Annotated in this window: 110 protein-coding genes (2 of these 110 only partly in view); 58 read left to right on the forward strand and 52 right to left on the reverse strand. The window is 64.1% G+C overall.

Features of this window, described 5'->3' with window-relative positions:
• The 4 genes from RFM68_RS07335 to RFM68_RS07350 form a co-directional block, all read right to left on the reverse strand.
• Positions 1-125, reverse strand: partial view of an SDR family oxidoreductase gene (locus tag RFM68_RS07335; RefSeq protein WP_320232040.1) — the 5' portion only. The gene continues 640 nt to the left of window position 1, outside the view; 125 of the gene's 765 nt are visible here — the first part of the coding sequence; it begins with the start codon at positions 123-125; the stop codon falls past the left edge of the window.
• 57 nt (positions 126-182) lie between these two features.
• Entirely contained in the window at positions 183-764 is a 582-nt protein-coding gene (locus RFM68_RS07340) for a hypothetical protein (RefSeq protein WP_320232041.1), read from the reverse strand.
• Positions 765-861: 97 nt separating this feature from the next.
• The gene (locus RFM68_RS07345) at positions 862-1,659 is read right to left on the reverse strand and encodes a DUF427 domain-containing protein (protein WP_320232042.1); all 798 of its coding nucleotides are present in this window, start codon (positions 1,657-1,659) and stop codon (positions 862-864) included.
• Positions 1,660-1,867: 208 nt separating this feature from the next.
• Complete coding sequence (locus RFM68_RS07350) at positions 1,868-3,523, reverse strand: ABC transporter substrate-binding protein (protein WP_320232043.1); 1,656 nt, start codon at positions 3,521-3,523, stop codon at positions 1,868-1,870.
• Between the two features lie 127 nt (positions 3,524-3,650).
• Here RFM68_RS07350 and RFM68_RS07355 point away from each other — a divergent pair, with 127 nt between their 5' ends.
• Positions 3,651-4,559 carry a LysR family transcriptional regulator gene (locus RFM68_RS07355; protein WP_320232044.1) on the forward strand — a complete coding sequence of 303 codons (909 nt, stop codon included), beginning with the start codon at positions 3,651-3,653 and terminating at the stop codon, positions 4,557-4,559.
• Between the two features lie 6 nt (positions 4,560-4,565).
• On the opposite strand, the gene RFM68_RS07360 is transcribed toward RFM68_RS07355, so the two are convergent.
• The 7 genes from RFM68_RS07360 to RFM68_RS07390 all read right to left on the reverse strand — a co-directional run bounded on the left by RFM68_RS07360 (position 4,566) and on the right by RFM68_RS07390 (position 13,164).
• A complete protein-coding gene (locus RFM68_RS07360; protein WP_320232045.1) occupies positions 4,566-6,599 on the reverse strand; it encodes an ABC transporter ATP-binding protein in 2,034 nt (677 codons plus the stop codon).
• Complete coding sequence (locus RFM68_RS07365; protein WP_320232046.1) at positions 6,592-7,482, reverse strand: ABC transporter permease; 891 nt, start codon at positions 7,480-7,482, stop codon at positions 6,592-6,594. The genes RFM68_RS07360 and RFM68_RS07365 overlap by 8 nt, the downstream gene beginning before the upstream one ends.
• Positions 7,479-8,432, reverse strand: coding sequence for an ABC transporter permease (locus RFM68_RS07370; RefSeq protein ID WP_320232159.1), 954 nt, complete (start codon positions 8,430-8,432; stop codon positions 7,479-7,481). Before RFM68_RS07370 ends, RFM68_RS07365 begins: the two co-directional genes overlap by 4 nt.
• A 70-nt stretch (positions 8,433-8,502) precedes the next feature.
• The gene (locus RFM68_RS07375) at positions 8,503-10,167 is read right to left on the reverse strand and encodes an ABC transporter substrate-binding protein (RefSeq protein WP_320232047.1); all 1,665 of its coding nucleotides are present in this window, start codon (positions 10,165-10,167) and stop codon (positions 8,503-8,505) included.
• Positions 10,168-10,454: 287 nt separating this feature from the next.
• Positions 10,455-11,558, reverse strand: a complete 1,104-nt coding sequence (locus RFM68_RS07380; protein WP_320232048.1) for a mandelate racemase/muconate lactonizing enzyme family protein — start codon at positions 11,556-11,558, stop codon at positions 10,455-10,457.
• 27 nt (positions 11,559-11,585) lie between these two features.
• Entirely contained in the window at positions 11,586-12,275 is a 690-nt protein-coding gene (locus RFM68_RS07385) for a GntR family transcriptional regulator (protein WP_320232049.1), read from the reverse strand.
• Positions 12,276-12,372: 97 nt separating this feature from the next.
• Positions 12,373-13,164: a HalD/BesD family halogenase gene (locus RFM68_RS07390; protein ID WP_320232050.1), complete on the reverse strand. Its 792-nt coding sequence runs from the start codon at positions 13,162-13,164 to the stop codon at positions 12,373-12,375.
• A 97-nt stretch (positions 13,165-13,261) separates the two neighbouring features.
• Here RFM68_RS07390 and RFM68_RS07395 point away from each other — a divergent pair, with 97 nt between their 5' ends.
• On the forward strand, positions 13,262-14,200 hold the full coding sequence (locus tag RFM68_RS07395; protein ID WP_320232051.1) for a LysR substrate-binding domain-containing protein: 939 nt from the start codon (positions 13,262-13,264) through the stop codon (positions 14,198-14,200).
• Positions 14,201-14,262: 62 nt separating this feature from the next.
• On the opposite strand, the gene RFM68_RS07400 is transcribed toward RFM68_RS07395, so the two are convergent.
• From RFM68_RS07400 to RFM68_RS07410, 3 genes are read right to left on the reverse strand one after another with little or no spacing between them, the layout of a single operon-like run.
• Complete coding sequence (locus RFM68_RS07400; protein WP_320232052.1) at positions 14,263-15,411, reverse strand: efflux RND transporter periplasmic adaptor subunit; 1,149 nt, start codon at positions 15,409-15,411, stop codon at positions 14,263-14,265.
• 14 nt (positions 15,412-15,425) lie between these two features.
• Positions 15,426-18,620, reverse strand: a complete 3,195-nt coding sequence (locus RFM68_RS07405; RefSeq protein ID WP_320232053.1) for an efflux RND transporter permease subunit — start codon at positions 18,618-18,620, stop codon at positions 15,426-15,428.
• A complete protein-coding gene (locus RFM68_RS07410) occupies positions 18,614-18,853 on the reverse strand; it encodes a hypothetical protein (protein ID WP_320232054.1) in 240 nt (79 codons plus the stop codon). The genes RFM68_RS07405 and RFM68_RS07410 overlap by 7 nt, the downstream gene beginning before the upstream one ends.
• A gap of 251 nt (positions 18,854-19,104) precedes the next feature.
• Here RFM68_RS07410 and RFM68_RS07415 point away from each other — a divergent pair, with 251 nt between their 5' ends.
• Positions 19,105-19,686, forward strand: coding sequence for a TetR/AcrR family transcriptional regulator (locus RFM68_RS07415; RefSeq protein ID WP_320232160.1), 582 nt, complete (start codon positions 19,105-19,107; stop codon positions 19,684-19,686).
• A 429-nt stretch (positions 19,687-20,115) separates the two neighbouring features.
• Here RFM68_RS07415 and RFM68_RS07420 read toward each other — a convergent pair whose 3' ends face one another.
• From RFM68_RS07420 to RFM68_RS07445, 6 genes are all read right to left on the reverse strand, one after another.
• On the reverse strand, positions 20,116-21,138 hold the full coding sequence (locus tag RFM68_RS07420; RefSeq protein WP_320232055.1) for a LacI family DNA-binding transcriptional regulator: 1,023 nt from the start codon (positions 21,136-21,138) through the stop codon (positions 20,116-20,118).
• An 88-nt stretch (positions 21,139-21,226) separates the two neighbouring features.
• Positions 21,227-22,021: an ATP-binding cassette domain-containing protein gene (locus RFM68_RS07425; RefSeq protein WP_320232056.1), complete on the reverse strand. Its 795-nt coding sequence runs from the start codon at positions 22,019-22,021 to the stop codon at positions 21,227-21,229.
• A 3-nt stretch (positions 22,022-22,024) separates the two neighbouring features.
• Complete coding sequence (locus RFM68_RS07430) at positions 22,025-23,011, reverse strand: ABC transporter permease (RefSeq protein WP_320232057.1); 987 nt, start codon at positions 23,009-23,011, stop codon at positions 22,025-22,027.
• Positions 23,012-23,107: 96 nt separating this feature from the next.
• Positions 23,108-24,040, reverse strand: coding sequence for a substrate-binding domain-containing protein (locus RFM68_RS07435; protein ID WP_320232058.1), 933 nt, complete (start codon positions 24,038-24,040; stop codon positions 23,108-23,110).
• 262 nt (positions 24,041-24,302) lie between these two features.
• Positions 24,303-25,460: a fumarylacetoacetate hydrolase family protein gene (locus tag RFM68_RS07440; protein ID WP_320232059.1), complete on the reverse strand. Its 1,158-nt coding sequence runs from the start codon at positions 25,458-25,460 to the stop codon at positions 24,303-24,305.
• Positions 25,457-25,585: a hypothetical protein gene (locus tag RFM68_RS07445; protein ID WP_320232060.1), complete on the reverse strand. Its 129-nt coding sequence runs from the start codon at positions 25,583-25,585 to the stop codon at positions 25,457-25,459. Before RFM68_RS07445 ends, RFM68_RS07440 begins: the two co-directional genes overlap by 4 nt.
• Before the next feature lie 69 nt (positions 25,586-25,654).
• Here RFM68_RS07445 and RFM68_RS07450 point away from each other — a divergent pair, with 69 nt between their 5' ends.
• The 6 genes from RFM68_RS07450 (at position 25,655) to RFM68_RS07475 (ending at position 31,787) form a co-directional block, all read left to right on the forward strand.
• The gene (locus RFM68_RS07450; RefSeq protein ID WP_430694829.1) at positions 25,655-26,938 is read left to right on the forward strand and encodes an NAD(P)/FAD-dependent oxidoreductase; all 1,284 of its coding nucleotides are present in this window, start codon (positions 25,655-25,657) and stop codon (positions 26,936-26,938) included.
• Between the two features lie 104 nt (positions 26,939-27,042).
• Positions 27,043-27,930 carry an ABC transporter permease gene (locus RFM68_RS07455; RefSeq protein ID WP_320232062.1) on the forward strand — a complete coding sequence of 296 codons (888 nt, stop codon included), beginning with the start codon at positions 27,043-27,045 and terminating at the stop codon, positions 27,928-27,930.
• A complete protein-coding gene (locus RFM68_RS07460; protein WP_320232063.1) occupies positions 27,927-28,748 on the forward strand; it encodes an ABC transporter permease in 822 nt (273 codons plus the stop codon). The genes RFM68_RS07455 and RFM68_RS07460 overlap by 4 nt, the downstream gene beginning before the upstream one ends.
• Before the next feature lie 26 nt (positions 28,749-28,774).
• Entirely contained in the window at positions 28,775-29,845 is a 1,071-nt protein-coding gene (locus tag RFM68_RS07465) for an ABC transporter substrate-binding protein (RefSeq protein WP_320232064.1), read from the forward strand.
• A 258-nt stretch (positions 29,846-30,103) separates the two neighbouring features.
• Positions 30,104-30,712, forward strand: coding sequence for a cupin domain-containing protein (locus RFM68_RS07470; protein ID WP_320232065.1), 609 nt, complete (start codon positions 30,104-30,106; stop codon positions 30,710-30,712).
• Positions 30,702-31,787 carry an ABC transporter ATP-binding protein gene (locus tag RFM68_RS07475; protein ID WP_320232066.1) on the forward strand — a complete coding sequence of 362 codons (1,086 nt, stop codon included), beginning with the start codon at positions 30,702-30,704 and terminating at the stop codon, positions 31,785-31,787. Before RFM68_RS07470 ends, RFM68_RS07475 begins: the two co-directional genes overlap by 11 nt.
• Before the next feature lie 13 nt (positions 31,788-31,800).
• Here the strand turns inward: RFM68_RS07475 and RFM68_RS07480 are convergent, their stop codons facing one another.
• On the reverse strand, positions 31,801-32,502 hold the full coding sequence (locus tag RFM68_RS07480) for a GntR family transcriptional regulator (RefSeq protein ID WP_320232067.1): 702 nt from the start codon (positions 32,500-32,502) through the stop codon (positions 31,801-31,803).
• Positions 32,503-32,734: 232 nt separating this feature from the next.
• Here RFM68_RS07480 and RFM68_RS07485 point away from each other — a divergent pair, with 232 nt between their 5' ends.
• From RFM68_RS07485 to RFM68_RS07520, 8 genes are all read left to right on the forward strand, one after another.
• A complete protein-coding gene (locus RFM68_RS07485; RefSeq protein ID WP_320232068.1) occupies positions 32,735-33,769 on the forward strand; it encodes an ABC transporter substrate-binding protein in 1,035 nt (344 codons plus the stop codon).
• Positions 33,770-33,848: 79 nt separating this feature from the next.
• Positions 33,849-34,928 carry an ABC transporter ATP-binding protein gene (locus RFM68_RS07490; protein ID WP_320232069.1) on the forward strand — a complete coding sequence of 360 codons (1,080 nt, stop codon included), beginning with the start codon at positions 33,849-33,851 and terminating at the stop codon, positions 34,926-34,928.
• The gene (locus RFM68_RS07495; RefSeq protein ID WP_320232070.1) at positions 34,925-35,848 is read left to right on the forward strand and encodes an ABC transporter permease; all 924 of its coding nucleotides are present in this window, start codon (positions 34,925-34,927) and stop codon (positions 35,846-35,848) included. Before RFM68_RS07490 ends, RFM68_RS07495 begins: the two co-directional genes overlap by 4 nt.
• Complete coding sequence (locus tag RFM68_RS07500; RefSeq protein ID WP_320232071.1) at positions 35,845-36,645, forward strand: ABC transporter permease; 801 nt, start codon at positions 35,845-35,847, stop codon at positions 36,643-36,645. The genes RFM68_RS07495 and RFM68_RS07500 overlap by 4 nt, the downstream gene beginning before the upstream one ends.
• 20 nt (positions 36,646-36,665) lie before the next feature.
• Positions 36,666-38,252 (forward strand): gamma-glutamyltransferase, encoded by a 1,587-nt coding sequence (gene ggt, locus RFM68_RS07505; RefSeq protein WP_320232072.1) that lies wholly within the window; start codon positions 36,666-36,668, stop codon positions 38,250-38,252.
• A 45-nt stretch (positions 38,253-38,297) separates the two neighbouring features.
• On the forward strand, positions 38,298-39,827 hold the full coding sequence (locus tag RFM68_RS07510) for an acyl--CoA ligase (protein WP_320232073.1): 1,530 nt from the start codon (positions 38,298-38,300) through the stop codon (positions 39,825-39,827).
• Entirely contained in the window at positions 39,827-40,819 is a 993-nt protein-coding gene (locus tag RFM68_RS07515; RefSeq protein WP_320232074.1) for a 2-dehydropantoate 2-reductase, read from the forward strand. Before RFM68_RS07510 ends, RFM68_RS07515 begins: the two co-directional genes overlap by 1 nt.
• Positions 40,820-40,943: 124 nt before the next feature.
• On the forward strand, positions 40,944-41,297 hold the full coding sequence (locus RFM68_RS07520; protein WP_320232075.1) for a SnoaL-like domain-containing protein: 354 nt from the start codon (positions 40,944-40,946) through the stop codon (positions 41,295-41,297).
• 97 nt (positions 41,298-41,394) lie between these two features.
• On the opposite strand, the gene RFM68_RS07525 is transcribed toward RFM68_RS07520, so the two are convergent.
• Together RFM68_RS07525 and RFM68_RS07530 are read right to left on the reverse strand one after the other, a co-directional pair.
• Entirely contained in the window at positions 41,395-41,874 is a 480-nt protein-coding gene (locus tag RFM68_RS07525) for an SRPBCC family protein (RefSeq protein ID WP_320232076.1), read from the reverse strand.
• On the reverse strand, positions 41,871-42,227 hold the full coding sequence (locus RFM68_RS07530) for an ArsR/SmtB family transcription factor (RefSeq protein WP_320232077.1): 357 nt from the start codon (positions 42,225-42,227) through the stop codon (positions 41,871-41,873). The genes RFM68_RS07525 and RFM68_RS07530 overlap by 4 nt, the downstream gene beginning before the upstream one ends.
• 204 nt (positions 42,228-42,431) lie before the next feature.
• On the opposite strand from RFM68_RS07530, the gene RFM68_RS07535 reads away from it, so the two are divergent.
• Positions 42,432-42,785 carry an ArsC family reductase gene (locus RFM68_RS07535; RefSeq protein ID WP_320232078.1) on the forward strand — a complete coding sequence of 118 codons (354 nt, stop codon included), beginning with the start codon at positions 42,432-42,434 and terminating at the stop codon, positions 42,783-42,785.
• A 216-nt stretch (positions 42,786-43,001) separates the two neighbouring features.
• Here the strand turns inward: RFM68_RS07535 and RFM68_RS07540 are convergent, their stop codons facing one another.
• From RFM68_RS07540 to RFM68_RS07550, 3 genes are all read right to left on the reverse strand, one after another.
• On the reverse strand, positions 43,002-43,358 hold the full coding sequence (locus RFM68_RS07540; RefSeq protein ID WP_320232079.1) for a DUF488 domain-containing protein: 357 nt from the start codon (positions 43,356-43,358) through the stop codon (positions 43,002-43,004).
• A 76-nt stretch (positions 43,359-43,434) separates the two neighbouring features.
• A complete protein-coding gene (locus RFM68_RS07545; RefSeq protein ID WP_320232080.1) occupies positions 43,435-44,691 on the reverse strand; it encodes an aminopeptidase in 1,257 nt (418 codons plus the stop codon).
• Between the two features lie 203 nt (positions 44,692-44,894).
• Positions 44,895-45,809, reverse strand: coding sequence for a LysR substrate-binding domain-containing protein (locus tag RFM68_RS07550; protein ID WP_320232081.1), 915 nt, complete (start codon positions 45,807-45,809; stop codon positions 44,895-44,897).
• A gap of 97 nt (positions 45,810-45,906) precedes the next feature.
• Here RFM68_RS07550 and RFM68_RS07555 point away from each other — a divergent pair, with 97 nt between their 5' ends.
• The 3 genes from RFM68_RS07555 (at position 45,907) to sbmA (ending at position 48,744) form a co-directional block, all read left to right on the forward strand.
• The gene (locus RFM68_RS07555; RefSeq protein WP_320232082.1) at positions 45,907-46,098 is read left to right on the forward strand and encodes a hypothetical protein; all 192 of its coding nucleotides are present in this window, start codon (positions 45,907-45,909) and stop codon (positions 46,096-46,098) included.
• Positions 46,099-46,184: 86 nt separating this feature from the next.
• The gene (locus RFM68_RS07560; RefSeq protein WP_320232083.1) at positions 46,185-47,345 is read left to right on the forward strand and encodes a YbfB/YjiJ family MFS transporter; all 1,161 of its coding nucleotides are present in this window, start codon (positions 46,185-46,187) and stop codon (positions 47,343-47,345) included.
• Between the two features lie 121 nt (positions 47,346-47,466).
• Entirely contained in the window at positions 47,467-48,744 is a 1,278-nt protein-coding gene (gene sbmA, locus RFM68_RS07565) for a peptide antibiotic transporter SbmA (protein ID WP_320232084.1), read from the forward strand.
• A 14-nt stretch (positions 48,745-48,758) separates the two neighbouring features.
• Here sbmA and RFM68_RS07570 read toward each other — a convergent pair whose 3' ends face one another.
• Positions 48,759-49,763, reverse strand: coding sequence for a polysaccharide deacetylase family protein (locus tag RFM68_RS07570; RefSeq protein ID WP_320232085.1), 1,005 nt, complete (start codon positions 49,761-49,763; stop codon positions 48,759-48,761).
• A 203-nt stretch (positions 49,764-49,966) separates the two neighbouring features.
• Here RFM68_RS07570 and RFM68_RS07575 point away from each other — a divergent pair, with 203 nt between their 5' ends.
• Both RFM68_RS07575 and der read left to right on the forward strand, forming a co-directional pair.
• Positions 49,967-50,632, forward strand: a complete 666-nt coding sequence (locus RFM68_RS07575; RefSeq protein ID WP_320232086.1) for a tetratricopeptide repeat protein — start codon at positions 49,967-49,969, stop codon at positions 50,630-50,632.
• Between the two features lie 6 nt (positions 50,633-50,638).
• Positions 50,639-52,066 (forward strand): ribosome biogenesis GTPase Der, encoded by a 1,428-nt coding sequence (gene der / locus RFM68_RS07580; RefSeq protein WP_320232087.1) that lies wholly within the window; start codon positions 50,639-50,641, stop codon positions 52,064-52,066.
• Between the two features lie 114 nt (positions 52,067-52,180).
• On the opposite strand, the gene RFM68_RS07585 is transcribed toward der, so the two are convergent.
• Positions 52,181-53,095 carry a LysR substrate-binding domain-containing protein gene (locus tag RFM68_RS07585; protein WP_320232088.1) on the reverse strand — a complete coding sequence of 305 codons (915 nt, stop codon included), beginning with the start codon at positions 53,093-53,095 and terminating at the stop codon, positions 52,181-52,183.
• A 108-nt stretch (positions 53,096-53,203) separates the two neighbouring features.
• Between RFM68_RS07585 and RFM68_RS07590 the strand changes: the two genes are divergently transcribed.
• The 7 genes from RFM68_RS07590 to RFM68_RS07620 all read left to right on the forward strand — a co-directional run bounded on the left by RFM68_RS07590 (position 53,204) and on the right by RFM68_RS07620 (position 58,767).
• On the forward strand, positions 53,204-54,481 hold the full coding sequence (locus RFM68_RS07590) for an MFS transporter (RefSeq protein ID WP_320232089.1): 1,278 nt from the start codon (positions 53,204-53,206) through the stop codon (positions 54,479-54,481).
• 151 nt (positions 54,482-54,632) lie between these two features.
• Entirely contained in the window at positions 54,633-55,817 is a 1,185-nt protein-coding gene (locus RFM68_RS07595; RefSeq protein WP_320232090.1) for a cell wall hydrolase, read from the forward strand.
• 289 nt (positions 55,818-56,106) lie between these two features.
• Positions 56,107-56,499, forward strand: coding sequence for an AtpZ/AtpI family protein (locus RFM68_RS07600; protein WP_320232091.1), 393 nt, complete (start codon positions 56,107-56,109; stop codon positions 56,497-56,499).
• Between the two features lie 65 nt (positions 56,500-56,564).
• On the forward strand, positions 56,565-57,326 hold the full coding sequence (locus tag RFM68_RS07605; protein ID WP_320232092.1) for a F0F1 ATP synthase subunit A: 762 nt from the start codon (positions 56,565-56,567) through the stop codon (positions 57,324-57,326).
• A 66-nt stretch (positions 57,327-57,392) separates the two neighbouring features.
• On the forward strand, positions 57,393-57,617 hold the full coding sequence (locus RFM68_RS07610) for a F0F1 ATP synthase subunit C (RefSeq protein WP_320232093.1): 225 nt from the start codon (positions 57,393-57,395) through the stop codon (positions 57,615-57,617).
• Positions 57,618-57,683: 66 nt separating this feature from the next.
• Entirely contained in the window at positions 57,684-58,265 is a 582-nt protein-coding gene (locus tag RFM68_RS07615) for a F0F1 ATP synthase subunit B (protein WP_320232094.1), read from the forward strand.
• Positions 58,266-58,275: 10 nt separating this feature from the next.
• On the forward strand, positions 58,276-58,767 hold the full coding sequence (locus RFM68_RS07620) for a F0F1 ATP synthase subunit B (protein ID WP_320232095.1): 492 nt from the start codon (positions 58,276-58,278) through the stop codon (positions 58,765-58,767).
• 483 nt (positions 58,768-59,250) lie between these two features.
• Here RFM68_RS07620 and rnhB read toward each other — a convergent pair whose 3' ends face one another.
• Together rnhB and RFM68_RS07630 are read right to left on the reverse strand one after the other, a co-directional pair.
• Positions 59,251-59,946: a ribonuclease HII gene (gene rnhB / locus RFM68_RS07625; protein WP_320232096.1), complete on the reverse strand. Its 696-nt coding sequence runs from the start codon at positions 59,944-59,946 to the stop codon at positions 59,251-59,253.
• 194 nt (positions 59,947-60,140) lie between these two features.
• Entirely contained in the window at positions 60,141-61,295 is a 1,155-nt protein-coding gene (locus RFM68_RS07630) for a PA0069 family radical SAM protein (protein WP_320232097.1), read from the reverse strand.
• Between the two features lie 150 nt (positions 61,296-61,445).
• On the opposite strand from RFM68_RS07630, the gene RFM68_RS07635 reads away from it, so the two are divergent.
• On the forward strand, positions 61,446-61,949 hold the full coding sequence (locus RFM68_RS07635; protein ID WP_320232098.1) for a glycosyltransferase: 504 nt from the start codon (positions 61,446-61,448) through the stop codon (positions 61,947-61,949).
• Between the two features lie 57 nt (positions 61,950-62,006).
• Here the strand turns inward: RFM68_RS07635 and RFM68_RS07640 are convergent, their stop codons facing one another.
• The 7 genes from RFM68_RS07640 to RFM68_RS07670 all read right to left on the reverse strand — a co-directional run bounded on the left by RFM68_RS07640 (position 62,007) and on the right by RFM68_RS07670 (position 66,309).
• A complete protein-coding gene (locus tag RFM68_RS07640; protein WP_320232099.1) occupies positions 62,007-62,432 on the reverse strand; it encodes a GFA family protein in 426 nt (141 codons plus the stop codon).
• A gap of 124 nt (positions 62,433-62,556) precedes the next feature.
• Complete coding sequence (gene moaB, locus RFM68_RS07645; protein ID WP_320232100.1) at positions 62,557-63,114, reverse strand: molybdenum cofactor biosynthesis protein B; 558 nt, start codon at positions 63,112-63,114, stop codon at positions 62,557-62,559.
• Positions 63,101-63,994 carry a 4-(cytidine 5'-diphospho)-2-C-methyl-D-erythritol kinase gene (locus RFM68_RS07650; protein WP_320232101.1) on the reverse strand — a complete coding sequence of 298 codons (894 nt, stop codon included), beginning with the start codon at positions 63,992-63,994 and terminating at the stop codon, positions 63,101-63,103. Before RFM68_RS07650 ends, moaB begins: the two co-directional genes overlap by 14 nt.
• 25 nt (positions 63,995-64,019) lie before the next feature.
• Positions 64,020-64,205, reverse strand: coding sequence for a membrane protein (locus tag RFM68_RS07655; protein WP_027164591.1), 186 nt, complete (start codon positions 64,203-64,205; stop codon positions 64,020-64,022).
• Positions 64,206-64,289: 84 nt separating this feature from the next.
• Positions 64,290-65,147 carry a S49 family peptidase gene (locus RFM68_RS07660; RefSeq protein ID WP_320232102.1) on the reverse strand — a complete coding sequence of 286 codons (858 nt, stop codon included), beginning with the start codon at positions 65,145-65,147 and terminating at the stop codon, positions 64,290-64,292.
• 140 nt (positions 65,148-65,287) lie between these two features.
• On the reverse strand, positions 65,288-66,085 hold the full coding sequence (locus tag RFM68_RS07665) for a tRNA1(Val) (adenine(37)-N6)-methyltransferase (RefSeq protein ID WP_320232103.1): 798 nt from the start codon (positions 66,083-66,085) through the stop codon (positions 65,288-65,290).
• Entirely contained in the window at positions 66,085-66,309 is a 225-nt protein-coding gene (locus RFM68_RS07670) for a putative signal transducing protein (protein ID WP_140545522.1), read from the reverse strand. Before RFM68_RS07670 ends, RFM68_RS07665 begins: the two co-directional genes overlap by 1 nt.
• Positions 66,310-66,576: 267 nt before the next feature.
• Between RFM68_RS07670 and RFM68_RS07675 the strand changes: the two genes are divergently transcribed.
• The 5 genes from RFM68_RS07675 to RFM68_RS07695 all read left to right on the forward strand — a co-directional run bounded on the left by RFM68_RS07675 (position 66,577) and on the right by RFM68_RS07695 (position 71,648).
• The gene (locus RFM68_RS07675; protein WP_320232161.1) at positions 66,577-67,590 is read left to right on the forward strand and encodes a polyprenyl synthetase family protein; all 1,014 of its coding nucleotides are present in this window, start codon (positions 66,577-66,579) and stop codon (positions 67,588-67,590) included.
• A gap of 106 nt (positions 67,591-67,696) precedes the next feature.
• The gene (locus RFM68_RS07680; protein ID WP_320232105.1) at positions 67,697-68,362 is read left to right on the forward strand and encodes a GntR family transcriptional regulator; all 666 of its coding nucleotides are present in this window, start codon (positions 67,697-67,699) and stop codon (positions 68,360-68,362) included.
• A 190-nt stretch (positions 68,363-68,552) separates the two neighbouring features.
• Positions 68,553-69,143, forward strand: a complete 591-nt coding sequence (locus RFM68_RS07685) for a biotin transporter BioY (protein ID WP_320232107.1) — start codon at positions 68,553-68,555, stop codon at positions 69,141-69,143.
• A gap of 25 nt (positions 69,144-69,168) precedes the next feature.
• On the forward strand, positions 69,169-69,585 hold the full coding sequence (locus RFM68_RS07690; RefSeq protein WP_320232108.1) for a DUF1284 domain-containing protein: 417 nt from the start codon (positions 69,169-69,171) through the stop codon (positions 69,583-69,585).
• Positions 69,586-69,875: 290 nt separating this feature from the next.
• Positions 69,876-71,648 (forward strand): tetratricopeptide repeat protein, encoded by a 1,773-nt coding sequence (locus RFM68_RS07695; protein ID WP_320232109.1) that lies wholly within the window; start codon positions 69,876-69,878, stop codon positions 71,646-71,648.
• Positions 71,649-72,031: 383 nt separating this feature from the next.
• Here the strand turns inward: RFM68_RS07695 and RFM68_RS07700 are convergent, their stop codons facing one another.
• Positions 72,032-72,493 carry a GNAT family N-acetyltransferase gene (locus RFM68_RS07700; RefSeq protein WP_320232110.1) on the reverse strand — a complete coding sequence of 154 codons (462 nt, stop codon included), beginning with the start codon at positions 72,491-72,493 and terminating at the stop codon, positions 72,032-72,034.
• Between the two features lie 193 nt (positions 72,494-72,686).
• Between RFM68_RS07700 and RFM68_RS07705 the strand changes: the two genes are divergently transcribed.
• Complete coding sequence (locus RFM68_RS07705) at positions 72,687-73,610, forward strand: glycine--tRNA ligase subunit alpha (protein WP_320232162.1); 924 nt, start codon at positions 72,687-72,689, stop codon at positions 73,608-73,610.
• Here the strand turns inward: RFM68_RS07705 and RFM68_RS07710 are convergent.
• Positions 73,607-73,789, reverse strand: coding sequence for a hypothetical protein (locus tag RFM68_RS07710; protein ID WP_320232111.1), 183 nt, complete (start codon positions 73,787-73,789; stop codon positions 73,607-73,609). The two genes, RFM68_RS07705 and RFM68_RS07710, sit on opposite strands and share 4 nt — an antisense overlap.
• Positions 73,790-74,044: 255 nt before the next feature.
• On the opposite strand from RFM68_RS07710, the gene glyS reads away from it, so the two are divergent.
• Both glyS and RFM68_RS07720 read left to right on the forward strand, forming a co-directional pair.
• The gene (gene glyS / locus RFM68_RS07715; RefSeq protein WP_320232112.1) at positions 74,045-76,282 is read left to right on the forward strand and encodes a glycine--tRNA ligase subunit beta; all 2,238 of its coding nucleotides are present in this window, start codon (positions 74,045-74,047) and stop codon (positions 76,280-76,282) included.
• A gap of 263 nt (positions 76,283-76,545) precedes the next feature.
• Positions 76,546-76,884 (forward strand): ATPase, encoded by a 339-nt coding sequence (locus RFM68_RS07720; RefSeq protein WP_320232113.1) that lies wholly within the window; start codon positions 76,546-76,548, stop codon positions 76,882-76,884.
• A gap of 142 nt (positions 76,885-77,026) precedes the next feature.
• Here the strand turns inward: RFM68_RS07720 and RFM68_RS07725 are convergent, their stop codons facing one another.
• Entirely contained in the window at positions 77,027-77,524 is a 498-nt protein-coding gene (locus RFM68_RS07725) for a hypothetical protein (RefSeq protein WP_320232114.1), read from the reverse strand.
• 174 nt (positions 77,525-77,698) lie between these two features.
• On the opposite strand from RFM68_RS07725, the gene RFM68_RS07730 reads away from it, so the two are divergent.
• The 3 genes from RFM68_RS07730 (at position 77,699) to RFM68_RS07740 (ending at position 80,929) form a co-directional block, all read left to right on the forward strand.
• The gene (locus tag RFM68_RS07730; protein WP_320232115.1) at positions 77,699-78,661 is read left to right on the forward strand and encodes an L-threonylcarbamoyladenylate synthase; all 963 of its coding nucleotides are present in this window, start codon (positions 77,699-77,701) and stop codon (positions 78,659-78,661) included.
• A gap of 85 nt (positions 78,662-78,746) precedes the next feature.
• Positions 78,747-80,177 (forward strand): FAD-binding oxidoreductase, encoded by a 1,431-nt coding sequence (locus tag RFM68_RS07735; protein WP_320232116.1) that lies wholly within the window; start codon positions 78,747-78,749, stop codon positions 80,175-80,177.
• 185 nt (positions 80,178-80,362) lie between these two features.
• A complete protein-coding gene (locus RFM68_RS07740) occupies positions 80,363-80,929 on the forward strand; it encodes a DUF6101 family protein (RefSeq protein ID WP_320232117.1) in 567 nt (188 codons plus the stop codon).
• Positions 80,930-80,971: 42 nt separating this feature from the next.
• On the opposite strand, the gene ubiA is transcribed toward RFM68_RS07740, so the two are convergent.
• Positions 80,972-81,955: a 4-hydroxybenzoate octaprenyltransferase gene (gene ubiA / locus RFM68_RS07745; RefSeq protein WP_320232163.1), complete on the reverse strand. Its 984-nt coding sequence runs from the start codon at positions 81,953-81,955 to the stop codon at positions 80,972-80,974.
• A gap of 51 nt (positions 81,956-82,006) precedes the next feature.
• Entirely contained in the window at positions 82,007-82,918 is a 912-nt protein-coding gene (locus tag RFM68_RS07750) for a LysR family transcriptional regulator (RefSeq protein WP_320232118.1), read from the reverse strand.
• A gap of 88 nt (positions 82,919-83,006) precedes the next feature.
• Between RFM68_RS07750 and RFM68_RS07755 the strand changes: the two genes are divergently transcribed.
• Positions 83,007-83,801, forward strand: coding sequence for a phytanoyl-CoA dioxygenase family protein (locus RFM68_RS07755; protein WP_320232119.1), 795 nt, complete (start codon positions 83,007-83,009; stop codon positions 83,799-83,801).
• A gap of 329 nt (positions 83,802-84,130) precedes the next feature.
• Positions 84,131-85,411: a phosphoribosylamine--glycine ligase gene (gene purD, locus RFM68_RS07760; RefSeq protein WP_320232120.1), complete on the forward strand. Its 1,281-nt coding sequence runs from the start codon at positions 84,131-84,133 to the stop codon at positions 85,409-85,411.
• Between the two features lie 4 nt (positions 85,412-85,415).
• On the opposite strand, the gene RFM68_RS07765 is transcribed toward purD, so the two are convergent.
• The 6 genes from RFM68_RS07765 to RFM68_RS07790 form a co-directional block, all read right to left on the reverse strand.
• Positions 85,416-86,786 (reverse strand): alpha-glucosidase/alpha-galactosidase, encoded by a 1,371-nt coding sequence (locus RFM68_RS07765; RefSeq protein ID WP_320232121.1) that lies wholly within the window; start codon positions 86,784-86,786, stop codon positions 85,416-85,418.
• 23 nt (positions 86,787-86,809) lie between these two features.
• Complete coding sequence (locus RFM68_RS07770; RefSeq protein WP_320232122.1) at positions 86,810-88,480, reverse strand: ABC transporter ATP-binding protein; 1,671 nt, start codon at positions 88,478-88,480, stop codon at positions 86,810-86,812.
• A gap of 10 nt (positions 88,481-88,490) precedes the next feature.
• Positions 88,491-89,630: an ABC transporter permease gene (locus RFM68_RS07775; RefSeq protein ID WP_320232123.1), complete on the reverse strand. Its 1,140-nt coding sequence runs from the start codon at positions 89,628-89,630 to the stop codon at positions 88,491-88,493.
• Positions 89,631-90,638: an ABC transporter permease gene (locus RFM68_RS07780; protein ID WP_320232124.1), complete on the reverse strand. Its 1,008-nt coding sequence runs from the start codon at positions 90,636-90,638 to the stop codon at positions 89,631-89,633.
• 125 nt (positions 90,639-90,763) lie between these two features.
• On the reverse strand, positions 90,764-92,848 hold the full coding sequence (locus RFM68_RS07785) for an ABC transporter substrate-binding protein (RefSeq protein WP_320232125.1): 2,085 nt from the start codon (positions 92,846-92,848) through the stop codon (positions 90,764-90,766).
• A gap of 154 nt (positions 92,849-93,002) precedes the next feature.
• On the reverse strand, positions 93,003-94,469 hold the full coding sequence (locus tag RFM68_RS07790) for an alpha-glucosidase/alpha-galactosidase (protein WP_320232126.1): 1,467 nt from the start codon (positions 94,467-94,469) through the stop codon (positions 93,003-93,005).
• A 248-nt stretch (positions 94,470-94,717) separates the two neighbouring features.
• Here RFM68_RS07790 and RFM68_RS07795 point away from each other — a divergent pair, with 248 nt between their 5' ends.
• Positions 94,718-95,557: an AraC family transcriptional regulator gene (locus RFM68_RS07795; RefSeq protein ID WP_320232127.1), complete on the forward strand. Its 840-nt coding sequence runs from the start codon at positions 94,718-94,720 to the stop codon at positions 95,555-95,557.
• Positions 95,558-95,590: 33 nt separating this feature from the next.
• Here RFM68_RS07795 and RFM68_RS07800 read toward each other — a convergent pair whose 3' ends face one another.
• Positions 95,591-96,751 (reverse strand): glycoside hydrolase family 25 protein, encoded by a 1,161-nt coding sequence (locus RFM68_RS07800; protein ID WP_320232128.1) that lies wholly within the window; start codon positions 96,749-96,751, stop codon positions 95,591-95,593.
• 261 nt (positions 96,752-97,012) lie between these two features.
• Here RFM68_RS07800 and RFM68_RS07805 point away from each other — a divergent pair, with 261 nt between their 5' ends.
• From RFM68_RS07805 to RFM68_RS07840, 8 genes are all read left to right on the forward strand, one after another.
• The gene (locus RFM68_RS07805; RefSeq protein WP_320232129.1) at positions 97,013-97,897 is read left to right on the forward strand and encodes an AraC family transcriptional regulator; all 885 of its coding nucleotides are present in this window, start codon (positions 97,013-97,015) and stop codon (positions 97,895-97,897) included.
• Positions 97,898-98,182: 285 nt separating this feature from the next.
• Positions 98,183-99,262, forward strand: a complete 1,080-nt coding sequence (locus RFM68_RS07810; RefSeq protein WP_320232130.1) for an ABC transporter substrate-binding protein — start codon at positions 98,183-98,185, stop codon at positions 99,260-99,262.
• Positions 99,263-99,337: 75 nt separating this feature from the next.
• The gene (locus RFM68_RS07815) at positions 99,338-100,174 is read left to right on the forward strand and encodes an ATP-binding cassette domain-containing protein (protein WP_320232131.1); all 837 of its coding nucleotides are present in this window, start codon (positions 99,338-99,340) and stop codon (positions 100,172-100,174) included.
• Positions 100,171-101,427 carry a sugar ABC transporter permease gene (locus RFM68_RS07820; RefSeq protein ID WP_320232132.1) on the forward strand — a complete coding sequence of 419 codons (1,257 nt, stop codon included), beginning with the start codon at positions 100,171-100,173 and terminating at the stop codon, positions 101,425-101,427. Before RFM68_RS07815 ends, RFM68_RS07820 begins: the two co-directional genes overlap by 4 nt.
• Before the next feature lie 24 nt (positions 101,428-101,451).
• Positions 101,452-102,180: an SDR family oxidoreductase gene (locus RFM68_RS07825; protein ID WP_320232133.1), complete on the forward strand. Its 729-nt coding sequence runs from the start codon at positions 101,452-101,454 to the stop codon at positions 102,178-102,180.
• A gap of 132 nt (positions 102,181-102,312) precedes the next feature.
• Entirely contained in the window at positions 102,313-103,920 is a 1,608-nt protein-coding gene (locus RFM68_RS07830) for an FGGY-family carbohydrate kinase (protein ID WP_320232134.1), read from the forward strand.
• Between the two features lie 850 nt (positions 103,921-104,770).
• Entirely contained in the window at positions 104,771-106,540 is a 1,770-nt protein-coding gene (locus RFM68_RS07835; protein WP_320232135.1) for an acyl-CoA dehydrogenase family protein, read from the forward strand.
• A gap of 26 nt (positions 106,541-106,566) precedes the next feature.
• The gene (locus tag RFM68_RS07840; protein WP_320232136.1) at positions 106,567-107,316 is read left to right on the forward strand and encodes a crotonase/enoyl-CoA hydratase family protein; all 750 of its coding nucleotides are present in this window, start codon (positions 106,567-106,569) and stop codon (positions 107,314-107,316) included.
• Positions 107,317-107,350: 34 nt separating this feature from the next.
• Here RFM68_RS07840 and RFM68_RS07845 read toward each other — a convergent pair whose 3' ends face one another.
• Both RFM68_RS07845 and pdxH read right to left on the reverse strand, forming a co-directional pair.
• Positions 107,351-107,983: a LysE family translocator gene (locus RFM68_RS07845; RefSeq protein ID WP_320232137.1), complete on the reverse strand. Its 633-nt coding sequence runs from the start codon at positions 107,981-107,983 to the stop codon at positions 107,351-107,353.
• 57 nt (positions 107,984-108,040) lie between these two features.
• Positions 108,041-108,775 (reverse strand): pyridoxamine 5'-phosphate oxidase, encoded by a 735-nt coding sequence (pdxH, locus tag RFM68_RS07850; RefSeq protein WP_430694830.1) that lies wholly within the window; start codon positions 108,773-108,775, stop codon positions 108,041-108,043.
• On the opposite strand from pdxH, the gene RFM68_RS07855 reads away from it, so the two are divergent.
• The 4 genes from RFM68_RS07855 to RFM68_RS07870 all read left to right on the forward strand — a co-directional run bounded on the left by RFM68_RS07855 (position 108,699) and on the right by RFM68_RS07870 (position 111,776).
• Positions 108,699-109,160 carry an RT0821/Lpp0805 family surface protein gene (locus tag RFM68_RS07855; RefSeq protein WP_320232138.1) on the forward strand — a complete coding sequence of 154 codons (462 nt, stop codon included), beginning with the start codon at positions 108,699-108,701 and terminating at the stop codon, positions 109,158-109,160. The two genes, pdxH and RFM68_RS07855, sit on opposite strands and share 77 nt — an antisense overlap.
• A 116-nt stretch (positions 109,161-109,276) precedes the next feature.
• A complete protein-coding gene (locus RFM68_RS07860) occupies positions 109,277-110,206 on the forward strand; it encodes a DnaJ C-terminal domain-containing protein (protein WP_320232139.1) in 930 nt (309 codons plus the stop codon).
• 108 nt (positions 110,207-110,314) lie between these two features.
• On the forward strand, positions 110,315-111,133 hold the full coding sequence (gene fabI / locus RFM68_RS07865; RefSeq protein ID WP_320232140.1) for an enoyl-ACP reductase FabI: 819 nt from the start codon (positions 110,315-110,317) through the stop codon (positions 111,131-111,133).
• Positions 111,134-111,188: 55 nt separating this feature from the next.
• Positions 111,189-111,776 (forward strand): histidine phosphatase family protein, encoded by a 588-nt coding sequence (locus tag RFM68_RS07870; protein ID WP_320232141.1) that lies wholly within the window; start codon positions 111,189-111,191, stop codon positions 111,774-111,776.
• 233 nt (positions 111,777-112,009) lie between these two features.
• Here the strand turns inward: RFM68_RS07870 and RFM68_RS07875 are convergent, their stop codons facing one another.
• Positions 112,010-112,273, reverse strand: coding sequence for a DUF1344 domain-containing protein (locus tag RFM68_RS07875; protein WP_320232142.1), 264 nt, complete (start codon positions 112,271-112,273; stop codon positions 112,010-112,012).
• A gap of 246 nt (positions 112,274-112,519) precedes the next feature.
• On the opposite strand from RFM68_RS07875, the gene aroC reads away from it, so the two are divergent.
• Positions 112,520-112,595, forward strand: partial view of a chorismate synthase gene (aroC, locus tag RFM68_RS07880; protein WP_320232143.1) — the beginning only. The gene runs 1,040 nt beyond the window's last position; the window shows 76 of its 1,116 coding nt (coding positions 1-76); the start codon lies at positions 112,520-112,522; the stop codon falls past the right edge of the window.

Here is a 112,595-nt window from a genome sequence, read left to right on the forward strand (position 1 = left end):
GACGCATGGCCGAAACAAGCGACGTCGGCACCTGCTTCGGCCAACCCGATTGCTATAGCCTGGCCGATGCCGCTGCCGGCGCCGGTGACCAGCGCGACGTCACCATTCAGTTTGAAAAGATCCATTGCTAGCCCTCCCCGTGCAGTGAGAGTATTCGCTATGTCGTCTTTCGATCAACCTCCTCAGAAATCACAGGCTTTCGGGCGCATTTCTGAGGACCAGTCCTTCAGCGGCACTGGTTCGAACTTGCCCTTGACGGGTTTGCCCTTCTCCAGATCCTTGGAGACGGTGCCCTTGCCGGTGAGATAGTTGATGTCGCAATCGCCGAGCGTCGTCTCGACGCCGCTCGACGTCTGCCGGTTCCAGTCCCAGTTGCGGCTATAGCCGCCGACCAGGAACTTGCCATTGCGATGGACGATCGTCAGTGTCTCTTCCGTCGATTTGCTGGCGCCGCAGCCGAAGCAGGACGTGACCAACAGCGATCCCTTGCCTTTGCTCTCGAGATCGATGATCCGGTCTTCGGTCAGCCCTTTCCTGACGAAATCCGGCCGGTGCGCGGGATCGGGCTTCTCCTCGTCCAGATAGATGTAGAGATCGGCGGGCTCGCCGAGCTCCTGCAGGACGACCGCCCGGTCGGTCTTGCCGTCCTGATCGATGTCGAGCTTCAGCTCGAAGGCTGGAGCATTTTCGGCAAGCACCGGCATCGGCGTCGCTGCCAGGGCGACAAGAAAGGGCCAAGCCGCATGATGGAATGCTGTCCTCATAAGCAGATATCCGCCGCGTGGCGCAACCTAGCACCGCCGCGGACGGACGCAAACGCGAAAGGCTTGAATCAGGTCTTGGCCAGGCTAGCCTGAAGGCTCAGAAATAGCCGTCCGACGCCGCCGTCGCTTCCTTCGGGGTTTCCACCCCGTCGACCAGGATCTTGTCGACCAGCTCGTGGTGGAAGCAGACCAGGCCTTTGATGCGCTCGGCCTCGTGCACCGGCTCCGGATAGTACCAGACCAGGTTCTCGTGCCGCTTCTTGGGTGTCGTCACGTGGTAATAGTTGGAGATGCCCTTGTAGGGGCAGCGCGAGATGTAGCGGCTGGGCGCAAACATATCGAGCCGCGTGTCCGAGATCGGCAGATAGTGGCGCACCGGATGTCCAGTCTCGAACAAGAACACGCCGCGCCGCGAATCGGCCACCTGCTCGCCGTCGAGGATGACCTGCACGCGCCGCGACGAGGGCAGGCAGTCGACGCGGCGGAACGGATCGCGGGCATGCACGAAGATCTCTTCGTCCTCCTCATACCAATGCGTCATCTTCGGCCAATAGAAGGAGATGTAGTCCGCGATCGGCGGACAGCCCTTGACCGGATCGAGGTAGCGCCAGGCGCCGTCCTCGACCAGCGTGATGCCGGTGTTCAGCGAATAATGCGTGGCAGCGCCCTTGAACGGATCCTCCGTGGTCGTCCGGCTAGGCAGTAGGAATTCCTCGCGCACGTCGCTCACCGGGAAGTAATAGACCGGCAGATGATCGCTCTCCTGGAACACCAGCGCCCTGGTGGTGTCGGCCACGATCATCGGCCCGATTTGCACACGCAGCCGCTTGGGCGAGGGCATGGTGAAGGCGACATAGCCCGGCTCGAACTCATATTGCACGATAGTGTCGAGCACCGGGAAATGCGGCCCGCGGCCGCGCAGATGGGGCTTGCGAATAGTCGTCGTCCTCTTCTCGTCGTTTGCGGCTAGAGCATGATGCCGAAAAGTGTGAAGCGGTTTTCGGACGACATCATGCTCTATCTCTTTGATTTTAGAGGCGGACGATTTCAGGTCGGCCCGACCTGAAATCGTCCGCTCGGGTTCTTTCGCGCAGCCATGGTCATCAGACCACCGACACGCGATCGAGCAGCAGGCCGGCGGCGATCGGCGGCACGCCGCTGACATTTTTGCGCACCGGCACCAGAAGGTCCGGGAAATAGCTGAAGATCACCGGCGTCTCGTCGAGCAGCAGCTTCTGGATGTCGGAAGCGGTCTTGCGCTGGGAGTCGAGGTCGAGCGCCTTCAGGTAGCTGGCGACCAGCCCGTCATAGGTCGGGTTCTTGAAATGCGCCGCGTTCCACGGACCGTCGCTGACCAGCGGGCTTTTCAGGAACACGTTCGGCACGCTGCGATGCGCGTAGTCGGTGATGCCGAGCGGGCTGTCCAGCCAGTCCGATTGTCCGAACACGGCCTTGCCGTAATATTTGTCCTGGTCCTCGATGTTGAGCGAGATGCGGGCGCCGATCTCCTTTGCGAAGTTCTGAAAGAGCTGCGCATAACCGGGAATGTCGGAATAGCGCAGCGTCGTCAGCGTCATGTCGAAGCCGTTGGCAAGGCCCGCCGCTTCCATCAGCTTCTTGGCCTTGGCGATGTCCTGCGTGCGCTGCGCCACCGACTTATCGGTGACGGGGAAGGCCGGCGCGAACGGGCTGTCATTGCCGGTGGCCGCCATGCCGCGGCAGAGACCGTCGACCAGCTTGGAGCGGTCGATGCACAATGCCAGCGCCTGGCGCACGCGCTTGTCGGTGAAGGGCGCCATGTCGCAGCGCATGTGGAGTTGGCGATGCGCGGTCGAGGCGACGCGCAGCACCGTGATGTCGGGGTTGCCGAGCACCACCTGGCTGACGTCGAGCGGGATGGCGTCGAGCACATCGACCTCGCCCGCCTGAAGCGCAAGGATACGCGGCTGCACATCGCCATAGAACTTGAACTCGAGCCGGTCGGGCAGCGCCTTCTCACCCCAATAGTCCGGGTTGCGCACGAAGCTGGCGCCGACCTTGGGCGTATAGCTTTCGAGCCGGAACGGACCGGTGCCTTCGAAAGTCTTCTCGTAGTCGCTCTTGTAGCTCGCCGGCAGGATGACGGCGTTGTAATTGTCGATCGACACCGAATAGGGGAAGCTGCCGTTCGGCGCGTCGAGATGGAATTCGACGGTGTGGTCGTCGACCTTGCGCGTGCCGCCCTTCGACAGCAGTCCCTTGAACACCGACAGCGCGTTGGACGTGCCGCTCGGATCGGCAAGGCGATCGAAGGTCGTCACGACGTCGTCGGCCTTGAAGTCTTCGCCATTGTGGAATTTCACGCCCTTGCGCAGCTTGAAGGTCCAGACGCTGCCGTCGGCGTTGGGCGACCAGCTCTCGGCCAGCACCGGCTTCAGTGTCAGGTCCGGCTTAGTGACGCACAGGAATTCGGCCGTCTGGAAGACGAGCTGGTAGCTGCCGCTGTCATAGTAGGTGACGGGATCGATGGCGCCGCCGGGCACCGCGATGCCGGCGCGCACCGTGCCGCCCGGCTTGCCTTCCGCGCGGGCCTCGGGAGCGCCGAGGCCGACAGCCGAGGCGATGCCGCCGAGGAAGGGCAGCGACAGGCCGAGCACGCTGCCGTGGCGCAGGAATTCGCGCCTGCCGATCCTGCCGGCGAGCAATTCATCGATAGCGGAATTTTCGATTGCGCTGAGTTGCTTGCGAGCGGCGTCGATCGTTCTGAAATGCTTCGGCATGGCTGCATTCCTCGCTTCTTTTGGATATGCCGCCATTTAGGTCACTGTTGACCGCGGCCGCAAAGCGATATTTTTTGATTACAGCCATCGGAATTTTCGATGGCCATCCAGCGAAAGGTCGGAAGCCATGGACACCGAGAATCTGCGCAGCTTCCTGGAGGTCGCTACGCATGGCAGCTTCACCGTCGCGGCCAGTCGCCTGAACCTTGCCCAGTCGACCGTCAGCGCCCGCATTCGCGGCCTCGAGGAGCAGTTGGGCCGCAAGCTTTTCGTCCGCGACAGCGACGGCGTCTCGCTCACCCCGGCCGGCCGGCAGTTCCTGCCGCATGCCTCGACGATCACCCGCACCTGGGAGCAATCTCGGCAGGACATCGCCGTTCCCGATGGCTATGAGACGCTGCTCAGGCTGACCGCGCCCGCCTATCTTTGGGACAGCATAACCTCGCCCTGGATCAGCTGGATGCGGGCGAGGCGGCCGAATGTGGCGCTGCGGCTTGAAGGCAGTTTCCCGGATCTGGCGGTCGACCAGATAGCCGAGGGCCTGCTCGACATCTGCATCCTCTATCTGCCCAAGCCGCATCCGGGCATCGTCTATGAAACTTTAGCCGTCGACCAGGTGGTTCTCGTCCAGCATGCCGAGCAGCCCGGATCATGGACCGACAATTACATCCTGATGGATTGGGGACTGGAGTTCCGCATCGAGCACGACCGTGCCTTTGCCGGCGTCGTGAAGCCCGCCATCTCGGCCGGGCTGGTGTTCATCGGGCTGCAGCACGTCCTGTCGCAGAAGGCGGCCGCCTATTTGCCGCTCAGCGCGGTGAGCGCACATATCGAGCGCGGCGAGCTGAAGCGCGTCGGGGGCACGCCCGTGTTCCAGCGCCCGATCTATCTCGCCTATCCCGCCAACCCGGCCTCGTCCGATGCTCTCGACATTGCACTGAAGGGTCTCCGCATGTTGGTCGGGGACTGGTCGGATGCAAGCGGCTTTGCCGAGGGGGATCGCGCCCTCGGCATGGCGGATGCGCCCGTGCCTTGATTGCCGCTACGCCGGCTCCACGGTCCTTGGCCTCTGCAGCCTTGCCAGTTCCGCATAGGGGATGTGGCATCGGATCGTATGGCCCGGCTGGGCCTCGGTCAGCTCCGGCTCCTGCGTCTCGCAGATGGCGCCGATCTTGCGCGGGCAGCGCGTGTGGAAGACGCAGCCCGTCGGCGGGTTGGCGGCACTTGGGATTTCGCCATCGAGGCGGATGCGCGAGCTCTCCGTCCGTTCGAGCTTGGGCACCGCCGACAGCAGCGCTTCGGTATAGGGATGATGCGGGCCGGAAAAGACCGCTTCCGACGGCCCGAACTCCATGATGCGGCCGAGATAGAGCACTGCGATCTTGTCGGAGAGATAGCGCACCACGCCGAGGTCATGCGAGATGAAGATGTAGCTGACATCCTGCTTCGTCTGCAGGTCGGCCAGAAGGTTGAGGATCGCCGCCTGCACCGATACGTCCAGCGCCGAGGTCGGCTCGTCGCAGACGACGATGCGCGGATCGCCGGCGAAGGCGCGGGCGATCGCCACGCGCTGCTTCAGGCCGCCCGACAGCTGGCGCGGCTTGACCGCCAGATGCCGGTCGGTGAGCCGCACCGAGCGGACGAGCTCTTCCAGCCGCGTGTCCAGCGTCTTGCCGGTGAGCCCGCCCAGCCGCTTCAAGGCGCGGCTCAGGATATGCCGGATCGAATGCGAGCGGTTGAGCGCGGAGTCCGGATTCTGGAAGACGATCTGCACCGCCTTGACCTGGTCCTCCGAGCGGTTGGCAAGCCGTGGTGCGAGCTTCTCGCCTTCGAGCTCGATGCTGCCGCCTTCGTCCGGGGGGACGAGGCCAAGCAGCAGTCTCGCGAAGGTCGTCTTGCCGCTGCCGGATTCGCCGACAAGGCCGAGCGTCTCGCCGGGCCTCAGGCTGACCGAGACGTCCTTGACCGCCCGCAGCGGATGGCCATGGCTGCCATAGGTCTTGTTCAGCCCTTCGACCTGCAGCACCGGCGGCGCCTGCCTGGGCGCTGCGGCGGGAATGTCGGCGGGTGTGGCGCGCGGCAGCGACTGCGCCGTGTCGTGGTAGTGGCAGCGCGACAGTCGGCCGTCGCCGAGCTCATAGAGCGGCGGCGGCTCTGCGCGGCAGCGTTCGGTCGCCAGCGCGCATCGGTCGGCGAAGGCGCAGCCGACGATTGTAGCGCCGATGCCGGGCAGGAAGCCGGGAATGGTGTCGAGCCGGCCCTGGTCCTTGCGCTGGCCGCCGCGCGGCAGGCAGCGCAGCAGCGCCACCGTATACGGATGGCGCGGATCGTTGAACACGTCCTTGGTTGAGCCTTCCTCGACCAGCATGCCGGCATAGAGCACACCGACGCGGTCGCACATGTTGGAGACGACGGCGAGGTTGTGGCTGATGAACAGGATCGACGCCGACAGCTCTCTCCTCAACTGCCCGATCAGGTCGAGCACCTCGGCTTCCACCGTTGCGTCGAGGCCGGTCGTCGGCTCGTCGAGGATCAGCATCGAGGGGTCGTTGGCCAAAGCCATGGCGATCGCCACGCGCTGCTGCATACCGCCGGAGAGCTGGTGCGGGTAGCGCTGCATGACGCTGACTGGATCGGAGATGCGCACACGGTTCAGCATGGCGATCGCCTTGGCTTCCGCCGCCTGCCCGGCGATGCCGGCGAGCTCGAAGATCTCGGTCAACTGGCGGCCGATGCGCAGCGACGGGTTCAGCGCCTTGCCGGGATCCTGATAAACCATCGACACGCTGTCGGCGCGGGCACGCCGCAGCGCCTCGCCGTCGAGCTTCATCACATCCTGGCCGTCGAGCGCGATCGAGCCGCCGGTGATCGAGCCATTGCGTGGCAAATAGCGCACCACCGATAGCGCGACAGTGGATTTGCCGCAGCCGGATTCGCCGACCAGCCCATAGGCCTCGCCGGCCTTGATGGTCAGATTGACGTTGCGCAATACCGCGCGGTTGCGGCGGCCAACGCGATAGGCGACCGAAAGGTCCTTCAGTTCGAGTGCGTTGGCGGCTTGCCTGGGCTCAGTCATTGAATGCTCCATGCACGCCGTCGGCCACCAGGTTGACGCCGATCACCAGCGAGGCGATGGCCAGGGCATCGAACAGCACCGTCCACCAGAAGCCGCCGCCGATCATGCCGTAATTGGAGGAGATCGAGAGGCCCCAGTCGGGCGACGGCGGCTGGATGCCGAAGCCCATGAAGGAGAGCGTGGCCACGGCGAAGATGGCGTAGCCCAGCCGCACCGTCGTCTCGACCAGGATCGGCGGGATGACATTGGGCAGGATCTCGACGAACATTGTGTGCAGCGCGCCCTCATGGCGCAGCTTTGCCGCGGCGACATAGTCGAGCTCGCGTTCGGCCAGCACCGCCGAGCGCACCGTGCGCGCGATGATCGGAGCGAAGCTCAAGCCGATGACGACGATGACGGTCACCTTCGAGGTGCCGAGCGCGACGATGGCGAGCAGCGCGATGATCACCACCGGGATCGCCATGAAGGCTTCCAAGACGCGGCTGACGATATCGTCGACGATGCCGCGGAAATAACCGATGACGAGGCCGAGCGCTGTTCCGGCGATGGTCGCCAGGATTGTCGCCAGCGGCGCCACCGTCAGGATGTCGCGCGAGCCGACGATGACGCGCGAGAAGACGTCGCGGCCGAGCTGGTCGGTGCCGAACCAGTGATCGGCCGCCGGCGGCGAAAGCGCGTTGATGATGTCGCTCGCCAGCGGATCGTAGGGGACAAAGTACTGGCCGAACAGCGCGCAGACGACCCAGAACAGCAGGATGAAAAGCCCGGTCAGGAAGGTGCCGGACCTCAGCAGCGAATGCAGCACCTCACCCCAGGGGCTGCGCTGTGCGGCATCGGGCGAGGCGGGCGCCGTCAGGCTGGCGGGCGTGTCTGTTGCGCTCATTGCTCTGCTCCCAGCCGGATGCGCGGATTGAGCACGGAATAGAGGAAGTCGGCGACAAGTGTGGCCACCGCATAGACGATGCCGATGGTCAGAATGCCGGCCTCGAGCATCGGAAAGTCCTTGCCGCGCGCGGCGGTGAAGATCAGCGAGCCGATGCCCTGGTAGCGGAACAGCGTCTCGATCACGACCAGGCCGCCGATCAGATAGCCGGTCTGGGTGGCGATCACGGTGATGGTCGGTAACAGCGCGTTGCGCAGCACATGGCGCCAGATCACCGTGCGCCACGGCAGGCCTTTGAGCACGGCGGTGCGCGTATAGTCGGAATCGAGCGCCTCGATCATGCCGGATCGCGCCATGCGCGCGATGTAGCCGAACAGCACCAGGAACAGCGGCAGCGAGGGCAAGATGAGGTAATAGAGCTGGGTGAAGAAGCCGGCGCCTTTTGGCCAGGCGGCGGCGATCGGCAGCCAGCGCAGCCAGACCCCGAAGATCAGGATCAGGATGATCCCGGTGACGAACTCCGGCAGCACCGTCACCGACAGGCCGCCAAGGCTGATGATACGGTCGAGCGGCCGGTTGAAATTGAGCGCGGCAATAACGCCGCCGAGGATGCCGATCGGCACCACCAGCACGAAGGCGACCAGCGCCAGCTTCATCGAGTTGCCGAGCGCATCGATGACGAAAGGCGCCACCGGCGCGCGGAAGACGTAGGACGTGCCCATGTCGCCATGCAGGAAGTTCCAGATCCAGCTTCCGTACTGGACGAGCAACGGCCGGTCGACGCCGAGCGAATGATTGAGCGCATCGACGGCGCGCTGGTCGGCGAACGGCCCGAGAATGGCTCGTCCGACATTGCCCGGCAGCACCTGGCCGCCGAGAAACACCATGACGCTGAGCAAAAACAGCGTGACGAGCGACAGAGCCAGGCGCCGGACGAGGAAGGCGAGGATGGCGAATACTCCTATTGGAGCCGGCTCTCCGTGGAGAGCCGGCCGTCAGGGATAAGCTTGTTCGCTCTCGTCAGCCTTTCGACGCCTTCTCGAGGAACAACTGCGACATGGCGGTGGGCTGCACGCCTGCCACGCCTTTCGCCGTCGCCGTCAAATAGTCGTAGAAATAGCCGAAAATGACCGGCGTTTCCTCGAGCAGCAGCTTCTGGATCTTGCCGGCGGTGGCCTTCTGGGCCTCGAGATCGAGGGCCCCGATATAGCTCGCCGCCATCTGGTCGTAGTCCTTGTTCTTGAAGTGAGCGGCATTCCAGGTGCCGTCGCTCTTCAAAGGTGCCGCGAGATAGACGTTGGGCACGCCGCGGTGGCCGTAGTCGGTGATGCCCATCGCCGAGTCCAGCCAGTTCGACTTGCCGAACACCGCATCGCCGTAATAGGCGCCCTGGTCGAGGATGTTGAGCTCGAGATCGATGCCGATTTCCTTGACCCAGTTCTGGATGAGCTGGGCGTATTCGGGGATCTCCAGATAGCGCTCGGTGGTGAGCGTCATCTTGAAGCCTTGAGCGACGCCTGCCGCTTCCATCAGTTGCTTGGCCTGGGCGACGTCCTGCTTGCGCTGGGGCACGCTGGTGTCGGTCGAGGGATAGACGGCGGCGAACGGGCTATCGTTGCCGAGTGCCGCGCGTCCCTTCATGAGGCCGGCGGCGAGTTTCTCGCGGTCGAGGCAGAGCGCGATGGCGCGGCGCACGCGAGCGTCCTTGGTCGGGCCTTCGTCGCAATGCATATGCAGCTGCTGATGCGCGGACGACTTCAGGCTGATGATGACGACATTCGGGTCGTTGAGGACGGCGACGCCCGCCAGCACCGGCATCTGGTTGATGATGTCGATCTGGCCGCCCTGCAGCGCCAGGATCTGCGGCTGGATGTCGGTGAAGAAGGTGAATTCGGTGCGATCCGGCAAGGCCTTGTCGCCCCAGTAGTCGTCATTGCGCACGAAGGAGGCGCCGACCTTGGCTGTGTATTTTTCGATCTTGAACGGCCCGGTGCCGTCGAAGCTCTGTTCATAACCGCCCTTGTAGCTCGCCGGGATGATGACGGCGTTGTAGTTGTCGGACGACACCATATAGGGGAAGTTGCCGTTCGGCGCGTCGAGATGGAATTCGACGGTGTAGTCGTCGACCTTCTTGGTCGCGCCCTTCTGCAGGGTGCCAGTAAACACCGACAGCGCGTTGGACGAGTTGGCCGGATCGGCGAGCCGGTCGATGCTTGCCACCACGTCGTCGGCCTTCATCTCGCCGCCTGAGTGGAATTTCACGCCCTTGCGCAGCTTGAAGGTCCACACCGTGCCGTCGGTGTTCGGCGCCCAGCTTTCGGCCAGCGCCGGCTTCAGCACGAGGTCGGGGCCATCGATGCAAAGGAATTCGGCCACCTGCTGCATGACGAGCAGGCCGCCGGCGTCGGCGATAGTGACCGGGTCGATCGCCGCTGCCGGCACGCTGCTGCCGACGCGGATGGTGGCGCCGGCCGCGCCGGCGGCACGAGCGAGCGAGGGCGCGGCGCCGAAGCCGGCCGCCATGCCGATGCGGCCGAGCAGCGGCAGCGACAGGCCGAGCAGGCTGCCGTGGCGCACGAATTCGCGGCGGCTGATGCGGCCGTCGATCAGGCCGTCGATAAGGTGGTTTTCGAGCGGCGTGCGACTGCGCCGGATGAGATCGAGAATGCGGTAATTCCTGCTCATGGGTCTAAGCCCTTTCCCCAGTTTGTTGTGGTTGGCGAGTGCATTCCAGTTGACGAGTTCCGCGGAGTTCTCCTGTTCCCGGCCATCAACGAAGTCTATCGACCGGAACTGTAGCACATGGTCTTGCCCGATCCATCTGCCGTAGCGGCGGAGGGGCAGGTCTACTGGCACAGCTTCCAATCCGTTCCGTCCCGCAACCCTCGAACATTGTCGCGCCGCGGGGCTCCCCTGGTTGTATCCGTCTCCTGTCGGTTCGTGTGATCACTCCTAGTTCAACGGCATGCGTTTCAGCCGATCTCGAAGAAGGGCTTGCCGAGCAGGCCGGGGTCCACATCGATGCCGAGGCCCGGGCCGTCCGGAATGCCCATGCGGCTGCCCGTCACCGGCGGCTTGTTGGTGGCCGTGCGCACCGTCACCCATTCGTGGAAGGCGATGGCGTGCAGCCGACGCTCTTCCGGCGTCGACAGCGACAGATGCGCCATGGCTGCGGTGTCGATCTCGGCGCCGCCGGTGTCCTCGACCGTGATCATGAAGCCGAGATCGACGGCGACATCGCGGATCAGCCGCGTCTGCGTCACGCCGCCCAGCCGCGAGATCTTCAGCGTCAGCCCGTCGGCAGCACCCTGGCGGTGGATTTCCAGCATCTCGCCCAGCGAGGTGACGGATTCGTCGAGCACCATCGGCTTGTCCAGCATGCGGCGCACCGACATGTTCTCCTCGATCGTCGTGCAGGGCTGCTCGAACGTGTAGTCGATGCCGCGCGTGGCGTCGGCGAACTGGCGCGCCTGGTAGGGCGTCCAGCCGGCATTGGCGTCGCAGAAGATCACCGTGCCTTTCGGTACGGCCGAAGCGACCGCCGTGACCCGCTCGATGTCGTCGCGCACGTTGCCGCCAACCTTGACCTGCAGGCGGTGACAACCTTCGGCGATGGTCCGTTTGGCAAGCGCCGCCATCTGATCGACCGTGCCGTGGGTGACGACCCGGTAGAGCTCCGCCGTCTCGCTCTCGCGACCGCCGAGCATGGTCACCAGCGGCACGTCCGCGGCGCGCGCGGTGAGATCCCAGCACGCCATGTCGAGCGCGGACTTGATGTAGGGGTGGCCCTTGAACACCGTGTCCATCAGCCTGCCGATGCCGGCAAGCCCGCGCGGGTCCTGGCCGATAAGATGCGGCGCGATCTCCGGCACGCCCGCGCGTGTTCCCGCCGGAAACGCGGCCGAGTAGAAATTGCCGAGCGGCGCCATCTCGCCCCAGCCGGTCACGCCGCTGTCCGACGTGATGGCGACGATCACCGCGTCGAAACAGTCGGCGACGCGCCCCTTGGACATGCGGTAGGGCCCGTCCACGAAGGGCTGCACGACATGGTAGGCCTTGATGCTCTTGATCTTCACGTTGCTGTCCGTTGTCCGCGGGGTCTGTCAGTTCTTCGAGGCGCGCGTTTCGAGGCCGCGCGCGTAGGCAAGAAGCTCCTCGAAATCGAGGCCGATATGCTCGCGCGCATGGCGCTGGGCGGCGCGCATGTCCGAGTCCTTGAGCAGCGTCACATAGGTCTCGTGCAGGTCCTCTGCCGGCACCGGCTCGTTGCGGGCGCGCTGATGCAGCGCGAAATACATCTGCAGCCGGCTGGTCAGGCGCTGCCAGGTTTCGAGCAGCACCGAATTGTCGGCCCACTCATAGATCAGCCCATGCAGCTGCAGCGCCGTTTCGATCTGGCGCGTCGTGTCCTTCGCGCGGGTCGCCTGCTTCACCGCTTCGTGGCGGCGGTCGAGCTCGTCGAAGAAGCGCTGGTCGCGCTGCGGCCAGGTCTGCTCGATGGCGAACTCGTCCAGCATCTGGTTCAGCGAATACGCGTCGACGATATCCTTGGCGGTGACCTCGATGACAAAGGTTCCGGCATAGGGAATGCTGGTCAGGATGCCTTCCTGCACCAGCTCGCGCATCGCCTCGCGCAGCGGCGCGCGGCTCACCCGCATCTGCTCCGAAATCCTGAGCTCGTTGAGCTTCTGCCCAGGTTCAAGCTGCCCAGTGAGGATGGCGCGCCTGAGCAGGGCGACGATCTCCGCCCTGCGCGTCGTATCCGCGATCGGACTGAAATCCAGCTTTGCCATAGGTCGACCCCCGTGAGGAATTTCTGCTAGACAAGCAGGTTGTCGACAATCTAACAAGAGCTGATTTCCATGAGCACCGGATTTTAGGTCGGCAGCTTCAAGCGGCGCGGCCGTAGAAGCCGATGCGCTCCTCATCGGTGAACGTCACGCCCGGCCGCTCATAGTAGGAGAACACCGCGATCATGCGCTCGCGATTACCCTCGACGGTGGTGACCCGGTGCGCGGTGTTCTTGCCGCGGAAGACGTTCAGCGTGCCGGCCTTGATGAGCAGGATTTTTGCCTCGGGGTCGCGCCCCTCGAGCAGTTTCGCCACGCCGTCATAGTTCGGGTCGCTGTCCGAGCGCAGGTCGGTGCGGTACTCGAAATCCCCGCCGATCTCGGGTGCTTGCAGCAAAAGCGTCGTCGTGAATTCCGAGCGATCGAAATGCCAGTTGAGCGCTTCGCCGGCGCGATAGCCCATGACATTGGCGCGGGCGAGGGGGTCCTGCATGACATGCAATTGCGGCTTGCCCATCGTCGCCGCCAGGAACCGCACCAGCGGCGCGTATTCGTAGATCGAAAGCACGGTGCTGCCCGCAATCTGGTCGGCGCATACCGTATGGCTGATCGTCTCTACCTTGCGCAGCGCGGGATGATCCGGGGCCAATTCCGGGATCGACGGCTTGAAGTAGATGTTGTGCATGCGCTTGTGGGCATGCGAGCGAGTGTCCATCACCGGCCGGATTTCGGCCACGGCTTGTTCGGCAATGCCGTGGCGCAGGAATCCTTCCAGGTTGAACATGCCGTTTTCCGCGAGGGCGGCCTTGCACTCGTCTACCAGGCACTGCCATTGCGGGCTGCCTTCGCGGTCGATCGGGTAGCGGTCCAGGTCGAGAATGTCTTCGATCATAGCGTCCTCCATAATCCGGATCATCACACGACAAGGAAAACTTTGCCGCAACGCTGAAAATAGTTAGGCTCTTCCAAGAAAATCTTTCGAGGTAAACGTGGAAAAGCTTCCGCCTTTGAATGCGATGCGGGTCTTCGAGGTTGCGGCCCGTGCAGGCAGCTTCACGCTCGCCGCAAGCGAGCTAGGTGTCTCATCTGCCGCGGTCAGCCAGCAGATCCGCAACCTGGAAGACTGGTTCGGCAAGCAGCTCTTCGTGCGCAAGGGCAACCGCATCGCGTTGACCGATGCCGGCCACGCCATCTATCCGCAGACGGCGCATGCGCTGGGCGAGATCGCGGCGGTCGGCCGGCGCATGCTGGAAGGCGGCTTGCGGACGCGCCTTGTGGTGAGCGTGCCGTTCTCCCTGGCGGAGCTTTGGCTGGCGCCCAGGCTAACGGTGCTGCTCGACGGCTTTCCGCGGATGGCGATCGATGTCCGGGTCGAGGACGATCCTGTCGATGTCGTGCGGCAGAACATCGACCTGCGCATCTCCTATGGCGATTATCATTATCCAGCGCTGAAAATGGTCCGCCTCGTCCACGACGACGTGCTGCCGGTAGCGTCGCCGGATTACTGGCAACGCCACGGCGCTGCCCATCTGGCCGATGTGCATGAGAGCCAGTTCATCCACACCAATTGGGGTCCTAATTACGCCTCACATCCGAGCTGGGCGGACTGGTTCGCAGCCGCTGGCGGCAGCCGCAAACCGGACCCGTCGCATGGCCGTCGCGTCGGCCTGTCAAGCCTCGCGATCGGCGCGGCAAGGTTGGGGCTTGGGATAGCGCTGGGCCAGAGGGTGATGGCAGACGCTGACCTGGAAGCAGGCCGCTTGATTGCGCTGTCGTCCGTCTCGGTCCGCCTCGGCCAGCCCTATTGCGCCTTCATGCTGCCGGCCAAGGCAGAACGTGCCGATGTCGCCGGACTGGTCGAGCTTCTTGGAACCAGCTCTAAGAAAGTGCGGAACGACCTACGTTCGGGATTGCCTGAGCGCACATAGAAAAACGGCGCCCTCGGCGTGGGAGCCGAGGGCGCCGTCGGACCGGAAACTGATGGGGGTTATCAGCTGGCCGGTTTCGGTTGCGGCAAGGGAGAAACCGGCATTCCGGGTCCGATCTTCTGCAAATTGCCCGTGATCACCTGGTCGGTCTCGGAGATGCCGGAGGTCACGGAAATCAGGTCGCCGTCGGTCGGGCCGAGCGAGACCAGCTTCTGGTCGACGGTGTTGCCCTTGCCCAGCACGTAGAGGTACTTGCCGAGCTGGCTGGAACCGAGCGCCACCTGCGGCACCATCAGCGTGTTGGGCTGTTCCTTCACATGCAGGCGCACGCGCACATACTGTCCGGGCAGCAGCGTGAACTTGGCGTTGCCGATCGTGGCGCGCGCCGTGATGGTGCCGGTCGAATGGTCGATCGTGTTGTCGATGAAGGTGAGCTCACCCTTCTGGCTGGGCTGGGTCTCGCCGGGCAAGAGCACATCGACGGTGATCGGACCGTTGGCCTTCGCCTGCTCGATTTGCACGAGGTCGCTCTCGCTCGGGTTGAAGGTCACATAGATCGGGTCGAGCTGCACCAGCGTGTTGAGCACCGTGCCGGCGACGCTGACCAGCGTGCCGACCGAGGCCTGGTTGCGGCCGATGCGGCCCGGGAAGGGCGCCTTGATCTCGGCATAGCCGAGATTGAGCTCGGCCGTCCGCACCGCCGCCTTGTCGAGCAACAGGCCTGCTTCGGCCACTCGCAGCGTGCTGGTGCGCTGGTCGAAACTATCCTTAGCGAGATAACCGCTCTTGGCGAGGTCGGTGCCGCGGCCGAGGTTGGAGCGGGCATAGTCGAGCGTCGCCGTGTCGCGCTGCACCTGCGCCTTGGCCTGATCGAGCGCGGCCTGATAGTCCTCAGGCGCGATCTTGTAGAGCAGGTCGCCCTGCTTGACGTCGCTGCCATCCTGCGCCGTCTGCTCCTGCAGGTAGCCCGGCACGCGCGCCTGCAGCGTGATGCTGCGGATCGACTCCACCCGCGCGGCATAGTCGAGGTAGATCGGCAGCGTCTTCTTCACGACATTGACCACCGGCACCGGCATGACGAAGGCCGCGGGCGCGGGCGCGGCGCCCGCCGTGCCGCCGCTGAGATTGCCCATGTCGAGCAAATGCACGCTGGCCACCGAGATTGCGCCGAGCGCAATGGCCGTTCCCAAAGCGATTTTCCATCTACGCATGTTGGTCTCCAATCCTACTCAGCCGCATCGGCGAGCCGTATGGGCTCGGCGGTCGGTTCAATTTCTTGTTGGTGCGGGGCATACTGATGGCCCGCGGCAGGTTCGTTCTCGCCGCCACGCTCGCGCAGCTTCTCGATCACCGCGTAGAAGACCGGCACGAAGACCAGCGACAGGATGGTTGCCGCCACCATGCCGCCGAAGACGGTGGTGCCGATCGACTGCCGGCTGGCGGCGCCGGCGCCGGTTGCGAACATCAGCGGCAGGACGCCGAGGATGAAGGCGAAGGCCGTCATCAGGATCGGCCGCAGCCTCAGCCTTGCGGCCTCCATCGCCGCTTCGACGATGGTCAGGCCTTCCTCGCGCCGGCGTCTGGCGAACTCGACGATCAGGATCGCGTTTTTCGCCGCCAGGCCGATCAGCATGACGAAGCCGATCTGCGAGTAGACGTCGATCTGCATGCCGCGCAGCAGCAGCACGACGAAGGCGCCGAACAGGGCGAGCGGCACGGCGAGCAGCACCATGAAGGGCATCGCCCAGCTTTCATACTGCGCCGCCAGGATCAGGAAGACGAAGACCATCGCCAGCCCGAACACCACCGAGGCGATCGACCCGGCCTTGAGCTCCTGAAAAGTGATGCCGGTCCATTCGTAGCCGAAGTCACGCGGCAGCACGTTCGCCGCCGCCCGCTCCATCGCCGCCACCGCCTGTCCGGACGAGAAGCCGGGGGCCGCGCCGCCATTGATGAGCGCGGAGGCGTTGTTGTTGTAATGCGGCACGGTCTCCGGACCGACGATCGGCACCAGCTTGCCCAGTGTGCTCAGCGGCACCATGCCGCCCGACGCGTTGCGCACATAGAGCCGTGAGATGTCGGTCGCATCGGCGCGCGCATCCTTGTCGGCCTGGATCGTCACGCGGAAGGTGCGGCCGAACAGGTTGAAGTCGTTGACGTAGAGCGAGCCGAGATAGATCTGCAGCGTGTTGAAGACGTCGGGCAGGTTGAGGCCGAGCAGCTTCGCCTTGCTGCGGTCGAGGTCGTAGTTGAACTGCGGCGTCGAGGTCGAGAAGGATGAGAACAGCTGCTGCGGATTGAGCTCCGGCTGCTTGCGCGCCTCGGCCAGCAGCGCCTGTGTAACGTCGTTGAGCGCGGCACTTCCGCGGCCGGAGAGATCCTCCACCTGGAACTCGAAGCCGCCGGTGGTGCCGATGCCCGGGATCGAAGGCGGATCGAAGGAAAGCGCGAACGCATCCGGCATTTGCATGAGCTTGCCGCGCACCTGTTCGACCAGTTTCGACGCGCTCTGGTCAGGGCCGCGTTCGCCCCATGGCTTCAGGATTGCGAACTCCACCGCCGAGTTCGATTGCGCGGCGCTGGTCAGGAAGTTGAGGCCGCTGATCGAGCCGACAATGTCGACGCCGGGCGTGTTCTGCAGGATGTCGCGCGCCCTCTGCGCCACCGCGTCGGTGCGCTCCAAAGAAGCGCCGTCCGGCAACTGGATGACGACGAAGAAATATCCCTGGTCTTCCACGGGAAGGAAGGTTGAGGGCAATTTCTGCCAGACGAAATAGGTCGCGACGAGACCGGCCGCGAACAGGCCAAGCATGATCCAACGCAGCCTGATCAGGATGCGCACGCCATGGGCGTAGACATGCGAGAGCCAGTCGAAGCCGGCGTTGAACCAGCGAAACGGCGCGAACTGCGTCTCGCCGCGGTGGCGCAGGAACGCCGCGCTCAACGCCGGGGAGAGCGTCAGCGAGTTGAAGGCCGAAATGCCGACGGAGATCGCGACAGTGAGCGCGAACTGGTTGTAGAGCCGGCCTGAGACGCCCGGGATGAAAGCGACGGGAATGAACACCGCCATCAGCACCGCGGTGGTGGCGATGATCGGCCCGGTCACCTCGGCCATCGCCGCGCGCGTCGCGGCCAGCGGCTTGAGCCCGGCTTCCAATTGTCGTTCGACATTTTCGACCACGACGATGGCGTCGTCGACGACAAGGCCGATCGCCAGCACCATGCCGAGCAGCGAGAGCATGTTCAGCGAGAAGCCCAGCATGTACATGATCGCCAGCGTCGCGATCAGCGACACGGGAATGGCGATGGTCGGGATGATCGTGGTGCGCCAGCTCTGCAGGAAGATGAACACCACCGCCACGACTAGCACCAGCGCTTCGCCGAGCGTGATCAGCACGTCGTGCATCGAGGCCGACACGAAGCGAGTCGTATCGTAATGCATGGCGTAGTGGACGCCCTTCGGGAAGCGCTGCGACAGCTCCTGCATCTTGTCCTTGACCCGCTGCTGCAGGTCGAGCGCGTTGGAGCCGGGCATCTGGTAGACGGCGAGCACCACAGTCGGGTCCTTGCCGAAGAAGGCGGATGACGAATATTGCAGCGCGCCAAGCTCGATGCGGGCGACGTCGCGCAGGCGCACGAGCGAACCGTTCTGCGAATTGGCGCGCACGACGATGTCGCCGAATTCCTTCGGGTCGCTGAGGCGGCCGACGGCGTTGACCTGCATTTCGAAGGCGGTGCCGGCGGGGGCCGGCGACTGGCCGATCTTGCCGGCCGCCACCTGAACGTTCTGCTCGGCAATGGCGTTCTGCACGTCGACGGCGGTGATGCCTAGATTGGCCAGCTTGTCCGGGTCGAGCCAGACGCGCATCGAATAGCGGCGCTCGCCGAAGATCTGCACCTCGCCGACGCCGGGCAGGCGCTTCAGCGGATCGACCACCTGGAGATAGGCGAGGTTGCTCAGTGCCACCGGGTCGACGGACCCGTCCGGCGAGGTGAGGTCGACGATCAGCACGAAATTGGGGTTCTGCTTCTTGATCGTCACGCCGCCCTGGTTGACGATGGCCGGCAGGGAGGATGCGGCCTGCGAAACGCGATTCTGCACGTCGACTGCCGCCGTGCTCAGCGGATAGCCGACATCGAAGGTGATGGTGATGGTCGAGGAGCCGTCATTCGAGCTCGTCGACGACATGTAGGTCATGCCCTGCACACCATTGATCTGCTGCTCGAGCGGCGTGGTGACCGTATCGGCCACGACCTGCGCGCTGGCGCCGGGATAATGGGCGCTGACCACGACCTGCGGAGGGGTGATGTCGGGGAATTGCGAGACCGGCAAAAGGAAATAGGCGATCGCACCGGCGAGCACCATGATGATGGCGATCGCCGACGCGAAGATCGGGCGGTGGATGAAGAAGTTTACCATGATGCGGATGCCTCGCCGAACGGCTTTGCGAAATGGCGCATGCGCCGGGCGCGGCCGGAACCGGAGTCCTCCAGGAAGGATGGCAGGCTCTCGTCGTCCGGCGCTTCGTGCGCTGCGCGCGAGCGCAGCATCCGCTCAAAGGCTTTGGGATCGATCCCGTCCGCCTTCATCACCAGCCGGATCATCGGATCCCGGATGGCTTCGTCGATCGTCAGGTCTTTGCGCTTTTGCATAGGAGTGGCTCCTTGCTGCGGCTCGCATCGGTTGATCACGGGCCGCTTCTTTCTCGGATTCACCGGCCGAAGCCGCATGAAAGGCAGGTTTTCTGTCCTATCTCACTTTGGCGGGCTATCGGTGGGCCTTGTCGTTTGACGGAGAGTGATATAGGTGTTACCAGTAAGTAACATTCTGGAAGTTACAGACCGGTAACACCCTAGTCAAGAGGTGACCTCGGTTTTTTTGGAAACGACGAAAGGAGAGCATGATGACTGACGGCGTGGCGGAGCGTTCCCGCCCCCGGGATCGAATCCTGGAAACGGCGCAGGACATGTTTCACAAGCACGGCATCAAGGGTGTGGGCGTCGACGCCATCACCGAGGCTGCCGGCACCAACAAGATGACGCTCTACCGTCATTTCGAGTCCAAGGACGAGCTGATCATCGAATGCCTGCGCGCTACGGCGGCGAAGGCTTCAAGGATATGGGACGAATTCGAAGCGCAGCATCCCGGCGACAAGCTCGCCCAGCTGCATGCCTGGGTTCACAAGGCGTCTGAAATGCTTAGCGCCGACTGCCGCGGATGCGATATGGCGAATGCCGCCGTCGAGCTCAGCGAGACCGATCATCCGGCAAGGCGCGTCATCAAGGAACTGAAGGAGGCCCAGCGCGAAAAGCTGGTTGCGCTTTGCCGCGATGCCGGCATCGGACAGGCGGAGCTCCTTGCCGATACGTTGTCGCTGCTGCTCGAAGGCGCGCGCGTCTCGATGCAGAGCGTTGGCTCGGAGGGTCCGAGCGCCCAATTCGTGCGCATGGCCGAAAGCCTGATCGCCTCGTTCCGGGCGCGCTGACAGCGGCTCCCCTGGTCCGGCCCTTCGGGTCACCGTTCTCCCCGAGGGGAGAAGAGGTTGCCGCCGGCGCAGACCGCTCTCTCCTCCGGTCCTCTGGGGAGAGGCCGGATCGCCCGGAATTGCGTTTGCATTCGACTTGGCAATCCGGGTGAAGGGCTTGCTTCGCCTTCGCATTATTCCATGCGGGCAAAGAAAAAGCCCGCTGCCGGGAGGAGGTGGCAGCGGGCTTGATTTCGAATACGGCACGGGAGGAGGTGTACCGTACTCAGCGTCGGCATCACATCTGGGAGGAGGAGACGGCCGACACCCGGATAAATACGGGGTGCCTAACGATTCGGCAATTGCGAAACGTGCATAGCTGGTGTGCAGAATTGCGGGATCAATCATCAGACAAATCCGCGAATCCCGCCGTTGGAGACATCCCGCGGGCTACTGCACCGGTACGTTTTCCTTGAAGATCAGCCGCGGCTCGATGAATTTCTTCGTCAGATAAGGCGCCGACGAGGCGATCGAGCCGAGCAGGCGGATCACCGACTGCTCGGCAATCAGTCGCGCATTCTGATCGATGACGACGTCGGCGAGATCGTCGATGAGATAGCGGCGCGTTTCCTTGGTCAGGTCATGGCAGATCAAGACCGGCTTCCTGCGCGGCCTGACCTCGAGCAAGGCCTTGGCCACGCCGGAACGTCCCGCGCCGACGCAGTAGATGCCGAGCAGTTCCGGTTCGTTGTGCAGCGCCTTGATGGTGGCGCTGTAACTGGTGTCCGGATCGTCGTTGCTCTCGACGGCACTTGAGACGGTGAGGTTGGGAAACTCTTCGCTGAGCACCGAACGAAAGCCCATTTCACGTTCCTCGTGGCCGCGATAGGAGCGCGAGCCGACCACCATCGCCAGATGCCCGGTTCGGTCTCCGAGGAAGCGGCCCATCAACAGCGCCGCCGTGCGGCCCGCCACGCGGTTGTCGATGCCGACATAGGCCGAGCGGGGTGCGGCCGGAACGTCCGAGATCAGCGTGACCAGCCTGATCCCGGCATCGACCAGCTCGCGCAGGATGTTGCGCGTGCGCGGGTGGTCGACGGCGATGACGCCGACGCCATTGGCCTTCAGCGACAGATTCTCCACCGCGCCCTGCAGCGCGCCCGGCGAGATGCCGGCAAGGTTGTGGATGCGGCAGGAAGCGACCAGGGGCAGGCGCTGGGCATAATCATCGATGTGATGGGCGAGGTCGGCCATGAAGGCGTTGCTGCCGATCGGCAGGAAGAATTCGAGATGCGCCGGCTTCGACGGCAGCACCACCTGATCGAGCGTCGGCAGATAGCCGAGCTGCTTGGCCGCCTCCATCACGCGCTGCCGGTTGGCGGCACTTGCGCCCGGGCGGTTGTTGAGCACCCGGTCGACGGTCGCGGTCGACAGGCCGCAGCTCCTGGCGATGTCGGCTACGGTGGCTTTCATGGGTCCAGTCATAGGGGCTGACGCAATCCTGTGCCAGCGGCAGGCATGAAGCGGCTGGCTGCCGCCGATGCGACCTGCCGGTCAGCAATCAGCCATGCTGCTGCGGTCCGTCGGCGATCGCGTCACGGATTTCCTTGTCCGACATGCCGGTGATGACGCGCTCGACGTCGGCGACGGTGGTCTTTTTCGGATCGATATCGTCGGCCACCACCTTGCCCCGGCGCATCACCACGATGCGGTCGACCACCTGGAAGACGTGATGGATATTGTGCGCGATGAAGATGCAGGAGTGCCCGGAATCGCGGGCACTGCGCACGAAGCTCAAGACCCCTTGCGTCTCGGCGACGCCGAGATTGTTGGTCGGCTCGTCGAGGATGATCAGATCGCTGTCGAAATGCATGGCGCGCGCGATCGCCACCGCTTGCCGCTCGCCGCCAGACAGCGAGCCGATCGGCGTCGTCGGCGGGATGTTCTTGGTGATGCCGACCTGCTTGAGCAGGTCGCGTGCTACCGAGTTCATCGCCTCCTGATCCATGCGGTTCAAGAAGCGCGGCGCCTTGATCGGCTCGCGCCCGAGGAACAGGTTGCGCGCGATCGACAGCTGCGTTACCAGCGCCGAATCCTGGTAGATCGTCTCGATGCCTTGCCCGATGGCGTCGCTGGTGCTGCGCAACGTGACCTTCTTTCCGCGGATGAAGATGTCGCCGCTGGTCAGCGGCACCGCGCCCGACAGCACCTTGATCAGCGTCGACTTCCCGGCGCCGTTGTCGCCGAGCAGGCCGACGATCTCCCTTTCATTGACGTGGAAGTTGGCGTCCACCAGCGCTTGCACGCGCCCGTAGGATTTGCGGATATGTTCCATGCGGATCAGCGGTTCGGCCATGGTTCACGTCCCTGCCTGGTGCCGGCGTTCGAGCCATGAATGCAGCGCCATCATGCCGAGGATGATTGCGCCGATGAAGATGTTGTAGGCGAGCCCCGGCACGCCGATCAGCACGATGCCGTTGCGCATGACGCGCAGGATAAGGATGCCGAGCACCGTGCCGATAATGGTGCCGCGCCCGCCGGTCAGCGCCGTGCCGCCGATCACCACCATGGCGATGACTTCGAGCTCGTAGCCGGTGCCGCTATTGGGGTTGGCCGCGGATGTGCGCAGCGACGAGATCACGCCGGCGAGCGAAGCCATCACCGCCGACAGGATGAACAGCCCGGCCTTGACGCGGCTGACGTTGACGCCGCGCGCCCGTGCCGCAAGTGGATTGCCGCCGGCGGCCTGGATCCAGTTGCCGGTACGGCTCTGCGTCAGCACGTAGCCGAGCGCGATCGCAGCACCGATGAACCAGAACAGCGAGGCGTAGATGCGGAACGGGCCGACATAGAAATCACCGACCAGGATATTCGCCAGCCAGCTGCCTTCGGCGCTCCAGGTGCGCTGCGGGAAGCCGTCGGTGATGAACAGCGCCGTGCCGCGCACGACCAGCAGCATGCCGAGCGTGACCAGGAAGGACGGAATCTTGAGCTGGGTGACGAACCAGCCGTTGACCAGTCCGATGACGGCCGCAACCAGCAATGCGATCAGCAGGCCTAGTTCGAGGGACGTGACGCCGCTGTTGTAGAGCGTCCACATCAGCACCGGCGAGAAGCCGAACAGCGAGCCGACCGAGAGGTCGAATTCGCCCGATGTCATCAAGAGCGTCATTGCCAGCGCGATCAGGCCGAGCTCGACGGTGAAGGCCAGGATGTTGGAGATGTTCTGCGGCGACAGGAAGTCGGGATTGATGCCCCAGAAGACGACGAGCTCGACGATGAGCAGCACCAGCGGACCGAATTCCGCCCGCGCGATCAGACGTTGGATGAAGGAACGGTTTTCCATTGAACCCGCGACGTGAGGGCCGGCCGTCCGACTGGGACGGCGCGGGAGACGGGAAAAACGGTCGCGACAGTGACGTCGCGACCGTTCGCTCGGGGATTATTTGCCGGACAGGATCTTGTCGTAGACGCCGGCGGTGTCCTTCTCATAGAGCGCGCCGGTGATGACGTTGAAGCCCGGAGGAATGCCGCTGGCGGCCATGTTGGCCATCGACAGCGCGATATAGCTGGTCGCCTGCGGATCCTGCCATTGGCCGGCATTGACGTAGCCGTTCAGCACTTCCTGTGTGGTGTCGAGCGAGTTGCCCCAGCCGACGACCGGGATTTCGCCCGGCTTCACGCCGGCCTGGTCGAACACGCGCTTGATCGAGCCGGTGACGAGGTCGCCGAGGCCGATGATCGCCTTCACCTTGCCCTTGTGGGCGGTGAGGTAGTCGACCATGCGGTTGATCGCTTCGGCCTGGTCGAGCGTCGCCTCGGTCACCTCATAGGTGATGCCGGCCGGCCCGAACACGCTCTTGATGCCTTCCTCTTCCTGCACGCCATAGGTGGCGCCTGGGATCTCGACAGGCATCCAGACGAAGTCGCCCTTCTTCACCAGGCCCTTGTCGACCAGATACTGCGCCCAGTGCTTGCCGAAGGTGACGTTGTCGCCGCCGACATAGGCGTTGAAGTTGGCCTTCGGATCGGGCGTGTTGAAGTTGATGATCGGCATATTGGCGGCTCGCGCTTCCTTGACGATTTCGACAAGACTGCCCGGGTCGGGGCTGGTGGTCACGATGCCGTCGGCCTTGGCCGCGATCGCTGCGCGCACGGCCTCCTGCTGGGAGGCGACATCGCCATTGTGGAACGAGGTGTTGACCGTGTTGCCTGTGTCCTTGGCCCATTGCTTGGCACCGGCCAGGAAGTAGGTCCAGACCGGATCGGCCGGGCCGCCATGCGAAATCCAGTAGAACGTCTTGGCCTCGGCCATCGCCGGGATGGCGATGGCAGCGATCAAGCCAAGCACGAGCAGTCTTAGCCGCGAAAGCATTCGATTTCCTCCCATGTTGAAACTCTCCTCCACATCAAGCGCGACGCGGCCTTGAACCGCACCTCCTGCCAGCGCCGACCGGAACGTCTAGAGCATTCCCTTTTTCGGGCGGTGGCAAGCCTCCTTCGCCAATGGATGTTGGCACAGGCGCGCACGCCATCACCGATCCCATCAGATTGCATCAGTTGCGTTGATATTTCCCTGAGGGCGCCGAGCTCAGCCGCGCGGGCCGGCGTTGATGGCGGCCGTTTTGGGGTGGCTGTTAGAGAAGATCCGCCCTGGCCAGGTCGCGCATGAGGTGGCTGGCGCCGTAGGTCCAGTGCGGGCAATCCGGCGACAGCCGCACGCGGTTGACCAGCGCGCCGAGCTTTTCCGACGAGATGGTGACGATGTCGCCGACCTTGTGGGTAAAGCCCTTGCCCTTCTCGCCGCGGTCCTTCGAGGGCACGAACATGGTGCCGAGATAGAGCGCCAGCCCGTCTGGATACTGGTGATGCGGTCCCATCGCCGCCTTGACCAATTCTTCCGGCGAGCGGCTGATTTCCGCCATCGAGCTCGCGCCCTCCAGCGAGAAGGCATCCTCGCCCTCGACGCTCAGCCGCACCGTGGCGCGCTTTACGTCGGCAATGGAAAACGTCTCGTCGAACAGTCGGATGAAGGGGCCGAGTGACGCGGAAGCATTGTTGTCCTTGGCCTTGCCGAGCAGCAGCGCCGAGCGGCCCTCGACGTCACGCAGATTGACGTCGTTGCCGAGCGTGGCGCCCACGATGCGGCCCGAGCTGTCGGCGATCATGGCGATCTCAGGCTCGGGATTGTTCCAGGTGGAGACGGGATGCAGCCCGACATCGGCGCCGAAGCCGACCGAGGCCATCGGCTGGCACTTGGTGAAGATCTCGGCGTCCGGCCCGATGCCCACTTCCAGATATTGCGACCAGGCGCCGCGCGAAATCAGCTTGGCCTTGATCTCCATCGCTTCCGGCGAGCCGGGCTTGAGCTTGGAGAGGTCATGACCGATCAGTCCGGCGATGTCGGCGCGGATGGCGTCGGCCTTTTCCGCCGAGCCGCGCGCCTGCTCCTCGATGACGCGCTCGAGCAGGCTGACGACGAAGGTGACGCCGGACGCCTTCACCGCCTGCAGGTCGACGGGCGAAAGCAGGATCGGCTTCCTCGCGTCGCGTTCGGCCTCGAAGCTGTTCGCCGCGATGTCGTCGAGCGAGCCGATCGGCTTGCCCTTGGCCGCACGCAGATAGTCGGCCGGGTCCTTCATCTCGCAGAGGTCGCGCACCGTGGGCGCCGCGCTCGATGTGATATCGAACACCGTGCCGTCGCGCACCGTGACCACCAGGGGATGGGAAGCGTCGCTGGTCCTGGCGCGGCCGACGAAAAGTCCGTCGGCGGGCAGGCGGGTCGGGTCGGTCATGATGATGCTCCTCTCAATTCGCGGGCGGCACTTTCCCCGGATTTTGCCCAAACGTCTATCCCGTTGATGGTGTGGTCTATGGCCAATGGGTGGACTGTCGCATAGTCGCCGGTGATCTGGCCCATCGAAACGCTCTTTCAAATCTGTGAAATCGACAATAGGATTTTCACGAGTGGCCAAGCATTGGGTGATCCGTGCCAGCAACCTTTTCCGATCCGATTTGGCACAAGCCCCAAATGGCACCGGGCTTTCGGTCCGAACTGTCGTCCGGCGGCACGCTGGACGTGGTGATCGTCGGCGGCGGCATCATGGGCCTGTCGACGGCGCTGCATGCGGCGCGCGCCGGTCTGTCGGTGCAGGTGCTGGACACCGGAGCGATCGGGCAGGGCGCTTCGGGCCTCAACGGCGGCCAGGTTATTCCAGGCCTCAAATATGATCCGGAATGGCTGATCGGACACTCCGGCAAGGAACGCGGCGAAGCATTGGTCGAGTTCGCCGCTTCGACGGCCGATGCCGTCTTCGATGTGATCCGCGATGAGAAGCTCGCAGTGCCGTTTACGCGCAATGGCTGGATCCAGGCCGCGCACACGAAGACGGCCCTGAAGGCGGCCGCCAACCGCGACCGGCAGTGGCGCTTGCGCGGCGCCCAGGTCGAGTTGCTCGACCAGGCCGGGATCGCGGCGATGACCGGCGCCAGAGGTTATCTCGGCGGCTGGCTCGATCGCCGCGCCGGTGTCGTCGATCCGCTGTCCTACACGCTAGAGTTGGCCCGCGTCGCTTCGGCCGCCGGCGCCGGCATTGCCGAGCAGCAGAGGGTGGTGAAGCTCGGCAAGGAGGCTGGCGTCTGGCGGGTTTCGACGCAAGGCGGCGCCGAATTGCGCGCCAAGTCGGTCGTGCTCGCCACCAACGCCTATACGGACGGCCTGCTGCCGGGCCTCGCGCAGACCATCGTGCCGCTGCATTCCTTCCAGATTGCCACCGCGCCGCTGCCGGCGGACCTTGCCGCGAGCATCCTGCCGGGCGGGCAAGCCGTTTCCGATTCCCGCCGCATCCTTGTCTACTACCGCAAGAGCGCCGATGGCCGGATGGTGCTCGGCGGCCGCGGCCGCATGGCGCTGCCTTCCAGCCCCGCGGACTGGGCGCATTGCGAACGCGCGCTCCTGCGCCTCTATCCGCCGCTTGCCGGCATCGCCATCGAAAAGCGCTGGTTCGGCCGCGTGGCGCTGACGCCGGATCACCTGCCGCATCTGCATGAGCCGGAAAAGGGCCTGCTTGCCGTCGTCGGCTGCCAGGGCAGGGGCGTCGGCTTGATGAGCGCATTGGGCAAGCGCATGGCGAACTACCTTGCGAGCGGCGATGCCAGGCAATTGCCGTTCCCGCTGTCGCCGATCAAGCCGATCCCGTTCCACGCTTTCCGCCAGATCGGTGTCGCTGCCGCTATCACCTGGTACCGGATACTCGACGCGTTCGAGCGCTGACGAAGCGTGCAGAGCACAAGCGATTCAGCTTGACAGTTTCATGAATATGAAAAATTATTAGACGATTTCAGAAAATCCGATGGGCAGCCCCGATAGGCAACAAGATGTCGACCATCGCTGCAACACGGCCATTGCCGGAAAACCGCATCTCGCCGGTCTTCCGTTTCGCCATGCTGCTGCCCGGCGGACTGGTCACCTTCTTTCTGATCCTGTTCGCGCTTGGGCTGGTGGTATTCCTCGCCTTCCGGAGCAATGACGGCTCGCTGCTCGGCGCCGGCCTGACGGCGGAAAATTTCCTTACCGTTGCTACCGACCCGCTCTACTGGACGGTGACGCTGCGCTCGCTGGTCATCGCCGGCCTGGTGACGCTCGCCACGGTCGTCACTGCATATCCGGTTGCCTACTACCTTGCCTTCCATGCGGGCCGCCGGCGCAACCTGCTGCTTTTCCTGGTCACGCTGCCGTTCTGGACCAGCTATCTCTTGCGCGTCTTCGCCTGGAAGATCGTGCTTGCCTATAATGGCGTGCTCAACTCGGCCTTCATCGAAACCGGCCTCTGGTCGCAGCCGACGCTCGCCTTCCTCAACACGCCGGCCGCGGTCGTTGTGACGCTCGCCCACGCCTACGCGCCCTTCGCCATCCTGCCGATCTATGTGGCGCTGGACACGATCCCGAAATCACTGCTCGAAGCCGCCTCCGACCTCGGCGCGCGGCCCTTCACCAGCTTCCGCCGCGTCGTGCTGCCAAATTCCATGCCGGGCGTGCTGGCGGCAGCGCTCGTCGTCTTCGTGCCGACGGTCGGCGACTATGTCACGCCGGCCATGGTCGGCGGCCCGGCCAGCACCATGATCGGCACGCTGATCCAATCGCAGTTCGGCAAGGCCAATGACTGGCCGTTCGGCGCCGCCCTTTCGGTCTGCGTCATGCTGGTCATCTTGTGCGTGGTCCTGGTCGCGCGCGGCGCCGACCGCAGATTTGGCAGCCGCACATGAGCCGCGCGCGAACCGACGCCAACGCAGGCGGCCGCTGGCTCGGCATCTATGTGCTCGGTTATCTCGTCTTCCTCTATCTGCCGGTGCTTTTGATCCCGCTGTTTTCCTTCAACGACTCCATCCAGGCGGCGTTTCCGCTGCAGGGTTTCACGCTTGAATGGTATCGAACGCTCTACGGCAATCCCGCACTCTCCGGCGCCTTGGCCAACAGCCTGGTCATCGGCGTCATCGCCGCCTTCGGCGCGACGCTCTGCGGCATCACCGTTTCCTATATGGACCTCTATGGCCGCTCGCCGCTCGCGGCCACAATCAGCGCCATCGCCCGCCTGCCGATCCTGATCCCCGGCGTCATCGTCGGCATTTCGCTCTTGATCCTGGTCAATCTCATCGGCCTCGGCCCGTCGCGCGTCTCCATCGTGCTCGGCCATATCCTCGTCGCGCTGCCGACGACGGTCGTGGTGATGCGCAGCCGCTTCGCCGCCATCCCGAAGACGATCCGCGAAGCGGCGCTCGACCTCGGCGCCTCCGACTGGACGACGTTCCGGCGCGTCATGCTGCCGCTCAGCCTGCCCGCCGTGCTGTCGGCCTTCATGCTTTCTTTCCTGATCTCCTTCGACGAGTTCATCGTCGTCTTCTTCCTCGCCGGCACCGAGCCGACGCTGCCGCTCTACATCTGGAGCCAGTTGCGCTTCCCGCGTTCGCTGCCGACGGTGATGGCGCTCGGAACCGTGATCCTCGCTGCCTCCTTCGTCATCGCCGGCACCGCCGAAATCCTGCGTCATCGCGGCCTTGGCGCCGCTCGCCGTCACCCAGCCTGAACCACAACAAGAAGAGGAGAACGAAAATGACAGTCCACCTGAAATCGATCATCGGACACAAGGCCAAGGCGGGCCTTGCCGCACTCGCCCTGGCGCTGTCCTCGACGGTCGCTCTCGCCGCCGACAAGCTGCAATACTTCACCTGGTCGGGCTATGAATTGCCCGACTTCAACAAGAGCTTCCTCACCGCGCATCCGGACGGCGTCGAGGCCTCGATCTTCGGCGACGACGACGATGCCTTCACCAAGGTCAAGGCCGGCTTCCGACCCGACATCGCGCACCCCTGCTACGACAAGGTGGCGCGCTGGAACAAGGAAGGCCTGCTGCAGCCGATCGACACCAAGCGCATCAAGAACTGGGATTCGATCTTCCCGGTGTTCAAGAACCTGCCCGACCTGCAGGCCGGTGACGGCAAGGTATGGATGGTGCCGTGGGACTGGGGCAACACCTCGATCCTCTACCGCACAGATCTTGTGAAGAACCCCGAGGCAAGCTGGAACCTTCTGTGGGATAAGCAATATGCCGGCCGCATGGCGACCATCGACGCCGTGCATGACACGCCGATCGTCGCCGCCCTTCTGGCCGGTGTGAACCCCTTCGACATGACGCCGGACCAGATGGACAAGGTAGCGGCGAAATTGCGCGAGCAGCGTCCGCTGCTGTCGAGCTACACCACCGACATGACTTCGGTCGAGCAGGCGCTGGCAAGCGGCCAGCTGGTTGCCGCGATGACCTGGAACGCGTCCGCCACCTCGCTCAAAAAGCAGGGCGTGCCGGTCGAGTTCATGAAGCCGAAGGAAGGCATGCTGACCTGGGCCTGCGGCTTCGTCATGCTGAAGGACGCCAAGAATGTCGATCTCGCCTATGACTTTATCAACAGCCGGCTCGACGCCGACTCGGGCAAGTTCCTGATCCAGTCCTATGGCTATGGCAGCTCGCTCTCGACCGCCTTCGCCGGCGTGTCGAAGGACGAGCTGGAGAAACTGCAATTGCCGGCGGATCCGGACGTGATGCTGAAGAGCACCATCTTCACCGGGCCGATGAAGCAGAATGACGATGTGGCGAAGATGTTCGAAAAGGTAAAAGCCGGCGGCTGAGCGCTCTTGCCTTCTCCCCTTGTGGGGTGAGAAGCGGTCCGCGTTAGCGGACGAAAAGCCAATTGCTTGGCTTTTCGAGCTTCGAACGCCCTGAGCCTGCGAAGGGCCGGGCAGTGGCCGCGCAGCTGCCGGATGAGGGGTGTTCCAGGGAAAGCCGACGTCTCACTCCGCTGGAACACCCCTCATCCGTCTCGGCGCTATCGCGCCGATCCACCTTCTCCCACAAAGGGAGGAGGGAAGGACAACGAGGATCAACGGATGGACATTGTGGACGGAGCGGCCAAACGGCCGAAGGACGAAGCCGATGTGCGGGTCGGCCGGCGCGTGCGGGCGCTCAGGCTCGAGCGCAAGCTTTCGCTGGCCGAGCTTGCGGCAAAAGCCGGCATCTCCATCGGCGCGCTCAGCCAGATCGAACGCGGCATGTCCTCGCTGCGCGTCAAGGTGATCTGGCCGCTGGCAGCGGCGCTCAACATCGAACCTTCGGCGCTGATCGCCGACGGCAACGAGGCGGTCAACGACCTCTATTGCGTGCGGGCCGACAAACGGCGCTCGATTCCCGTGAAATCCGAAGGCATCGGCAAGGCGTTGCTGTCGCCGCCCGCCGCGACACTCACCGGCATGCTGGTAACGGTCGAGGCAGGCGGCGGCACGGCGGAAGCCTACGCCCATGCCGGCCACGAATTCGGCTTCGTGATGACGGGCGAGGTCGAACTGGTGGTGGATGCCACGACCTATGTGCTGAAAGCCGGCGACAGCTTCGCCTTCAAGAGCACGCTGCTGCATGCCTTCCGCAATCCCGGCGCCGAGCGCTGCCAGATCCTGTGGGTCAACACCACCAAGCCGTCCGAGGTGCGCGATGGCGCCTGATGCGCTCGTTCGACTGCAGAAAGTCTCCAAGGTCTTTCCCGGTGGCATTGTCGGTCTGGAAGCGGTCGATCTGGATATCGCCCCCGGCGAATTCCTGACCCTGCTCGGTCCGTCCGGTTGCGGCAAGACGACAAGCCTGCGCGTCATCGCCGGCTTCGAGAGTCCGACCAACGGCAATGTCCTGCTCGAAGGGCGCGACATCACCGGGCTCAGGCCCTTCGATCGGCCAGTGAACACCGTTTTCCAGGACTATGCGTTGTTCCCGCATATGGATGTCGCGGCCAATGTCGGCTTCGGCCTGTCGCTGCGCAAGCTCACCAGTGCCGAGCAGGCCAAGCGGGTTCGCGAGGCGCTCGACATGGTCGGGCTCGCCGACAAGCTGCGCGCCCGCGTCTCCGAACTCTCCGGCGGCCAGCGCCAGCGCGTCGCGTTGGCCCGCGCCATCGTCTGCGAACCGCGCGTGCTCTTGCTCGACGAGCCGCTGTCGGCGCTCGATGCGCATCTGCGCGAGCAGATGCAGGTCGAGCTGAAGCGGCTGCAGTCGCGGCTCGGCACCACCTTCGTCATGGTCACCCACGACCAGACGGAGGCGCTTTCGATCTCGGACCGCATCGTCGTCATGAACAAGGGCCGCATCGAGCAGATCGCGCCGCCGGCAACGCTTTACGACCGTCCGGCGACGCGGTTCGTCGCGTCCTTCATCGGCACGATGAACCTTCTGCAGTCACGCTTTGTCGGCCGCGACGGCGAGCGCCTGCGCTTTGCCGCCGGCGAGCTGCCGCTGGAGGCTACCTCGGATAGCGGCGAGACGCCGGCCGCCGGCGACACACGCACCATCGGCGTGCGCCCCGAAGATCTTCTGGCTGCCGGCGAAGCCGCCGAAGGAACCGCGCCGGCGCGGGTAACCGGCATCGTTTTCCACGGCCGCACGCTGCGCCTTCATGCCGAGCTCGGGCAGGGGATTCCGATCGTCATCGATGCCCCGCGACGTGCCGACGGCTCTCAATTCAGCATCGGCGACGTGGCGCATATCAGCCTGCGGCCTGGCGCCAACTGCCCGATGCTCGCGAGCTGATACTGCAGCTGGATCACGACGCCTTGGCGAAAAATCCCTGATAATCGGACTTGGCCTGCAGCAGGCGCAGGATGTTTTCGCGCGAGCCGCGCACATGCGCACGAGCCCGCTCGCCGGCCAATGCGACATCGCCGGCGCAGATCGCGTCGACGATGCCGGCATGCTCCTCGCGGGTGAGCTTCCACTCGTCCAGCCACAGAAGCTCGGTCCAGACATATTGCTGGCATTTGTCGAGGATGCCGCAAAGCATTCCATGCAGCATTTCGTTGCCGCTGATTTCGGCGATCACCCGGTGCAGGTCGATGCCGACCTGAAGCTCCTCGAATTTCTCCCTGGTGCTGCGATCCGGGATCGCCGCGAGCCTTTCGCATTCGGCAAGCATCTCGCGCAGCTTCGCCTTGTCGGCGGCGGTTGCGTTGGCCGCCGCCAGTTCAGTCGCGCGTCCGTCGAGCAATTCGCGGATGTCGAAAGCCTCGCGGAACATGGTCAGGTTGAACTCGGTCACAACATAGCCTTGACGCGGACGGCCGATCACCAGCCCGTCGCGCTCCAGCCGGTTGAAGGCCTCGCGCACCGGCGTGCGGCTCACCTTCAGGCGCTCGGCGATCTCGTTTTCCGTTACGCGGCTGCCCGGCGGGATCTGGCCGGTGATGATCATCGCCTTCAGCGCCTCGAAGACGGAGTCGCGCAGCGTGTTTTTCCGTTCCTTTTTCAAACGTCCCGCCTCCAACGGCCCATTGCAGAATCGCAGTCTAGAGCCTTTTAGCCCTTGCTTGAAATACGGCCGCCCGCGTGGATCGGCGACGCAGCCCCGCTTGCCTCCGCGAAAAGTGTTCCTCGGGTGACGACCCGTGTTGACATCGCCTTGCCGTAAGTTACACTCAAAATTGTATACAAATTCGCATACCAAATCAACGATAATGGGAACACCGGTTGGAGAAGCGAAAATGACGAAGAGACTTTGTATTCATGGCCTCGCCGGCCTGCTCGCCTCGGTCGCCGTTCCGGCGTCGGCCGCCGACACCATCACCGTCGCCTCATGGGGCGGCACCTATCAGGAGGCGCAGACCAAGGCCTTCTTCGATCCGACGGCCAAGGATCTCGGCATCACCATCAAGCAGGACACCACCAACGGCCTCGACGACGTGCGCCTGCAGGTCACCGGTAATGCCGTCAAATGGGACATCACCGAGCTCGGCGCCGATGAATGCGCGCGGGGGTCCAAGGAAGGCCTGTTCGAGAAGCTCGACTACAGCGTCATCGACAAGAGCGGCATCAACCCGAAGCTCGTCCATGACGATTGGGTCGGCATCTCCTACACCTCCGTCGTGCTGATCTACCGTACCGATGTTTTCGGCGACAAGGGCCCGAAGACCTGGGCCGATTTCTGGAACGTCGAAAAGTTCCCGGGCCGCCGCGCGCTCTCCGGCAGCCAGGCGACGGAAACGCTGAGTGTAGCCGCGCTTGCCAACGGTATTCCGATCGACAAGGTTTATCCGGTCGACATCGACGGCGCCTTGCAATCCGTCGACAAGGTCAAGGGCCATATCGATGCCTGGTGGACCTCCGGCGCGCAGGCTATGCAACTAGTCAAGGATGGCGAGGTCGATATGGCGAGCATCTGGAACGGCCGCGCCGGGACCTTGAAGAAGCAGGGCGCGCCTGTCAGCTTCTCCTTCGACCAGGGCGTTCTCACCGCCGACTGCATGGTCATCCCGAAGGGCTCGAAGAACAAGGACATCGCCATGAAGGCGCTGGCCAAGTTCGTCAGCCCGGATCTCCAGGCCAACCTGCCGCTCTATGTCGACAACGGCCCCGCCAATGAGAAGGCTTTCGAGACCGGCAAGATCCCGCAGGATCGCATCAAGGACATCAATTCCGCGCCGGAGAACGTCAAGAAGCAGGTGCTGCAGGATCCGGCGTTCTGGCGCGATACCCTCGTCGAGGCGACCGAGAAGTTCAACAACCTGATCCAGCAATAGCGACCGTGTCGGAGCGGCGTCCGCGAGGCGCCGCTCCGCATATTTCGCCGACAACGATCCGGAGTTGAAGGAGATGCTCTTGTCTCTCGCTCAGTCCGCGCTTCCCATCGGCATCAGCGGTATCGAGAAGCGCTTCGGCGGCGTGTCGGTGCTGCACGATCTCGGCCTCGATGTCGCGGCGGGCGAATTCCTGACGCTGCTCGGACCGTCCGGCTCGGGAAAGACGACGCTGCTGATGATCCTGGCCGGCTTCGTGCGGGCCAATGCCGGCTCCATCAAGGTCGGCGGCGAGGAGATCATCACCATGCCGCCGCACAAGCGCAACATCGGCATGGTGTTCCAGAACTATGCGCTGTTCCCGCATATGAATGTCTTCCACAACATCGCCTTTCCGCTGAGGCAGCGGCGCGTGTCGGCAGCGGAAACGGCCGAGCGTGTCGAGAGGGCCTTGGACCTTGTGCAGTTGAAAGGCCTCGGCGAGCGCCGTGTCGATCAGCTCTCCGGTGGCCAGCGCCAGCGTGTGGCTTTAGCCCGCGCCATCGTCTTCGAGCCGCGCATCGTTTTGATGGACGAGCCTTTATCGGCGCTCGACAAGAGCCTGCGCGAGCATATGCAGATCGAGTTGCGCAACCTGCACCGCCGGCTCGGTATGACGACCGTCTACGTCACGCACGACCAGCGCGAGGCCATCACCATGTCGGACCGCATTGCCGTCATGAATACCGGGTGCGTCGAGCAGATCGATCAGCCGGAGGTTCTTTACGCCAGGCCGCAAACGAAGTTCGTTGCCGGCTTCATCGGCGAGTCCAGCTTCATTCCCGTCGAATGCCGCAATGGCAGCGTCTGGTACGAGGACAGGAAGCTCCGCATGGCGGCAGCGGCACCGTCCGCCGGCCGGCATCTGATGGTCGTGCGACCGGAAAAGCTGAGCCTGATCGCTGGCGAACACACGGACGACGTCAACGCGCTGCCGGCAACGGTCGGCGATGTCATCTATCAGGGCGACAGTTTCGTCTGCTATGCGACGCTCAAGGATGGGCGGCAGGTGACTCTGCGCGACTATTGCCGCTCCGATGTGCTGGCGAAGCTGCCGGCGCCGGGCGAACCGATAACGCTCGGCATCGATGCGCGGGATGTCGTGCTGGTGGCGGATCAATGAGCATCGGATCCGCCAGCCTCGATCATGCCCGCAGGCCCGATCGCACGCTCAATGCCGATGCGCTGGCCGCCGACGCGCGGCGGGAATCGCGCGGCCTGCTGGCGCTTTTGTCGCCTGGGCTGCTTCTGGTCTTTGCCGTCATCATCGTGCCGATCGGCTGGCTGTTCTGGCTTTCGCTGTTCGACGAAACCGGTCAGCTCAGTGTCGCCAACTATGCGCGCTTCTTCGAGCAGGCCTCCTACATCAAGACCTTCGTCACCACCTTCAAGGTAGCCTTCATCGTCACCAGCGCCTGCGTACTGTTCGGCTACCCGCTGGCCTATATGCTGTCGCAACTGCCGCGCCGCGCGGCCTCGATCTGCCTGATCTTCGTCATCCTGCCGTTCTGGACCTCGGTGCTGGTGCGCACCTATGCCTGGCTGGTCATCTTGCAGCGCAAGGGGCTGGTCAACAGCTGGCTGATCGACCTCGGCGTCATCAGTCAGCCGCTGCCGCTTGCCAACAATTTCGCCGGCGTCGTCATCGGCATGACCCATATCATGCTGCCCTTCCTGGTGCTACCGCTCTACGCCTCGATGAAGACCATCGATGTCGACTGCCTGCGCGCCGGCATGAATCTCGGCGCCAGCCCGGCCGCCACCTTCCGGCAGATCTTCTTCCCGCTGTCGCTGCCGGGCCTCGCCTCGGGCGTGGTCATCGTCTTCGTGCTCTGCCTTGGCTTCTTCGTCACCCCGGCGCTGATGGGCGGCGGCAAGGTCATCATGTGGGCGATGCGCATGGAGCAGACCACCAGCCTCTATTCCAACTGGGGCGCGGGCGCCGCGCTCGGCGTCGTGCTGCTTGGCGTCACGCTGGCGCTGCTCGGCTTCTTCCAGTGGCTGCTCGGCGCCCGCGCCACGGGCGTATGGAGCCAGCGATGAGCATGGAAAATGCCTTGCCCATCTCGCATCGGCAACGCCTCTGGCTCTATGCGCTCGGCGGGCTCGTCATGCTGTTCCTGATCGCCCCGTCGGCGATCATCGTCATCATGTCCTTTTCCGGCTCGACGCTGCTGCAGTTCCCCCCGCAGGAATGGTCGCTGCGCTGGTATGAAAGCTATTTCGGCTCGGTCGAATGGCGCGACGCCACCATCGTGTCGGTCAAGGTGGCGGTGATGACGGCGGTCGTAGCAACGCTGCTCGGCACCGGCGCGGCCTACGCCATCAACGCCCGCACGCTGCGGCTGACCGGCGCCGTCAACGCGCTGCTCACCGCATCGCTGATCATCCCGGTCATCCTGATCGGCATCGGCACCTTTTTCCTCTATGCCCGCATCGGCCTCAACAACACGCTGACCGGCCTCGTCATCGCGCATACCGTGCAGGCGCTGCCGCTGGTCGTGCTGACCGTCCTTTCGGGGCTGCGCTCCTACGACATGAACCAGGAGAAGGTCGCGCGCAGCCTCGGCGCCGGCCGCTTCTCCGCCTTCTTCCAGGTGACGATGCCGCAGATCCGCTTCTCGATTGTCTCGGGTGCGCTGTTTGCCTTCATCACCTCCTTCGACGAGGTGGTGGTGTCGCTGTTCATCTCGGGCGGCGAGACCACGACGCTGACGCGCCGCATGTTCAGTGCGCTGCGCGATCAGATCGACCCGACGATCGCCGCCATTTCGACTTGCCTGATCGTGTTGTCGATCGTCTTGTTGTCCGCCGCCCAGCTTTTCGGCCGCGGACGTTGATTCAGGGATACCAGACCAGCATGCGTGATTTCCAGTTCCCCGGCCGCTCGCCGGTCCGTGCCACCGAGGCGATGGCCGCGACCTCCCATCCGCTCGCCACTTTAGCCGCCATCGACATGCTGCGCTCCGGCGGCAACGCCATGGACGCTGCCGTCTGTGCGGCCGCGGTGCAGGCGGTGGTCGAGCCGCAGTCGACCGGCATCGGCGGCGACTGTTTTGTCCTCTATTGCCCGAAAGGGCAGGGCGAGGTGATCGCCTTCAATGGCTCGGGCCGCGCGCCGGGGGCTGCGACCGTCGACTGGTATCTGGACAAGGGTTTCGACGAACTCCCCAAACAGGGCCCGCACGCAGTCACCATTCCCGGCGCCGTCGATGCCTGGTGCCGGCTGTTGGAGGATCATGGCCGCAAGGGTATCGCCGACGCGCTCGCTCCGGCCATCCGCTATGCGCAAGACGGCTATGTCGTGCACGACCGCGTCGCCTTCGACTGGGAGGATCCGGAAACCGACCTGTCGGCCGACGAGGTGGCGACGCGCATCTTCCTGCCGGGTGGCAAGTCGCCGAAGGCGGGTGACATCCACCGCCAGCCGGAACTCGCGGAGACCATGCGCGTCATCGCCAGGAAAGGTCGAGCCGGTTTCTATGAAGGCGCTGTGGCTGAGGACATCGTTGGACGGCTTCGTGCGCTTGGCGGCCTGCACACGCTCGACGATTTCGCCGCTACGAAGGGCGACTACCGGACCGCGGTCAGCACCTCTTATCGTGGGTTCGACATCCACCAGATGCCGCCCAACAACCAAGGCCTGACCGCGCTTCTGATGCTGAACGTGCTGTCGGGCTATGAACTGGGAAAGCTCGATCCCGACGGCGCCGCGCGTCTGCACTTCGAGATCGAGGCGGGCCGGCTCGCTTATCAGGACCGCGACGCGTTTTTCGCCGATCAGGACCATGTCGACGTGCCGGTCAAGGCGCTGCTTTCCGGCGCATATGCCGACCGGCTGCGCGCCGCGATCGATCCAGAGCGCGCCATGAGCGATCTGCCGCGCCTCGACCTGCCGGGCAGCGACACGGTCTATATCAGCGTCGTCGACCGCGACCGCAACGCGGTGAGCTTCATCAACTCGACCTATTATTCCTTCGGCAGCGGCGTTGTCGGCCCGAAGTCCGGGGTCGTGCTGCAGAACCGTGGTTCCAGTTTCCGCCTCGATCCAAAGCACCCGAACGCAATAGCCCCCGGCAAGCGGCCGATGCATACGATCATGCCGGGCATGATGACGAGGAACGGCCGCGCGGTGATGCCGTTCGGCGTCATGGGCGGCGGCTACCAGCCTTTCGGCCATGTGCATCTTTTGACCAACATGATCGACTTCGGCATGGACCCGCAGCAGGCGATCGATGCCGCGCGCGTCTTTTACAATCACGACGTCGTCGAGGCCGAGCGGAGCGTACGCGCCGAGACGATCGAAGGCCTCCGCCGGCGTGGCCACCAGGTGGTGGAACCGGATCATCCGCTGGGCGGTGGGCAGGCGGTGCTGATCGATTGGGAAAAGGGCACGCTGACCGGCGCTTCCGATCCGCGCAAGGACGGCCTGGCGCTCGGATATTGAGCAGCGCTGGACATCGGCCGATCGTTCGAAACATAGTCTGGAACCATGACAAACAGCCAAAACGCCACCGATCTCGCCCATCGCCTTGCGCCCGGCGCCGAAGACGCGCCGGCCATTGCCGCGCCCGAACGGACAGCCCTATCGCATGGCGGGTTGCGCCGCCTGATCCGCGATACCGTGGCGCGGCTCAATGCGCTCGGCATCGGCCGTGGCGATCGCGTCGCCATCGTGCTCCCGAACGGCCCGGAGATGGCGACGGCTTTCGTCGCCGTGGCTGCCGCCGCGTCCACGGCGCCACTCAATCCAGCCTATCGCGCAGACGAGCTCGATTTCTATCTGAGCGACATCGGCGTCAAGGCGATCCTTGTCGGCAAGGACGAGCAGGGGCCGTCGGTCGAAGTTGCCGAACGCCTAGGCATCCCTGTGCTTCGTCTGGTCGTGCCGGAGGGTGCGCCGGCCGGTGTCTTCAGGATCGAGGGCGACCCGGTCGGGTCACCGGCCTCGTCTGGATTGGCCGAGGACGGTGATGTTGCGCTCCTTCTTCACACCTCGGGCACCACCTCGCGCCCAAAGCTGGTACCGCTTAGCCACGCCAACCTTGCAGCGTCGGCAGCGCATATCGGCGCGACGCTCGGCCTGACGACGTCGGACCGCTGCCTCAACATCATGCCGTTGTTCCACATCCATGGCCTGATCGCGGCGGTGCTGTCCTCGCTCGCCACCGGCGGCAGCGTTTTCTGCACGCCGGGCTTCAACGCTCTGCGTTTCTTCCAGTGGCTCTCCGAAGCGAAGCCCAGCTGGTATACGGCGGTGCCCACCATGCACCAGGCGATCCTGCCGCGCGCCGCCCGCAATCCCGAGCAGCTCGCCGAGGCGAAGCTGCGCTTCATCCGATCGTCGTCAGCTTCGCTTCCGGCGCAGGTGATGGCGGAGCTCGAGGGGACCTTCGGCTGTCCGGTCATCGAATCCTACGGCATGACCGAGGCTGCGCATCAGATGGCGTCCAACCGTTTGCCGCCTGGACAGCGCAAGCCGGGCAGCGTCGGCGCATCGGCCGGCCCGGAAGTGGCGGTCATGGCGCCGGACGGGCGGTTGCTCAAATCCGGCGAGATCGGCGAGATCGTCATTCGCGGACCGAACGTCACCGCCGGCTATGAGAAGAATCCCGACGCCAATGCCAGCGCCTTCGCCCATGGCTGGTTCCACACCGGCGACCAGGGCGTGCTCGACGAAGACAACTATCTGCGCGTCACCGGCCGGCTGAAGGAGATCATCAATCGCGGCGGCGAAAAGATCTCGCCGCTCGAGGTCGACGGCGTGCTGATGGATCATCCGGCGGTGGCGCAGGTCGTCACCTTCGCCATGCCGCATGACAAGCTCGGCGAGGAGGTCGCGGCGGCCGTCGTGCTGCGCGAAGGCCAGAACGCCAGCGAGGCCGACATCCGCGGGTTTGCCGCGACGCGGCTCGCCGATTTCAAGGTTCCGCGCAAGGTGGTGATCCTCGACGAGATTCCGAAGGGCGCGACCGGCAAATTGCAGCGCATCGGGCTCGCGGCCAAGCTCGGGCTCGGCTGATGCGCATCACTGTCTTCGGCGCCGGCGCCATCGGCGGCTACCTCGCCGCCAAGCTCGCGATCGCCGGCTCTGTCGATCTGTCGATCGTGGCGCGCGGCGCGCATCTCGACGCGATCAAGGCCGATGGCCTTCGCCTGATCGAGGACGGCAAGGAAACGGTGACTTCGGTGAAGGCGGCGGCGCGCGCCGAGGAACTCGGCGTGCAGGACTATGTCGTGCTGGCGCTGAAGGCGCATTCGCTGGCGCCGGCGCTGGGCGAGATCGCGCCGCTGCTGGGTGAGGGGACAGCGGTCGTCACCATGCAGAACGGCGTGCCCTGGTGGTATTTCCACAAGGCTGGCGGCGCGCTCGAAGGCACGCGGCTGAGCGCCGTCGATCCCGGCGGAACGATCTGGCAGCGTATCGGACCGGAGCGCGTCATCGGCTCCGTCGTCTATCCGGCGGTCGAGGTCGATGCGCCCGGCCTCATCCGCCATGTCGAGGGCACGCGCTTTTCGCTGGGAGAACCTTCGGGCGAGAAGAGCGAGCGAGCCGCCGCGCTTGCCCGCGAACTGGTCAAGGCCGGCCTGCAGGCGCCGGTCCGCGAGGACATACGCTCGGAGATCTGGGTGAAGCTTTGGGGCAACCTCTCCTTCAACCCGATCTCGGCGCTGACCGGCAGCACGCTTGCGGCGATCGTCGCCGACGAAGGCACACGCGCCGTCGCCCGCGCCATGATGCTGGAAGCGCAGGCGATCGGCGAAAGCCTCGGCGTGCGTTTCCTCATTCCCGTTGAGAAGCGCATCAAGGGCGCCGGCGATGTGGGCGAGCACAAGACCTCGATGCTGCAGGACCTCGAACGCGGCCGCCCGATGGAGATCGACGCGCTGGTGAGCGCCGTGCAGGAGCTCGGCCGGCTTACCGGCCAGCCGACGCCCACCATCGACAGCGTGCTGGCGCTGGTGCGGCTGCTTGCGGTCGAGCGCGGGTGCTATGCCTATTCTGTCATGTGAGCATCTCAAATCATCCTTATCGTCAGCGCCATCCTGACACGAATTGTCACCTGCGGAGCGAGGCCCCAGTGGCAGCCGGGCAATCGCTCCCTACTTGATGTCTGGTCCAAACCGGGAGGAAGTCATGACCACTGCCGAACTAGCCAAGGATTTCACGGAACTCCTCAAGCGGGGCGACAACCACAGCGCTGCCGCGAAATACAATGCCGACGACATCGTCAGCTACGAGGCCATGGAAGGGCCGATGGCCGTTTGCAACGGCAAGGAAGCCATCAAGCAGAAGGGCGAGTGGTGGGAAGCGAACCACGAGGTCCATGGCGGCTCGGTCGAAGGCCCCTATGTCAATGGCGACCAGTTCGCATTGCGCTTCAGCTTCGACATAACGCCCAAGTCGACCGGAGAACGCGTCAAAATGGACGAGGTCGGCCTCTACACAGTCAAGAACGGCAAGATCAGCGAAGAGCGCTTCTATTATTGAGGCTTGCCGGCCTTCGGCGCGTCACTGCCCTCGAAGTATGATTTGAAATCCAGGCATGGCGGCCCAGCATAATGCCCTGGCCGCCATCCGATCCATCTTAGATCGTCTTCACATAATCCGCGAGCTGATCAGCCACCGTGCCCCAGCCGTCGAAGAAACCCATCTCCTCGTGGCTGTTGCGTGTCGCCTCATCGCGGTGGATGGCGGTGGCGGTGTAGCGCGTGCCCTTGCCTTCGGGCGTCAGCGCGATGATTGCGGTGATGAAGGGTTCGCCGGACGGCCGGTAGCCCGGCAGCAGCGCGTCGGTCCACACCAGTCGCTCGTTCGGCGCGATCTCGAGATAGCAGCAATGACGGTCGCTCACCTCTTTGCCGTCGGGCGACTGCATGCGCGTGCGGAACAGGCCGCCGGGCCTGAGGTCGATCTCGCAGTCGGTGATGATCCAGGGTTTTGGCGTGAACCACTGCTTGACATGCTCCGGCGTCGTCCATGCGCGCCATAGCAATTCGCGCGGCGCATCGAGAAAGCGCTCCAGCGTCAGGTCCAGTTTCGGGTTGGGCTTGAACGGATAGCTCACTTTTCATTCTCCTTGAGGCTCATCACATAGGCGTCGAACTGGTCGAGGCGGCGCTCCCACAGCGCGCGCTGTTCGACGAGCCAGTTTTCCGCAAGCTGCAGCGGCTGGGGCGATAGCCGGTAGGTCCTGACGCGGCCGGCTTTCTCCGACTGCACTAGGCCACAGCCTTCCAGCACCCTCAGGTGCTCGACGAAGGAAGGCAGTGCCATCTCGAATGGTTCGGCCAACTCACTGACCGAGGCCGGGCTTCTGTTCAGCCGCTCCACCACACGCCTGCGGGTCGGATCGGCAAGCGCGCGGAAGATGCCGTCGATCGGCGGCAGGCTTTGGCTGACGGTCTCAAGGCTGATCATTGGCCGTTGCTCCTGGGTTCGAATAATACTTAGGAAAATACCTTAGTAATTGCAAGGGCCAAATCCATGCCGGTGCGAAGCGTGCGGGGCAGGCCCCTAAACCAAAGAGATAGGGCATGGTGTCGCCCGAAAACCGCTTCACACTTTTCGGCGTCATGCTCTAGGCTTCGGCCGGATTCGCAACCCCATCCGACGAGGCCTGCCTTGACGACCACCATGTACGGCATCACCACCTGCGACACGATCAGGAAGGCGCGCGTCTGGCTGGAGAGCCATGACGTGCCGTATCGTTTTCATGACTACCGGGCCGAGGGGATCGAGGCGGAGAAGCTGAACGGCTGGGTCGGCAAGGTCGGTTGGGAAAAGCTGCTCAACAAGGGCAGCACGACGTTTCGCGAGCTGCCGGAGAAGGACAAGGAAGCGCTCGACGAGAAGAAGGCGAAGAAGCTGATGCTCGCCAAGCCGACGATGATCAAGCGCCCGGTGCTGGAGGTCGGCGACAGGGTTCTCGTTGGGTTCAAGCCGGAGGTTTACGAGGAGGCGGTCGACGGAAGGTAGTGTCCAGCAGAGACCTTTCTACGCCGCGTTCCTTCGCGCCCCCCTCTTTCCTGCCGGACATCTCCCCCTCAAGGGGCGAGATTAGCAGCTTCGGCGCTCTGTTCATTCCTGGACGTTCGCGATTGGCGAAAGCCGGCCCGACAGCCAATCTCCCCCCAAGAGGGGGAGATGTCCGGCAGGACAGAGGGGGGCGCTGTCCCGCCGACGTCTCAACGCTTACCCATGGGCTCGCAAATACTCCGCCAGCGCCACCGCATTGTTGTGCGCCTCGTCATGGGCGCCGTAGAGCAGGGTCACCTTGCTTTCGCGCGACAGGCCACGCAGTTGCGCCACCGCTTCCTTGTTTGAGTCGAGCTCGGTCCGATACCGTTTCTGAAACTCCGCCCACCGCTCCGGATCATGCCCGAACCATTTGCGCAGTTCGTCGCTCGGCGCGATCTCCTTCAGCCACAGCGTCAGTTCGGCGTCCTTCTTGGCGACGCCGCGCGGCCAGATGCGGTCGACCAGCACCCGCTGTCCGTCGGCTTTCGCCGGCGCCTCGTAGACACGTTTCACCGCGATGTCGAAGGCCATAACACCTCCGGGGCCAAGCAATTCCGGGAAAAGTGTGCAGCGGGTCTCCACCCGGAATTGCGTAAAATAAAGTTCCTCAGGCCCACTCGCCCTTGCGCATCACCGGCATGCGGCTGCCGTCCTTGGCGACGCCGTCGATGTCGATCTTGCCCGAGCCGATCATCCAGTCGATGTGGATGAAACTCTTGTTGCCGCCGCGCTGCGCGATCTCGTCCTGGCTGAGCGAAGCGCCGTTGACGAAGCACTTCGAATAGCACTGTCCCAGCGCGATGTGGCAGGCGGCGTTCTCGTCGAACAGCGTGTTGAAGAACAAGAGCCCACTCTTCGAGATCGGCGAGGAATGCGGCACCAGCGCCACTTCGCCGAGACGGCGCGCGCCCTCGTCGGTATCGAGTACCTTCTTCAGCACGTCCTCGCCCTTCGACGCCTTGGCCTCGACGATACGCCCGCCCTCGAAGCGGACGGAAATCTCGTCGATCAGCGTGCCCTGGTAGGAGAGCGGCTTGGTCGAGGAGACATGACCCTCGACACGGCGTGCATGCGGCGTGGTGAAGACTTCCTCGGTCGGGATGTTCGGGTTGCAGGTGATGCCGTTCTTCGCTGTCGAGGCGCCGCCCATCCATTCATGGCCTTCCGCCAGCCCAACCGTCAGGTCGGTGCCCGGCCCGGTGAAATGCAGCGCGTGGAAATTATGCCCGTTCAGCCATTTCGTGCGCTCGGCGAGCGCTGCGTTGTGCGCCTTCCAGTTGCCGATCGGGTCCTCGACATCGACGCGCGAGGCCGCGAAGATGGCGTCGGCGAGCTTCGCCACCGCGACATCGTCGGGCTCGCCCGGAAACACTTGGCGAGCCCAGGCAAGGTCGGGATAGGCGACGATGTTCCAGTTGATGTCGAAGCCGGTGATCTTCTCCAGCGCCGGCTGGTAGGCCATCGAGTTCGCCTTGTTGGCGCGCGCCACCTTGGCCGGATCCTGCGAGGAGAGAAGCGACGGATCCTCGCCGCGCACCGCAAGCCGCGCGGCATTGTTTGAGAAGGCTTTCGCCATGCCTTCGTAGAGCCAGCCGGCGGCGCGGTCGAAGCCGGCATCGGCGCCATGGCGGAAGCGCGCCAGCGTGATCTCGTCGTCGTTGAAGATCGGCGTCACCAGCCCGGCGCCCGCCTTGTAGGCGTGCTCGACGATGCGCCGTGTCAGCGGCAGCGCCGCGATCGACGAGGTTAGCACCAGATCCTGTCCGGGCTGCAGTTGCAGCCCGACCTTGATGGCGACTTCCGCCAGCCTGTCGAGCTTCACCGGGTCGATGGTTGCCGAGACGCCGCGTGAATGTGTGGTCATGATCCTGCCTGCCATTTGTTGGGGTCCGGTTTCTTACATAGACCGGTGAGCCTGGCCTTTCCACCGCGATCGACTTGGCCTGCTTTATCGACTGGGCCTGCTTTCAAGCATGATCCCGAACCGGAGGACCGCGTCAGCGAAAAGTGCGCAGCGGTTTTCGAAAAAGATCATGCTCAAACAAGCCTGATCCCGAAGAACAAACTTTATGCGGCGCTGTCCAGCGCGCGGAACTGCGCCATCGTCGCCTCGATCTCCTCGCGGATCCAGGCCTTGAAGTCGCGCACCTTGCGGCTTTCGCTTTTGGTGGCCGAGGTCACCAGCCAGTAGCCCAGCCCGCTCTCGGCGCGCACGCCGAAGGGCGCGACCAGCCGGCCGTCGGCCAGCGCGTCGGCGGTGAGCAACTGCCAGGCGAGCATGACGCCGTGGCCGGCGATCGCCGATTCCAGGCAAAGCATCGGATCGGTGAAGCGCGCGCCTTTCTGGAAGGTGACCGGCTTGACGCCGGCCGCCTCGAACCAGCTCTCCCAGCTGAACATCGCCCGCTCGTCTGTGATAGTGCAGGTCTGCGCCAGATCGCCGATCGATTTCAGCCTGGCCGCGATCGAGGGCGCGCAGACCGGAAACACTTCCTGGGCAAGCAAAAGCTCGGCGTGCCCGCCCGGCCATTTGCCGTCGCCGAGCCGGATGGCGATATCGATGTCGGACCGGTCGAGATCGGCGACCCTGGCCGAGGCGTCGATGCGCAGCAGCACGTTCGGATGGCGCGCGAAGTGCCGCGACAGCCTGGGCAGCAGCCATTTCGAAGCGAAGGCCGGCGCCACCGAGACAACCAGCGTGCACTCGTTGGCCTCGTCGGCCAGCGCCACCGCCTGCGCGAGCTCGCGGAAGCCGGCGCTCAGCCGCGTCGTGAAGGCTGTGCCGAATTCCGTTGGCACGAGACCGCCCGGCGTGCGTTCGAACAGCGCCTGTCCCAGCTGCCTTTCCGTGCGCTTGACCTGCTGGCTGACGGCGCTGACGGAGACATTGAGCTCGGCCGCCGCTCCCGCCAGCGCTCCCAGGCGGGCGACGGTTTCCACGGCGCGCAGGCCGTTGAGATGGACTCGGTTCAGCATAGCCATACAGTTTTTCTAAAGTGCGCGGACCGAAATCTCAATTGAAACCCGACAGGAAAAGGCAGAATTTAGCCGGAATAGCCTTGAGCCAGGAGATTGTCCGATGAAGATTTTATCTTTGCTTAAAGGGCTTTCCGGCGCCGAGGCGAGGCCGCGCGACGACGGCGAGATCGCCCGCTGGGTCACCGATCCGCTGTCGCATCCCGTGCTCGACACCATGTCGGAGCGCGAGCTTGGCGATATGCCGTTCCGGCTGACGGCCGACCGCACGGCGTACGAAACGGGCTGCCGCTGAAGGCGACCTAAAACCGGGCGACCTGGCATTACTGGCCCAACGCAAACGCATTGTTTCGCTAGCGCACACACTTATTGTGCGCTGCAATGAACACCGCCTCGCCATCTCCCTTGCGCCTCGCCATTGCCGGCATGGCGGCGCTTGCAGTCGCAATGGGCATCGGCCGCTTCGTCTACACGCCGATCCTGCCCGGCATGATGGAGGAACTGCACCTGACACCGGCCGATGCCGGGTGGATCGCCTCCGCCAACTATCTTGGCTACCTCGTCGGCGCGCTTGCCGCGGCCGGTGGCTGGGCGCACGGCCGCGAGCGCATGCTGATGTTCGCCGGCCTCGCCGCCAGCGCCGTGCTCGCGGGTCTCATGGGGCTCAACGAGACGATGGCTGCCTTCCTCGTCATCCGCTTCCTCGCCGGCCTCGCCAGCGCCTTCGTCATGGTGTTCATGGCCTCGATCGTCTTCAGCCATCTGATAGTGGCTGGCCGCGGCGATTTGCAGGCGCTGCACTTCGGTGGCGTTGGCCTTGGCATAGCCGCGTCCTCCGCGCTCCTGGCGGTCCTCGTCTCGGAACATGCCGGCTGGGCCGCCGGCTGGCTTTGGTCCGGAGCGCTTTCGGCGGTTGGCCTGCTCATCGTCGCGCTGCTCGCCGGCTCGACGGCACCAGCCAATGGCGTTGACGGGCGCGAACCGGCGCTGCCGAAGGACAGGTCCCTGGTGAAGATGATCGTCGCCTACGGGCTGTTCGGCTTCGGCTATGTGGTGACGGCCACCTTCCTGGTCGCCATCGTGCGCCAGGGCGGCGGCGGGCGCGTCTTCGAAGCCACCGTCTGGATGATCGCCGGCCTTGCCGGCCTCCCCTCGACCTGGTTCTGGCAGAAGCTTGCCGGCCGGATCGGGCTCTATGCCGCTTACGCCCTGACCTGCCTGATCGAGGTGGTCGGCGTCACCGCCAGCGTCGTCGTCAAGGGCGCCGCCGGACCGCTGATCGCTGGTGTCCTGCTCGGCGGCACCTTCATCGCTATCACTGCGCTTGGTCTCCAGGCGGCGTGGCAGCTTGCACCGCAGGCGCCGCGCCGCATCTTCGCGGTTATGACGGCGGCCTTCGGCCTCGGCCAGATCATCGGCCCGATCGCCGCCGGCCTGCTGGCCCAGGCCTCGGGCAATTATGTGCTTGCCTCGATCATGGCGGCAGTCGCGCTATTGCTCTCCGGCGGCATTGCCTGGTCGGCCGCGCCAAAATCGCCATGATTTGCGGCCTTGTTCGGTAACCGGGCATTGGGCTGGCATTTTCTTTCCCGCTAATGTGTGAGCCAATGCCCGCCGAACAGCAACGCCGCCGATTCGCGGTCAGACCGAGGAATCCACCACAGTGTTCGTATCCTTCTTCCCGCAGCCGAAGCTGTTTTTCACGTCGGCCGCTGTCTGGAGCCTTGCCGGAATCCTGTTCTGGTTTTTTGGCGGCGAACAGTTGGGCGCTTTGATCGGCTTACCTCCTGCCGCAGCAGGAATTCCCCCTGTGCTTGGTATACCTATCTTGTGGACCAAACCATTTCTCTGGTTTTATATCTATTTCGGTTTTCTAGTAGCTGTTTTCTATATCTTTTGGCGGTTTTATTCACCGCATCCCTGGCATAATTGGTCGATACTTGGATCTGTGCTTATTTTGTTCTCGACTTATCTCAATGTGCAGATTTATGTCGCACTAAATAACTGGCGAGGACCGTTTTTTGATCTCTTCCAGAAAGCGATTACGACGCCAGGTTCGGTGACGGCTGGTGAACTCTATTCGATGTTCTCGATCTACGCTTGGATTGGCGCAACAGGGATGGCCTTGTTCGTCATCACCAGGTTCTTCGTCAGTCACTATATCTTCCGCTGGCGCACGGCCATGAATGATTACTACATGGCCTACTGGCATAGATTGCGGCACATCGAAGGCGCCTCGCAGCGCGTGCAAGATGACACCATGCGGTTTTCCACTACCATGGAGAACCTTGGCGTCTCGCTCGTCGACTCTGTGATGACGTTGATTGCCTTTCTGCCGTTGCTCGCCCAGCTCTCCAGTCATGTGAAGGTCCTGCCGCTCGTTGGCGAAATTCCCTATTCTCTGGTTATCGCCGCGGTCAGCTGGTCGATCTTCGGGACGGTTATTCTCATGATAGCTGGCGTGAAGCTGCCGGGGCTGGAATTCAAGAACCAGCGCGTTGAGGCCGCCTATCGCAAGGAGTTGGTCTACGGCGAGGATGATGCAGCGCGGGCGACTCCGCCTACGGTTGCTCAACTTTTCTCCCATGTCCGGCGCAACTATTTCACGCTCTACTTCCACTACGCCTACTTCAATGTCGTGCGCTCTGGTTACCTACAGGCAGACGCCATCTTCTCTAGCGTGATCCTCATTCCCACCATTGCTGCCGGGACAATCACGCTTGGCATATGGCAGCAAGTGTCCACCGCCTTCGGCCAAGTCAGTTCGTCGTTTCAATATCTGGTCAATGCATGGCCGACGATCGTCGAACTGATCTCCATCCAGAAACGCCTGCGCGCTTTCGAGGCGACACTCGAAGGCGCGCCGTTGCCGGCAATAGACAGAGATTATCTGGCGCGCGAGCAGGCTGGCGTGTCGCCGGAAGATCAGCCGGCAACATGATTGGAATGGGGTGGCTAGCCCCCTAGGTTTGGCACGGGCCCATGAGCGCGAGAGACATAGTCGCGAAAACTGATGCACTCGACGTCGGCCTTCACGCAAACCTCGCCGGCGAAGCGCTCCAGCGCGTTCCAGTAGGCGCCGTCGTTCATCAGCGTGAAGTGGAAGCCGAGCTCCAGCGGCAGGCGCTTGCCGTTGTACTCAGCATCGAAGGCGGCGTGGAACGCCTGATAGGCGCGCTCGGTGAATTCATTCGCCATGGCCGGTTTCTCATAACCGCCCGAGTGGCGGACATAGAGATTGTAATCCATGGCGACCACCGGTTTCGCCTTCGGTCCCTCCGGGATAAGCGGCAGGGCGAAGTGGGTTATGCCGTTCCGGGTCGGCGGCAAGGCAGGGCCGTTCGAAACGCCGCTCGCGTCATATTGGAAGCCGGCCTTGGGCAGCGCCTCGTAAAGCGCGGCGTCGGTCGAAAGATAGGGCGCGCGAAACCCGACCAGCGCATGATGGGCGAAATCGTGCCAGTCGGCCGGTTCCGGGATGCCGTTGATCGCATAGGCGTTTTCGAAGATGCGCCGGACGGAGCTGAACTCGGCCAGCCAGTCGGCCTTGCTCCACGCCTTGCCGTCGAAATGGCCGCAGGCATGGCTGCCGATGTCGTGGCCCTCGGCAGCCGCCAGCCGGACCTGCTCCAGTCGGTCGGCCACGTCCTGTTTCGAGGCGGCGAAGCCGACGTTCGATTTGCCGATGGCCTTGCCGGGGCCCGCATAGTTCTGCCGCGTTTCCGGCGAGAGCAGGAAGACGCAGGACAGGAAATAGGTGAAATGCGCGCCCGTGCGCTTTGCCAGCGCGCGGCTGCGTTCCCACTGTGAGATCTCGCGCGCGGCGTCGAACGAGATCAGCACGATCTGCCTGGATCCGGCGGGCGAAACGGTTGGCGGTTTCGGCGGATCGGCAAAGGCCGCATTGGCGCAGGCAACCGAGGCGAGACTGAACGCAAGGACGCGGTACGAACGAAGCATTGGCAACCTTCCGGCAGCAACCTCGACGGCTGATTGCAAGCCGGCTATCGCCCAAATGTGGCGCCGATGCGTCCCGGCAGCCCCGAGGCTCCATGGGGCTGTCCCGCCGATTTTCCAGCCAGCCCCCTTCCATGCCGACAAAATTTCGCTAAAACGCGGGCTCAAGAAGCGGCCCCTCCGGGGCTGCAATGGTTTTGTGATTGATGTCGGACGACAGTTTTATCCGCGAAGTCAACGAAGAGATGCGTCGCGAGCAGGCGCAGAAGCTGTGGGACCGTTTTGGCCCGGCCGTGCTTGGTCTGGCGATCCTGATCGTGCTGGGGACCGCCGCCGTCGTTGGCTACCGCTATTGGGACGAGACCCGCGCCAACCGTTCGGGCGACGCCTTTTCGGCGGCGTTGAAGCTCGCCAATGACGGCAAGAACGACGAGGCGATCGCCGCGCTCGACCAGCTGGAAAAGGACGGCTACGGCGCCTATCCGCTGCTCGCCCGCATGCGCGCCGCCACCGTCAAGGCCGACAAGGGCGACGTCGACGGCGCGGTCAAGGATTTCGACGAGGTCGCCGCCGACAACGCCATTCCAGCCGGCATCCGCGACATCGCGCGGCTGCGGGCAGCGCTGCTGCTCGTCGACCACGGCTCCTTCGCCGATGTCTCCAGCCGCATCGAGGCACTTACCGCCGACACCAATCCGCTGCGCCACTCGGCGCGCGAGGCGCTCGGCCTTGCCGCCTGGAAGGATGGCAAGTCGGCCGACGCACTCAAACTGTTCGACCAGATCTCTTCGGATGACGGCGCCCCGCGCAATGTGCGCCAGCGGGCGCAGCTGATGTCCGAGCTGATCCGCGGGTCGGGCAACGCATCGTGATCCTGGATGGGCTTCAAAGTCGCCATCATCGGTCGGCCTAACGTCGGCAAATCGACTCTTTTCAATCGGCTGGTCGGAAAGAAGCTGGCGCTTGTCGACGACACGCCGGGCGTCACGCGCGACCGGCGGGTCCATGCCGCCAAGCTCTACGATCTCTATTTCGACGTCATCGACACCGCCGGTTTCGAGGACGCGGCCGCCTCGACGCTGCCCGGCCGCATGCGCCAGCAGACCGAGATCGCCATCCGCGAAGCCGACCTCATCTTCTTCACCGTCGATGTCAAATCCGGTCTGATGCCGGACGACCGCACTTTCGCCGAAGTGGTGCGCAAATCGGGTAAGCCGGTGGTCCTCGTTGCCAACAAAGCCGAGGCGCGTGGCGCCCAGGGCGGTATGCTCGAAGCCTGGGAGCTCGGTCTCGGCGAGCCGATCCCGGTCTCGGCCGAACACGGCCAGGGCATGCCCGATCTGCGCGACGCGGTGATCGAAGCGCTTGGCCAGGAACGCGCTTTCGGCGAGGACGAGGATGAAAGCGACGAGATCGCCGCCAGCGAGGTGCTGATCGGCGAGGACATCGCCGATCCGGACGCCGAACCGGCCTATGACGACACCAAGCCGCTGCGCATCGCCGTCGTCGGCCGCCCCAACGCCGGCAAGTCGACGCTGATCAACGCGCTGATCGGCGAGGAGCGGCTGCTCACCGGCCCGGAAGCCGGTATCACCCGGGATTCCATCTCGGTCGACTGGGACTGGCGCGGCCGCCGGATCAAGCTCTTCGACACGGCCGGCATGCGGCGCAAGTCCAGGATCCACGAAAAATTGGAGGTGATGTCGGTGCAGGATGGGCTGCGCGCCATCCGCTTCGCCGAGATCGTCATCATCGTGCTCGACGCCACCATTCCCTTCGAGAAGCAGGACCTGCAGATCGCCGACCTCATCATCCGCGAGGGCAGGGCGCCGGTCATCGCCTTCAACAAATGGGATCTGATCGACAACCCGCAGGAACTGCTGGCCGAACTGCGCGAAAAGACCGGGCGGCTGTTGCCGCAGGCGCGCGGTATCCAGGCGGTGACGGTTTCGGCCGAGACCGGCCGTGGCCTCGACCGGCTTATGGATAGCGTCATCAAGACGCACAAGGTCTGGAACAGCCGTGTCTCGACCGGCAAGCTCAACCGCTGGCTGGAAGGCATTCTCGCGCATCATCCGCCGCCCGCCGTCGCCGGCCGCCGGTTGAAGATCAAATATGTCACCCAGGCAAAAACCCGCCCGCCGGGGTTCGTCGTCTCCTGTTCGCGGCCGGACGCGATGCCGCAATCCTATGTCCGTTATCTGACCAACAGCCTGCGCGAGGCCTTCGACATGCCTGGCGTGCCGATCCGCATGGCCCTGCGCACCTCGGACAATCCGTTTGCGGGTAGGGCGAAGAAGCGCTGACGGTCGGTGATTGTCGCAAGCGCCGGTTCCCTCGTCATCCACGGGTCTGCGCGCGTCGCTTCGCTCCTTGCTCCGCCCGTGGATGACGAAGTCGAAGGGTGTTGACCAAGAGAACTAGGCAACCTTCGGCAAGCTTGTTGCAGACCCCTCGGGCAGCGTCTCCAGTGCCGCTTGCAGCAATATATCCGCCAGCCGCGCCGCAACCGGGTCGAGTTCGGCGTCCTTCTGGTGCAGATGCAGCGCCATCATCGGCAGGCCAGGAAGCCCGAGAACTCCCGGCGCGATTGCCCTGAGATTGGCTGGCAGGCCGATATCGGTGCGGATCGTCAGGCCGAGGCCAGCCGCCACCGCCGCCCAGATGCCGCCAAGGCTGGGGCTCGAGAATGCCATGCGCCAGGCAAGGCCGGCGCGGTCGAGCGTTTCGGTCGCCACGGTGCGCAACAGGCAGGGCGCCTCGAACACCACCAGCGGCAGCGCCTCGCTGTTAAGCGGTCCTGCCTCCAGCAGCTTGGCCGGGCCGATCCAGCGCGCCTGCACGTCGGCAATATGCCGGCTGTAGGGCAGGGTCATGCCGTCATGCCAGGCCAGTGCGATGTCGAGATTGCCTGAAAGGACACGTTCGGCAAGATCGTGGCTGCGTCCGATCCGCGCCTCGATGCGGACCTTGGGATGGGCGCGGGCGAAGCGTCCGAGCACATCGGGCAGCACGGCCTCACCGAAATCTTCCTGCAGACCGAGCCGCACCCAGCCTTCCAGCTCGATGTCGCGGATGGCGGAGGCCGCCTCGTCGTTGAGCTCGATCAGCCGCCGCGCGTAGCCGAGCATGGTCTCGCCGGCTTCGGTGAGCGCCAGGCCGCGCCCCGCCTTGCGGAAGATCGGCGTTGCCGCCTGCTCTTCCAGCTTCTTCAATTGCGCGCTGACCGCCGAGGTCGAGCGGCCAAGCCGCTCGGACGCCCTGGCAAAACTGCCCAGCTCAATGCCGGTGACGAAGGTTCTGAGGACATCGAGGTCGAATGTGACACGGCGCATGAGATCGTCCTGATTATCAGGATTGTTGGTCAAAAACTTCCTGATTTTATGAACGAAGCTATGGCGCTACCTCCCTTCCGTCAAGGCCGTCAGCACGGGAATGGAGCCATGTCCGCCATCGTCACACCCAACGACTGCCAACCACGGGCGGGAGACATTGCCGGCAAGGCCGCTCGCCGCGCCTTCGGTCCCAACCATCGCTGGAAGGTGCTGGGCATCGGCGTTGCCGCCAATGCCGGCTTCTCCGCCACCTTCTCCGGCATTCCGGCCACGGCGGTGGTGATGCGCCAGGGCTACCACCTCGACAATGCCTCGCTCGGCCTGGCGTTGGGGCTTCTCGGCCTCGGCGTGGCGCTCAGCGAATTGCCCTGGGGCATGCTCACCGATCGCTGGGGCGACCGCCGCGTGCTCTTGACCGGGCTCGGCGCCACGGCCGCATGGCTGCTCCTTATGGCAATGCTCGTCGTGCCGACGAAGCTTGCCGTTCCCGGGGTCACGCTGCTGTCAGCAAGCCTGCTCATTGCCGGCCTGCTCGGCGGCAGCGTCAACGGCTCCAGCGGCCGCGCCATCATGGGCTGGTTCGGCGAGGGCGAGCGCGGCTTTGCCATGAGCATCAGGCAGACGGCGGTGCCGCTCGGCGGCGGGCTGGGCGCGCTTGTGCTGCCGTCGCTGGCGCTGACTTTGGGCTTCGCCGCGGTCTTCGGCCTGCTGGCCACCGTCTCTGCCCTCTCGGCCTACTTCGCCTGGCGCTGGCTGCACGAACCGCCGGCGCAAGGCGGCGGTCACGCTGCCGCCGCGACGAGTGGTCCGGCGCCGCTGCGCAACATCGAGGTATGGCGCATATCGAGCGCCATCGGCCTGCTCTGCTTTCCGCAGGTCGCCGTGCTGACCTTCGCGTCGGTCTTCCTGCATGACTTTGCCGGCATGGGCACCTGGGTGACGAGCGCCAGTCTCGCCGCTGTGCAGACCGGCGCCATGGTGATGCGCGTCTGGAGCGGCCGCATCACCGACCGCCACGGCAACCGCCGTCCGTTCCTGAAATTCTGCAGCGCGTTGAGCGCGCTGGCCTTCCTGGTGCTTTGGCTGCAGGTGGTCGCCACCGCCGCAATCCCGGCGCTGATGCCGCTGCTTCCGCTGATGGTCGTCGTCGCCGGCATATCCGTCTCTGCCTGGCACGGCGTCGCCTATACCGAGCTTGCCACGCTTGCCGGTGCCGGCCACGTCGGCACCGCGCTCAGCCTTGCCAACAGCTTCGTCTTCGTCGGCTTCTGCCTGGTGCCGATCGCTATTCCATGGCTGCTGGTCGTCTTCGCATGGCAAGGCGTGTGGCTGGCGGCTGCAATCTGCGCGGCGGTCGCCTGGCCGATCTTCCTGCGCCCAGCCTGAGTCACCAGTCTGATTTTTCGCCGGCTTGCTTTTAAAACGGCAAGCCGGCTTGCCTCCAACATGAAAAGAACACGATCGATGTCGTTAACCCCGCATCAAGGTTAATGCTTCATTTTGGCTCTCCGGGGTCAGTAGCGTTCTGGAGAGTTCAGTGCATCGACGCGTTTCAATGCGGCTTGCCGCCGTCGCCGCCGTTGCGAAAAAACGTTCCTTCCTTCCTCCTTTGGTGCTTGGGCTCGGTATCTGGATCGGCTTTCCGTCGGTCGTCGCCTATCAGGATATGGCAAGCCTGATTTCCGGCCTGGAATCGTCCAGCGCCCGCTGGAACGGCTATATCGAGAAATCCGCCGCCGGCTCGGTGCATGCCGCCGAAATGCCGTTCGTCGATTCCGTCACCACCGGCTCGCTCTCCGGCTCCGGTGTCGACCTGCCGGGCGTCGGCACAGTCGCCTTTCGCGGCAAGGGCAATGTCGCCGGCGCCACACCCGATGAAGACCGCGTCATGCGCGCCGACAAGAAGGGCCGCCTTGTCAAGGTGGCGCCGGTCGCGCCGCCCAAGAATTTCAGCGCCGGCTCGATCTTCGAGCGCACGTCCTCGCTGCTTCGTCCCTCGATGGACAGCAAGCTGAAGCTCACCTTCGCCAAGCCCGGCATCAAGGGCAAGGAAGTCCAGATCGCCCAGGCTTTCCACCTGCGCGAGGACAAGAAGCCCGACCCGGATCTGCCGGCGGCACTTGTCGCGCTCGTCAACAACGACAAGCCGGATATCCTCGCCACGGCTTACGCCCAGTCGGCGCCCGATTACGCCAAGTCGTCGCCCTTCGAGGCGCTGCTGCAGGACGATCCGAACGATGGCCGGTTCATCCCGCCGATGAGCAAGGGCGATCATGCCTGGATGCAGAACCCGCTGCCGGCGAGCGTCTTTTCGATGCCCGAGCAGGCCTGCCTTGCCAAGGGCATCTATTTCGAGGCGCGTAGCGAGCCTGTCCGCGGTCAGGCGGCGGTCGCTCAGGTGATCCTCAACCGCGTCCGCAACCCGGCCTATCCGCAGACGATCTGCGGCGTCGTCTACCAGAACGACGACTGGTTCAACCGCTGCCAGTTCTCCTTCGCTTGCGACGGCAGGAAGAAGACCATCACCGACGAGGCTTCCTATAAGACCGCGCAGGACGTCGCCATGGCGGTGACCGCCGGCAAGATATTCATTCCCGAGGTCGGCTCCTCGACGCACTATTACGCCAACTACGTCCATCCGGGCTGGGCGCGCGCCATGCACAAGATGACTAGGATCGGCCTGCATATCTTCTACCGCACCTATGGCGGCGGCTGGAGTTGAGCCCTTTAGGCGGCTCAAGCTGAGCCGCTTAAGCGACGCCTCCGGCAATGCTGTTTACGGCTGGGCTCTCACGCCGATCGAGGCGGGTTGCGGCGCGGATTCGCGCCGAGTCCTCACGCGGCCGTGAAGGGCACGATGTCGCACCTCGATAAGCCATTGATTTAACTGACGAAAATACATCGCTTCGAAGTTCGGCCCGTGGCTTGACGGGCGCGGACCCGCTAACTATGTTGCCGGCGACTTTAGAAGCGGACGGACGGCAATCGTCTGCCCGGGCAGGGGGGTTGCGATGGCCGACAAAACCGGGCCAGACGGAACCGGAGAAACCGGCCGCGGCAGGCAGCCAGAAGCCACCATCCGCGACGACGAACTTGAGCGCCGCCGGCGCGATCTTGAAGCATCGCTTGCGACGAGACGCACGGACCGGATCGAGGGGAAAGACGAAGCAAACGCTGCGACCGGTTATGGTCAGGCATTGAAACTGTCCAGCGAGTTCATCGCCGGAGTGGTGGTTGGTGTCGGCTTGGGCTGGATTATCGATCGCTTGGCGGGAAGCGCGCCATGGGGTCTGATCGTCGGCCTTCTGCTGGGCTTCGGCGCCGGTATACTCAATGTCCTGCGTTCGGCGGGACTGACGTCGCAATTCGGTCAGAGCGGCTCGCCGCGCGAACCGAAAGAATGAGATGAGGCGCCGCAAGGCGCTAAAGAAACTTCAGAAGCCGGTTGTGGCTTTGACGGGGATTAAAAGTGGCTGCTGCTGACAAGGTCGACCCGATCCACCAGTTCCAGATCCATCCGATCATCCCGCTGCATATCGGCGGCTACGACCTCTCGTTCACCAACTCCTCCCTGTTCATGGTCGTTACGATCGTCGTCGCCTCAGCCTTCCTCTATATGAGCACCGCCAGCCGCGCCCTCATCCCGGGTCGTCTGCAGTCTGTCTCCGAAATGGCCTATGAATTCGTAAGCAACATGCTGCGTGATTCAGCCGGTAAGCACGGAATGCAGTTCTTCCCGCTGGTGTTCTCGCTCTTCATGTTCGTGCTGGTTGCCAATCTGCTTGGCCTGTTCCCGTATTTCTTCACCGTCACCAGCCACATCATCGTCACCTTCGGCCTGGCGGCTTTGGTCATAAGCACAGTGATCGTATATGGCTTCATGAAGCACGGCTTCGGTTTCCTGAAGCTGTTCGTGCCGCAAGGCGTTCCTTTCGTGATGATGTTCCTGGTCGTTCCGATTGAGGTCATTTCGTTCCTGTCGCGACCAATCAGCCTCTCGGTTCGTCTGTTCGCCAACATGCTGGCTGGGCACATCACGCTGAAGGTGTTCTCGGGCTTCGTCGTCAGCCTGAGCGCGCTGGGCGCGGTTGGTGTTGCGGGCTCGGTTCTGCCGCTGGCAATGGCGGTGGCGCTCACAGCTCTGGAAGTTCTGGTATCTTTCCTGCAAGCCTATGTATTTGCGGTGCTGACCTGCATGTATCTCAACGACGCTTTGCACCCCAGCCACTAGCGATCTCACCGGCGATTGTTCCGCCAACAACAACTGTAACGAAAATCGAACCTCAAGGAGTTTGACATGGAAGTAAATGCAGCAGCTGCAATTGGCGCCGGTATCGCTTGCCTCGGCATGGGTGGCGCGGGCATTGGCCTTGGCAACATCTTCGGCAGCTACCTGGCGGGCGCGTTGCGCAACCCGTCGGCTGCTGACGGCCAGTTCGGCCGCCTGATCTTCGGCTTCGCCGTGACCGAAGCCCTGGGCATCTTCTCGCTCCTGATCGCCTTCCTGCTGGTTTTCAAATAAGAACACCAGACCACGAAGAGGGTGGCCGCGCTAATGCGGCCTGACCACACCGAACAGGGGAACACGATGTTCGTGACATCTGCCTATGCGCAAGAGTCCGCGCCGGCTACTGCCGAAGGCGATACGCATGCGGGCACCGCCATGCCTGCCGAAGAGCACGGCACGTTCCCGCCATTCAATCCGGCAACGTTCCCATCGCAGCTTCTGTGGCTGGCGATAACCTTCGGGCTGTTCTACCTGTTCTTGAAGCGGGTTGTGATGCCGCGTCTCGGCGGCATCATCGATGTCCGCAACGATCATATCACCCAGGATCTCGACCATGCCGCGAGGCTGAAGGGCGAAGCTGACGCTGCCGTTGCCGCCTACGAGCAGGAACTGGCGGAAGCCAAGGCCAACGCCAACAAGATCGGCCAGCAGGCGAACGACGCCGCCAAGGCTGAGGCCGAAGGGACGCGCAAGAAGCTCGAGGCCGAGCTTGAGAAGAAGCTTGGCGAGGCCGAGGCGAGCATCGCCTCGATCAAGGCCAAGGCGATGAAGGAAGTCGGCACCATCGCCGAGGACACCACGTCGGCCATTGTCGAGGCGCTCGTCGGCGGCAAGTCCGACAAGTCCGAGATCGCGGCCGCGGTCAAATCCGCGAGCCGGTGAGGAGCGCATAATGGACGCCACATCACTCGCCACGCTTTGGGCAACCATCGCCCTGATCATCTTCCTTGGCGCCATCATCTATCTGAAGGTGCCGGGTATGCTCGCCAAGTCGCTCGACGCCCGCGCGGCCAAGATCAGCGGCGAGCTCGAGGAAGCCCGTAGGCTTCGCGAAGAGGCGCAGCAACTGCTTGGCCAGTATCAGCAGAAGCGCAAGGAGGCCGAGAAGGAGGCCGCCGACATCGTCGCCGCGGCCAAGCGTGAGGCCGAACAGCTTGCCGCCGACGCGGCCAAGAAGACCGAGGACTATGTCGCCCGGCGTACCGCGCTTGCCGAGCAGAAGATCAGCCAGGCCGAGCGCGAGGCCGTCAGCGAAGTACGCGCCAGCGCCGTCGACATCGCCGTCGAGGCCGCCCGCGCGCTGCTCGCCGTCAAGGTCGACGCCAAGGCCGGCGCCGACCTGTTCAAGTCGGCGCTGGATGATGTGAAAGCCAAGCTGAACTGAGCGGCTCTGACGCCGTCAACATGAAGCCGCCTGGGCAACCCGGCGGCTTTTTTGTTTGGGAGGGAACGAGGCGCGGAAACTGCCAATCTCCCCCCTCGCGGGGGTTGAGGAGCGGCCCGCGCAGCGGACGGGAAGCCAATTTGCTTGGCTTTCCGAGCGACGAAAGCCTGGCTGGGCAGAGGGGCGCGCGAAGGAATGCTACGTTTCGGTCGTCATTCTAGGGCGGAGCAAGGAGCGAAGCGACGCGCGCAGACCCTAGAATCCATGCCGTGGCGTTAAGGCGTTGCAGCGGTTATAGAATTCTGCACCGTTGCGCTCTCCGGCAGAGGTCACGGCATGGATCCTCGGGTCAAGCCCGAGGATGACGAAGCGCGGGGTTCGGCCCATCCCACCAAACCCGGATAGGCTGACGGGACAGCGCCCCCTCTGTCCTGCCGGACATCTCCCCCACAAGGGGCGAGATTAGCTGTCACCATCGTCGCCTCACTCCAGCCCGGCCAAGCTCTCTTCTTCAACCACCTCCGCCCCGCCCAGCCGGAACGGCGCAAACGACGCCCGGTGCAGCCTTGCCACCGGGCCATGCGCCTCGATCGCGGTGCGGTGCCGGACCGTCGCATAGCCCATATGCACTTCGAAGCCGTAATGCGCGTGGTGTCCGCCGCAGCCGCACATCATGCGGTCGCGCATCACCTTGGCCACGATCGAGGCGGCGGCGATCGACTGCGAGCGCTGGTCGCCCTTGATGAGCGCCCTGCCTTCGCAGGCGAGACCAGGCGGGATGTCGCGGCCGTCGGCCAAGGCCAATTTCGGCTGCAGCGAGAGGCCGGCGGCGGCGCGACGCATCGCTTCCAGGCTGGCTTTGAGGATGTTGCTGTTGTCGATGCCTTCGGCGCTGATCGAAGCCATCGAGACGCTGAGCGCCGAGCCCAGGATTTTCACGAACAGCGCCTCGCGCTGCAAATGGGTGAGGCGCTTGGAATCGTCGAGGCCTTCGGGAATGTTGGCGGGGTTGAGCACCACAGCCGCCGCCACCACCGGACCGGCGAGCGGACCGCGGCCAGCTTCGTCCATGCCGGCGACCGGCCACAGCCCGTCGGCCATCGCCTTCGCCTCGATCGAGAAGTCGGGCTTCTCGACGATTTCAAAGAGAAGCGGAGAATCGGAACGCGCGCGAGCCATGGTGCGGCGAGGTTCGCATCGGCTCCGATTCTCCGCAAGTCCTTCCGGGTCGGATGGGGCGTCGGACCGGGAAGGCACCGTCTCACGGCCGGGGACAGGGGCTGGACGGGATTCTTGAAAGGGCTGCAATTCCAGACGGAAAATCGCTTTGCCTGGAATTGCTTAGCGCCGGCCCGTCATGGCCGGCGCCGTCTTCAAAGTAGCATCAGCTGCTCGCCGGCGCCGGAGCCTGCGACGAATTGGTCGGTGCGAAGCTGCCGCCGCTCGACATTGAGGCCGAGCCGCTTGGCGGCGATCTCGAAGCGCCGGCCGATCTGCCAGGCATACGGACCGGCACCCTTCATGCGCTTGCCCCATTCGGAATCGTAGTCCTTGCCGTCGCGCATCGAGCGGATCAGCGACATCACATGCCGGTAGCGGTCCGGATAGTGGCGCAGCAGCCAGTCCTTGAAGATCGGCGCCACTTCGAGCGGCAGGCGCAGGATGACGTATCCGGCTTCGCGGGCGCCTGCGGCGCGCGCCGAATCGAGGATGCGCTCCATCTCCGGATCGGTCAGGCCGGGGATGATCGGCGCCACCATGACGGAGGCCGGGATGCCGGCATCCGAAAGGAGCCTTATCGCCTCCAGCCGTTTCGTCGGCGTCGACGCACGCGGCTCCATGGTACGGGCCAGCATGCGGTCGAGCGTCGTCACCGACAGCGCCACCTTGGCAAGGCCGCGTTCGGCCATGCGCGACAGGACGTCGATGTCGCGTGTCACCAGCGCCGACTTGGTGACGATGCCGACTGGATGGCCGCGCGCCTCCAGCACTTCGAGGATCTCGCGCATGATCCGGTATTGCTTCTCGATCGGCTGGTAAGGATCGGTGTTGGTGCCGATGGCGATCGTGCGCGGCTGATAGCCGGGCTTCGACAATTCCCGGTCCAGCATGCGCGCCGCATCGGGCTTGGCGAAAAGCTTCGATTCGAAATCGAGCCCCGGCGACAGGCCCATGAAAGAATGCGTCGGCCGGGCAAAGCAGTACACACAGCCATGCTCGCAGCCGCGATAGGGGTTGATCGAACGGTCGAAGGAAATGTCCGGCGACTCGTTGCGGGTGATGATGGTGCGCGGCTTTTCGACCTGCACTTCCGTCTTGAACGGCGGCAGTTCCTCCAGCGAGTTCCAGCCGTCATCGAAGACATGCCGGCTGACCGGCTCGAACCGGCCGGACGGGTTGATGCCGGCCGAGCGGCCGCGATTGCGGTCGGGCCGCACGCGCATGCCGCTCTGCTCGATCATCGCGTTTGCCATTTCGGCTCTGCCGGCTCCGAAAGCGGCAATGTCGGCGCGCACGATCTGTTCCATTTTTGCCCTCTCCCAAGGACTGTCGGCAGGCTGTCGAATCGCTCTGTTCATGAAACTATTCCTATTTCGTTGGAGAGAACAAAGCAAGAACTTTCTGACTCGCGATGCACAACTGGCGAAACGCGCGGCTTTCCGCTATTCGGCTAAACGATGCTCAGCGTTCTCATCGAAACCCGCAACGACGAAGAGGGGCTTGCCCGCACGCTCGCCTCGCTGGTCGGCGGCGCGGTCGAGGGCGTGGTGCGCGACGTCATCGTCTGCGATGCCGGCTCGACCGACCAGACGCATCGCGTGGCCGAACATGCCGGCTGTCACTATCTGACGGGCGGTATCGGCGCCGCCATCGGCCAGGCCAAGGGCGATTGGCTGCTGCTTTTGGAACCCGGCGCCCGGCTCGCTGAAGGCTGGATCGACGAGGTCGTTGCCCATACGGCAAGGCAGACCATGCCGGCGCGCTTTTCACGCGCCCGGGCCAATCGCGCGCCGTTCCTGGCCCGCGTCTTTTCGAGTAACCGTGCGCTGGCAGAGGGCCTTGTCATCAGCAAGCGTCAGGCCTCGGCGTTTGCGAAAAGCGGGCGTAGCGCCGAGGCACTGGCGCGCGGCCTTGCGACCAGAAGGTTGAACGCCGAAATCTGGGTGGCGCCGCTGAAGTGATGCCGGCTCCACCTTCTCCCACAAGGGCCACAAGGGGGGAGGGAGGTTCCTGCTGGTTCACATCCCTCGAATTTCAACCGGCATCCAGGCGCCGCGGCGCCTGGCGAGGCGTTGGTCGCGCGTCTCGGTGTCGTAGCGGACGGGGACCGGTTCGCGCGAGAAACGCTCGCGCTCGTCGAGCGCGTTGACGATGACGATCGCTCGTGCCTCGTCACCCGCTCCGGCAATAGCGGCGACATAGACGCCGCAGTCACGGCAGACAAGATAGTCGGCGGTGCGCAGGCCGAAGCGATAGACCTGCAAGCGCTCCTTGTCCGCGACCGAGACGACCAGCCTGCCCTTCGGATCGGCGGCCGCGCGCGAGCCGTGCCGGGTGCAGAACGAGCACTGGCAGGCGCGGATTTCCACCGCGCCTGGATCGAGCGCGGTCGAGAAGCCGAGACGGATATTGCCGCAATGGCAGCCGCCGCTGTGAACGGTCATGGCGGATTGTCCCTTGTTCGTTCACACAAGGTATTTTGCCAATACTGGCTTCGGAATAGCACTTCGAAGGTGGGGAACGTTATCCGCCTGCAAACCGGATGTTAATCGGGTGCTCTGCCTGCGGTTACGAGCCAGGCTTGCCGCCTCGCCTGAGATGCTCGTCCAGCCGCGGCATGATCTCGACGAAGTTGCAAGGCATGTGCCGGTAGTCGAGCTGCGCCTTGATGATGCCGTCCCAGGCGTCCTTGCAGGCGCCGGGCGAGCCCGGCAGCACGAAGACGAAGGTGGCGTTGACGACGCCGCCCGTCGCCCGGCTCTGGATCGTCGAGGTGCCGATCTTGTCGTAGGAGATACGGTGGAAGACTACGGAAAAGCCGTCCATGCGCTTTTCGAAGATCGGCTCCAGCGCCTCCGGCGTCACGTCGCGGCCGGTGAAGCCGGTGCCGCCGGTGGTGATCACGACGTCGATGCTTTCGTCCTTCGACCAGCCGAGAACCTTATCGCGGATCCTTTCGCGGTCGTCGGTCACGATGTCACGTGCGGCCAGCGTATGGCCGGCCTGCGTGATGCGATCGGCCAGCGTCTGGCCGGACTTGTCGTCGGCGAGGCTGCGCGTATCGGACACGGTAAGCACCGCGATGCGCACCGGAATGAAGGGCCGGCTCTCGTCAAGCTTCGCCATCGGTCACCTCCATGCTGCGCGTCGCGGCGACGAACCAGTCGGGGTGGCGGGCGCGGATCTCGATCGCCGCGCGCTTGGCGACATTGCCGGTCTCGAACAGGCCGAAACATGTGGCGCCGGAGCCGGACATGCGCGCGAATGCCGCGTCGCCTTTTTTCAGGGCCTTGAGCGCCTCGCCGATCGCCGGCTCGATCGAACGGGCGGCAACCTCGAGATCGTTGCGCGTCGTCTCCAGCCAGTTGCGGATGGCGTGGAAATCGAGCCGCTTCGGCAACGGCGCCAGCGCGCCGTTGTCGCGGCTGGCGAGCGCCTTGAACACGTCCGGCGTCGAGACGGCGACGCCCGGATTGACCAGAACCAGGCCGAGCGCCGGAAACGCGGGCAGCGGCGACACTTCATCGCCAATGCCGCGCGCGAGCAGCGGCTTGCCCTTGAGGCACATCGGCAGGTCGGCGCCGAGCGTCAGGCCGATCCGGGCCAGCGAAGTGTCGTCGATATCGACCTTCCAGAGCCGCGCCAGGCCGTTGAGCGCGGCCGCCGCGTCGCTGGAACCGCCGCCAACACCGGACGAGATCGGCAGGTTCTTTTCCAGCCGGATGGCGACGGGCGTCGTCTGTGCCGCGCCCGCTTCCTGGCGCAAGGCATCGCGTGCCTTGACCACCAGATTGCCGTCGTCGAGCGGCAGCCCGGCGGCATAACGCCCGGACACTGAGAATTCGTCGTACTCCGCCGGCTCGATCTCGATGCGGTCGCCGAAGCGCGTGAAAACGGCAAGGCTGTCGATGAGATGGTACCCGTCGTCGCGCCGTCCGGTGACATGCAGCGCCAGATTGATCTTGGCCGGCGCGAGCCACGTCCGGACCTCTATGCCGGGCTCCACAATGTCGGCTGCTGACGAGATGGGTTCAATCCTTGGCGAGACGATATTCGCCGGTCTTGGGATCCTTGACCAACGTGCCCATCGTGCCGTTCGCCGCCTGTTTCTCGGTCCGCCGGATTTTTGCCGTCACGCGTTCGGCCTCGCGCACGAAAGCGCGGTAGCCGAAGTAAGCGGCGGCGCCGACAACGGCGAAGAAAATGATCTGCGGCATCCTAAAACTCCTCCCGCGATTGCGCGGCAAGGCCGGCCCGACAGGCTCGGTCAAGCGATCATGCTAGACGCAATCATGGCTTTTTCAAAGCCCGAAGCGTGCCCACAGCGCGCGCTCTTCCGCCGCATCGATGACGCCGCTGGCCGCGGCCGCGGCGATATCGGGCGCCGAGAAGCGCGAGCCGAACAGGCCGAAACGGCCAAACAGACCGCGCGGCGCGGTGATCAGCTTGAGCTGCGTCTTGTCGCCGAAACGGGTCCTGAGCACGCTGCGCATATCGCCCAGGGCATCGACAAGACCGAGCTCGAGGCCTTTCTTGGCGGTCCAGAACAGGCCGGTAAACAGGTCCGGGTCGTCCTTCAGCTTGGTGCCGCGCCGCTCCTTGACGAGGTCGATGAAGGTCTCGTGCACTTCGAGCTGCAGCACCTTCAGCCGCTCGACATCTTCCTTTTTCTCGGGCTTGAACGGGTCGAGCACGGCCTTGTTCTGCCCGGCGGTGTGGACGCGCCGCTCGACGCCGATCTTCTTCATCAGGTCCGGGAAACCGAAAGAGGCGGAAACCACGCCGATCGAGCCGACGATCGATGACGGGTCGGCGAAAATCTCGTCGCCGGCGACCGCGATCATGTAACCGCCCGAAGCCGCCACGTCCTCGACGAAGACCAGCACCTTCTTGTTTTTTTCCACCGCCAGGTCGCGGATACGCTTGAAGATCAGCCGCGACTGCACCGGCGAGCCGCCGGGCGAGTTGATCGATATGGCAACCGCCGGCGCGTCGAAGCCGAACGCCTTTTCGATAAGGCCGGCCGTCGAGGCGAGCGACAGGCTCGGCCGGAACTGGCCGCCGCCGGCCATGATGGCGCCTTGCAGCCGGATGACCGGAATGGTGACGACTGTCGAGCGCCAGGATTTCGGCAGCAGGCGGTTGAAGAGGCGTTTCACGAACGAGTGTCTCCGGTCAATTTGCAAGGAAGCAAGATGAGATCAGTTAAGTTGGTAATGTCTTTCGGGCGCGACGTCATCTGCTTTGGGCATGTAAGGAACTCGCCAGCCAACGGCAATGCCGCATCGCCAGCCCAGGATCAATCGCCGAACAGCGATGCCAGGCCGTTATTGATCATTTCCGTCCGCTCCGCCGGCTCGTTGCCGGATGGCCCGTGCAAGGTGAGCGGTGGGCGGATCGACAGTTTTCCGCGCGCCCCGAGCGTCGCCCTGACGACGATGCGGATTGCCGCCGCATCCGGACGCGGATGCACGCAGAGCATCTCGGTATCGCCGAAGCGTCCATCGAGCGCATCGACAATGGCGACCAGCTGTTCGGGTCTGGCGATAATGGCTAGCCCGCCGCGCGGCTTGGCGACGGCGGCGGCACTCCTGATCCAGCGTTCGAACAGCCCATCCTCCGTCACATGCGCCTGCCTGCGCAGTTCGTCGGGTGTCGAGCGGTCCTCGGCGGCGTTGAAAGGCGGGTTCATGATGACGAAGTCGAATTGGTTGTCCGCAAGCCCGGCCTCGCCACGCGCCCGGCCGGCAAGCGTGACGTCGGCCGTCAGCACCGAAGCGCGGTCGCCGAGATGCGCATTGCCGGGGTGCGAAAGCGTGGCGGCGGCGAACCCCGCCATTTCGGCCGAGCGCTCGACGAGCACGGCTCGTGCCGCCGGACAACGCGACAGCACGGCAAGGGCGGCGGCGCCGGCGCCGGCGCCGAAATCGGCGAGCCGGCCGCAAAAGCCGGACGGCACGGCGGCCGCCAGCATCATGGCGTCCATGCCGGCGCGATGACCGCTCCGGCTCGGCTGCACCAGCCAGAAGCGTCCGCGATGGAAGGCGTCGACCGTATGCGCCGGCGTGTCCGGGACGGGGGCGATGCCGGCTGCCATTATTTTTTGCGGATCTCGTTCTCGATGCCGGCATCCTTTAGGATGCGGCGTGCGGCATCGACCCTTTCGGCATCGACCATCACCCGCCGGGGCAGGATGCCGAGCGACCCGTCCAGCACGCTCATATTCTGGTCGGCGACGAAACAGGCGATGCCGGCGTCGCGCATCAGCGATTCGACAAACGAGATCACGACGGCGTCGTTAGTGCGGACAAGCTCGATCATGGAATGAAAATCGCAGGTTGCGACGTTCCTGTAAACGTTGGGGTGAACCGGCGCCGGTAGAACCGCGCCAATTCGCCTCTTGCCGTGCCCGGTTGTGCCGCCCTAGAGTCGGCGCGGGACTAGTGCATGTCGCCCGGAAGTGCGCAGCGGTTCTGGGACAACGACATGCATCAAAACAAAGACTTGAAGCGCGTCGCCTGAATTCGTTTCAGCGCGAGGCGCTTCAAGGGTGCCGTCGTGCGCGTCAATGGGACGGGAGTTGTCGTGGTGGGTGTCGTTCTCAACATCGAAGGCAAGCGGGAACCCGCTTCCATCAAGGATCTGATCGATCTGACGGCAGCCGACATGGGGCGCGTCAACGAACTGATCCTGTCCAAGGCCGGCTCCGACGTCGAGATGATCCCGGAGATCGCCAACCACCTGATCTCTTCGGGAGGCAAGCGGCTCAGACCCATGCTCACGCTCGCCGCCGCGCAGATGTTCGGCTATGCCGGCGAAGGTCATGTCAAGCTCGCAACGGCAGTCGAGTTCATGCACACCGCGACGCTTCTGCATGACGACGTGGTCGACGAGAGCGCGTTGCGCCGCGGCAAGAAGACGGCGCGCATGATCTGGGGCAACCAGGCAAGCGTGCTGGTCGGTGATTTCCTGCTCGGCCAGGCTTTCCGCATGATGGTCGAGGTCGGTTCGCTGGAAGCGCTGGACATCCTGTCGAGCGCCGCCTCCATCATCGCCGAGGGCGAGGTGATGCAGCTTGCCGCCGCCAAGAACCTCGAAACCACCGAGGACGAGCATTTCGCCGTCATCAAGGCCAAGACCGCGGCGCTGTTCTCGGCCGCCGCCGAAGTCGGGCCGGTCATCGCCCAGGCCTCGCGCACCGATCGCGCGGCACTTCGCTCCTATGGCATGAATCTCGGCCTTGCCTTCCAGCTCATCGACGATGCGCTGGATTATGGCGGCTCGAGCAAGGATCTCGGCAAGAATGTCGGCGACGATTTCCGCGAGGGCAAGGTGACGCTGCCGGTGATCCTCGCTTACCGGCGCGGCACCAAGGCCGAGCGCACCTTCTGGAAGCGCGCTATCGAGGACAACGTCACCGACGATGCCGGGCTCGAAAAGGCGATCGGTCTGATGACCCGCCACGGCGCCATCGCCGACACGATCGGCCGCGCCCGTCATTTCGGCGAGATCGCCCGCGATGCGCTGGCGCCGCTCGAGGCGACGCGGCAGAAGTCGGCTTTGATCGACGTCATCGATTTCTGCATCAGCCGCGTCAACTGAGCCTTTCGATCCCAGTGGCCTGCCCAGTGACCGATGGGGCAGGGCACCTGTGAATCCCGCTCCAGCCGTCTCGACAAACGGCGGCTCGACAAATTATCTATAAAATATGGCCAGCACAGACGACACGATCGCCGTTCGCATCAGCAAGGAACTGGCTGACCGCATCATTTCGGGCGCCATCGAGCCCGGTTCGCGGTTGCGCCAGGACCATGTCGCCGAGGAATTCAACACCAGCCACGTGCCGGTGCGCGAGGCCTTTCGCCGCCTGGAGGCTCAAGGGTTGGCGATCAGCGAGCCGCGCCGCGGCGTGCGCGTCGCCTCCTTCGATCTCGGCGAGGTCAGGGAAGTGGCCGAAATGCGGGCCGCGCTCGAAGTGCTGGCGTTGCGCCATGCCGCGCCGCATCTGACGGCGTCGATCCTCGACCAGGCCGAGGAGGCGACCAAGGCCGGCGACAAATCCCGCGACGTGCGCTCCTGGGAAGAAGCCAACCGCAGCTTCCACCGGCTGATCCTGGCGCCCTGCAACATGCCGCGCCTGCTCTCCACCATCGACGACCTGCACGCGGCGAGCGCGCGTTTCCTGTTCGCGGCCTGGCGCTCGGAGTGGGAAACCCGCACCGACCAGGATCACCGGGCGATCTTGAGCGCGCTCAGGCAAGGCAACACCGGATCGGCCGCCGCGACGCTCGGCCGGCACGTGCAATGGATCGGCCAGAAACCGGTCAAGACCGCCTCCGGCAGGACCCGCGACGCCTTCGCCATCGTCGGGTAATGTTGGCTCGACCTCCACGCGGTCGTCATTCTATGGCGAAGCAGGAGCGAAGCGACGTGGCGCAGACCATAGAATGACGATTCCCGGCTTCTTCCAGGGTCTCTGCCCTTGCCATCTCCGCAAAAATGTGGATTCGATAATAGATCGAACGTAGAAATTATCTATAAATCACTCAGCCAGGGACATCACCGTGACAGACATCGCCGTTTCGACCCGCAATCCCTCCTTCAGCCCACTGCGGCTGCACAGCCGTTCGCTCGCCTGGCAAATCGGCGCCGTGATCCTCGGTTCGCTGTTCCTGGCGCTGTCTTCCTACATCGAGGTGCCGATGGTGCCGGTTCCGGTGACCATGCAGACCTTCGCCGTCACACTGGTCGGTGCGCTTTACGGCTGGCGCTTCGGTGCGCTCACCATTGCCGCATGGCTGGTTGAAGGCGCGGCAGGGTTTCCGGTGCTGGCGGGCGGGGCGGCCGGCATGCAGCATTTCATCGGCCCGACCGGCGGCTATCTCTTCGCCTTCCCGGTCGTCGGCGCCGTTGTCGGCTGGCTGGCCGAACGCGGCTGGAACGGCAACCGCATCATTCTTGCCTTCGCTGCCATGCTCATCGGCAACCTGCTCTGCCTGGTTTTCGGCACGGTCTGGCTTGCCGTGATGATCGGCACCGAAAAAGCCATCACCTTCGGTTTCCTGCCCTTCATCGTCGGCGGCCTGCTCAAGTCGGCGCTGGGCGCGGCGACGCTGAAGCTGTTTTCGGGCAACAGGTCGGCCGATCCCCGGTAAAGCTGCAAGGCAGACCCGATACCAGATGACCGTCAGGCTGCGCGCCCATCATCTGCTTTGTATGCTGACCTATGTCGGCAAAGGCTATTCGCCGGCCTTCACCGGCAATTATGACAGGGTGGTGGAGCGCCTGGCGAGGGGCGAGGACATCCTGATCGTTTCCGGTCCGGACGACATCTGTGCTCCGCTGCTGGACGAGCCCGAGCCGCACTGCCTGGGCGAAAGCGCTGCCGGGCGGGACGAACTTGCGGCACGTGATGTCGCTGATCTTCTGGGCCGGCCGCACCTGGCCGGTGCCCGGCTCGAGTTGGACGCTTCAACCGTGACCAGGATGCGCAAGGCGTTTTCCTCCGGCCTGACGCGCAAAGCCTGTCCGGGCTGTGAGTGGTTCGAGCTGTGCGGCATAATCGCGGCCGATGGCTTCCGCGGAACGCGCCTTTAGAGCAATTCCAGGAAAAGTGCGCCGCGGTTGGGCTCGGCGACTTTGCCGTAGCCTTCCAGAATTGCGTAAAACAAAGAACTCTGGATCGCTCGTCCCCGGCGTCTGTCGATATTCAGCCTTTGAGCTGCATATTTTCGCTGCTTGCCATCGTTTCTTAAGCGGGACGATTGGATTGTGATTCGCTTGCCGATTGAAGCCTGACCGTAAAAAGGCCATGCTTTGGCCGGAAAAGTTCGAGTCTGTGAGGCGGTCCTCCGAGGGCGGGATCGCATCTGGTTGAAAGGGATAAGATGCAAGGACGTGCGCGCTGGCTGAAGAGGCTGGCATTTTTGACCGGTGTGGCGCTTTGGGTGCTGCCGGTCCAGGCCAAGGAAGAAGCCCAACCGCTCCAGATCACGTCTTTCTCGGGCGCTTATCTTGCTGCCCATATCGCCGAAAGCGACAACGATCTCAACGACGCGATCGCCTATTACAAGCAGGCGCTGGCCTTTGCGCCGGACGACACGGAGCTGCAGCAGAGCCTGATGCTGGCGCTGGTCGCGCAAGGCCGTTTCGAGGAATCGCTGGTCTATGCCGAAAAGCTGAAGGAAGTGCCGGATGTCGAGCGCTTCTCGCGCCTGGCGCTGGCCGTCGATTCCTTCCACAAGAAGGACTACACGAAGGCGCAGTACTGGCTGAAGCTCTCGCTCGAATCCGACCTCGACAGACTGCTCTCGGGCGTCATGGACGGCTGGGCCAAGGAGGGCGCCGGCAACGCGTCCGAGGCCATGGATTCCATCGACAAGCTCAAGGGGCCGGACTGGTTCGGCCTGTTCAAGTCGTTCCACCGCGCGCTGATCGCCGACGCCGCCGGCCTCAACGACAAGGCCGATGAGATCTACGCCGCCACCATGGCCGATACCGCGGCCGGTGGCTCCGCACCCGAAACCTGGATGCGCAACGCCCAGGCCTATGCCTCGTTTCTTGTTCGCAAGGGCGACAAGTCGAAGGCGCTGGCGGTGTTGAACCAGGCCGAGGCCTTCGCGCCGGGCAAGCTCGAAATCACCACGCTGCGCGACCGGATCAGCAAAGGCGATAAGATCGGGCCGCTTGTCGCCAGCCCGGCCGACGGAGCATCCGAAATCCTGCTTGACCTTGCCACCGCGCTCAACCGCGGCGGCGGCGAGCCTTTCGTGCGGCTCTATTTGCAATACGCGCTCGCGTTGAAGCCGGATAGCGATGCCGCCCTTGTGCAGCTTGCCGCCGTTGCCGAGCAGCTGAAGGACGGCGAAGGCGCCGTCGCGCTGTATCGACGCATTCCGGCGTCCTCGCCGCTGAAGGATCTCTCCGACCTGCAGATCGGCCTCAACCTTGCCGATCTCGACAAGCATGACGAGGCGATTTCCTACCTCAAGGCCTATCTCGACAAGCACCCGGACGACATGCGCGCCTATGTGGCGCTTGGCGGCGTCTATGGCTCGAAGGAAGATTTCCGTTCGGCCGCCAGTCTCTACGACAAGGCCGTCGAGCAGCTGAAGACGCCGACCGCCGCCAACTGGAACATCTTCTACCAGCGCGGCATCGCCTATGAGCGGCTGAAGGAATGGCCGAAGGCGGAACCAAATTTCCGCAAGGCGCTGGAACTGCAGCCCGACCAGCCGCAGGTCATGAACTACCTCGGCTATTCCTGGGTCGACATGAACATGAACCTCAAGGAAGGCCTGGCGATGATCCAGAAGGCCGTCGATCTGCGGCCGAACGACGGCTACATCGTCGATTCGCTCGGCTGGGCCTATTTCCGCATGGGTCGCTTCGACGACTCCGTGCGCGAGATGGAGCGCGCGGTGTCACTGAAGCCGGAGGATCCGGTCCTCAACGACCATCTCGGCGATGCCTATTGGCGCGTCGGCCGCAAGCTCGAAGCCACCTATCAGTGGACCCAGGCACGCGATCTGAAGCCCGACCCGGACGTGCTTGCAACCCTGCAGCAGAAACTGCTCAAGGGCCTGCCGCCGATCGAATCCAACACCGCGCAGGAAACCCCGAAGATGAAGCCGGAGCCGGCGCCTGTGCCGAAAGGCTGAGTGCTTTTCGTCAACATTCAAGAATGCGGGGCTCATCGAGCCCCGTTTTCGTTCAGCCTGGCGTCTTGGCCGAAACGCCTGTTGCGATGGTCATTCTATGGCGGAGCAAGGAGCGAAGCGACGCGGCGCGGACCATAGAATCCATGCCGTGACCTTAACGCGTTGCAACAGTGCAGAATTCTGCTCCGTTGCGCCGTTCGATCAAGGTCACGGAATGGATCCCAGGGTCTCCGCGACGCCGCTTCGCGGCTGCTCCGCCCTGGCATGACGAGGTTGAGAGGCTTCAGCCAATCGCCAGCGTTTTCGCTGATTTCACGGAATGAAAGGTGACAATCTTGCGCGCCGACAAACAGCGGCCTTTCAAAACCCCCTGTATCGAGGAACTAGAACATCTTTCTGTAGACGACGAACCCCGACCGTTCGCCGATCCTGTCGTAGAGTTGCATGGCGGTGTGGTTCGTCTCATGCGTCAGCCAGTAGACGCGGTTCGCGCCCGCTTGCCCGGCGCGTTCATAGACGCCTTCGACCAGCGCCCGGCCGACGCCCCGGCCGCGCGCGGCCTGGGTGGTGAAGAGATCCTGCAGGTAGCAGCTCGGCGCGATCGCCGTCGTCGAGCGATGGTAGAGATAGTGGACGAGGCCGAGAAGGTTGCCCTCGCGCTCGGCCACCAGCGCATGCATCGGCTCATAGGCATCGAAGAAGCGCGACCAGGTCATCTGCGTGATCTCGCCGGCAAGCGCCGTCGCGCCGGAGCGCCCGTAAAACGCGTTATAGCCGTCCCACAGCGGCAGCCATTGCTCGTAATCCTGCCTTGTGACGGGTCGGACAGTGAGTTGACCGGACATGGCTAAACCTTTGTTGTTGAAGCGCAACGGAGCAAAGGGTCACCGCCGCCCGCCGGCAATGGGCCAGTCGGCCGCAAAGCGTTCAACCTCGCCGGATGCGGGTCGCCGCCTTGACGCTCGGCGGCCCGGCAACTAGGGAAGCGTCGTTCCGAGCTTTCCGAGGCCACCCGTGACCATCGAGATTCCTGCCCATATGCATCCCAGCCGCTCTTTCCAGGGGCTGATCCTGACCTTGCACAATTACTGGGCGGACTATGGTTGTCTTATCCTGCAGCCCTATGACATGGAAGTCGGCGCCGGCACCTTCCATCCGGCAACCACGTTGCGCGCGCTCGGTCCGCTGCGCTGGAACGCGGCTTACGTCCAGCCCTCGCGCCGGCCGAAGGACGGCCGCTATGGCGAAAACCCGAACCGCCTGCAGCATTATTACCAGTATCAGGTGATCCTGAAGCCCAATCCGCCGAACCTGCAGGAACTCTATCTCGGCTCGCTCGAGGCGATCGGCGTCGATCCGCTGCTGCATGACATCCGCTTCGTCGAGGACGACTGGGAGAGCCCGACGCTGGGCGCCTGGGGTTTAGGCTGGGAGTGCTGGTGCGATGGCATGGAGGTCTCTCAGTTCACCTATTTCCAGCAGGTCTGCGGCATCGAATGCGCGCCGGTGGCGGGCGAGCTGACCTACGGGCTGGAGCGGCTCGCCATGTATGTGCAGGGCGTCGACAATATCTACGACCTGAACTTCAACGGCCGCGAGGGTGTCGAAAAGGTCACCTATGGCGACATCTTCCTGCAGGCCGAGCAGGAATATTCGCGCCACAATTTCGAATTCGCCAACACCTCGATGCTGCTCAGGCATTTCGAGGACGCCGAGGCCGAGTGCAAGGCGCTGCTCGATGCCGGCACGCCCAAGCCAGGCGACAACCTTGCGATGCACCGCATGGTCTTTCCGGCCTACGACCAGTGCATCAAGGCAAGCCATGTCTTCAACCTGCTCGACGCGCGCGGCGTGATCTCGGTCACCGAGCGCCAGAGCTACATCCTGCGTGTGCGCAACCTTGCCAAGGCTTGCGGCGAGGCGTTCCTGAAAACGCGGGCGGGTGGGCTGGCGGCGGCTTAACCCGATACGGCTTTGGTGGTTTCGGTCGCGGCGGTGATCGGCAACGCGATCTGCGCCGTCGTGCCATCGATCGTGCGAATGGCCTGCCTCACCCCCGGCATCGTGATCGTGCCGTGCGCCTGGGCGGCGAAGCAGGCGCTGAGCGCCAGGATCTGCAGGGTTCTCGATGCCGTCTTCATCGTCGTTCAGCCAATAGTTCTCTGCCTGAGCGTTTGTCGCTTCAGCGCAGCGTTTGGTTCATGGGAAGTTCTGCTCCAAAGGACGGCCAGCCCTGCGCGGTCCCGACAGCGGGCCTAAAAATTCCACGCCTTCGATCGAAGGGGCGATCTGCTTGCGGGGTGACAGCGGCCGGCCGAGTTGCTATTTCCCGCCCATTCGTGACACCGGCGCTGCGCGCCGACCCTCCCCATCAAGGGGAGGTGGGGAGCTTGACTATGCCTGACCTGCTCTTAGAGCTTCGCTCCGAGGAAATTCCCGCCCGCATGCAGCGCAAGGCTGCCGGCGACCTCAGGAAGATGCTGACCGACGGTCTTGTCGAGGCGGGTCTGACCTATGAGGCGGCGCGCGAATATTGGACGCCGCGGCGCCTGGCGCTCGACATCCGGGGGCTCACCGCGCGCTCCAAGGATATTCGCGAGGAGATCAAGGGTCCCTCGACGACGGCGCCCGAGCAGGCGGTGCAGGGCTTCCTGCGCAAGGCCGGGCTTTCATCGATCGCCGAGGCGCATGTCCATTCCGACGCGAAGAAGGGCGATTTCTACGTCGCCCACATCGCGAAGCCGGGCAGGGCCGCCGAAGAAATCATCGCCGAGCTGGTACCGGGCATCATCAGAAACTTCCCCTGGCCGAAATCGATGCGCTGGGGGCCGGCCTCGGCCAGGCCCGGCTCGCTGCGCTGGGTGCGGCCGCTGCAGTCGATCGTCTGCACCTTCGGCCCGGAGACCGAGGAGCCGGTGGTGGTCGATTTCGAGATCGACGGCATCCGCGCCGGCAACGTCACCTATGGCCATCGCTTCCACGCGCCGGACCCGATCACCGTGCGCCGTTTCGACGATTATGTGAGCAAGCTGGAAGTGGCCAAGGTCGTGCTCGATGCCGACCGGCGCAAAGAGATCATTCTTCACGATGCCCGCAACATCGCCTTCGCCAACGGGCTCGACCTCATCGAGGACGAAGGCCTGCTGGAGGAAGTTTCCGGCCTTGTCGAATGGCCGGTCGTGCTGATGGGCGAGTTCGAGCGGGATTTTCTCAGCATTCCGGCCGAGGTCATCCGGCTCACCATCCGCGCCAACCAGAAATGCTTCGTGACGTCGCGCCCGACCTCTTCCTCGGACGGGGAGATCGGCCAATCACCCCTCTCGAACCGCTTCATCCTCGTCGCCAACATCGAGGCGACGGACGGCGGCAAGGAGATCGCTTACGGCAACGGCAAGGTCGTGCGCGCGCGCCTGTCCGACGCGCTCTATTTCTGGAGGACCGACCAGGCCGACCTGCCGGACCTCGACCAGCTCGGGGAATCGGCAACGAGGTTCGACCTGGATTTGAAGAAGCCGCTCGATCAGCGCATGGCGCGGCTCGATCATCTCAACGTCACCTTCCATGCCAAGCTGGGCACGCAAGGGCAGCGCGTTGAGCGTATCAAGCGGCTGGCGAGTGAGATCGCCGACGCTTTGTCGAAGCAGCCGAAATTCTTCGATGGCAAGCTTCTGTCGGCTGATGATCTGAACACCGAGCAGAAATATCTCCGCGAGCGCGCCAGGCGGGCTTCTGTGCTGGCCAAGGCCGATCTCACGACCGAAGTGGTGGGCGAATTCCCGGAACTGCAAGGAGCGATGGGCCGCAAATACGCGCTGCTGCAGGGGGAACATGCGAGCGTCGCCGCCGCCATCGAGGAGCACTACAAGCCGCAGGGCCCATCCGACCGCGTGCCGACCGATCCGGTATCGGTTGCCGTCGCGCTCGCCGACAAGCTCGACACGCTCACCGGCTTCTGGGCGATCGATGAAAAGCCGACCGGCAGCAAGGATCCGTTTGCACTGCGGCGTGCGGCGCTTGGCGTCGTCAGGATCCTCATTGAGAACCGTATTCGTCTGGCGCTGACGTCTGTTTTCGCAACGGCCTTTGCAAACTTCAAAGGCGGCGCGGATCAGTCATCCGATCTCCTCGCCTTCTTCCACGACCGCCTGAAAGTCTATCTCCGCGACCTGGGCGCGCGGCACGATCTGATCGATGCCGTCATCACGCCGCAGTCCGACGACCTCCTGCAGATCGTCCGCCGCGTCGAGGCGCTCGGTTCCTTGCTCGACACCGACGGGGGCAACAACCTGCTCGCCGGCACCAAGCGCGCCGCCAACATCCTGGCTGCGGAGGAGAAGAAGAAAACGGCCGTCGCCGAGACTGTTGAGCCGGCATTGTTACGCGAGGAAGCGGAAAAGAAGCTCTATGCCGCAGTGAATCAGGCCGAGAAGGAAGCCGGCCAAGCAATTCAAAACGAAGATTTTTCCGCCGCCATGATGGCGCTTAGCGTGTTGCGCGAACCGGTTGATTCATTCTTTGAGCGTGTTCTCGTGAATGATGAGGACCAGGCCGTGCGCGCCAACCGTCTGGCGCTGCTTGCCCGCATCCGCACCGCCACCGATCAGGTCGCGGATTTTTCAAAGATCGTCGGCTGACGCTCAAAGAAACGCGCTTTTGAAACTGCTCGCGCCCGCTGGGGCGCGAGCAAGCTTCAACAATTCGGCGCCGAAAATTTAATGCGCCGGAGCCGGCTTACAGTCATATGACGATGACCTCCGCGTGGGAGAACCGATGCATGTCGCCCAGAAGCGCGGAGCGGTTCCGGGACAACGACATGCATCAAAAAAGACTTAAGGCGCGCCGCCTGAAATCCAGCGCGACGTGCTTCAAGACATCCCCAAAACCACGGAGGCATGCCATGAATTCCGTTGACGATATCGACTTGATTGAAGAAACCTCGACCGCCGCCGAGGCTACCGAATCCGCTTCCGAAAACGTCCTCGACCACGCCGCCGCCGCGGCGGTCGAAGCCGCTGAGCCGTCCGAAGATGACGAGGAAGAAGGCGAGGACGGCGACGACGAAGACAGCGACGACGATGATGACGAAGACGCCGACAAGGAAGCCTCTGCCGCGGCCGACGACGAGGATGAAGATGGCGACGACGAAGACGGCGGCGACGAAGATGAATCCGACGAAGAAGCCAAGACCTCGGGCGACGACGAGTCCGACGATGCCGACAAGGAAGAAGCGGCCTGAGCCGACTCCTGTCGTCTGAAGAATGAAGGGCGGCGCGTTGTGCGTCGCCCTTTTTCGTCAGTCCCGTTTCGCCCGTCTTGCAGGAGATCGACCAGTTAATCTTGCAGGAAATTGACCAATCAATGTTCTAGGAAAATGTGAACTACATCGCCTTGCCGACGCGAGGCGGTGGAGCGGTTTTTTGCGTCTGCGCTTGTGGCTGCGCGCTGGCCGTCGCGGCCGGCTGGCCGGCGGTTTTGCCGCTGCCGCTCGAAGCGGCGGCGGTGCCGTTCGCGGGCGTTGCCGGCGACGTGCCGTTCGCCGGCGCTGTGACCGCGGGTGTCTGGGGCTTGACCGCCGCGGTCGCCGCGGGCGTTGCGAAAGCGCCGCCGACAATGCCGCCGCGAATGATCATCGGCGCTTGCTGGTGCCCGGACTTTTCTGGAATTGCCGCGACCTTCTCTTCCGTGACGGCGGGCGCGGGATCGCCAAGCGCTATCATCGATGGCGCCGAGGCCGCGGACAGCTTGGCCGGCTCGATCGCATTCAGCTTGATGAACGAAGGCGTCGACGTCGAGGGTCCAACCACAATGAACGACGAAGCATGCGCCACGCCGCTCATCGCCAAAAGGCCGATACCGAACGCTCCGAGCAAACGCATCGCAAGAACTCCCCAGCCCGCAATCACATCAAACCTGCACCTTAGGGCCGGCACATTGAAGCCGGCTTGCGCGGAAACTTAACATTTTAGGGATTGATAAATCGCCAATGCCCGCACTTGCCCGATGGAAGCGGCCGTATTACGGGACCGGCATGTTCAAGACTGGTGGCGGATTTGGCTGAGATACTGGCGGTCGGCGAGGCTATGGAGCAGGCTTTGGCGTTGCTCGAAGGCGGCGACGTCGTCGCCATCCCGACCGAGACGGTTTACGGCCTGGCTGGCGATGCCACCAACGGCGTTGCCGTGGCGCGCATTTTCGAAGCCAAGGGACGGCCGCGCTTCAACCCGCTCATCGCCCATGTCGCCGATCGCGCGATGGCGAACCGCATCGCCGGCTTCGATCCGCTCTCGGCGAAGCTGGCCGAGGCCTTCTGGCCCGGTCCGCTGACGCTGGTGCTGCCGCGACGTGTGGACAACAGCATCCATCCGCTGGTCACCGCGGGGCTGGACACCATCGCGCTGCGCATGCCGCAAGGGTTCGGCGGTGAACTGATCGCGCGGCTCGGCCGGCCGCTCGCCGCCCCTAGCGCCAATTCCTCCGGCAAGATCAGCGGCACGACGGCGCAGGCAGTCGCCGCAGATCTCGGGGACAGGATCAAGCTGGTCGTGGATGGCGGCGCGACGCCTGTCGGGCTGGAATCGACCATCGTCAAGGTCGAGCATGGCAAGCTGCGGCTGCTGCGGCCCGGCGGCATCGGCGCCGAGGAGATCGAGGCGGTGGCCGGTGCGAAACTGTCGCGCGGCGCCACCGGCATCGAGGCGCCGGGCATGCTTGCCTCGCATTACGCGCCTGGTGCCGCGATGCGGCTCAACGTCGAGAACGTCGCCAAGGGCGAGGCGCTGCTCGCTTTCGGTGGCAACCGCGCCCAGGGCTGGGAAGAGGCCATTGCGCTGCGCAATCTCTCCGCGACGGGCGACCTGCGCGAGGCGGCCAGCAACCTGTTCGCCTTCATGCAGGCGCTTGACCGCGTCGGCGCCGCGACCATCGCCGTCGAACCGATTCCGTTCGAGGGACTGGGCGAGGCAATCAATGATCGGCTTGCCCGCGCCGCCGCGCCGCGTGACAAGACCGGCTGAGCGCCCCCCTAAGTCAAAGAAGTAGAGCATGATGCCGTCCGAAAACCGCTTCACACTTTTCGGCATCATGCTCTAGTTTCAGATCATGAGCGATCAGCCCTTCGACCTCGATCCCGCCATTATCGACCGTTTCGCGGCAATCGTCGGCGACAAATACGCGCTGCGCGATCAGGCCGATATTACGCCTTACATCACTGAGCGGCGCGGGCTTTGGCACGGCCGGACATCGCTGGTGCTCAGGCCAGGCAGCGTCGAGGAAGTGAGCCGCATCATGCGGCTGGCAACCGAGACCGGAACGCCGATCGTGCCGCAAAGCGGCAACACAGGGCTGGTCGGCGCCCAGGTGCCGGACAAATCCGGGCACGACATCGTGCTGTCGCTGTCGCGGCTGAACCGCATCCGCGAGATCGATGTCTTGTCGAATACGGTGACGGTCGAGGCCGGCGTCATCCTGCAGACGCTGCAGGAAGCGGCCGATGCCGCCGACCGGTTGTTTCCGCTGTCGCTCGCCGCTCAAGGCTCCTGCCAGATCGGCGGCAATCTCTCCTCCAATGCCGGCGGCACCGGCGTGCTCGCCTATGGCAATGCGCGCGAGCTCTGTCTCGGCGTCGAGGTGGTGCTGCCGACCGGCGAGGTGTTCGACGACCTGCGCAAGTTGAAGAAGGACAACACCGGCTACGATCTGAAAAACCTCTTTGTCGGCGCCGAAGGCACGCTCGGCATCATCACCGCCGCGGTGTTGAAATTGTTCCCGAAGCCGAAGGGCAGGGAGGTCGCCTTTGCCGGCCTGTCGTCGCCTGAAGCGGCACTGTCGCTGTTCACCTTGGCGATGGATCGTGCCGGCCCTTCGCTCACCGCTTTCGAGCTGATCGCCAAAAGGCCTTACGACTTCACGCTGAAGCACGGTCAAGGCATCACGCGGCCGCTGGCCGACGACTGGCCTTGGTATGTCCTGATGCAGATTTCGTCCGGCCGTTCCGAAGAAGACGGCAGGGCGCTGATCGAGGAGATTCTTTCAGCCGGCCTCGAACAAGGCATCGTCGGCGATGCGGTGGTGTCGGCAAGCCTTGCCCAGGGCGACGCTTTCTGGAACTTCCGCGAGACATTGCCCGAGTGCCAGAAGCCCGAGGGAGCCTCGATCAAGCACGACATCTCGGTGCCGATCGCCTCGATCCCGCAGTTCATCGACAAGGCGGCCGGCGTGGTGGAGACTGTGTGCTCCGGCGCGCGCGTGGTCTGCTTCGGCCATATGGGCGACGGCAATCTCCACTACAACATCTCGCGCCCCGTGGACTGGCGGGACGAGGCGTTCCTCGACCTCTACCATCCCATGAACGAGGCCGTGCACGATGTCGTGCGCTCCTTCCATGGCTCGATCTCGGCCGAGCACGGCATCGGCCAGTTGAAGCGCGACGAGCTGATCGCCACGGCGCCGCCGATGGCGATCGATCTCATGCGCCGGGTAAAGGCGGCCTTCGATCCGGCCGGCATCATGAATCCCGGTAAGGTTATCTGATCCTTCCCACATCTGGTGGCCGGTCGCATTCCGATAACCATCCCTGAGATCAGCAAAATTTAACCGACTTTCTTAAGCGCGGCGGTAAGAAGCGAGCGCTAATGTTTCTTCCCATAACGAGGCCGGAAAAACCGGCCCTGAGAGAACCGGAAAACGGCCCTCAGGAGTAACAGGGAAGACATTTGATGAACACTGGATTGAAGCCGGTCTGGGCCGGGCGCAACATGCGCCTCGATCCGTTTCGCCTGCCGCAGATGGTGAGCTATGCCACCCGCGACGACTATGGCGATGTCACCTTCACCATCGACCAGCGTGGCGCCATTATCCGCCGCGTGCTGGAGATGAGCGGCCTGCCGGCGATCATCGCACTGCCCGCCAAGGCGTTCCGCGGCGTCGCCGCGCGCGCCATGGAAGACCCCGAAGGCAACGTCACGGTGACGCTCGAACTCTTGCACAATGATCCGATGCTGTCGGTGCCGTTGCTGGTCGCCGACGACCTCGAAGATGTCGCCGCCGACTGGCGCGCCTGGGCCGATGCCTATCGCCTGCCGATGCTTCTGATCGAAGCCGACGGCATTGCCCGCACGCTGGAAGAATCGCTCGGCGTGGCCATCAAGGCGCTGCCGTCGCAGGAGCGCCGCAAGGGCCGCGTCTCCAACATGCGCCGGCCGCGCTTCCTCGCTCGCCGCAAGGCCGGCAACCTTGGCCTGAGACTCGTCATCGGGGGCGAGGAAATTATTGCGCGCGAGTAGTTAGCTCCCCCTTCTCCCACAGGGGGAGAAGGGGACGCCCCGCTACACCAGCGGCTTCAGCCATATCCAAACTGACCCGCCGATCAGGCCGAGGAAGATCAGCCAGCCGACCTGGTTGTTCGACTTGAACAGTTTCAGGCACTGATCCGCATTGTTGATGTCGAGCCGGATGATCTGGCGCGCCATATGCGCGCCGGCGGCGATCAGGCCGGCCAGCGCCACCACGGGCACCTGCGCCGAAGCAAACGCGATGGCGAAACAGACCAGCGCGCCGCCATAGAGGCCGACCAGCCAGGTCTTGGTGTTGTCGCCGAACAGCCGCGCCGTCGAACGCACGCCGACGATGGCGTCGTCTTCCTTGTCCTGATGCGCGTAGATCGTATCGTAGCCGATAACCCACAGGATCGAGCCGATATAGAGCATGATGGCCGGATCGTCGATGTCGCCGAACTCGACCGCCCAGCCCATCAGCGCGCCCCAGGAGAAGGCAAGGCCGAGCACGAATTGCGGCCAGCTGGTGATGCGCTTCATGAAGGGATAGACGGCGACGATCGCGAGCGAAGCGATGCCGAGCGGGATGGCGAAGCTGTTGAACTGCAACAGCACGGCAAGCCCGATCAGCGCCTGGACGATAACGAATATCCAGGCCTGGCGGCGCGTCACCTTGCCCGCCGGCAGCGGCCGCGAGCGGGTGCGCTCGACCTGGTTGTCGATATCCTCGTCGGCAAGGTCGTTATAGGTGCAGCCGGCCCCGCGCATGGCGACGGCGCCGATAAAGAACAGCAACAGGTACCAGGGCGCCGGCAGCAGCGTCAGCAGCGGGTCGGTCGGACGCGGATAGGCACCAGCGGCAAGCGCCGCCGACCACCAGCAGGGCCACAACAGCAGCTGCCAGCCGATCGGCCGGTCCCAGCGCGCAAGCTGCGCATAGGGCCAGAGCCGGCGCGGCAGCACCCGGTACACCCAATGGCCGCTCGGCGCATCGGCGACACGGCCCTGGATCGCTTTCGACTGGACGGGTTCCATCACGCTGGAGTGGCAGCAGCAAGCGGCGCCGTCAAGCGGCCGCGTTGTCGCTCAACTGGTGAAAACATCGTGACCGGCAAACCATGCCCTGGCGACCTCGATGAAGGCCACGGCCGCCTTCGACAGGCGCTGGCGCGTGTCGTGCGTCAGGATGATGCGCTGCATCGGCAGCGGGTCGGAGAGCGGCTTGCAGACCAGCGGCAGGCCGTCATAGCTCCGATCGCCATGCGGCCTGGTGTAGCTGACCGCGACGCCGAAGCCGTTGGCCACCATGGAGCGCTGCAATTCGAACGAGCTTGTTGTCGTCCGGGCGACCGGCGAAAGGCCGCGGCTGAGGAAAAGGTCCAGCATATGCTGCCAGCTGTGCGGCTGGTCGGTGGTGATCAGCGGATGCAGGGCGAGCTCGGCCAGGCTGACGGCGCGCTTGTCCGCCAGCACGTGGCTGGCGGGCAGAAGCGCGTGCGGCCTCAATTCATGCAGAAGAATGCGCTTGAAATGTCCGGGCAGGCCGAGATCGTAGGTGAGGCCGAGGTCGACGGCGCTGTCGGCCAGGCGCCGCCCAAGCGTGTCGAAGGTTTCGTCGCCTATGACCACCGTGACGGCCGGGCAGCGCTCGGCGAAGGCACGCATCAGCGCCGGCGCGAAATAGGGCGCCAGATCCTCGAAGCAGCCGAGCACCAGCTCGCCGCCGGCATCGGCGTCGCGCGATCCGAGCGCCGCCAGTTCGTCCGCCTCGCCCAGCACCTGCCTTGCCTTGGCTACGGCCCTGCGGCCGAAAGATGTCAGCGCAACGCCGCTTCCCCGCCGGCGCACGAACAGTTTTTGGCCAAGGGCGTCCTCGACATTGTCGATCGCCACCGAGACCGATGGCTGCGAGACGTTGAGCACCGCCGCCGCCGCGGTCACGCTGCCATAGCGGGCGACAGCAACGACATAGCGCAACTGGGTGAGGGTCGGTCTCATAGGCAAAAACTATAAATTAGATGGCAAGTTATTATTTTACGCGATGTTCGGCGCTTGCGATAGTCGGTTGCCAATCAAGGAGAGCGCCATGGCCAGCCCAAAGATCGATGCTTCGACAATTGCCGACTACCAGCGCGATGGCGCGGTCTGCATCCGCGGCGCCTTCAAGGACTGGGTCGATGTCATCGCCGACGGCATCGAACGCAATATGCAGAACCGCAGCGCCACCGCCTCCGACATTGCCGGCGGCAAGGGCAGCTTCTTCGACGATTACTGCAATTGGGAGCGCATCCCGGAATTCGTCAGGATCGTGCGTGAATCGCCGGCCGCCGAACTCGCGGCCGCCGTCATGCAGTCGCGCAGCGCGCAATTCTTCCACGACCACGTTCTGGTCAAGGAGCCCGGCACGCAGAAGCCGACGCCGTGGCACCAGGACATTCCCTACTACTTCGTCGACGGCAGCCAGACGGTGAGCTTCTGGATCCCGATCGACCCGGTGAAGGAAGCGACGCTCAGGCTGATCGCAGGCTCGCACAGATGGGAAAAGATGGTCCTGCCGGTACGCTGGCTGAATGATGCCAATTTCTATGCCGGCGAGGGCGACTACCGGCCGGTGCCCGATCCCGACAACGACCCTTCGATGAAGGTGCTGGAATGGGAGATGGAGCCGGGCGATGCCATCCTGTTCGACTTCCGCACCGCCCATGGCGCGCGCGGCAACATGACCTCGGCGCGGCGCCGGGCGCTGTCGCTGCGCTGGGTCGGCGACGACGCGCATTATGTCGAGCGTCCCGGCCGCACCTCGCCGCCCTATACCGGCCATGACATGAAGCCAGGCCAGAAACTGCGCGAGGACTGGTTCCCCGTCGTTTTCCAGAGCTGAGGTATTTTTCAGACCAGGTGTGTTTCACCCGACACAGGAATTTTGATCGGTCGGCTATATTTGCGCCGTCAGTCGCATGCCTTGGAGATTGGCCGAACCGGGCCAGCCCCGTCATCCACGGGCGGAGCAAGGAGCGAAGCGACGCGCGCAGACCCTAGAATGACGAGGTTGGGGAGGGGCTAGCCGAACGCGGAACTTATCTTATCCCTCTTGATCAGGGCCATGTTCCCGTGCGCAATTGCCGCCAAAATGCCAAGACGCCTTGACCCGTCGCCCGCGGACCAATAGCGGGTTCTCTCGACGGGAACGATCGGCAGCAAGAGGTGGCCATGAATGTTCTTCTTCTCGGCTCGGGTGGCCGCGAACATGCGCTCGCCTGGAAGATGTCCGCCTCGCCGCTCCTGACCAGGCTCTATGCTTCGCCCGGCAATCCGGGCATTGGCCGAGTCGCCGAACTGGTCAAGCTCGACGTCGCCGATCATTCCGCCGTCGCGGCTTTCTGCCAGGAGAAGAAGATCGACCTGGTCGTGGTCGGCCCGGAAGGTCCGCTGGTGGCCGGCATCGCCGACGATCTGCGCGCCTGGGGCATCCGCGTCTTCGGCCCCTCCAAGGCGGCGGCGCGGCTCGAGGGCTCGAAGGGCTTCACCAAGGACCTGTGCGCCAAATTCGACATCCCGACCGCCGCCTATGGCCGTTTCAGCGATCTCGCCTCGGCAAAGGCCTATGTCGAGAAGACGGGCGCGCCGATCGTCATCAAGGCCGACGGGCTTGCCGCGGGCAAGGGCGTCACCGTCGCCATGACACTCGATGAGGCGATCGCCGCGCTCGAAGCCTGTTTCGACGGTTCCTTCGGCGCGGCCGGCGCCGAGGTCGTGGTCGAGGAATATCTGACCGGCGAGGAGGCGAGCTTCTTTTGCCTATGCGACGGCGCCACCGCGCTGCCCTTCGGCACCGCGCAGGACCACAAGCGCGTCGGCGACGGCGATACCGGGCCGAACACCGGCGGCATGGGCGCCTATTCGCCGGCGCCGGTGATGACGCCGGAAATGACCGAACGCACTATGCGCGAGATCATCGAGCCGACCATGCGCGGCATGGCCGATATCGGCGCGCCCTTTGCCGGCATCCTCTTTGCCGGCCTGATGATCACCGACCAGGGCCCGAAACTGATCGAATACAACACCCGCTTCGGCGATCCCGAATGCCAGGTGCTGACGATGCGGCTGAAGGACGACCTGCTTGTCCTGCTCAACGCCGCCGTCGACGGCCAGCTCGCGCATATGTCGGTCCGCTGGAGCGACGAGACGGCACTGACCGTGGTGATGGCAGCGAGGGGGTATCCCGGCACGCCGGAAAAGGGCTCCGTCATCCGCGGCCTCGACAAGGTGGAAGGCGCGGGTGCCCAGGTCTTCCATGCCGGCACCGCCATCAATGGCGGCGCGCTGGTCGCCAATGGCGGGCGCGTGCTCAACGTCACCGCGCTCGGCGCGACGGTTGGCGAGGCGCAGCAAAAGGCCTACGCGGCGATCCACCAAATCGACTGGCCGCAGGGCTTTTACCGCCACGACATCGGCTGGCGCGCCGTCGAGCACGAGAAGACCGGCGGCTGAGCTTTCAGGCCGCCTGGGTCTTTTTGCGCGCGCGTGCCCAGGCCGGCAGCCAGTCGCCGTGAGCGGCGAGCAGATCGTCGACCAGCGACCAGATCTGGTCGAGGTCGAGCTCGGCCGCGGTGTGCGGATCCATCATCGCCGCGTGGTAGATGTGCTCGCGATTTTCCGTGATCATCGCCCGCACCGTCAGCTGCTGCACGTTGATGTTCGTGCGGATCAGCGCCGTGAGCTGCGGCGGCAGGTCGCCGATATAAGTCGGCTGGATGCCCGAGGCATCGACCAGGCACGGCAGTTCGGCGGCGCAATCGAAAGGTAGTGAGGTGATGCAGCCATTGTTGCGGACATTGCCGTAGATCACCGACGGCTCGCCGGTCCACACCGAGTTCATGATCGAGGAGGCATATTCCCTGGACTGCTCGACCTCGATCCGGTCCGCCGACCGGTAGGCCTCCGCCTGTCCTTTCCAGTGCTCGATCTGCTCGATGCAGCGCTTCGGATATTCGTCGAGCGGAATGCCGTATTTCTCGATCAGGTCAGGGCGGCCGTCCTTGATGAAATAGGGCGTGTATTCGGCGAAATGCTCCGAGCTTTCGGTGACGAAGTAGCCGAGCCGGGTTAGCATCTCGTAGCGGACCTTGTTCGGGCAGCGCGGATTCCAGCCGGGCTTGGGCGCGCGGCCTTCGCGATAGGCGCGCACAAGATCGGGATAGAGGTCGCGGTAGGAGCCGTCCGGCTGGCGATGTTCGAATTTCAGGTAGAAAGCCATGTGGTTGATGCCGGCCGAGCGGTAGCGGATTTCCTCGTAGGGGAGGTCGAGATCATGCGCCAGTTCCATCGCCGTGCCCTGCACCGAATGGCAAAGACCGACTTGTTTGATTTGGGGGTATTTCTCGGCGATCGCCCAGGTGTTGATCGCCATTGGGTTGACATATTGCAGCATGATCGCCTCCGGGCAGACCACGAGCATGTCCTCGCAGATTGTCCACAGATGCGGCACGGTCCGGAGACCCCGCATGATGCCGCCGACGCCCAGCGTGTCGGCGATCGTCTGGCGCAGGCCGTATTTCTTCGGCACTTCGAAGTCGGTGACCGTGCAGGGCTCATAGCCGCCGATCTGGAAGGCGACGACGACGAAGTCGGCGCCGGAGAGCGCCTTGCGCTGGTCGGAATAGGTCTCGGCCTTCGCCTTGACGCCAAGCGTGGCGATCAGCTTGTTGACGACGATGGCGCTCTCTTCCAGCCGTTGCGGGTTTATGTCCATCAGCGCGATGGTCGCGCCCGACAGCGCTGGCCGCTGCAGCACGTCGCCGACTATGTTCTTCATGAACACCGTCGAGCCGGCGCCGATAAAAGTGATCCTGGGATTTCTTGCCACGTCTGGAACCTCCGGCACGTATTTCACGCTACGTCGAAAGCGGCCCTGACGAGCCGTTCGGTGTAGGCGGTCTTGGGATTGGAAAGGACCTCGTCGACGGGTCCCTGTTCGACGATCTTGCCGTGCTGCATGACGATGACGCGGTGGCATAGCGCGCGCACGACCTTGAGGTCATGCGAGATGAAAAGGTAGCTCAAGCCGCGCTCATCCTGCAGCTTGCGCAGAAGATCGATGATCTGCGCCTGGACGGAAAGGTCGAGCGCCGATGTCGGTTCGTCGAGCAGGATGAATTCGGGTTCCAGCGCGATGGCGCGCGCGATCGCGATGCGCTGCCGCTGGCCGCCCGAAAATTCATGCGGGAACCGCGACAGGATGTTGCCGGGCATGCCGGCGCTGACCAGCGCCTCGCGCACCCGCTCGTTCCGCTCGCGCCGTGTCGCGCCCAGTTTGTTGACGACCAATCCTTCCTCGATGATCTGGCCGATCGTCATGCGCGGATTGAGCGAGGAGAACGGGTCCTGGAAGACGATCTGCATGCGCGACCGCAATGGCCGCATCTCGGTGCGCGACAGGCTTTGGATCGGCTGTCCGTCGAAGCGGATGTCGCCGCGCTTGGCGTCAAGCAGCCTGAGCAGCGCCTGGCCGAATGTGGTCTTGCCGGAGCCGGATTCGCCGACCAGCCCCAGCGTTTCATGGCGGCAGAGCTTCAGGCCGAGATCGTCGACCGCGACCAGCTCGCGCCAATCCGGTTTCAGGAAGGTGCCGTGGCGCAGCGTGAAGCAGACGCGCACGCCGTTCGCCTCGAGGATGGTGCCGGACTTGTCGGGCAAAGGCTTCGGCCGCCCGCGCGGCTCGGAGGCGAGCAGCCGCTTCGTATAGGGATGCTGCGGATCGGCGAACAGCCGCTCGGTGACGTTGTGCTCGCGCATCTCGCCATGCTGCATGACATAGACATAGTCGGAGAACTTGCGCACGACGGTGAGGTCGTGCGTGATCAGGATCACCGCCATCCGCAGTTCCTTCTGCAGGTTGCGGATCAGGTTCAGGATTTGCGCCTGGACCGTGACGTCGAGCGCGGTGGTCGGCTCGTCGGCGATCAGCACGTCGGGCTCGTTTGCCAAAGCCATGGCGATCATCACCCGCTGGCGCTGGCCGCCGGAGAGCTGGTGCGGATATTGCTTGAGCCGTGCTTCCGGTTCGGGGATCTGGACATGCTTGAGAAGCTCGAGCGCCCGCGCCCAGGCTTGCCTGCGGCCCACCTTGCGATGAACCCGGATCGCCTCGACGATCTGGCTGCCGACCGTGTAGATCGGATTCAGCGAGCTCATCGGCTCCTGGAAGATCATCGAGATGCGGTTGCCGCGCAGCTTGCGCCGGGCGCTCTCGGGAAATTTCAGGATGTTCTGCCCGCAATAGTCCACGCTCGACCGCGGCGACACGGTTGCCCGGCGCGACAATAGCCCCATGACGGTGCGCGCCGTCACCGACTTGCCCGAACCGGATTCACCGACGATGGCAATGGTCTCGCCGCGATAGAGCTGGAACGAGACGTCCTTGACCGCCTCGACGGTGCCGTGCTCGACCTTGAACGCGACCTCGATGTTGCGCGCGTCGATGACCGGCTGGTCGTGGCGGCCGTCGTGGTCAAGCCGGATGGCTGGTGCGAAGGGTTCTGCAAGCGCGATCGTCGTCATCTCTGCCACCTCAATAGGGATCGACGGCATCGCGCAGGCCGTCGCCAAGCGCGTTGAAGGCAAAGACAGTGATCAGCACGAAGCCGACCGGTGAGAGAATCCAGGGATAGGTGCCGATGACCGAATAAGTCGCGGTATCCTGCAGCATCAGCCCCCAGGAGATCAGCGGCGGTTTCACCGCGAAGCCGAGGAAGCCGAGGAAGGATTCGAGCAGCACCACCGTCGGGATCGCCAGCGTCACCGCGACGATCACGTGGCTCATCACATTGGGGAAGATGTGCTGCATGATGATGCGCCGGTCGGTGGCGCCGACGGCCATGGCGGCGCGCACATAGTCGATCCGCGCCAGCGCCAGCGTCTTGCCGCGCACCTCGCGCGACATCTGCGCCCAGCCCAGCGCCGACATGACGACGATGACGAAGGCGAGGAAGATGTTGGTTGGCGCGGTGACCGGGATCAGCGTCGTCAGCGCCAGATAAAGCGGCAGTTGCGGGAAGGCGAGCACCAGCTCGACGAAGCGTTGCATCCAGACATCGAACCTGCCGCCGAGATAGCCGGAGACCATGCCGACGGTGGTGCCGATGACGGTGATGATGAAGACCACCGTCAGCGCGATCATCAGCGAGACGCGCGAGCCGTGGATGGCGCGCGACAGCACATCGCGGCCGAATTTGTCGGTGCCGAGGAAATGCACCGGCTGGCCGTCCGTCGAGGCGAAGAAATGCCGGGTCGCCGGTATCAGCCCGAAGAGCTTGTAGGGCTCACCCTCGACGAAGAAGCCGAGCAGCCTCGGGTGGTCGTAGTCCGGGCCGACGATGGGCTGGAAGGTGACCGGATCGAGATCGGCCGAATCGGCCAGCGCATAGACCCTCGGCCGCGCGACGAAATTGCCGTCCTTGTCATGGAAAGCGGGCACCTGCGGCGGGGCGAAGGCGACATCCGTTGCCTTCGGATCCATTGGCGCGATGAAATCCGCGAACACCGCCATGATCAGCAGCAGAACGACCAGGCAAAGGCCTGCCATGCCGGTCCAGGAGCGCTTCAGACGACGCCAGACCAGCGCGATGTAGCTCTCATTGCCATGCGCCGGTTCGGCTATGGTCACGCCTTTCGCCGGCAGCGGCGGCGGGGAGGGATCGCGCGCCAGCATCTAGTGTTCCCCGAACTGGCGGACGCGCGGATCGAGCAGGACGAGCAGCAGGTCGGCGATGATGTTGCCGACGATCAGCGTCGCCGACAGCACCATCATGAAGGTAGCCGTGACATAGACGTCGCCGACCGCCATCGAGCCGACGATCGCCGGGCCGACGGTCGGTAGCGCGAAGATGATCGCCGTCTCGATTTCGCCGGTGAGCATGTAGGGCAGCACCACGCCCTGATACATGATCAGCGGATGCAGCGCGTTGGGCACCGCGTGACGCAATACGACGGCACCGCCGGTCAATCCCTTGGCCTTGGCCGTCTCGACATATTGCGCGTTCAGCGTATCGAGCAGATTGCCGCGCATGACCCGCATGTTGTAGGCGAGGCCGCCGAAGGTCGCGATCGCCACCACCGGCCAGACATGCTTGAAGAGGTCGACGAATTTCGCCCACGACCATGGCGCGCCGCCATATTGCGGCGAGAAGAACGAGCCGATTTCCGACACGTTGAACTGGAAGACCAGCAGGTAGACGATGATCAGCGCCATCAGGAAGCGCGGCACCGTCATGCCGAGGAACGAGATCGCCGAGAGCGTGGAGTCGATCCAGGAATACTGCCTTGTCGCCGCCCATATGCCGAAGGTGATGCCGAGCACCGAAGCGAGCAGGTGGCAGACCAGCGCAAGAAGCAGCGTGCGCGGCAGCCGTTCGCCCACCACGTCGGCCACCGGCTTGTTGTAATAGAGGCTGTAGCCGAAATCGCCGCGGGTGACGATACCGCCGATCCAGTTGAGATACTGGATGGGCAGCGGCTTATCGAGACCATGCTCGACGCGATAAGCCCGCGCCTGCGCGTCTGCCTCCGCATAGGAGGCTCCGCCCTGGTTGATCAGCTGCGATTTGATGTAGTCGGCATAGTCGCCCGGCGGCGCCTGGATGATGGCGAAGGTGACCAGGCTCAAAATCCCGAGGACGGGAACAGCCGATGCTATGCGCATGAGCAGGAATCGCAACATGGACGGTCTGCTTCCTTTCTGGCCGGGTCAAGCGTTCGGTGCGTTTGGAGGATCTGCTTTGTCCGGCCGCGCCGCAACGCGGCCGGACATCTCTTCGTCAGGGAGGTAAAGCTTAATCCATTGGCCTAATCCATTGGCCCCTTGTCTCCAGGCTTGCCGGGAAGTTCCTGGGGAAAGAGTTCATACTTGGCCTGCTTGTCGGCCGCGACGAAGACGCGTTCGCGGATGATCGAATCCTCGGCCCAGTTGAACATGAAGATCGGCGTGCCCTGCGGAATGTTGGAGAAGCGCTTGTTGACGATGAGCGCGCCCGGATATTCCGTCAGGCCGACATTGTAGACATGCTCGGTCGAGATCTTCTGGAAGTCTCGCATCAGGCTGGCGCGCTGGTCGTTGTCTTTCGACGAGACGAACTTGTTGACGATGTCGACGAGATCCTTCTCGAAAGGCATCAGGTCGACCTCGCCGCTTTCCGGCGCGCGGTGGTTCCAACTGGTCTTCGGACCGACCGGGGCGAGCTGCTCGGTGTTCTGCACCACGGAGGTGAGTTCCTGATCGTTGCGCCGGATCAGCCAGTCGAAGCGGCCGGAATATTGCGAGGCGTCGCGCTGGGTGCCGTTGAGCCCGTTGAGCACGACCCTCAAGCCCAGCTTCTCCATCTGGCCCACCACGCCTTCGGCGAGGCTCTTGTCGGTGCCGTAGTCGTTGTTGACCAGCATGACGATCTCGACGTTCTTGCCGCCGGCGGTGCCGGCCGGGAAGTTGACGAAACCGTCGCCGTCCGTGTCCTTGAGGCCGGCCTTGGCGAGTTCGGCCTTGGCGCCCTTGAGGTCGAACGGATAGTAGACGGTCGAGTTGCGGTCATAGAAGCTTGTGCCCGACGAGAAGCCGCCGGGGTAGATGGCGGTGAACGGCCCCTTGACCAGCGAGTCGCCCAGCGCCTTGCGGTCGAGCGCCATGGTGACGGCCTTGCGGAAGTCTTCGTTGCGGTTCAATTCGCGCACCGCCTGGCTGCGTTCGTCGGGATTGCCCCAGCCATTGGCGGAAAAATTCAGGCGCAGATTGTAGCCGATGAGGCGCGGGCCGAAGGCGAGACGCGCCGGCGCGTTCTTCTCGGCGGCCCGTTTCAGCGAGGCGACGAAGTTTTCCGGCTGCTCGAGGTTGGAGAAGTCGCCTGAGCCGGCGACCGCCTGGACGTCGCGGTCGGCCCAGGTGGAGAGCTTGTATTGCAACTCGTTGAGATAGGGCAGCTGGTTGCCCTTCTCGTCGACCTTCCAATAATAAGGGTTGCGGCGCATGACGATGATGTCGTCCGGCCGGTACTCGACCGGCACCCAGGCGCCCATCACCGGCATGTTCATGAACTCCGGCGGGAAGGCGTTCTTGAACTGGTCGTAGGTGTTCTTCGAATATTTCGGATGCTGCGGCTTGAGGATATGCGAGGGGCCGGGGCAGAAGGTGCCGTAGGCCATCGCGTAGAGATACTGCCTCGGGAAGGCCTCCTTGAACGTCCACTCGACAGTGTAGTCATCGATCTTCTTCAGCGTCGTGCCGACGCCGAAGGTTTCCGCCGTGGCGCCGTTAAGCGGCGAGACGTTCGGGTCGACGACCTCGTCGTCCCAGTAGAACATGACGTCGTCGGCGTTGAAGGGAACGCCGTCGGACCATTTGGCGCCTTCGACCAGGTGCATGGTCAGTTTGTGACCGTCGCTTGACCAGTCCCAGCTCCTGGCGAGGTTGGGCAGCGGCTCGGTGTCCTTGGCCTCGACCTGGAACAGCGGCGCCGTCCGCGTCAGGCATTCGGAAAGCGCGATGTCGATGCCGCCCCAGCCTTGTGTCTGGCCGGCGCCGTAGTTCCAGCCTTCCGGCCTGCCACCGATGACGTGACGCATCGTGTCGCCATAGACGCCGATGCCGTCCGGCATGTTGCCCGTCTTGAAGACCAGCGGCTCTTTCGGCAGCCTGTCCTTGACCGGCGGCAGCTTACCGGTCTTGACGTATTTCTCGGTGACCCAGTCCGGCTCGTGATAGTCGGGCAGCGCCTTGAACTCCAGGATGGAGTCGCGCGCCACATAGTGGATCTTGCCCCCGGCCGGAAACGTCGCCGGCACCGGCGGCACGGTCGGTTCGGAAGCGAAAGCGTTGAGCGCCGGAGCGGAGACGCTCAGCGCCAGTCCAGCGGCAATGCCAATGCTGCGTAGGTTCCTCATTGTCTCCTCCCTCGTGTTCAAACGTTTGCTGCTGCTTGTCTTGTCTATGCATCTGCGCAATTCCGGACGGGCCGCACACTTCTCCTGGAATTGCTCCGGGACGGCTGACTGCGATGGACCTGCCTCCTTTGGATCCGTCGCCCCGCCCGGTTTTTCAGCCGGCCTGCTTCAGCGCCGCCTTTTCGGCGCGCAATTCCTCGATCGAGCGCACGTTTCGCCGCGCGGCCCCCGCCCATTCCCGCGTCTTGACCATGGATTTCGACAGCCGCTCCTTTGCCGCGGGAACCGCATGGGCATATTGCGGCAACCATTGCGCCTGGGCGACGACCATTTCGTCGACCATCTGCCAGACCTCCTCAGGCGTCGACACGGCGCCGACCAGCGGGTCATGCAGCACGGCAAGCTTCAGCAAATCGATGTCGCCAGATATCGCGGCATGGACCGACATGCGCTGGACGTTGATCGAGGCCATGCAAGTGGCCGCACAGGCTTCCGGCAGCGTGATGCCGGCGGCCATGTTGATGCCGAAGCGGTCGACGAAACCGGGCGACTCGATGATGGCGTCACGCGGCAGATTGGTGATCACGCCATTGTTCTTGACGTTGAAGTGGCCACGATAGACGCGGTTGGTTTCCAGCGCCTCCAATATGTGGCTGGCGTGCTCGTTGGAGCGCTTCTGCGGATCGATCGGCTTCGACGCCGCTTCGAGGAATTGCGGATATTCGGTCTCGAACCAATTGCGGGTTTCCGTGGAATAGCGGAGGTAGCCGCCCGTCTCGCCATGGATCCAGTCCGACATGTCGATCCAGCGGGTGATCTCGTCGGGGCGCTTGCGGTACCACGGCAGATATTCGGAGAGATGCCCGTTGCTTTCGGTCGAATAGACGCCGAAACGCTTCAGCACATCGATGCGCAGCTTTTCCTGCTTCGAGTAGACCGGATGCGTTTCGAAGGCGGCGACCAGTTCGTCCTTGCCGATCGGCCGGCCGTTCAGCCGCAACTCGATGAACCAGGTCTGGTGGTTGATGCCGGAACAGACATAGTCGAGCTCCTTGGGCGATTTCGCGCCCAGCACCTCGGCGATCTGTTCGGCGCCGTGCTGGACGCCATGGCAGAGGCCGACCGTGTCGACTTTGCCGTATTCGATCGCCGCCCAGGTGTTCATCGCCATCGGGTTGGCGTAGTTGAGGAATTTCGCGTTCGTCTCGGCGACCTCGCGAATGTCCCGACAGAAATCGAGAATCACCGGAATGTTGCGCTGGCCGTAGAGGATGCCGCCGGCACAGATCGTGTCGCCGACGCACTGGTCGATGCCATATTTCAGCGGAATCCGGATGTCGTCGGCATAGGCTTCGAGACCACCGACGCGCACGCAACTGATGATGTAGCGCGCCCCTTCGAGCGCCTTGCGGCGATCGGTCGTCGCCGTCACTTTGGTCGGAAGTTTGTTCGCCTCGACGATCCTGTCGAGGATCGCCTTGATCATCCCGAGATTATGCTCGCTGATGTCGGTCAGCGCGAATTCGATGTCCTTGAATTCCGGCACGCACAGAATGTCGGTGAACAGCTTCTTGGTAAATCCGACGCTGCCGGCGCCGATAATAGCGATTTTGAAGCTCATCACCTTCACCTCGATCCAATCGAATGCTAGGCAAGGAGCAGCAACGGAGGATACGGCCGCGCGCCATGGCGCACGCACCGCGCAAAGCCGGAAATCCGGCTTTTTATCCTCCCGCCCGCTCCTCGACCCGCGGGTCATTCCCGTTCTTGAGGGCTTGATTATGCGCTTATTCGCCGGCGCGACCAGAGAAGGATTATGCTTTCGAGGGTAATTTTGTGCTGCGGGACCTGATCGCCAACGGGAAGTTGATGCGGACGATTTCGCTGCCGCGCGGCCGCCAGCGTCTGCACGCCATGCCGACCAGCACTGGCTATGAGGTGCGCGAGGACGAGACTTACGATTGGGACGGGCGCAAGCGCGGCCAGACGCCTTTCACCGTGCTCCAGCATACGATCAGCGGCAACGGTCAGTTGCGCTACGAGAACCGCAGCTATCGCCTGCAGGCGAACGACACGCTGCTGGTGCTGGTGCCGCACAACCATCGCTATTGGCTCGCAAAGGGCGACCGCTGGGAATATTTCTGGATATCGATGAACGGCGAGGAGGCGCTGCGCGTCCACAAATCCATTCTGAGCATCTCAGGCCCGGTGTTCCGGCTGCAGCCGGCGACCATCGATCATCTCGCCGATTGCAGCCTGCGGCTCATCAAGGGCGCTGGTTCGCCCGGCGTTGCCTCGGCGATCGCCTATGAGGCGGCGATGGCGCTCTACGACGATGTCTTCGGCTCGCACGCCTTCGCCGAGAAGCAGAGCGCCATGCAGCCGGTCATCGACCACATCAACGCCAATCTGGACAAGCCGCTGCCGGTGGCGGAGCTGGTCGAAATCAGCGGCCTCAGCCGCGCCCATTTCTCGCGCTGCTTCGCCGAGAGCGAAGGGCTGCCGCCCGCGGAGTTCGTCCTGCAGCAGCGGCTGCAGCGGGCGGCGAAGCTGCTGACCAAGGCGGACTTCCTGCCGGTCAAGGAGGTCGCGGTGCTGTGCGGTTTCGAGGACGCGAACTACTTCTCCAAGGTTTTTCGCCGCTGCTACGGCATCAACCCGACGCAGTTCCGCACCACCGGCATGTATGCCAGCCGGGGCCATCGTTGACGTACAGGATTTTCGCCGATGATGCCCAGGAGGTCAGCGCCGCTTATGGTCGAGCGCGGTCGAAGCAGTATTGACCGGATCGGCCGCCGCGAAAGCCGCGTCGATCTGTTCGGGCGTGCGCTGCCCGGAGCGTTTCCATGCGACATATTGCATGATGCCGAAGCCCGACCGCCGCGGCACCGTCTTCACCACCGGCATGTGGAAACCGTCGCGGAATTTTTCCCAGCGCGATCCGAGCACGGCGACCATTTCCTCGACGGTCGGCGGCGTCGCCACATCGGCATAGGTGATCGTCACCTTGCCGGCGAGGGCTGCTTCACGCGAAACCGGCACCGGGATCGAGGCGAGGTAGTCGGCCGGCACATCGAGCAGCCCGCCAAAGGCCCATTCCTGGCGCAGCTGGTCGGCGCTCATCGGCGCGACGCTGACGTCGATGTCGTTGGGCGTGCCGGGCACGCGATAGGGGCAGCGGAAACGGCCGCAATTGGCCTGCGCCGAGAATTGCCACAGCGCGTAGCCCTGCCAGTTGCCCATCGGGAAATGCACGTCGATGTCAGGCTTGTAGCGCGCATACCAGAGCGGCAGCCGCGACAGCAGCCGGTACTGGTAACGGTTGTCAGCGATATATTGGGCCGTCTTGCCGTTGGTATAGAGCACCGGGAAGCGGCCGAGGCGGCGGTGCACCTGGCGCACGAATTCCTCGGCGTCTTCCAGCGACATCCACTGCGCGGCATCGATGCCTTCGATGTCGAGGGCAAGCAGCTCATCCGGCGCCGGTTCGGCGAAATCGATGAAGTTATTGGCCTGCTCGACCGGGTTGCCGGGTCTGGCGAGGTGATAGGCGCCCCATTTCAGGCCGAGCGCCTTGGCCACGACCTTGCGCGTCTGGAACAGTTCGCGCGTCACCGCGAAACGCTTCCACTGTGCCTTGCAGAGTTTGACGTCGGCCTCGGCGCCGAAGCAGAAATAAGGCGGCGGCAGCCCGTCGGATGCCTTGTTGATGAAGCCGGCGATGCGCTTGTCGGTGACGAGCTGCTGCCAGTCGATCGAATTGTATTCGTAGGCGTCGATCACCAGCGGACGGTCGGCATTCTTCCACGGCTCGGAGAAATCCGAGGCCTTTGCCGCCGTGCCCAGCGCAATCGCCGCCGCGAGAAGCGCCAGGCGGCGAAGAGGGCGCGCCGGCTTTTTCAATCAGGGTGTCCCCACTGACCAGGGAACGATCCTGAACCGCTATGGTTAAGGAAGTGCTTCGGGGCCGCTTGTGCCCAGAGGCTGTTTTTCGTCTGTTCCAAAACGTCAAAAAAGTATCGGTCGGGTGGACAAGCCGTGGTGGCAGGCGCTTCAATTGCCGCCTAAGCTTTCAATCACGGCGGCCAGTGGGAATACACGGGCCTGCCTGACGAAGCGCAGCAACCGGTCACAAGACCGGACCCGCGCGGGGAGGAAATGAAGATGAATCCGGACCTGGAAGTCGTCCAGATCAGACAAGGAGAGTCGTTCAAGGCCTGGGCCCACGGCTATCCTTTCCGCACCGTGCGCTGGCACTTTCACCCCGAATACGAACTGCATCTGGTCGTCGCCACCACCGGCCGCTATTTCGTCGGCGACTTCATCGGCGAATTCGAGCCGGGCAATCTGGTGCTCACCGGCCCCAACCTGCCGCACAACTGGGTCAGCGACGTGCCGCCGGGCGAGACCGTGCCGCTGCGCGGCCGCGTCATCCAGTTCTCGGAAGAATTCATCGCCGGCGCTTCCGCCGTCTTGCCCGAACTCGCCGCCTGCGCCGGCATCCTCGAAACCAGCCGTCGCGGCGCGCTGTTCTCGGCGGCGACGGCCGAGCTTGCGGCGCCTTTGCTGGCGGAACTGACCGAGGCGCAAGGCGTGCGCCGCCTGTCGCTGTTCATGGCCGTGCTCGACATCTTGAACCGCGCCGCCGATGTCCGCACGCTGGCCAGCGCGGGTTATCTGCCCGACCCGTCCGGCTTCATGTCGGCCGGCATCAACCAGGCGCTCGCCTATATCAACTGCCACCTGACCGAGCCCTTCAGCGAAGGCACACTTGCTGAGATCGCCGGACGCAGCCCGAGCGCCTTCTCGCGCAGCTTCCGCCGGCACACGGGGATGGCGCTGGTGCAGTACGTCAACCGCCTGCGCATCAACCTCGCCTGCCAATTGCTGATGAGCGAGACGCAGATGTCGATCACCGAAATCTGCTACGCCGCCGGCTACAACAACATCTCGAATTTCAACCGTCAGTTCCTGGCGCAGAAAGGCATGTCGCCTTCGCGCTTCAGGGCTTTGTTGGCGGAGAACATCAACGCGGAGATTGCCGCCTAACAGGGAGGAAGCGGGAGGAGCCTAAAAGCAATTCCGTGCGGAATTGCTTCAAAAACGAAGAGACATTCAGGGAAGGAAAGACGCGGGGTGCAGGGCACCCTGTGCTGGGGTTCGTTTGCCCGAAATCCGGCACGTTCAGGAGTGTCTGCGCGGCCTATCGGGATCGATCGATCCTCGGCTGCTGTAGATCTACTCCTTTCAACAGTTCGACATGCAGTCAAGGCCTGACGCGTCGTCCACCGCGCAGGTCCTCGTGAAACCATTTCTCGAAACGGAGACATTCGAATGACCAGAAATGCTTGGAAATCGCCGTTTGCCTTGAAATCGACCGTCGCGGCCGTTTTCGCGGTCTCACTGCTCGGCAGCACGGCGGCATTCGCCGACACGGTGACCGACGCCACGGTTGCCTTCCTGATGCCCGACCAGGCATCGACCCGCTACGAGCAGCACGACTATCCCGGCTTCGTCGCCGAGATGAAGAAGCTCTGCCCGGGCTGCAAGGTGATCTACCAGAACGCCGATGCCGACGCCGCACGCCAGCAGCAGCAGTTCAATTCTGTGATCTCGCAGGGCGCCAAGGCCATCGTGCTCGACCCGGTCGATTCGACCGCCGCCGCCTCGCTGGTCAAGCTCGCGCAGAGCCAGGGCGTCAAGGTCATCGCCTATGATCGGCCCATCCCGACGGCGCCCGCCGATTTCTATGTGTCCTTCAACAACGAAGGCATCGGCAAGGCGATTGCCGATTCACTGGTTGAGCATCTGAAGGCGCTGAAGGTCGACCCGGCCGGCGGCGGCCTGCTGCAGATCAACGGCTCCCCGACCGATGCTGCCGCGGGCCTGATCAAGAAGGGCATCCACGAGGGCCTCGACAACAGCGGCTATCCGATCCTGGCCGAGTTCGACACGCCGGAATGGGCGCCGCCGAAGGCCCAGCAATGGGCCAGCGGCCAAGTCACCCGCTTCGGCGCCAAGATCCTCGGCGTGGTGGCCGCCAACGACGGGACCGGCGGCGGCGCGATCGCGGCCTTCAAGGCGGCCGGCGTCGATCCGGTTCCGCCGGTGACCGGCAACGACGCCACCATCGCGGCCCTGCAGCTGATCATCGCCGGCGACCAGTACAACACCATCTCCAAGCCGAGCGAGATCGTCGCGGCCGCCGCGGCCAACGTCGCCGTCAAGCTTTTGTCGGGCGAGACGCCGAAGGCCGAGATGACGCTGTACGACACGCCCTCGCAGCTCTTCACGCCGGCGGTGGTGACGCAGGAGAACCTCAAGGCCGAGATCATCGACAAGAAGATCAACACGGCGGCGGAACTCTGCGTCGACCGCTATGCCGAGGGCTGCAAGAAGCTCGGCATCAACTGATCATGTTCCATGACATCCGGCCGCCCGTCGGGCGGCCGGATGTCCAAGGACCTGATCGCCACGAAAGGCCAATGCATGAGTGAGAGTCCCGAAGGGTCGGCTTCCGTCGGCGAGCTGGTGCTCAGCCTGCGTGGCATATCGAAGCATTTCGGCGCCGTCTCGGCGCTGACCGATATCGATTTCGACGTTCATGCCGGCGAGGTCGTCGCGCTGGTCGGCGACAACGGCGCCGGCAAGTCGACGCTGGTCAAGGTCCTCGCCGGCGTGCACCAGCCGAGCTCGGGAACGATCAATTTCCGTGGCGGCGCGGTCACGCTGCCCGATCCAAGAGCGGCGCTGACGCTCGGCATCGCCACGGTGTTCCAGGATCTCGCGCTCTGCGAGAACCTCGATGTTGTCGCCAACATTTTCCTGGGCAACGAACTCAGCCCGCTTCGGCTGGACGAGGTGGCGATGGAGATGCGGGCCTGGACGCTGCTCAACGAGCTGTCGGCGCGCATTCCGAGCGTGCGCGAGGCGGTCGCCTCGTTGTCCGGCGGCCAGCGCCAGACGGTCGCCATCGCGCGCTCGCTGCTGCTCGAGCCGAAACTCATCCTGCTCGATGAGCCGACCGCCGCACTCGGCGTCGCCCAGACGGCGGAGGTGCTCAACCTCATCGACCGCGTCCGCTCGCGTGGCCTCGGCGTCGTGATGATCAGCCACAACATGGAAGATGTCCGCGCCGTCGCCGACCGCATCGTGGTGCTGCGGCTGGGGCGCAACAACGGCGTCTTCGAGCCCGACGCCTCGAACCAGGATCTGGTGAGCGCCATCACCGGCGCGTCCAACAACGCTGTGTCGCGTCGCGCCGAGCGCCTGCGGGCGGAGCGCGACCAGTCCGACGGCGGCCAAGCGAAGGAGCAGCGCCAATGACGGACGTCAAGCAAGGCACCTCCGCCCCGCTGGCGCTCGACCGCGCGGATGCGCGGGTGAAGCATCAGGAAGGCGTCGGCGGCGCGCTCCGCGCCTTCCTCGACCGCGTGCGCAGCGGCGATCTCGGCTCGCTGCCGGTCGTCGTCGGCCTCGTGGTCATCTGGACCGTCTTCACCAGCCTCAACCCGGTGTTCGTTTCCAGCAGCAACCTGGTCAATCTCCTGTTCGACTGCTCGACGGTCGGCGTCATCTCGCTCGGCATCGTTTGCGTGTTGATGGTTGGCGAGATCGACCTTTCCGTCGGCTCGATCAGCGGCTTCGCGTCGGCGATGGTCGGCACGCTCTGGGTCAACCAGGGGTGGCCGGTCGCGCTCGCCATCGTCGCTGCACTGGCCTTCGGCGCCCTGATCGGCTCGCTCTATGCCTTGCTGTTCAACCGGCTCGGCATGCCGAGCTTCGTTTCCACGCTCGCCGGCCTGCTCGCCGTGCTGGGCATGCAGCTCTACATCCTCGGCTCCACCGGCTCGATCAACTTGCCCTATGGCTCCGCCTTGGTGGATTTCGGCCAGCTGATGGTGATGCCGAAATGGGTCTCCCACACCTTGGCGGCGATCCCGGGCCTGGCGATGCTGGTCAGCGGGCTTCGCACCTTCGCGCGTCGCCGCGCGGCCAACCTGTCGACGCGGTCCGTGGTCGGGCTCGTCGCGCGCGTGGCCGCCATAACCGTCGGCCTCGAGCTGATCGTCGCCTACCTCAACCAGTCGCGTGGCATTCCATGGATGTTCGGCCTCTTCGTCGGCCTCGTCGTGGCGATGAACTATGCGCTCACCCGGACCAAATGGGGGCGTTCGATGACCGCCGTCGGCGGCAACCGGGAGGCGGCGCGGCGTGCCGGCATCAAGGTGCGCGCCATCTACCTCAGCGCCTTCGCGCTGTGCTCGCTCTTCGCCGCGCTCGGCGGCGTGCTTGCGGCCGCGCGGCTCGCTTCCGCCAGCCAGCAGGCCGGCACCGGCGACGTGAACCTGAATGCCATTGCTGCCGCGGTCATCGGAGGCACCAGCCTGTTCGGCGGTCGCGGCAGCGCCTATTCCGCGCTGCTCGGCATCATCGTCATCCAGTCGATCGCCAGCGGCCTGACGCTGCTCGATCTGTCTTCGTCGCTTCGTTACATGATCACCGGTGCCGTGCTGGCAATCGCCGTGATCGTTGACTCCCTCGCGCGCCGCTCCCGTGCCTCGCACGGCCGCGCCTGAACAGTTCAAACGAGAAGGGTACACATGGCTCACAATCTTTCGGGAAAAGTCGCCGCGGTCACAGGCGCGGCATCGGGTATCGGCCTCGAATGCGCCAGGGCGATGCTGGCCGCCGGCGCCCGCGTCGTGCTGGTCGACCGCGCGGAGGACAGGCTGAAGGAGATCGTCGCCGAACTCGGCGACGACGCGATCCCGCTGGTGGTCGACCTCACCAGCCCCGCCAGCGTGGCCACGATGATGCCTGGGATCCTCGAAAAGGCCGGCCAGCTCGACATCTTTCACGCCAATGCCGGCTCCTATGTCGGTGGCGAGATCCTCAACGGCGACCCGGATGCCTGGGACCGCATGCTTAACCTCAACATCAATTCGGTCTTCCGCTCGGTGCATGCGGTGCTGCCGCACATGGTCGAGCGCAAGACCGGCGACATCATCGTCACCAGTTCCATCGCCGGGCTGGTCCCCGTTGTCTGGGAGCCGGTCTACACGGCCTCGAAACACGCTATACAGGCGTTCGTCCATACGCTGCGCCGGCAGGTGGCCAAGCACGGCCTGCGTGTCGGCGCCGTTGCGCCGGGGCCGGTGGTGACGGCGCTGATCAGCGATTGGCCGAAGCAGAAGCTCGAGGACGAGCTGGCGGCCGGTGGGCTGATGCAGCCCACCGAGGTCGCGGACGCTGTCCTGTTCATGCTGACGCGGCCGAGAAACATCACAATTCGCGACCTGGTCATCCTGCCGCAAAGCAACGATCTGTAGGCAGTAGGGATTAGGCAGTAGGGAATAGGCTAGGGGCGCTTGCGTCCAGCCATCCAACACTGAACCATCTCCTACTGCCTACTGCCTACTGCCTACTGCCTACTGCCTACTGCCTACTTCTGAGGTCTCCCCATGCCTTCCCACTTCCTCGGCATCGATGTCGGCACCGGCAGCGCGCGCGCCGGCGTTTTTGACGAACGCGGCGAGCTCCTGGCCTCCGCCAGGCGCGACATCGCTCTCTTCGTGGAGTCCGGCGAGATCGCCGAGCAATCGGGCCGCGACATCTGGCAGGCGGTATGCGCAAGCGTGCGCGAGGCGGTCGGGAAGTCGGGCGTCGACCCCCGGGAAATCGGCGGCATCGGCTTTGATGCGACCTGTTCCCTGGTGGTGGTCGGCAATGATGGCGAGCCCCTGCCGGTGGGCCGTTCGGGAGACAGCGACAGAAACATCATCGTCTGGATGGACCATCGCGCCCTCGACCAGACCAGGCGCATCAATGCCGGCGGGCATCCGGTCCTCGACTATGTCGGCGGCGTCATTTCGCCGGAGATGGAGACGCCGAAGCTGCTGTGGCTGAAGGAGAACCTCCCGGGGACCTTCGCTGGGGCGAGGCATTTCTTCGATCTCGCCGATTACCTGACCTGGCGCGCTACGGGCAGCCTTGCCCGTTCGGTCTGCACGCTCGCCTGCAAGTGGACCTATCTCAGCCATGAGCGGCGCTGGGACGACAGCTATTTCCATTCCGTGGGGCTTGGCGAACTTGCCGACGAAAATTTTGTCCGCATAGGCACCGAAGTGGTCGATCCCGGCACGGCAGTGGGTGTCGGTCTGACGCAGGCGGCCGCAGCTGAATTGGGACTGGTTGCAGGCACGGTCGTGGCCGCCGGGTTGATCGACGCCCACGCCGGCGGCGTCGGCACCGTCGGTGCCGCGGGCGATGCCGGCACCATCTCGTCGCGCATGGCCTATGTGCTCGGCACCTCGGCCTGCACCATGGCAAGCAGCGAAGGTCCGGCCTTCGTGCCGGGAGTATGGGGACCCTACTATTCCGCCATGGTGCCGGGGCTGTGGCTGAGCGAGGGTGGTCAGTCGGCGGCTGGCGCGGCCATCGATCTCCTGGTGCGTTTCCATCCGGCCCAGGTCGAGGCTTCCGCGCGCGCCGAGGCGGAAGGCAAATCGCTGGTCGACTGGCTGGCCGCGGCAGCCATGGCAGGCTCACCCGACCTGTCGGCGGCCGCCACACTGGCGGGAAGCATCCACGTCGTGCCCGAGTTTCTCGGCAATCGCTCGCCGCTGGCGGATCCGGATGCGCGCGGCCTGATCGCCGGGCTAAGCACCGACCGTTCCGTCGAAAGTCTGATCGGCCTCTACGTGGCCGGGCTTTGCGGTCTCGGCTATGGCGTGCGTCAGATCGTGGCGGCGATGGCGTCATCCGGTCACGCCGTCGACACCATCGTCATCAGCGGTGGCGCCGGGCAGTCGCCGCTGGTGCGGCAACTGCTTGCCGACGCCACCGGCTTGCCGGTCGCCGCCTCGCAATCGCCGGAACCGGTGCTGTTGGGCGCCGCGATGCTCGGAGCGGTCGCGGCCGGCCATTACCCCGACCTTTCGACCGCCATGCCTTCCATGTCCCGGCTGGGCGAGGCTTTCAGGCCGGCGACCGAAGTCATGCGGACGTGGCACGACCGGCGTTACGAAGCCTTTTTGGCGCTGCAGACGGTGGGCCGCAGCATCCGCTGAGGGATCGATAAGCCTCAGCGCCGGAAGAGAGACGGGAGCCGAAACGCTCACTAGGTCGTCATTCTATGGCGGAGCAAGGAGCGAAGCGACGCGCGCAGACCATAGAATCCATTCCGTGACATTGGGACGCTTCCACGATCCAGAATTCTGCTCCGCTGGGCCCTTCGCGCGAGATCACGGAATGGATCCTCGGGTCTACGCGTCCGCTGCGCTCCCGCTCCGCCCGTGGATGACGAAGTTCGGACGCTCCGGCTAGTCTCCAAAGTTGGAGCCTTCGTGATGGGTCGAAACGCTCGCCAGGTCATCATTCTATGGCGGAGCAAGGAGCCAAGCGACGCGCGCAGACCCTAGAATCCATTCCGTGACATTGAGACGCTTCCGCGATCCAGAATTCTGCTCCGCCGAGCCCTTCGCGCGAGGTCACGGAATGGATCCTCGGGTCCACGCGTCCGCTGCGCCCCCGCTCCGCCCGTGGATGACGAAGCTCGGGCGCTGCGGCTAGTCTCCAAAGTTGGAGCCTTCGTGATCGGTCGAAACGCTCGCCAGGTCGTCATTCTATGGCGGAGCAAGGAGCGAAGCGACGCGCGCAGACCATAGAATCCATTCCGTGACGTTGAGGCGCTTCCACGGTCCAGAATTCTGCTCCGCCGAGCCCTTCGCGCGAGGTCACGGAATGGATCCTCGGGTCTACGCGTCCGCTGCGCTCCCGCTCCGCCCGTGGATGACGAAGTCTACGCAAAATCCGCGTGACAAAAGTTGACGTTTACGTAAAAAGAAGGTGCGAAATCGACGGATGGTTTCGCTTCGGCCATGCACTACGATTGGCTGGAACGGAGGAGGAGGAGCAGACATGTATCGCGCACCGGTCGAGGACATCGCCTTCACGCTGAAGCAGGTGGCCGGGCTGAAGCCGGCGCTGGATGCCGGCATCTTCGGCGATCTCGGCGAGGACCTTGTCGACGCGATCCTGGCCGAAGCGGGGCGTTTCGCCAGCGAGGAGGTCGCTCCGCTCTACAAGATCGGCGACGAGCATGGCGCGGTGCTGAAGGATGCGGCCGTCACCACGCCGCCCGGCTGGAAGGAGCTTTACCGGCGCTGGATCGAAGGCGGCTGGAACGCGCTGTCGGGGCCGGAAGAGTTCGGCGGCCAGGGCCTGCCGACCATGCTTGGCGTCGCAGCACTCGAAATGTGGAACTCCGCCGCCATGGCTTTCGGCATCGGCCCGACGCTGACCATGGGCGCTGTCGAGGCGCTCGACAAGCATGCCTCCGAAGCGCTCAAGGCCAAATATCTCGCAAAGCTCGTCTCCGGCGAGTGGATGGGCACGATGAACCTGACCGAGCCGCAGGCAGGCTCCGACCTCGCGGCCTTGCGCTGCCGCGCCGAGCCCGTAGGCGACGGAACCTACCGCATCTTCGGACAGAAGATTTTCATCACCTATGGCGAGCACGATTTTACCGACAACATCGTGCATCTGGTGCTGGCGCGGCTGCCCGACGCGCCGGCCGGCACGCGCGGCATCTCGCTGTTCCTGGTGCCGAAGTTTTTCGTCAATGACGACGGTTCGCTCGGCGCCCGCAACGACGTCTTCTGTTCGGGCCTCGAGCACAAGCTCGGCATTCATGCCTCGCCGACCTGCACCATGATCTATGGCGACGGTTTTCAAGGCGCTGCGCCGGGCGCCATCGGCTGGCTGATCGGCGAGGAGAACAAGGGTCTGGCCTGCATGTTCACCATGATGAACAACGCCCGCCTTGCAGTCGGCATGCAGGGCGTGGCCGTCGCAGAAACCGCGACACAGAAGGCGATCGCCTATGCCAATGAGCGCCGCCAGGGCAAGGCCTCGGACTATTCAGGCTCGGGCATGGCGCCGATCGTCCATCACCCCGATGTGCAACGCAATCTTCTGACCATGCGGGCGCTGACCCAGATCGCCCGTGCCATCGCCTATTCCTGCGCGCATGCCCTTGACCGCGCGCGTGTCGGCGAGGGCGAGGCCGCCGCCAACTGGCGCGACCGCGCCAACCTGCTGACGCCACTGGCGAAAGCCTTTTCGACCGATGTCGGCGTCGAAGTCGCATCGCTTGGCGTCCAGGTGCATGGCGGCATGGGCTTCATCGAGGAGACCGGTGCGGCCGCCCTTTATCGCGACGCGCGCATCGCCCCGATTTATGAAGGCACCAACGGCATCCAGGCGATCGACCTCGTCACGCGCAAATTGCCGCTTGGCGGCGGCGAGCATGTGCATCGCTATATCGGTGAACTGAAAGCCGTCGCCGACGCGGTGCGCACCTCCAACATCGAAGGCTTCGGCCGCACCGCCGACAATCTCGACCGTGCGCTCGCCGATCTCGACGAAGCGACGCGCTTCCTGCAGAAGCTGCTTGCCGACGGCAAGGCCGATGCCGCGATGGCGGGCGCCACGCCCTATCTGCGCCTGATTTCGCTTGCCGCCGGCGGCGCCTATCTGGCGCAGGGCGGGCTGGCCGACCGAGGCCGCATCCCGCTTTGCCGTTTCTTTGCCGAAAACCTGCTCGGCGAGACGCGCGCCTTGAAGGACCGCGTCATCGACGGCGCCGAAAGCCTTGCCGCCGCCGGCAAGGCGCTGATCTCCGCTTAAGCACCCCGACGTTCAAAGGACCGACCGTGACAGACCATATCCTCATCGAACGCCAGGACGCCGTGCAGATCATCCGCATGAACCGTCCGGACAAGAAGAACGCGCTGACACGCGCCATGTACGCAAAAATGTCGGCGGCCCTTGCCGAAGGCGATGCCGATCCGGCGGTCCGCGTACATGTCTTCCTCGGCGTGCCCGGCGCCTTTTCCGCAGGCAACGACCTCGCCGATTTCCTGGCCATCGCCACCGGCGGCGAGGGCGGCAACGAGGTCTGGGATTTCCTGATGGCGCTGGCCAAGGCTGAAAAGCCGATGGTGTCCGGCGTCGACGGCATCGCCGTCGGCATCGGCACCACGCTCAATTTGCATTGCGACCTGACCTTCGCCACGCCGCGCACAATCTTCCGCACGCCCTTCGTCGATCTCGGCCTCGTGCCGGAAGCCGGCTCCAGCCTGATCGCGCCGCAGATTCTCGGCCGGCAGGGCGCCTTCGCGCTGCTCGGCCTCGGCGAGGGTTTTTCGGCCGAGCGCGCCAAGGCCGCCGGACTGATCTATGAAGTCGTCGCGGAAGACTCCCTCGAAGGCGCAGTGCTGGCCGCGGCCAGCGAGATTGCCGCCAAGCCGCCTCAGGCGCTGAAAATTGCGCGCGACCTGATGCGCGAGCCGCGCCAAGCGCTCATTGCCCGCATCGAGGTGGAAAGCGAGCATTTCCGCCAGCGCCTGACATCCGACGAGGCACGCGCCGCGCTGACGGCCTTCATGACTAGGAAGAAGTAGCTCGTCCAGGGTGCCTTAGGATCTGGCCGCCCGCTCACCGGTGCTCGGTCGCGATGCGGATGCCGAGGCCGATCAGCACCATTCCGGTCACGCCCTCGATGGCGCGGCGGATCGATGGGCGGCGCAGGAAATCCCCTGCCTTGGCGACCACGGTCGCATAGAGCGCGAGCCAGGTGAAGGTCATGACGGCGAAGACCGCGCCGAGGCCGAGCAGCGCCGAAAAACTTTCTCCGCCGGGCGGCACGAACTGCGGTAGTAGGCTCGCGAAGAACACCGCCATCTTCGGATTGCCAAGATCGCTGATCAGCCCTTGGCGATAGGCGCTTGCCGCCGTCAGCCGCCGCGCCGGCCTGGCGGCGGTCGCCGTGTCCTGCCGATGGAGCGGCCGCAGCGCTTCCTGCAGCGCCTTGAAGCCGAGATAAGCGAGATAGGCGGCGCCCGCATATTTGACGGCAAAAAACAGCGGCTCCGATGCGACGAGCAGCGCGACGATGCCGGCGCTGGTGGCCAGCGCCCAGATCGTCTGGCCGCTGGAGATGCCAAGCGCGGTGAACACACCCGCCATGCGCCCGCCAAGCAGCGTGTTGCGAATGGTGATGGCGGTATCTGGTCCAGGCGTGGCAAGCACGATGAACGAGACACCAAGAAAGGCCAGGAACAGGCTCATGCATCTCTCCTTTTTGCAGCCAAGGCGGATTCGATCACGCGCGCCATCCCCACAATGTCAGGGATAGAGTCGCGTCTTGTCCCAGCCGCCAGCGGCGTTGCGTGAAAAGACGAGGCGGTCATGCAAACGGAACGGCCGGTCGTGCCAGAACTCGATCGTCTGCGGCAGGATGCGGAAGCCCGACCAGTGCTTCGGCCGCGGGATATCGCCGATGGCGTAGCGCGCCGTATATTCAGCCACCGCCTTTTCCAGCGCGAAGCGGCTCTCCAGAGGCCGCGACTGTTTCGAGGCCCAGGCGCCGATGCGGCTGCCGCGCGGCCGCGTCGCGTAATAGGCGTCGGCCTCGGCGTCGCTGACGACCTCCACCGGTCCGCGCACGCGCACCTGGCGGCGCAGCGATTTCCAGTGGAAGCACATGGCTGCCTTCATGCTGCCAAGAATCTCGCGGCCCTTGGCGCTCTCGAAATTCGTGTAGAAGACAAACCCCTTTTCGTCGAACCCCTTGAGCAGCACCATCCGCACATCCGGCATGCCGTCCGCGTCGACGGTCGCCAGAGCGACGCCGTTGGCGTCATTGATCTCGCTTTTGGCGGCGTCGTCCAGCCATGCGGCAAAGAGCCTGAACGGCTCCGCGGCCTCGGTGAAGTCACTGCTTGTTAACTCAGTTTCGTTCATAGTTTTCCGAATTTTTACCGTTGCAGGGGGAGTTCGCCGATTGTTGCGTATCGCGCAAGCTTTTGACAGCAGGCAACGGAGCGTTATCGCTTCGGCCAGCGTCAAAGCTGCGCTCATGACGCTGGCGCTGCCGCTTGCCGCCTGCGGCGCTGGAGGCTTCAGCCTTGAAAAGGCGGACGTCGACCGCTCGATCATCACCTCCAGCGCGCCGTCCGTGCCCGCCGCCCCGGCGGCCGACAAGGATTCCGACCAGACCACCATCGGCAACGCCGTCTCTTCCGCCGACATCAAGGAGCTTGGCGGCCAGGCGGTGCCATGGGCCAATTCCGGCACCGGCTCGCGCGGCGCGATCACCGAACTGGTGGAACTGAAGGACGGTGGCCTGACCTGCCGCCGCTTCACCGCCACCCGCGAGAGCTTCGATGGCGTTGCGCTCTACAAGGGTGAACTGTGCCTGGCCGAAGCCGGCGGCTGGCGTATGCAGGAATTCAAGCCGTTCTGATTTTCGAGGCGCTCTGACTTTCGGGCGTTAATCCCCCTTGCGCCACTGGAATTTCTTCCTATGCGAGCGCATATAGGAGGCAACCGTGGACTCAATCTCTCTTGCAGGCAGGAAGCATGCGCGACCCCTATGAGGTGCTGGGCGTTGCCAAGAACGCATCGGCCAAGGACATAAAATCGGCCTACCGCAAGCTGGCCAAGAAGCATCATCCGGACCAGAATCCGAATGATCCCAAGGCGAAGGACCGTTTTGCCGCAGCCAACCAGGCTTACGAGATCGTCGGCGACGAGAAGACGCGCGCCGCTTACGATCGCGGCGAGATCGACGCCGACGGCAAGCCGAAATTCCAGGGTTTCGAGGGTGCTGCCGGCGGCGACCCGTTCGCCGGGTTCCGCCGCCAGCAGGGCCCGGGCGGCGCGCATTTCGAATTCCGCAGCGGCCGGCCCGGCGGCGATCCGTTCGACGGCAACAGCGACATCTTCAGCCAGATTTTCGGCGATGCCTTTTCCGGCGCCCGCGGCGGCGGCCGGGGTGGCGATCGCCGCCAGCCTGCCCAGGCGGCCGACTTGAACGTCACGCTGGATATCAGCGTCGAGGAAGCCGCGACCGCCGAGAAGGTGACGGCGATGTTCCCCGACGGCCGCAAGGTCGCGGTCAAGCTGCCGGCCTATGTCGAGGACGGCCAGACGATCCGTCTGAAGGGCCAGGGCGAGCAGGGTCCGGGCCAGCCGGGCGATGCGCTGGTCAAGATCCACATCCGCCGTCATTCGCGCTACCGGATCGAGGGGCGCGACCTGCATGTCGATCTGCCCGTCGATCTGATCGACGCCGTGCTCGGTGCCAAGGTGGCGGTCGAGACGCCGACCGGCAAGCTTGCGGTCAACGTGCCCGCATGGTCGAGCTCCGACAAGGTGCTGCGCCTCAAGGGCAGGGGCCTGCCGGAAAAAGTCGGCGGCCATGGCGATCTCTACGCCCATGTGCGGCTGATGCTGCCGGAAGGCGGCGACGCCGAGCTTGCGGCCCTGATGCGCCGCCAAAAAGGCTGACCGAGGGAATTTTGTTCCTGTTACAGTGTCTTTTGAGCGCTTGAAGGGGCTCTGTGCCTGTGCGATAGGGCTCTCCACAAAGCAGATATTCTTGCGGAGAGCTTGCACATGGCAGCTGGACAGGGCCTGATGGCCGGTAAGCGGGGCCTGATCCTCGGCGTCGCCAACAATCGGTCGATCGCTTACGGCATCGCCAAGGCTTGCGCCGATCACGGCGCTGAAATCGCGCTGACCTATCAGGGCGAGGCCTTCAAGAAGCGCGTCGAGCCGCTGGCGGCCGAACTCAACGCGCATGTCGCGGGCCATTGCGACGTCACCGATCCGGAAAGCCTCGACGCCGTCTTTGCCGACATCGCCAGCCATTGGGGCAAGCTCGACTTCCTCGTCCATGCCATCGCCTTCTCCGACAAGGACGAGCTCACCGGCCGCTATGTCGAGACGACGCGCGACAATTTCCTGCGCACCATGGACATTTCGGTATTTTCCTTCACCACCATCGCCAAGCGCGCCGAGCCGCTGATGACGGACGGCGGTTCGCTTTTGACGCTGACCTATTACGGCGCCGAAAAGGTGATGCCGCATTACAACGTCATGGGTGTCGCCAAGGCGGCGCTCGAAGCAAGCGTGCGTTATCTCGCCGTCGACCTCGGCGCCAAGAAGATCCGCGTCAACGCCATCTCGGCCGGCCCGATCAAGACGCTTGCCGCCTCCGGCATCGGCGACTTCCGCTACATTCTGAAGTGGAACGAATACAATTCGCCGCTGAAGCAGACGGTCACCCAGGAAGAGGTCGGCGATTCCGGCGTCTATTTCCTGTCGGACCTGTCGCGCGGCGTCACCGGCGAGGTCCATCACGTCGATTCCGGCTACCATGTCGTCGGCATGAAGGCGGTCGACGCGCCGGATATCTCGACCGTCAAGGACTGATCGTCTCCTTCGCCTATCCTTCGTCCCAGGCCCTGGCCCGACCTCGGAAGACCTGATGTATCCGCTCGCCTACATCGCGCGCCACGGCCAGACCGAGTGGAATGCCGAGCGCCGCCTGCAAGGCCAGGCCGATACCGATATCAACGAACTTGGCCGCGAGCAGGCGACGCAAAACGGTCGACGGTTGGCGCAACTCATCGGAAATGCAGCGGATTTCGATTTTGTCGCCAGCCCGATGCGGCGCACTCGCGAGACGATGGAGCTGATGCGCGCGGCGATGGGGCTCGACGCGCTCGCCTATCGCACCGATCCGCGCCTGGTGGAGCTAAGCTTCGGCGACTGGCAGGGTTTCACTTTTGCCGAACTCGAAAAGCGTGTCCCGGGCTCGACCAAAAGTCGCCGCGCCGCCAAGTGGGATTTCCAGCCGCCGGGCGAGGGCGCGGAAAGCTACGAGATGCTGCTGGAACGGGTGCAGCCGTGGTTCGATGCACTCGACCGGCCCACGGTCTGCGTCACCCATGGCGGCGTCATCCGCTGCTTCTTCCGCTTCGTTGCCGGCCTCTCCAAGCAGGAAGCCGCCGGCCTCGAGATCCCGCAGGATCGCCTGCTGCGGCTGAAAGGCCGCAGCCTGGAGTGGTTGTGAGGCAGATGCCTCAGCGTCGTCATCCTAGGATCCCGTGACCTAGGTCGAATGGCATGGCGGTGCAGAACCGAGGTCGTTCTGCACCGCTGCAAAGCTTCGACGGAACGGCATGGATTCTAGGGTCTGCGCGCGTCGCTCCGCTCCTTGCTTCGCCCTAGAATGACGAGGCTTTCGGCGTTCCGGCCAATAAGGTTCTGTATGGCGCAGTGCGGCCAAGGCCTCGCGGGCGCAGACTAATTCTGGTCGCTGTCGGGCAACTGCATATCGGTCACGACATTCTCGCCATTGGTCACGTCAAAGGCGATGACGATGTCCATGCCCGGCTTCAGCGAGTCGACATCGGTCTCGGCGTTGAGCTTGTAGGCCTTGCCGTCGTCAAGCGTCAGCGTCAGCGTGTCCTTGTCGACCTTCTTGATCAGGCCTTCGGTCTGGCCGGCGAACGCGGCGGCGGTGGAAATCAGCAGCATGGCGCAGGCGGCACCAATCAGGGTACGCATCGTCGTCCTCTTTTAGGTCATTGCGCCGGCTGGTAGCGGCGGATCCTCAACGGCGGATGGAAGAGAGCAGAAATCAACCGAATGTGTCAAAACTAAATCCGCCAGATCACAGTTTGATGCACCCGTTTGACCACTGTTGAAAACGCCAATAGAAGGCTGCGTGCGGCGCCGCGCGTCCTTTTGGACGTGCAAAGGACGCTGTGGCACTTTAGACTTCCGGCTCCGCCGCCGGGCAGGGCGTTTTTTATGTCTCACAACACATTCGGCCATCTCTTCCGCGTCACCACCTGGGGTGAAAGCCATGGCGCAGCACTCGGCTGCG

Origin of the sequence: Mesorhizobium montanum, assembly GCF_033977145.1 — a bacterium.
Classification (GTDB): Bacteria; Pseudomonadota; Alphaproteobacteria; order Rhizobiales; family Rhizobiaceae; genus Mesorhizobium; species Mesorhizobium montanum.

Excerpts from the sequence above, each read along its gene's own strand:
- RFM68_RS07515 (WP_320232074.1), top strand. The coding sequence starts at position 39,827 with ATGCGCATCACTGTCTTCGGCGCCGGCGCCATCGGCGGCTACCTCGCC.
- RFM68_RS07640 (WP_320232099.1), bottom strand. The coding sequence starts at position 62,432 with ATGACCGTTCACAGCGGCGGCTGCCATTGCGGCAATATCCGTCTCGGC.
- RFM68_RS07340 (WP_320232041.1), bottom strand. The coding sequence starts at position 764 with ATGAGGACAGCATTCCATCATGCGGCTTGGCCCTTTCTTGTCGCCCTG.
- RFM68_RS07780 (WP_320232124.1), bottom strand. The coding sequence starts at position 90,638 with ATGTTGCGATTCCTGCTCATGCGCATAGCATCGGCTGTTCCCGTCCTC.
- RFM68_RS07815 (WP_320232131.1), top strand. The coding sequence starts at position 99,338 with ATGAGTGAGAGTCCCGAAGGGTCGGCTTCCGTCGGCGAGCTGGTGCTC.
- RFM68_RS07670 (WP_140545522.1), bottom strand. The coding sequence starts at position 66,309 with ATGATCGAGCTTGTCCGCACTAACGACGCCGTCGTGATCTCGTTTGTC.
- RFM68_RS07875 (WP_320232142.1), bottom strand. The coding sequence starts at position 112,273 with ATGCGTACCCTGATTGGTGCCGCCTGCGCCATGCTGCTGATTTCCACC.
- RFM68_RS07465 (WP_320232064.1), top strand. The coding sequence starts at position 28,775 with ATGACAGTCCACCTGAAATCGATCATCGGACACAAGGCCAAGGCGGGC.
- RFM68_RS07680 (WP_320232105.1), top strand. The coding sequence starts at position 67,697 with ATGGCCAGCACAGACGACACGATCGCCGTTCGCATCAGCAAGGAACTG.
- der (WP_320232087.1), top strand. The coding sequence starts at position 50,639 with ATGGGCTTCAAAGTCGCCATCATCGGTCGGCCTAACGTCGGCAAATCG.
- RFM68_RS07545 (WP_320232080.1), bottom strand. The coding sequence starts at position 44,691 with ATGACCACACATTCACGCGGCGTCTCGGCAACCATCGACCCGGTGAAG.
- RFM68_RS07540 (WP_320232079.1), bottom strand. The coding sequence starts at position 43,358 with ATGGCCTTCGACATCGCGGTGAAACGTGTCTACGAGGCGCCGGCGAAA.
- RFM68_RS07570 (WP_320232085.1), bottom strand. The coding sequence starts at position 49,763 with ATGCTTCGTTCGTACCGCGTCCTTGCGTTCAGTCTCGCCTCGGTTGCC.
- RFM68_RS07695 (WP_320232109.1), top strand. The coding sequence starts at position 69,876 with ATGCAAGGACGTGCGCGCTGGCTGAAGAGGCTGGCATTTTTGACCGGT.
- RFM68_RS07830 (WP_320232134.1), top strand. The coding sequence starts at position 102,313 with ATGCCTTCCCACTTCCTCGGCATCGATGTCGGCACCGGCAGCGCGCGC.
- RFM68_RS07860 (WP_320232139.1), top strand. The coding sequence starts at position 109,277 with ATGCGCGACCCCTATGAGGTGCTGGGCGTTGCCAAGAACGCATCGGCC.
- RFM68_RS07365 (WP_320232046.1), bottom strand. The coding sequence starts at position 7,482 with ATGAGCGCAACAGACACGCCCGCCAGCCTGACGGCGCCCGCCTCGCCC.
- RFM68_RS07590 (WP_320232089.1), top strand. The coding sequence starts at position 53,204 with ATGTCCGCCATCGTCACACCCAACGACTGCCAACCACGGGCGGGAGAC.
- RFM68_RS07405 (WP_320232053.1), bottom strand. The coding sequence starts at position 18,620 with ATGGTAAACTTCTTCATCCACCGCCCGATCTTCGCGTCGGCGATCGCC.
- RFM68_RS07520 (WP_320232075.1), top strand. The coding sequence starts at position 40,944 with ATGACCACTGCCGAACTAGCCAAGGATTTCACGGAACTCCTCAAGCGG.
- RFM68_RS07870 (WP_320232141.1), top strand. The coding sequence starts at position 111,189 with ATGTATCCGCTCGCCTACATCGCGCGCCACGGCCAGACCGAGTGGAAT.
- RFM68_RS07530 (WP_320232077.1), bottom strand. The coding sequence starts at position 42,227 with ATGATCAGCCTTGAGACCGTCAGCCAAAGCCTGCCGCCGATCGACGGC.
- RFM68_RS07400 (WP_320232052.1), bottom strand. The coding sequence starts at position 15,411 with ATGCGTAGATGGAAAATCGCTTTGGGAACGGCCATTGCGCTCGGCGCA.
- RFM68_RS07390 (WP_320232050.1), bottom strand. The coding sequence starts at position 13,164 with ATGATCGAAGACATTCTCGACCTGGACCGCTACCCGATCGACCGCGAA.
- RFM68_RS07845 (WP_320232137.1), bottom strand. The coding sequence starts at position 107,983 with ATGAGCCTGTTCCTGGCCTTTCTTGGTGTCTCGTTCATCGTGCTTGCC.
- RFM68_RS07720 (WP_320232113.1), top strand. The coding sequence starts at position 76,546 with ATGAATTCCGTTGACGATATCGACTTGATTGAAGAAACCTCGACCGCC.
- RFM68_RS07775 (WP_320232123.1), bottom strand. The coding sequence starts at position 89,630 with ATGCTGGCGCGCGATCCCTCCCCGCCGCCGCTGCCGGCGAAAGGCGTG.
- RFM68_RS07500 (WP_320232071.1), top strand. The coding sequence starts at position 35,845 with ATGAGCATGGAAAATGCCTTGCCCATCTCGCATCGGCAACGCCTCTGG.
- RFM68_RS07690 (WP_320232108.1), top strand. The coding sequence starts at position 69,169 with ATGACCGTCAGGCTGCGCGCCCATCATCTGCTTTGTATGCTGACCTAT.
- RFM68_RS07615 (WP_320232094.1), top strand. The coding sequence starts at position 57,684 with ATGTTCGTGACATCTGCCTATGCGCAAGAGTCCGCGCCGGCTACTGCC.
- RFM68_RS07460 (WP_320232063.1), top strand. The coding sequence starts at position 27,927 with ATGAGCCGCGCGCGAACCGACGCCAACGCAGGCGGCCGCTGGCTCGGC.
- RFM68_RS07725 (WP_320232114.1), bottom strand. The coding sequence starts at position 77,524 with ATGCGTTTGCTCGGAGCGTTCGGTATCGGCCTTTTGGCGATGAGCGGC.
- purD (WP_320232120.1), top strand. The coding sequence starts at position 84,131 with ATGAATGTTCTTCTTCTCGGCTCGGGTGGCCGCGAACATGCGCTCGCC.
- RFM68_RS07350 (WP_320232043.1), bottom strand. The coding sequence starts at position 3,523 with ATGCCGAAGCATTTCAGAACGATCGACGCCGCTCGCAAGCAACTCAGC.
- RFM68_RS07705 (WP_320232162.1), top strand. The coding sequence starts at position 72,687 with ATGCATCCCAGCCGCTCTTTCCAGGGGCTGATCCTGACCTTGCACAAT.
- RFM68_RS07620 (WP_320232095.1), top strand. The coding sequence starts at position 58,276 with ATGGACGCCACATCACTCGCCACGCTTTGGGCAACCATCGCCCTGATC.
- RFM68_RS07825 (WP_320232133.1), top strand. The coding sequence starts at position 101,452 with ATGGCTCACAATCTTTCGGGAAAAGTCGCCGCGGTCACAGGCGCGGCA.
- fabI (WP_320232140.1), top strand. The coding sequence starts at position 110,315 with ATGGCAGCTGGACAGGGCCTGATGGCCGGTAAGCGGGGCCTGATCCTC.
- RFM68_RS07435 (WP_320232058.1), bottom strand. The coding sequence starts at position 24,040 with ATGCTTTCGCGGCTAAGACTGCTCGTGCTTGGCTTGATCGCTGCCATC.
- RFM68_RS07630 (WP_320232097.1), bottom strand. The coding sequence starts at position 61,295 with ATGGAACAGATCGTGCGCGCCGACATTGCCGCTTTCGGAGCCGGCAGA.
- RFM68_RS07415 (WP_320232160.1), top strand. The coding sequence starts at position 19,105 with ATGACTGACGGCGTGGCGGAGCGTTCCCGCCCCCGGGATCGAATCCTG.
- ubiA (WP_320232163.1), bottom strand. The coding sequence starts at position 81,955 with ATGGAACCCGTCCAGTCGAAAGCGATCCAGGGCCGTGTCGCCGATGCG.
- RFM68_RS07510 (WP_320232073.1), top strand. The coding sequence starts at position 38,298 with ATGACAAACAGCCAAAACGCCACCGATCTCGCCCATCGCCTTGCGCCC.
- RFM68_RS07440 (WP_320232059.1), bottom strand. The coding sequence starts at position 25,460 with ATGACCGACCCGACCCGCCTGCCCGCCGACGGACTTTTCGTCGGCCGC.
- RFM68_RS07790 (WP_320232126.1), bottom strand. The coding sequence starts at position 94,469 with ATGAGCTTCAAAATCGCTATTATCGGCGCCGGCAGCGTCGGATTTACC.
- RFM68_RS07425 (WP_320232056.1), bottom strand. The coding sequence starts at position 22,021 with ATGGCCGAACCGCTGATCCGCATGGAACATATCCGCAAATCCTACGGG.
- RFM68_RS07420 (WP_320232055.1), bottom strand. The coding sequence starts at position 21,138 with ATGAAAGCCACCGTAGCCGACATCGCCAGGAGCTGCGGCCTGTCGACC.
- RFM68_RS07710 (WP_320232111.1), bottom strand. The coding sequence starts at position 73,789 with ATGAAGACGGCATCGAGAACCCTGCAGATCCTGGCGCTCAGCGCCTGC.
- RFM68_RS07785 (WP_320232125.1), bottom strand. The coding sequence starts at position 92,848 with ATGAGGAACCTACGCAGCATTGGCATTGCCGCTGGACTGGCGCTGAGC.
- RFM68_RS07795 (WP_320232127.1), top strand. The coding sequence starts at position 94,718 with ATGCGGACGATTTCGCTGCCGCGCGGCCGCCAGCGTCTGCACGCCATG.
- RFM68_RS07375 (WP_320232047.1), bottom strand. The coding sequence starts at position 10,167 with ATGAGCAGGAATTACCGCATTCTCGATCTCATCCGGCGCAGTCGCACG.
- RFM68_RS07700 (WP_320232110.1), bottom strand. The coding sequence starts at position 72,493 with ATGTCCGGTCAACTCACTGTCCGACCCGTCACAAGGCAGGATTACGAG.
- RFM68_RS07485 (WP_320232068.1), top strand. The coding sequence starts at position 32,735 with ATGACGAAGAGACTTTGTATTCATGGCCTCGCCGGCCTGCTCGCCTCG.
- RFM68_RS07740 (WP_320232117.1), top strand. The coding sequence starts at position 80,363 with ATGAACACTGGATTGAAGCCGGTCTGGGCCGGGCGCAACATGCGCCTC.
- RFM68_RS07755 (WP_320232119.1), top strand. The coding sequence starts at position 83,007 with ATGGCCAGCCCAAAGATCGATGCTTCGACAATTGCCGACTACCAGCGC.
- rnhB (WP_320232096.1), bottom strand. The coding sequence starts at position 59,946 with ATGGCTCGCGCGCGTTCCGATTCTCCGCTTCTCTTTGAAATCGTCGAG.
- RFM68_RS07665 (WP_320232103.1), bottom strand. The coding sequence starts at position 66,085 with ATGGCAGCCGGCATCGCCCCCGTCCCGGACACGCCGGCGCATACGGTC.
- RFM68_RS07610 (WP_320232093.1), top strand. The coding sequence starts at position 57,393 with ATGGAAGTAAATGCAGCAGCTGCAATTGGCGCCGGTATCGCTTGCCTC.
- RFM68_RS07430 (WP_320232057.1), bottom strand. The coding sequence starts at position 23,011 with ATGGAAAACCGTTCCTTCATCCAACGTCTGATCGCGCGGGCGGAATTC.
- RFM68_RS07770 (WP_320232122.1), bottom strand. The coding sequence starts at position 88,480 with ATGACGACGATCGCGCTTGCAGAACCCTTCGCACCAGCCATCCGGCTT.
- RFM68_RS07560 (WP_320232083.1), top strand. The coding sequence starts at position 46,185 with ATGAACACCGCCTCGCCATCTCCCTTGCGCCTCGCCATTGCCGGCATG.
- RFM68_RS07470 (WP_320232065.1), top strand. The coding sequence starts at position 30,104 with ATGGACATTGTGGACGGAGCGGCCAAACGGCCGAAGGACGAAGCCGAT.
- RFM68_RS07810 (WP_320232130.1), top strand. The coding sequence starts at position 98,183 with ATGACCAGAAATGCTTGGAAATCGCCGTTTGCCTTGAAATCGACCGTC.
- glyS (WP_320232112.1), top strand. The coding sequence starts at position 74,045 with ATGCCTGACCTGCTCTTAGAGCTTCGCTCCGAGGAAATTCCCGCCCGC.
- RFM68_RS07410 (WP_320232054.1), bottom strand. The coding sequence starts at position 18,853 with ATGCAAAAGCGCAAAGACCTGACGATCGACGAAGCCATCCGGGATCCG.
- RFM68_RS07495 (WP_320232070.1), top strand. The coding sequence starts at position 34,925 with ATGAGCATCGGATCCGCCAGCCTCGATCATGCCCGCAGGCCCGATCGC.
- RFM68_RS07550 (WP_320232081.1), bottom strand. The coding sequence starts at position 45,809 with ATGGCTATGCTGAACCGAGTCCATCTCAACGGCCTGCGCGCCGTGGAA.
- RFM68_RS07585 (WP_320232088.1), bottom strand. The coding sequence starts at position 53,095 with ATGCGCCGTGTCACATTCGACCTCGATGTCCTCAGAACCTTCGTCACC.
- RFM68_RS07575 (WP_320232086.1), top strand. The coding sequence starts at position 49,967 with ATGTCGGACGACAGTTTTATCCGCGAAGTCAACGAAGAGATGCGTCGC.
- ggt (WP_320232072.1), top strand. The coding sequence starts at position 36,666 with ATGCGTGATTTCCAGTTCCCCGGCCGCTCGCCGGTCCGTGCCACCGAG.
- RFM68_RS07355 (WP_320232044.1), top strand. The coding sequence starts at position 3,651 with ATGGACACCGAGAATCTGCGCAGCTTCCTGGAGGTCGCTACGCATGGC.
- RFM68_RS07475 (WP_320232066.1), top strand. The coding sequence starts at position 30,702 with ATGGCGCCTGATGCGCTCGTTCGACTGCAGAAAGTCTCCAAGGTCTTT.
- RFM68_RS07735 (WP_320232116.1), top strand. The coding sequence starts at position 78,747 with ATGAGCGATCAGCCCTTCGACCTCGATCCCGCCATTATCGACCGTTTC.
- RFM68_RS07635 (WP_320232098.1), top strand. The coding sequence starts at position 61,446 with ATGCTCAGCGTTCTCATCGAAACCCGCAACGACGAAGAGGGGCTTGCC.
- RFM68_RS07455 (WP_320232062.1), top strand. The coding sequence starts at position 27,043 with ATGTCGACCATCGCTGCAACACGGCCATTGCCGGAAAACCGCATCTCG.
- moaB (WP_320232100.1), bottom strand. The coding sequence starts at position 63,114 with ATGGCGAAGCTTGACGAGAGCCGGCCCTTCATTCCGGTGCGCATCGCG.
- RFM68_RS07600 (WP_320232091.1), top strand. The coding sequence starts at position 56,107 with ATGGCCGACAAAACCGGGCCAGACGGAACCGGAGAAACCGGCCGCGGC.
- RFM68_RS07445 (WP_320232060.1), bottom strand. The coding sequence starts at position 25,585 with ATGGGCCAGATCACCGGCGACTATGCGACAGTCCACCCATTGGCCATA.
- RFM68_RS07835 (WP_320232135.1), top strand. The coding sequence starts at position 104,771 with ATGTATCGCGCACCGGTCGAGGACATCGCCTTCACGCTGAAGCAGGTG.
- RFM68_RS07555 (WP_320232082.1), top strand. The coding sequence starts at position 45,907 with ATGAAGATTTTATCTTTGCTTAAAGGGCTTTCCGGCGCCGAGGCGAGG.
- RFM68_RS07805 (WP_320232129.1), top strand. The coding sequence starts at position 97,013 with ATGAATCCGGACCTGGAAGTCGTCCAGATCAGACAAGGAGAGTCGTTC.
- RFM68_RS07820 (WP_320232132.1), top strand. The coding sequence starts at position 100,171 with ATGACGGACGTCAAGCAAGGCACCTCCGCCCCGCTGGCGCTCGACCGC.
- pdxH (WP_430694830.1), bottom strand. The coding sequence starts at position 108,775 with ATGAGCGCAGCTTTGACGCTGGCCGAAGCGATAACGCTCCGTTGCCTG.
- RFM68_RS07385 (WP_320232049.1), bottom strand. The coding sequence starts at position 12,275 with ATGGCAAAGCTGGATTTCAGTCCGATCGCGGATACGACGCGCAGGGCG.
- RFM68_RS07655 (WP_027164591.1), bottom strand. The coding sequence starts at position 64,205 with ATGCCGCAGATCATTTTCTTCGCCGTTGTCGGCGCCGCCGCTTACTTC.
- RFM68_RS07750 (WP_320232118.1), bottom strand. The coding sequence starts at position 82,918 with ATGAGACCGACCCTCACCCAGTTGCGCTATGTCGTTGCTGTCGCCCGC.
- RFM68_RS07360 (WP_320232045.1), bottom strand. The coding sequence starts at position 6,599 with ATGACTGAGCCCAGGCAAGCCGCCAACGCACTCGAACTGAAGGACCTT.